This window comes from Streptomyces sp. NPDC096176 (assembly GCF_044763255.1).
In the GTDB taxonomy this organism is placed as follows: Bacteria; Actinomycetota; Actinomycetes; order Streptomycetales; family Streptomycetaceae; genus Streptomyces.
The window spans coordinates 1-114,530 of sequence record NZ_JBIWFV010000015.1; the positions used below are offsets into that span (position 1 = coordinate 1).

98 protein-coding genes and 4 pseudogenes (1 of these 102 running past the window's edge) are annotated in these 114,530 nt (G+C 70.2%); 56 read left to right on the forward strand and 46 right to left on the reverse strand.

The window, feature by feature from the left end:
- Positions 1-116: 116 nt before the first annotated feature.
- The 3 genes from ACIQ7Q_RS30440 to ACIQ7Q_RS30450 form a co-directional block, all read right to left on the reverse strand.
- The gene (locus tag ACIQ7Q_RS30440) at positions 117-713 is read right to left on the reverse strand and encodes an NAD(P)H-dependent oxidoreductase (RefSeq protein WP_403869121.1); all 597 of its coding nucleotides are present in this window, start codon (positions 711-713) and stop codon (positions 117-119) included.
- A 70-nt stretch (positions 714-783) separates the two neighbouring features.
- Positions 784-999, reverse strand: a complete 216-nt coding sequence (locus ACIQ7Q_RS30445; protein WP_403869124.1) for a DUF397 domain-containing protein — start codon at positions 997-999, stop codon at positions 784-786.
- Positions 1,000-1,061: 62 nt separating this feature from the next.
- On the reverse strand, positions 1,062-2,558 hold the full coding sequence (locus tag ACIQ7Q_RS30450) for a carboxylesterase/lipase family protein (protein WP_403869127.1): 1,497 nt from the start codon (positions 2,556-2,558) through the stop codon (positions 1,062-1,064).
- A gap of 200 nt (positions 2,559-2,758) precedes the next feature.
- On the opposite strand from ACIQ7Q_RS30450, the gene ACIQ7Q_RS30455 reads away from it, so the two are divergent.
- Positions 2,759-3,625 (forward strand): PhzF family phenazine biosynthesis protein, encoded by an 867-nt coding sequence (locus tag ACIQ7Q_RS30455; protein ID WP_403869130.1) that lies wholly within the window; start codon positions 2,759-2,761, stop codon positions 3,623-3,625.
- A gap of 51 nt (positions 3,626-3,676) precedes the next feature.
- The gene (locus ACIQ7Q_RS30460) at positions 3,677-4,327 is read left to right on the forward strand and encodes an HAD family hydrolase (RefSeq protein WP_403869133.1); all 651 of its coding nucleotides are present in this window, start codon (positions 3,677-3,679) and stop codon (positions 4,325-4,327) included.
- A gap of 73 nt (positions 4,328-4,400) precedes the next feature.
- On the opposite strand, the gene ACIQ7Q_RS30465 is transcribed toward ACIQ7Q_RS30460, so the two are convergent.
- The gene (locus ACIQ7Q_RS30465) at positions 4,401-4,586 is read right to left on the reverse strand and encodes a hypothetical protein (RefSeq protein ID WP_403869136.1); all 186 of its coding nucleotides are present in this window, start codon (positions 4,584-4,586) and stop codon (positions 4,401-4,403) included.
- A gap of 130 nt (positions 4,587-4,716) precedes the next feature.
- Here ACIQ7Q_RS30465 and ACIQ7Q_RS30470 point away from each other — a divergent pair, with 130 nt between their 5' ends.
- From ACIQ7Q_RS30470 to ACIQ7Q_RS30490, 5 genes are all read left to right on the forward strand, one after another.
- Positions 4,717-4,977: a hypothetical protein gene (locus tag ACIQ7Q_RS30470; protein ID WP_403869139.1), complete on the forward strand. Its 261-nt coding sequence runs from the start codon at positions 4,717-4,719 to the stop codon at positions 4,975-4,977.
- A 53-nt stretch (positions 4,978-5,030) separates the two neighbouring features.
- Positions 5,031-5,726 carry a response regulator transcription factor gene (locus ACIQ7Q_RS30475; protein WP_403869141.1) on the forward strand — a complete coding sequence of 232 codons (696 nt, stop codon included), beginning with the start codon at positions 5,031-5,033 and terminating at the stop codon, positions 5,724-5,726.
- The gene (locus tag ACIQ7Q_RS30480) at positions 5,723-7,021 is read left to right on the forward strand and encodes an ATP-binding protein (protein WP_403869143.1); all 1,299 of its coding nucleotides are present in this window, start codon (positions 5,723-5,725) and stop codon (positions 7,019-7,021) included. The genes ACIQ7Q_RS30475 and ACIQ7Q_RS30480 overlap by 4 nt, the downstream gene beginning before the upstream one ends.
- A 426-nt stretch (positions 7,022-7,447) precedes the next feature.
- Complete coding sequence (locus ACIQ7Q_RS30485) at positions 7,448-8,041, forward strand: carbonic anhydrase (RefSeq protein ID WP_403869146.1); 594 nt, start codon at positions 7,448-7,450, stop codon at positions 8,039-8,041.
- A 131-nt stretch (positions 8,042-8,172) separates the two neighbouring features.
- Positions 8,173-9,627: a SulP family inorganic anion transporter gene (locus ACIQ7Q_RS30490; RefSeq protein ID WP_403869459.1), complete on the forward strand. Its 1,455-nt coding sequence runs from the start codon at positions 8,173-8,175 to the stop codon at positions 9,625-9,627.
- Positions 9,628-9,758: 131 nt separating this feature from the next.
- On the opposite strand, the gene ACIQ7Q_RS30495 is transcribed toward ACIQ7Q_RS30490, so the two are convergent.
- Positions 9,759-10,631, reverse strand: coding sequence for a CAP domain-containing protein (locus ACIQ7Q_RS30495; RefSeq protein ID WP_403869149.1), 873 nt, complete (start codon positions 10,629-10,631; stop codon positions 9,759-9,761).
- A gap of 281 nt (positions 10,632-10,912) precedes the next feature.
- Here ACIQ7Q_RS30495 and ACIQ7Q_RS30500 point away from each other — a divergent pair, with 281 nt between their 5' ends.
- Positions 10,913-11,869, forward strand: coding sequence for a fibronectin type III domain-containing protein (locus ACIQ7Q_RS30500; protein ID WP_403869152.1), 957 nt, complete (start codon positions 10,913-10,915; stop codon positions 11,867-11,869).
- Between the two features lie 58 nt (positions 11,870-11,927).
- Here ACIQ7Q_RS30500 and ACIQ7Q_RS30505 read toward each other — a convergent pair whose 3' ends face one another.
- The 5 genes from ACIQ7Q_RS30505 to ACIQ7Q_RS30525 all read right to left on the reverse strand — a co-directional run bounded on the left by ACIQ7Q_RS30505 (position 11,928) and on the right by ACIQ7Q_RS30525 (position 17,857).
- Complete coding sequence (locus ACIQ7Q_RS30505; RefSeq protein ID WP_403869155.1) at positions 11,928-12,455, reverse strand: DinB family protein; 528 nt, start codon at positions 12,453-12,455, stop codon at positions 11,928-11,930.
- An 82-nt stretch (positions 12,456-12,537) separates the two neighbouring features.
- Positions 12,538-13,545 carry an ornithine cyclodeaminase family protein gene (locus ACIQ7Q_RS30510; protein ID WP_403869158.1) on the reverse strand — a complete coding sequence of 336 codons (1,008 nt, stop codon included), beginning with the start codon at positions 13,543-13,545 and terminating at the stop codon, positions 12,538-12,540.
- Positions 13,546-13,920: 375 nt separating this feature from the next.
- Complete coding sequence (locus ACIQ7Q_RS30515) at positions 13,921-15,357, reverse strand: MGH1-like glycoside hydrolase domain-containing protein (RefSeq protein ID WP_403869161.1); 1,437 nt, start codon at positions 15,355-15,357, stop codon at positions 13,921-13,923.
- 364 nt (positions 15,358-15,721) lie between these two features.
- Positions 15,722-17,014, reverse strand: a complete 1,293-nt coding sequence (locus tag ACIQ7Q_RS30520; protein WP_403869163.1) for an MFS transporter — start codon at positions 17,012-17,014, stop codon at positions 15,722-15,724.
- Positions 17,015-17,080: 66 nt separating this feature from the next.
- Positions 17,081-17,857: a class I SAM-dependent DNA methyltransferase gene (locus ACIQ7Q_RS30525; RefSeq protein ID WP_403869462.1), complete on the reverse strand. Its 777-nt coding sequence runs from the start codon at positions 17,855-17,857 to the stop codon at positions 17,081-17,083.
- A 149-nt stretch (positions 17,858-18,006) separates the two neighbouring features.
- Here ACIQ7Q_RS30525 and ACIQ7Q_RS30530 point away from each other — a divergent pair, with 149 nt between their 5' ends.
- Both ACIQ7Q_RS30530 and ACIQ7Q_RS30535 read left to right on the forward strand, forming a co-directional pair.
- Positions 18,007-18,492, forward strand: a complete 486-nt coding sequence (locus ACIQ7Q_RS30530; protein WP_403869166.1) for an SRPBCC domain-containing protein — start codon at positions 18,007-18,009, stop codon at positions 18,490-18,492.
- Positions 18,493-18,535: 43 nt separating this feature from the next.
- The gene (locus tag ACIQ7Q_RS30535) at positions 18,536-19,078 is read left to right on the forward strand and encodes an MOSC domain-containing protein (RefSeq protein WP_403869169.1); all 543 of its coding nucleotides are present in this window, start codon (positions 18,536-18,538) and stop codon (positions 19,076-19,078) included.
- Between the two features lie 60 nt (positions 19,079-19,138).
- Here the strand turns inward: ACIQ7Q_RS30535 and ACIQ7Q_RS30540 are convergent, their stop codons facing one another.
- From ACIQ7Q_RS30540 to ACIQ7Q_RS30550, 3 genes are read right to left on the reverse strand one after another with little or no spacing between them, the layout of a single operon-like run.
- Positions 19,139-21,388 carry a UvrD-helicase domain-containing protein gene (locus ACIQ7Q_RS30540; RefSeq protein ID WP_403869171.1) on the reverse strand — a complete coding sequence of 750 codons (2,250 nt, stop codon included), beginning with the start codon at positions 21,386-21,388 and terminating at the stop codon, positions 19,139-19,141.
- Positions 21,388-25,992: a Zn-binding domain-containing protein gene (locus ACIQ7Q_RS30545; protein WP_403869174.1), complete on the reverse strand. Its 4,605-nt coding sequence runs from the start codon at positions 25,990-25,992 to the stop codon at positions 21,388-21,390. The genes ACIQ7Q_RS30540 and ACIQ7Q_RS30545 overlap by 1 nt, the downstream gene beginning before the upstream one ends.
- Positions 25,967-28,288 carry a DEAD/DEAH box helicase gene (locus ACIQ7Q_RS30550; protein ID WP_403869177.1) on the reverse strand — a complete coding sequence of 774 codons (2,322 nt, stop codon included), beginning with the start codon at positions 28,286-28,288 and terminating at the stop codon, positions 25,967-25,969. The genes ACIQ7Q_RS30545 and ACIQ7Q_RS30550 overlap by 26 nt, the downstream gene beginning before the upstream one ends.
- Positions 28,289-28,479: 191 nt before the next feature.
- Between ACIQ7Q_RS30550 and ACIQ7Q_RS30555 the strand changes: the two genes are divergently transcribed.
- Complete coding sequence (locus tag ACIQ7Q_RS30555) at positions 28,480-29,583, forward strand: hypothetical protein (RefSeq protein WP_403869180.1); 1,104 nt, start codon at positions 28,480-28,482, stop codon at positions 29,581-29,583.
- Between the two features lie 12 nt (positions 29,584-29,595).
- Here ACIQ7Q_RS30555 and ACIQ7Q_RS30560 read toward each other — a convergent pair whose 3' ends face one another.
- The 4 genes from ACIQ7Q_RS30560 to ACIQ7Q_RS30575 form a co-directional block, all read right to left on the reverse strand.
- Positions 29,596-30,042 (reverse strand): ATP-binding protein, encoded by a 447-nt coding sequence (locus ACIQ7Q_RS30560; RefSeq protein WP_403869183.1) that lies wholly within the window; start codon positions 30,040-30,042, stop codon positions 29,596-29,598.
- Between the two features lie 347 nt (positions 30,043-30,389).
- Positions 30,390-31,166, reverse strand: coding sequence for a hypothetical protein (locus ACIQ7Q_RS30565; protein WP_403869185.1), 777 nt, complete (start codon positions 31,164-31,166; stop codon positions 30,390-30,392).
- Between the two features lie 312 nt (positions 31,167-31,478).
- Positions 31,479-31,949, reverse strand: coding sequence for a hypothetical protein (locus tag ACIQ7Q_RS30570; protein ID WP_403869188.1), 471 nt, complete (start codon positions 31,947-31,949; stop codon positions 31,479-31,481).
- An 82-nt stretch (positions 31,950-32,031) separates the two neighbouring features.
- Positions 32,032-32,268 (reverse strand): DUF397 domain-containing protein, encoded by a 237-nt coding sequence (locus tag ACIQ7Q_RS30575; RefSeq protein WP_403869191.1) that lies wholly within the window; start codon positions 32,266-32,268, stop codon positions 32,032-32,034.
- A gap of 876 nt (positions 32,269-33,144) precedes the next feature.
- Between ACIQ7Q_RS30575 and ACIQ7Q_RS30580 the strand changes: the two genes are divergently transcribed.
- Positions 33,145-33,609, forward strand: a complete 465-nt coding sequence (locus tag ACIQ7Q_RS30580) for a hypothetical protein (protein ID WP_403869194.1) — start codon at positions 33,145-33,147, stop codon at positions 33,607-33,609.
- Positions 33,610-33,659: 50 nt separating this feature from the next.
- Here ACIQ7Q_RS30580 and ACIQ7Q_RS30585 read toward each other — a convergent pair whose 3' ends face one another.
- The gene (locus ACIQ7Q_RS30585) at positions 33,660-35,087 is read right to left on the reverse strand and encodes a hypothetical protein (RefSeq protein WP_403869197.1); all 1,428 of its coding nucleotides are present in this window, start codon (positions 35,085-35,087) and stop codon (positions 33,660-33,662) included.
- Between the two features lie 485 nt (positions 35,088-35,572).
- On the opposite strand from ACIQ7Q_RS30585, the gene ACIQ7Q_RS30590 reads away from it, so the two are divergent.
- Entirely contained in the window at positions 35,573-35,884 is a 312-nt protein-coding gene (locus ACIQ7Q_RS30590; protein WP_403869200.1) for an NIPSNAP family protein, read from the forward strand.
- Between the two features lie 2 nt (positions 35,885-35,886).
- Here the strand turns inward: ACIQ7Q_RS30590 and ACIQ7Q_RS30595 are convergent, their stop codons facing one another.
- From ACIQ7Q_RS30595 to ACIQ7Q_RS30615, 5 genes are all read right to left on the reverse strand, one after another.
- Positions 35,887-36,183, reverse strand: a complete 297-nt coding sequence (locus ACIQ7Q_RS30595; RefSeq protein WP_403869203.1) for a WD40 repeat domain-containing protein — start codon at positions 36,181-36,183, stop codon at positions 35,887-35,889.
- 598 nt (positions 36,184-36,781) lie between these two features.
- Positions 36,782-37,285 carry a hypothetical protein gene (locus ACIQ7Q_RS30600; protein ID WP_403869205.1) on the reverse strand — a complete coding sequence of 168 codons (504 nt, stop codon included), beginning with the start codon at positions 37,283-37,285 and terminating at the stop codon, positions 36,782-36,784.
- A 123-nt stretch (positions 37,286-37,408) separates the two neighbouring features.
- A complete protein-coding gene (locus ACIQ7Q_RS30605; RefSeq protein WP_403869207.1) occupies positions 37,409-37,939 on the reverse strand; it encodes a hypothetical protein in 531 nt (176 codons plus the stop codon).
- 12 nt (positions 37,940-37,951) lie between these two features.
- Positions 37,952-39,202, reverse strand: coding sequence for a DNA/RNA non-specific endonuclease (locus ACIQ7Q_RS30610; RefSeq protein ID WP_403869210.1), 1,251 nt, complete (start codon positions 39,200-39,202; stop codon positions 37,952-37,954).
- A complete protein-coding gene (locus ACIQ7Q_RS30615; RefSeq protein WP_403869213.1) occupies positions 39,199-39,558 on the reverse strand; it encodes a WXG100 family type VII secretion target in 360 nt (119 codons plus the stop codon). Before ACIQ7Q_RS30615 ends, ACIQ7Q_RS30610 begins: the two co-directional genes overlap by 4 nt.
- Before the next feature lie 486 nt (positions 39,559-40,044).
- Here ACIQ7Q_RS30615 and ACIQ7Q_RS30620 point away from each other — a divergent pair, with 486 nt between their 5' ends.
- From ACIQ7Q_RS30620 to ACIQ7Q_RS30630, 3 genes are all read left to right on the forward strand, one after another.
- On the forward strand, positions 40,045-40,692 hold the full coding sequence (locus ACIQ7Q_RS30620; RefSeq protein WP_403869216.1) for a hypothetical protein: 648 nt from the start codon (positions 40,045-40,047) through the stop codon (positions 40,690-40,692).
- Between the two features lie 496 nt (positions 40,693-41,188).
- Positions 41,189-42,100 carry a helix-turn-helix domain-containing protein gene (locus ACIQ7Q_RS30625; protein WP_403869219.1) on the forward strand — a complete coding sequence of 304 codons (912 nt, stop codon included), beginning with the start codon at positions 41,189-41,191 and terminating at the stop codon, positions 42,098-42,100.
- Positions 42,090-42,365 carry a DUF397 domain-containing protein gene (locus ACIQ7Q_RS30630; RefSeq protein ID WP_403869222.1) on the forward strand — a complete coding sequence of 92 codons (276 nt, stop codon included), beginning with the start codon at positions 42,090-42,092 and terminating at the stop codon, positions 42,363-42,365. Before ACIQ7Q_RS30625 ends, ACIQ7Q_RS30630 begins: the two co-directional genes overlap by 11 nt.
- Before the next feature lie 64 nt (positions 42,366-42,429).
- Here the strand turns inward: ACIQ7Q_RS30630 and ACIQ7Q_RS30635 are convergent, their stop codons facing one another.
- From ACIQ7Q_RS30635 to ACIQ7Q_RS30645, 3 genes are read right to left on the reverse strand one after another with little or no spacing between them, the layout of a single operon-like run.
- A complete protein-coding gene (locus tag ACIQ7Q_RS30635; protein ID WP_403869225.1) occupies positions 42,430-47,520 on the reverse strand; it encodes a class I SAM-dependent DNA methyltransferase in 5,091 nt (1,696 codons plus the stop codon).
- Between the two features lie 20 nt (positions 47,521-47,540).
- Positions 47,541-50,423, reverse strand: a complete 2,883-nt coding sequence (locus ACIQ7Q_RS30640; protein WP_403869228.1) for a DEAD/DEAH box helicase — start codon at positions 50,421-50,423, stop codon at positions 47,541-47,543.
- Positions 50,424-50,481: 58 nt separating this feature from the next.
- Entirely contained in the window at positions 50,482-51,651 is a 1,170-nt protein-coding gene (locus ACIQ7Q_RS30645; protein ID WP_403869231.1) for a protein kinase, read from the reverse strand.
- Positions 51,652-51,926: 275 nt separating this feature from the next.
- Between ACIQ7Q_RS30645 and ACIQ7Q_RS30650 the strand changes: the two genes are divergently transcribed.
- The 5 genes from ACIQ7Q_RS30650 (at position 51,927) to ACIQ7Q_RS30670 (ending at position 61,477) form a co-directional block, all read left to right on the forward strand.
- Positions 51,927-56,867, forward strand: coding sequence for a DUF3320 domain-containing protein (locus tag ACIQ7Q_RS30650; RefSeq protein ID WP_403869234.1), 4,941 nt, complete (start codon positions 51,927-51,929; stop codon positions 56,865-56,867).
- 219 nt (positions 56,868-57,086) lie between these two features.
- Positions 57,087-57,758, forward strand: a complete 672-nt coding sequence (locus ACIQ7Q_RS30655; RefSeq protein ID WP_403869235.1) for a hypothetical protein — start codon at positions 57,087-57,089, stop codon at positions 57,756-57,758.
- Between the two features lie 531 nt (positions 57,759-58,289).
- Positions 58,290-59,000, forward strand: coding sequence for a hypothetical protein (locus ACIQ7Q_RS30660; RefSeq protein WP_403869238.1), 711 nt, complete (start codon positions 58,290-58,292; stop codon positions 58,998-59,000).
- Between the two features lie 288 nt (positions 59,001-59,288).
- Positions 59,289-60,704: an amidase gene (locus ACIQ7Q_RS30665; protein ID WP_403869240.1), complete on the forward strand. Its 1,416-nt coding sequence runs from the start codon at positions 59,289-59,291 to the stop codon at positions 60,702-60,704.
- Between the two features lie 62 nt (positions 60,705-60,766).
- Complete coding sequence (locus tag ACIQ7Q_RS30670; protein WP_403869243.1) at positions 60,767-61,477, forward strand: MOSC domain-containing protein; 711 nt, start codon at positions 60,767-60,769, stop codon at positions 61,475-61,477.
- Positions 61,478-61,480: 3 nt separating this feature from the next.
- Here ACIQ7Q_RS30670 and ACIQ7Q_RS30675 read toward each other — a convergent pair whose 3' ends face one another.
- Entirely contained in the window at positions 61,481-62,059 is a 579-nt protein-coding gene (locus ACIQ7Q_RS30675) for a DUF1062 domain-containing protein (protein ID WP_403869246.1), read from the reverse strand.
- Between the two features lie 637 nt (positions 62,060-62,696).
- Entirely contained in the window at positions 62,697-63,725 is a 1,029-nt protein-coding gene (locus ACIQ7Q_RS30680; RefSeq protein WP_403869249.1) for a saccharopine dehydrogenase family protein, read from the reverse strand.
- A 100-nt stretch (positions 63,726-63,825) separates the two neighbouring features.
- Here ACIQ7Q_RS30680 and ACIQ7Q_RS30685 point away from each other — a divergent pair, with 100 nt between their 5' ends.
- Complete coding sequence (locus ACIQ7Q_RS30685) at positions 63,826-64,770, forward strand: helix-turn-helix domain-containing protein (RefSeq protein WP_403869251.1); 945 nt, start codon at positions 63,826-63,828, stop codon at positions 64,768-64,770.
- A gap of 138 nt (positions 64,771-64,908) precedes the next feature.
- On the opposite strand, the gene ACIQ7Q_RS30690 is transcribed toward ACIQ7Q_RS30685, so the two are convergent.
- Complete coding sequence (locus ACIQ7Q_RS30690; protein WP_403869253.1) at positions 64,909-65,289, reverse strand: winged helix-turn-helix transcriptional regulator; 381 nt, start codon at positions 65,287-65,289, stop codon at positions 64,909-64,911.
- 85 nt (positions 65,290-65,374) lie between these two features.
- Between ACIQ7Q_RS30690 and ACIQ7Q_RS30695 the strand changes: the two genes are divergently transcribed.
- Entirely contained in the window at positions 65,375-66,283 is a 909-nt protein-coding gene (locus tag ACIQ7Q_RS30695; RefSeq protein ID WP_403869256.1) for an NAD(P)-dependent oxidoreductase, read from the forward strand.
- Positions 66,284-66,651: 368 nt separating this feature from the next.
- Positions 66,652-69,273, forward strand: a complete 2,622-nt coding sequence (locus ACIQ7Q_RS30700) for an MXAN_6230/SCO0854 family RING domain-containing protein (RefSeq protein WP_403869259.1) — start codon at positions 66,652-66,654, stop codon at positions 69,271-69,273.
- Positions 69,274-69,365: 92 nt separating this feature from the next.
- Here the strand turns inward: ACIQ7Q_RS30700 and aceB are convergent, their stop codons facing one another.
- Together aceB and ACIQ7Q_RS30710 are read right to left on the reverse strand one after the other, a co-directional pair.
- A complete protein-coding gene (gene aceB / locus ACIQ7Q_RS30705; protein ID WP_403869262.1) occupies positions 69,366-70,988 on the reverse strand; it encodes a malate synthase A in 1,623 nt (540 codons plus the stop codon).
- 237 nt (positions 70,989-71,225) lie between these two features.
- Entirely contained in the window at positions 71,226-71,840 is a 615-nt protein-coding gene (locus tag ACIQ7Q_RS30710) for an NTP transferase domain-containing protein (protein ID WP_403869264.1), read from the reverse strand.
- Between the two features lie 190 nt (positions 71,841-72,030).
- On the opposite strand from ACIQ7Q_RS30710, the gene ACIQ7Q_RS30715 reads away from it, so the two are divergent.
- Both ACIQ7Q_RS30715 and ACIQ7Q_RS30720 read left to right on the forward strand, forming a co-directional pair.
- Positions 72,031-73,899, forward strand: a complete 1,869-nt coding sequence (locus ACIQ7Q_RS30715) for a serine/threonine-protein kinase (RefSeq protein WP_403869267.1) — start codon at positions 72,031-72,033, stop codon at positions 73,897-73,899.
- A 119-nt stretch (positions 73,900-74,018) separates the two neighbouring features.
- Positions 74,019-74,342, forward strand: coding sequence for a DUF5955 family protein (locus ACIQ7Q_RS30720; RefSeq protein ID WP_403869270.1), 324 nt, complete (start codon positions 74,019-74,021; stop codon positions 74,340-74,342).
- A 667-nt stretch (positions 74,343-75,009) separates the two neighbouring features.
- Here ACIQ7Q_RS30720 and ACIQ7Q_RS30725 read toward each other — a convergent pair.
- Positions 75,010-75,810 carry an IclR family transcriptional regulator gene (locus tag ACIQ7Q_RS30725; protein ID WP_403869273.1) on the reverse strand — a complete coding sequence of 267 codons (801 nt, stop codon included), beginning with the start codon at positions 75,808-75,810 and terminating at the stop codon, positions 75,010-75,012.
- A gap of 330 nt (positions 75,811-76,140) precedes the next feature.
- On the opposite strand from ACIQ7Q_RS30725, the gene allB reads away from it, so the two are divergent.
- Positions 76,141-77,484: an allantoinase AllB gene (gene allB / locus ACIQ7Q_RS30730; RefSeq protein WP_403869465.1), complete on the forward strand. Its 1,344-nt coding sequence runs from the start codon at positions 76,141-76,143 to the stop codon at positions 77,482-77,484.
- Positions 77,485-77,487: 3 nt separating this feature from the next.
- On the forward strand, positions 77,488-78,609 hold the full coding sequence (gene alc / locus ACIQ7Q_RS30735) for an allantoicase (protein WP_403869276.1): 1,122 nt from the start codon (positions 77,488-77,490) through the stop codon (positions 78,607-78,609).
- 213 nt (positions 78,610-78,822) lie between these two features.
- On the opposite strand, the pseudogene ACIQ7Q_RS30740 reads toward alc, so the two are convergent.
- Positions 78,823-79,553: pseudogene (locus tag ACIQ7Q_RS30740) on the reverse strand (SDR family oxidoreductase).
- Positions 79,554-79,746: 193 nt separating this feature from the next.
- Between ACIQ7Q_RS30740 and ACIQ7Q_RS30745 the strand changes: the two are divergent.
- From ACIQ7Q_RS30745 to ACIQ7Q_RS30755, 3 genes are all read left to right on the forward strand, one after another.
- The gene (locus tag ACIQ7Q_RS30745; protein ID WP_403869279.1) at positions 79,747-80,358 is read left to right on the forward strand and encodes a dihydrofolate reductase family protein; all 612 of its coding nucleotides are present in this window, start codon (positions 79,747-79,749) and stop codon (positions 80,356-80,358) included.
- Positions 80,359-80,459: 101 nt separating this feature from the next.
- Complete coding sequence (locus ACIQ7Q_RS30750) at positions 80,460-81,458, forward strand: DMT family transporter (protein ID WP_403869281.1); 999 nt, start codon at positions 80,460-80,462, stop codon at positions 81,456-81,458.
- Positions 81,459-81,542: 84 nt separating this feature from the next.
- The gene (locus tag ACIQ7Q_RS30755; RefSeq protein WP_403869284.1) at positions 81,543-81,722 is read left to right on the forward strand and encodes a hypothetical protein; all 180 of its coding nucleotides are present in this window, start codon (positions 81,543-81,545) and stop codon (positions 81,720-81,722) included.
- Between the two features lie 66 nt (positions 81,723-81,788).
- On the opposite strand, the gene ACIQ7Q_RS30760 is transcribed toward ACIQ7Q_RS30755, so the two are convergent.
- On the reverse strand, positions 81,789-82,361 hold the full coding sequence (locus ACIQ7Q_RS30760; protein ID WP_403869287.1) for a dihydrofolate reductase family protein: 573 nt from the start codon (positions 82,359-82,361) through the stop codon (positions 81,789-81,791).
- A gap of 192 nt (positions 82,362-82,553) precedes the next feature.
- Positions 82,554-82,766 carry a hypothetical protein gene (locus ACIQ7Q_RS30765; RefSeq protein ID WP_403869290.1) on the reverse strand — a complete coding sequence of 71 codons (213 nt, stop codon included), beginning with the start codon at positions 82,764-82,766 and terminating at the stop codon, positions 82,554-82,556.
- Between the two features lie 145 nt (positions 82,767-82,911).
- Between ACIQ7Q_RS30765 and ACIQ7Q_RS30770 the strand changes: the two genes are divergently transcribed.
- The 4 genes from ACIQ7Q_RS30770 (at position 82,912) to ACIQ7Q_RS30785 (ending at position 86,554) form a co-directional block, all read left to right on the forward strand.
- The gene (locus tag ACIQ7Q_RS30770; protein ID WP_403869293.1) at positions 82,912-84,141 is read left to right on the forward strand and encodes a sensor histidine kinase; all 1,230 of its coding nucleotides are present in this window, start codon (positions 82,912-82,914) and stop codon (positions 84,139-84,141) included.
- Positions 84,138-84,809 (forward strand): response regulator, encoded by a 672-nt coding sequence (locus ACIQ7Q_RS30775; protein WP_403869296.1) that lies wholly within the window; start codon positions 84,138-84,140, stop codon positions 84,807-84,809. Before ACIQ7Q_RS30770 ends, ACIQ7Q_RS30775 begins: the two co-directional genes overlap by 4 nt.
- A 97-nt stretch (positions 84,810-84,906) precedes the next feature.
- Positions 84,907-85,323 (forward strand): PaaI family thioesterase, encoded by a 417-nt coding sequence (locus tag ACIQ7Q_RS30780; RefSeq protein WP_403869299.1) that lies wholly within the window; start codon positions 84,907-84,909, stop codon positions 85,321-85,323.
- Positions 85,324-85,357: 34 nt separating this feature from the next.
- Positions 85,358-86,554 carry a cytochrome P450 gene (locus ACIQ7Q_RS30785; protein ID WP_403869302.1) on the forward strand — a complete coding sequence of 399 codons (1,197 nt, stop codon included), beginning with the start codon at positions 85,358-85,360 and terminating at the stop codon, positions 86,552-86,554.
- Between the two features lie 39 nt (positions 86,555-86,593).
- On the opposite strand, the gene ACIQ7Q_RS30790 is transcribed toward ACIQ7Q_RS30785, so the two are convergent.
- Complete coding sequence (locus ACIQ7Q_RS30790; RefSeq protein ID WP_403869305.1) at positions 86,594-87,598, reverse strand: Gfo/Idh/MocA family oxidoreductase; 1,005 nt, start codon at positions 87,596-87,598, stop codon at positions 86,594-86,596.
- A 156-nt stretch (positions 87,599-87,754) separates the two neighbouring features.
- On the opposite strand from ACIQ7Q_RS30790, the gene ACIQ7Q_RS30795 reads away from it, so the two are divergent.
- The 7 genes from ACIQ7Q_RS30795 (at position 87,755) to ACIQ7Q_RS30825 (ending at position 94,548) form a co-directional block, all read left to right on the forward strand.
- Positions 87,755-88,474, forward strand: a complete 720-nt coding sequence (locus tag ACIQ7Q_RS30795; protein ID WP_403869468.1) for a GntR family transcriptional regulator — start codon at positions 87,755-87,757, stop codon at positions 88,472-88,474.
- A gap of 168 nt (positions 88,475-88,642) precedes the next feature.
- A complete protein-coding gene (locus ACIQ7Q_RS30800; RefSeq protein WP_403869308.1) occupies positions 88,643-89,641 on the forward strand; it encodes a sugar ABC transporter substrate-binding protein in 999 nt (332 codons plus the stop codon).
- Positions 89,642-89,805: 164 nt separating this feature from the next.
- The gene (locus ACIQ7Q_RS30805) at positions 89,806-90,819 is read left to right on the forward strand and encodes a sugar ABC transporter substrate-binding protein (protein ID WP_403869311.1); all 1,014 of its coding nucleotides are present in this window, start codon (positions 89,806-89,808) and stop codon (positions 90,817-90,819) included.
- Positions 90,816-91,877: an ABC transporter permease gene (locus tag ACIQ7Q_RS30810; protein WP_403869314.1), complete on the forward strand. Its 1,062-nt coding sequence runs from the start codon at positions 90,816-90,818 to the stop codon at positions 91,875-91,877. Before ACIQ7Q_RS30805 ends, ACIQ7Q_RS30810 begins: the two co-directional genes overlap by 4 nt.
- A complete protein-coding gene (locus tag ACIQ7Q_RS30815) occupies positions 91,878-92,705 on the forward strand; it encodes an ATP-binding cassette domain-containing protein (protein WP_403869317.1) in 828 nt (275 codons plus the stop codon).
- A gap of 101 nt (positions 92,706-92,806) precedes the next feature.
- Positions 92,807-93,973, forward strand: a complete 1,167-nt coding sequence (locus ACIQ7Q_RS30820; RefSeq protein WP_403869320.1) for an ROK family glucokinase — start codon at positions 92,807-92,809, stop codon at positions 93,971-93,973.
- A complete protein-coding gene (locus ACIQ7Q_RS30825) occupies positions 93,970-94,548 on the forward strand; it encodes a hypothetical protein (RefSeq protein WP_403869323.1) in 579 nt (192 codons plus the stop codon). The genes ACIQ7Q_RS30820 and ACIQ7Q_RS30825 overlap by 4 nt, the downstream gene beginning before the upstream one ends.
- Positions 94,549-94,654: 106 nt before the next feature.
- Here ACIQ7Q_RS30825 and ACIQ7Q_RS30830 read toward each other — a convergent pair whose 3' ends face one another.
- The 5 genes and pseudogenes from ACIQ7Q_RS30830 to ACIQ7Q_RS30850 all read right to left on the reverse strand — a co-directional run bounded on the left by ACIQ7Q_RS30830 (position 94,655) and on the right by ACIQ7Q_RS30850 (position 99,378).
- A complete protein-coding gene (locus tag ACIQ7Q_RS30830) occupies positions 94,655-95,785 on the reverse strand; it encodes a hypothetical protein (protein WP_403869326.1) in 1,131 nt (376 codons plus the stop codon).
- Between the two features lie 700 nt (positions 95,786-96,485).
- Positions 96,486-97,946, reverse strand: a complete 1,461-nt coding sequence (locus tag ACIQ7Q_RS30835; protein WP_403869329.1) for a hypothetical protein — start codon at positions 97,944-97,946, stop codon at positions 96,486-96,488.
- Between the two features lie 420 nt (positions 97,947-98,366).
- Positions 98,367-98,822: a carbohydrate-binding protein gene (locus ACIQ7Q_RS30840; protein WP_403869471.1), complete on the reverse strand. Its 456-nt coding sequence runs from the start codon at positions 98,820-98,822 to the stop codon at positions 98,367-98,369.
- A gap of 11 nt (positions 98,823-98,833) precedes the next feature.
- Positions 98,834-98,980, reverse strand: a pseudogene (locus ACIQ7Q_RS30845) (fibronectin type III-like domain-contianing protein); the annotation flags it as partial.
- Positions 98,932-99,378, reverse strand: coding sequence for a glycoside hydrolase family 3 protein (locus tag ACIQ7Q_RS30850; RefSeq protein WP_403869474.1), 447 nt, complete (start codon positions 99,376-99,378; stop codon positions 98,932-98,934). The pseudogene ACIQ7Q_RS30845 and the gene ACIQ7Q_RS30850, both read right to left, overlap by 49 nt.
- Here ACIQ7Q_RS30850 and ACIQ7Q_RS30855 point away from each other — a divergent pair.
- From ACIQ7Q_RS30855 to ACIQ7Q_RS30875, 5 genes are all read left to right on the forward strand, one after another.
- Complete coding sequence (locus tag ACIQ7Q_RS30855) at positions 99,336-99,491, forward strand: hypothetical protein (protein WP_403869332.1); 156 nt, start codon at positions 99,336-99,338, stop codon at positions 99,489-99,491. The genes ACIQ7Q_RS30850 and ACIQ7Q_RS30855 overlap by 43 nt on opposite strands.
- Before the next feature lie 95 nt (positions 99,492-99,586).
- A complete protein-coding gene (locus ACIQ7Q_RS30860; RefSeq protein ID WP_403869477.1) occupies positions 99,587-100,291 on the forward strand; it encodes a response regulator transcription factor in 705 nt (234 codons plus the stop codon).
- 28 nt (positions 100,292-100,319) lie between these two features.
- Positions 100,320-102,299 carry a sensor histidine kinase gene (locus tag ACIQ7Q_RS30865; protein WP_403869335.1) on the forward strand — a complete coding sequence of 660 codons (1,980 nt, stop codon included), beginning with the start codon at positions 100,320-100,322 and terminating at the stop codon, positions 102,297-102,299.
- 103 nt (positions 102,300-102,402) lie between these two features.
- Complete coding sequence (locus ACIQ7Q_RS30870; protein ID WP_403869338.1) at positions 102,403-102,744, forward strand: sortase-dependent protein; 342 nt, start codon at positions 102,403-102,405, stop codon at positions 102,742-102,744.
- Between the two features lie 81 nt (positions 102,745-102,825).
- Positions 102,826-103,455 carry a class F sortase gene (locus ACIQ7Q_RS30875; RefSeq protein WP_403869341.1) on the forward strand — a complete coding sequence of 210 codons (630 nt, stop codon included), beginning with the start codon at positions 102,826-102,828 and terminating at the stop codon, positions 103,453-103,455.
- A gap of 49 nt (positions 103,456-103,504) precedes the next feature.
- On the opposite strand, the gene ACIQ7Q_RS30880 is transcribed toward ACIQ7Q_RS30875, so the two are convergent.
- Together ACIQ7Q_RS30880 and ACIQ7Q_RS30885 are read right to left on the reverse strand one after the other, a co-directional pair.
- Complete coding sequence (locus tag ACIQ7Q_RS30880; protein WP_403869343.1) at positions 103,505-104,371, reverse strand: PaaX family transcriptional regulator C-terminal domain-containing protein; 867 nt, start codon at positions 104,369-104,371, stop codon at positions 103,505-103,507.
- Positions 104,368-105,012, reverse strand: coding sequence for a GNAT family N-acetyltransferase (locus ACIQ7Q_RS30885; protein WP_403869346.1), 645 nt, complete (start codon positions 105,010-105,012; stop codon positions 104,368-104,370). The genes ACIQ7Q_RS30880 and ACIQ7Q_RS30885 overlap by 4 nt, the downstream gene beginning before the upstream one ends.
- A gap of 106 nt (positions 105,013-105,118) precedes the next feature.
- On the opposite strand from ACIQ7Q_RS30885, the gene ACIQ7Q_RS30890 reads away from it, so the two are divergent.
- Entirely contained in the window at positions 105,119-106,183 is a 1,065-nt protein-coding gene (locus ACIQ7Q_RS30890) for an alpha/beta hydrolase family protein (protein ID WP_403869349.1), read from the forward strand.
- Positions 106,184-106,318: 135 nt separating this feature from the next.
- On the opposite strand, the gene ACIQ7Q_RS30895 is transcribed toward ACIQ7Q_RS30890, so the two are convergent.
- Positions 106,319-107,059: an NAD(P)-dependent oxidoreductase gene (locus ACIQ7Q_RS30895; protein ID WP_403869352.1), complete on the reverse strand. Its 741-nt coding sequence runs from the start codon at positions 107,057-107,059 to the stop codon at positions 106,319-106,321.
- A 99-nt stretch (positions 107,060-107,158) separates the two neighbouring features.
- Here ACIQ7Q_RS30895 and ACIQ7Q_RS30900 point away from each other — a divergent pair, with 99 nt between their 5' ends.
- Positions 107,159-107,839: a TetR/AcrR family transcriptional regulator C-terminal domain-containing protein gene (locus tag ACIQ7Q_RS30900; protein WP_403869354.1), complete on the forward strand. Its 681-nt coding sequence runs from the start codon at positions 107,159-107,161 to the stop codon at positions 107,837-107,839.
- 115 nt (positions 107,840-107,954) lie between these two features.
- Complete coding sequence (locus ACIQ7Q_RS30905; RefSeq protein WP_403869357.1) at positions 107,955-108,524, forward strand: DinB family protein; 570 nt, start codon at positions 107,955-107,957, stop codon at positions 108,522-108,524.
- A 175-nt stretch (positions 108,525-108,699) separates the two neighbouring features.
- On the opposite strand, the gene ACIQ7Q_RS30910 is transcribed toward ACIQ7Q_RS30905, so the two are convergent.
- Positions 108,700-109,254 (reverse strand): pyridoxamine 5'-phosphate oxidase family protein, encoded by a 555-nt coding sequence (locus ACIQ7Q_RS30910; RefSeq protein WP_403869360.1) that lies wholly within the window; start codon positions 109,252-109,254, stop codon positions 108,700-108,702.
- Between the two features lie 95 nt (positions 109,255-109,349).
- On the opposite strand from ACIQ7Q_RS30910, the gene ACIQ7Q_RS30915 reads away from it, so the two are divergent.
- The 6 genes and pseudogenes from ACIQ7Q_RS30915 to ACIQ7Q_RS30940 form a co-directional block, all read left to right on the forward strand.
- The gene (locus ACIQ7Q_RS30915) at positions 109,350-109,481 is read left to right on the forward strand and encodes a hypothetical protein (RefSeq protein WP_403869363.1); all 132 of its coding nucleotides are present in this window, start codon (positions 109,350-109,352) and stop codon (positions 109,479-109,481) included.
- A gap of 5 nt (positions 109,482-109,486) precedes the next feature.
- A pseudogene (locus ACIQ7Q_RS30920) lies at positions 109,487-110,222 on the forward strand (MFS transporter); the annotation flags it as partial.
- A gap of 54 nt (positions 110,223-110,276) precedes the next feature.
- Complete coding sequence (locus tag ACIQ7Q_RS30925; RefSeq protein ID WP_403869480.1) at positions 110,277-110,600, forward strand: cytochrome P450; 324 nt, start codon at positions 110,277-110,279, stop codon at positions 110,598-110,600.
- Positions 110,601-110,670: 70 nt separating this feature from the next.
- On the forward strand, positions 110,671-111,387 hold the full coding sequence (locus ACIQ7Q_RS30930; RefSeq protein WP_403869365.1) for an SDR family oxidoreductase: 717 nt from the start codon (positions 110,671-110,673) through the stop codon (positions 111,385-111,387).
- Positions 111,388-111,787: 400 nt separating this feature from the next.
- Positions 111,788-112,678, forward strand: coding sequence for a hypothetical protein (locus ACIQ7Q_RS30935; protein ID WP_403869368.1), 891 nt, complete (start codon positions 111,788-111,790; stop codon positions 112,676-112,678).
- Positions 112,679-113,017: 339 nt separating this feature from the next.
- Positions 113,018-113,158: pseudogene (locus ACIQ7Q_RS30940) on the forward strand (LexA family protein); the annotation flags it as partial.
- 201 nt (positions 113,159-113,359) lie between these two features.
- Here ACIQ7Q_RS30940 and ACIQ7Q_RS30945 read toward each other — a convergent pair.
- Positions 113,360-114,530 carry the 3' portion of a hypothetical protein gene (locus tag ACIQ7Q_RS30945; RefSeq protein ID WP_403869371.1) on the reverse strand. Its footprint extends 251 nt past the window's final position, so 1,171 of the gene's 1,422 nt are visible here — the last part of the coding sequence; its start codon lies beyond the right edge, outside the window; its stop codon occupies positions 113,360-113,362.

A 114,530-nucleotide genomic window follows, 5' to 3' on the forward strand; every position in this document is an offset into this window, starting at 1 on the left:
GGGGGCGATCAACGTTCTACGGGCCGGGCTGGTCCGTCGCGAAGCCCAACCGGCATAGCGAGAAGCCACCCCCTTCAGGGGGCGGAGGAGTCACGGGAGAGGACCGCCTCCGGAAGTCAGTTGCCCAGCAACGCCGCGGCCCGCTTCCGGGCCTCGCGGAGCCACTCGGCGCGCTGCTCGTCCGTCGAGTCGCTCACCGTGCGGAACACGACCCGGCGGACGTCGTCGACCCCGGTGTACGGCAGCACGCACGCGGCCCAGATGCGCTGCAACGGATCCCCGAACTCGCCGCGCTCGCGATCCTCCAGAGTGTCCGAGGTGTTCAGCACGAGCGCCCGGCCTGCTTGGAGCAGCCCGACCGGCTCACCGTCGGCGGTCCCCAGTTTGTACGCGACACCGGGCACGAACACCCGCTGCACCCAGCCGGTCAGCACGGCAGGCGGCATACCCCACCAGTTGGGGTGGACGAACACCATGGCGTCGAGGGTGGCCACCTCGGCGCGGTGAAGGGCCAGTTGGTTGTCCTGGGCCTCCAGCGCCACTTCGACGGTCTCCGTCTCGACGGCGGTCAGTACCGGAGAGAAGCCCTCGGCGCACAGGTCGTGCGCGACGACGTCGCACCCGCGCCCTCTCAACTCGTCGACGACCGCGTCGAAGAGGGCGTGGTTGAAGCTGCCCGGACGTGGGTGTGCGAGATAGACCCCGATGCGCATGTGCTGCTGATCCCCCAGAGCGATGTGGGCCGGTGCCCAGCACTCGGCCGTCTTCCGTGCCTTGGCATACTCAGCCCCGCGCGGCGAACTCCACGAAGGCCGTCCAGCCCTCGGAGGCTACTCGAAGGGTCGGACCGGCGGCGATCTCCGAGGCACGGGTGTGGATCTTGCCGGGGCAGGCTGCGACCTCGACGCAGTCGCCGTCATCTGCACCGAGCGTCCCGCAGCCCCTCCGACTTCCGAAAGTAGGCCGTCGCCACGGGTGCGTGGAGCAGGCGGCGTTCACCGTGGATCACCGCCCGGGGAGGCTTGGCCGACGGCCGACGCGTAACGCGGTGCGCCTGCCCCTCAAGGCCCCCCCGGCCGGTAGTACGCGGCGTCCCGCCACAGTGCCCGGGTGTCCGGCAGCTCCGGTCGGTCGTGGGCGTCGTCTGGGGCCCAGACGCGGACCGGCCCGGCGCCCGTGGTGTCCAGGGGCTGCCACCCAGGGTCGCCGCTGTCGGCGAAGTCGGCCCACGCCGCGACCATGTCGCGTGACAGGCGGTGGTCCGCGGGGGAGGGCGGGCCGCCGATGAGGAACTCGACGGCCTCCAGCTCGTGGTTGCCGAACGCGAAGGGAACGTCCGCGCAGTGCCACGCACGCACCTCGCCGTGCGGGCCCGCACGGCGCCGGTCGAAGCGCGACAGGAACGTCCGGCCGCCGGCACGTGCGTGCGACTCGGCGAGGCGGCTGCTGTACTCGCCGAACGTCAGGTCGCCCAGGACGGCGAGGTAGACGTCCAGCACCGGGGCGTCCGGCAGGAGATCTCGGTATCCGGCAGTCAGGCCGTCGGGCAGGCCGAAATCCTTCGCGAAACGGTCGAGTTGCTCCGCGGTCGTCACTTTCGCGCTGCTGCCCACGGCGTCCAGCAGCCGGTACTCCTCGGTGGTGTGGCACACGAGCAGGTCCACGCCGGCACCGCCGCCCGCGGCCACGGCGGCGAGCGGCTCCTCGGGCAGGATGACGCCGTCGACGACCGGTCCGTAGACGACCGGGTCGTAATGGAGGTGTCCCGACGCCGGATCGCGGCGGTAGCCGTCCACCACCTCGTCCGAGGCGGCGACCAGAGCCTGGGGCGAAGCAGCCGCCAGCGCGTCGGCCGTGGCCGGGATGACCGCCGCGGCGGCCACCCGCGCGGTGACCTCCTGAGCCAGCGCGGTCGAGAAGCAGGGACCGACGGCGCTGTGGGCGATCGCCCGGCGGAACAGCCCCTCGGCCCGGTCCATCACCATGAGACAGGCGACGGAGGTCGCTCCGGCGGACTGCCCGGCCGTCGTGACATTGTCCGGGTCACCGCCGAACGCGCCGATGTTGTCCCTGACCCATCGCAGGGCGGCGACCTGGTCCAGCAGTCCGCGGTTGTCCGGGGCTCCGGGCACATGCCCGAACCCCTCGAACCCCACCCGGTAGTTGATTGTCACCACGACCAGCCCGCCGTCGCGGGCGAGGGCGGTGCCGTCGAAGTCGGGCTGCGCGGAGGAGCCGAAGGTGTACGCGCCGCCGTGGATCCACACCAGCACCGGCCGAGATGTCGCGTCGCCCGGCGGCACCCACACGTTGAGCGTCAGCACGTCCTCGTCACCGGGCGACCACGTCGGCGAACCCGGAAGCTCGGCCGACTGAGGGGCGATGACGCCGAAGTCGACGCAACTCCGCACGCCCACCCAGGGCGGGACGGGCAGCGGCTCCCGGAACCGCCCGGAGCCGAACGGCGGCGCGGCGTACGGCACTCCGAGCACCGCGACCACGCCGTCGGCCGTCCGCCGCCCGCGCACCACACCGTTCCTCGTCCGGAAGACGTCCACTCCAAGTACCCCCACAACCTGTGCTGCCGGTCAGCCCGGCTCCGGGCGTCCAGCATCCCAGTGCCGCGAGCGCCGGTTCCAACACCAAGATCGCACCGATAGACGCACTCCGAGTGTCAATCCGGCTTCGCTGCAGCAGGGCCGTCCCGGTTCTGTCCGCGCTCCGGGAAGAAAACGCCCCGGACCGTGGTTCGCCGGTCATGACGACGAAGCACGAAGTGCTGCGCTACACCGCCTTCTCCGGGGACCCCGAGGGCGGCAACCCCGCCGGAGTCGTTCTGGACGCGGCGGGCCTCGACGACGCCGGGATGCTCGCCATCGCCGCGGAACTGGGCTACAGCGAGTCCGCGTTTCTGTCCGCCCCGCCAGAAGGGCTCGGCGGCGAGCCCGGACGGGCGTTCACGATCCGGTACTTCAGCCCCAAGGCGGAGGTGCCGTTCTGCGGGCACGCGACCGTCGCCACGGCCATCGCCCTCGGCGAGCGCATCGGAACCGGCGACCTGGTGTTCGCGACGCGCGCCGGGGCGGTGCCGGTGACGGTGAGCGAGGAACGTGGGGCGCTGCGCGCCACCCTCACCACGGTCGAACCGCACAGTGAGGACATCGCGGACGCGGACCTCGCGGAGGCGCTCGCCGCGCTCGACTGGTCGGCCGCCGACCTCGACCCCGCCCTGCCACCCCGTGTCGCCTTCGCGGGCGCCCGGCATCTGGTGCTGGGCGCCGCGACCCGTGAGCGGCTGGCGGACCTCGCGTACGACTTCGACCGGCTCGAGGCCCTGATGCGGCGTCTCGATCTGACCACGGTGCAGTTGGTGTGGCGGGAGTCGGAAACGGTGTTCCATGTGCGCGACCCGTTCCCGGTGGGCGGCGTGGTGGAGGACCCCGCGACGGGCGCGGCTGCGGGGGCCTTCGGCGCGTACGCCCGCGAGCTGGGCCTGGTCCCCGAGTCCGCGGTGCTCACCCTCCACCAGGGCCAGGACATGGGCCGCCCGGGGACGCTGACCGTGGAACTGTGCGCGGGCGACAAGCGGGTGCGGGTGTCGGGGAGGGGCACGCGGATCACGTGACATCCCGGGGCGGTGCGAAGGCGCGCGGGCTCTGCTCCTAAGCTGCCGACCATGACCGCCGACCCCATCGAGCTCGTGATCTTCGACTGCGACGGCGTCCTCGTGGACAGCGAGCGGATCTGCGTCGAAGTCGACGCGATGATCATGGCCGATCTCGGAGTCGCGTTCACCGAGGCCGAGATCATAGAGCGGTTCGTGGGATCGTCCACGGAGGTCTACACGGCCGCCGTGGAGGAGCGCCTCGGCCGACGTCTGGAGAAGGACTGGCAGAAGCGGTACGAGCACCTCTACGACGCCGCCCTCGCCACCAGGTTGACCGCCGTCGACGGAGTCGCCGAGGCCCTGTCCGTTCTCACCGCACCCGTCTGCGTGGCCTCCAACGGACAACACGACGGCATCCGCAGAAGCCTGCGGATCACCGGCCTCGAGGAGCATTTCGAGGGCCGGGTCTTCAGCGCAGCCGACGTGCCCAGGGGCAAGCCCGCCCCGGACCTGTTCCTGCACGCCGCCCGCTCCATGGGCGTCGAGCCCGACCGGTGCGCGGTGATAGAGGACAGCGCGTACGGAGTGCAGGCCGCCCGAGCCGCCGGAATGCGGGCCTTCGGCTACTGCGGCGGTCTGATTCCGGCCGCCCGCCTGCAGGGGCTTGGCACCGTCGTCTTCGACGAGATGCGCGACCTGCCCCGGTTGCTGGAGGCGTAGCGCTGAGCCGGCGAATCCGTAGAGCTCGTGCCTGGAACCTCGCGCCCGGAACCTCCCGCCTGGAACCTCCCGCCTAGAACGACGTCTCGCGCACGCTCGCCCGGTCCGACGGGATCGTCGTCGCCGTGATCTCGGAGCGGTGGTGGGCGCCCGAGAAGGTCGCCGTCAGGGTCTGCGGCTCGCTCTGCGTCGTGCTCACCGTGAAGCCCTGGTTCGGCACCGCCGAGATGAGGCACACCCCGCCGCTGCCGAAGCGCACGGTCGCCTTGCCGCCCCGGGAGGAAATCGTGTGGACCCCCGAGCCGCCCTGCTCGCAGCCCGTGCCCGCTCCCTGCCCTCCACCCTGGGCCGGTGGTTCCGACGGGGGCGCGTCCTGTGGGGGAGCGGTGGTGCGGGCAGCGGAGGTCGGCGTCGCGGTGCGCGGCTTCTCGGAGGTTCTGGACGGCGAGGGCTTACGCGCGCTCGGCTTCGGACTCGGGCTGCGGGAAGGGCTCGGGCGTGGTGACGCGGAAGCCTGCGGCGCGGCGAAGTCCTTCGGGGCCGACTGTGCGACTGGTGCCGTGGGCCTGGTCGAGCCCACCACGAAATGGACCGTGATCATCACGGCCGTGACGCTGGCTGCGGTGCACGACAGCCAGATGAGCAGGTAGCGCAGGAGGCGGGACACGACACCATAGTGACGGACCGGCTAACGTGCGCTCTCATGGCCTCCGTACTTGTCGTCGAAGACGACCCTGTCATCCGGGCCGCGCTGATCGAGGTCCTCACCGGACACGGGTACGCGGTGAAGACCGCCCATCAGGGCTTCGAGGCGCTGCGCGAAGTCACCCAGGGCGCACCCGACATCGTGGTGCTCGACCTCGGGCTGCCCGACCTCGACGGGCTCGACGTGCTGCGCATGATCCGCGGCATCTCGCGGGTGCCCGTCCTGGTCGCAACGGCGCGCGACGACGACGCGGAGATCATCAGGCTGCTCAACGCCGGGGCTGACGACTACATGGTCAAACCCTTCTCCGGCGGCCAGCTCGCGGCCAGGCTCGCCGCGGTGCTGCGCCGCTCGGCGCCGGCCGCGGCGGACGGACAGGACCGCCGGCCGGTCGTGCAGGTCGCCGACCTCAGGATCGATCCGCAGGCCCGTACGGTTCACCTGGCGGGCAGCGAACTGGCCCTCACCCGGAGAGAATTCGATCTGCTCGCCTATCTCGCGGCCAACGCCGACCAGGTCATGTCCCGCCGGCGAATACTCGCTGAGGTGTGGCAGCAGCCGTATCTGGAGGACCAGACGGTGGACGTCCATCTCTCAGCACTGCGCAGGAAACTGGGCGAAAAGGCGTCAGCCCCCCGCTACCTGCACACTGTGCGCGGGATCGGGATCAAGCTCGTCACTTCTCCCTCATGAGACGCGCCCTCGCCGGGATCGCGCTGGCCGTGACGTCGATGGTCGCGCTGTCCTTCCTCATCCCTCTCGCCCTCCTGGTGCGCGAACAGGCCCGTGACCGGGTGACCACCGCCGCCCAGCAGCGGGCCTCCGCCCTCTCGCCGGTCCTCGCCCTGACCACCGAGAGGGGTGACGTCCAGCAGGCCGTGGCCGAGATCGGCTCACGGGACCGGCTGGTCGTACGCCTCCCCGACGGCGGCCTCGTCGGCAGCCCGCACGCGCCGAAGGAAGCGCTGGACCGTGCCGTGCGGAAGCGGGAGACCCTCGCCATGGACACCGCCGAGGGCTGGGTCTACCTCCAGCCCGTCGTGCTGCCCGAGCACCGGGTCGCCGTCGTCGAGGCGTATGTGCCCGCCGCGGATCTCACCCGCGGGGTATGGGCCTCCTGGGGCGTCATGTCCCTGCTCGCGCTGGGCCTGGTGGGCGGCTCCGTGCTGGTGGCGGACCGGCTGGGGGCCCGGGTGGTCCGCTCCTCCCAGAGCCTGAAGCGGGCCTCGCTGGCCCTGGGCTCCGGCGACCTGGACGTACGCGTGGCACCCGACGGGCCGCCGGAGCTGCAGGACGCCGGGGCCGCGTTCAACACGATGGCCGACCGTGTCGTCGAACTGCTCGCGATCGAACGGGAGATGGTTGCGGACCTCTCGCACCGGCTGCGGACGCCGCTCACCGCGCTGTACCTGGAGGCGGACCTGATGGGCGCGTCGCCCGGCGCCCGGCGCATCACCAAGGCCGTGGCCCAGCTGGAGTCCGAGCTCGACTCCATCATCACCGCGGCCCGCACCCCGCTCGCCGCGGGACCGGCCGCCGGGCACGCGGCGGGGCGCCCCTGCGAGATGACGGAGGTCGTCGCGATGCGGCTGGACTTCTGGTCGGTGCTCGCCGCTCAGCAGGACCGGGTGTGCGAGCGCTCCTTCACCCCGCGCCGCACGCCCGTACGGTTCCCGGAGGACGACCTCGCCGCCGTGGTGGACGCCCTGATCGGGAACGTCTTCCGGCACACCCCGCAGGGCACCGCCTTCGCCGTGCGCGTCGAACGCACCGATGGGCACGTGCTGCTGACGGTGGACGACGCGGGCCCCGGCGTCGCCGACCCCGACGCGGCGCTGACCCGGGGCGTCAGCGGGGGCGGTGGGGGAGGGACAGGTCTGGGCCTGGACATCGTGGCGCGCGCGGCCCGCGCGGCCGACGGAGAACTGCTGATCACCAGGGCCCCGATGGGCGGGGCGCGGGTGCGGGTGTCGTTCGGGCTGGCGTGATCCGGTCGGCTGGAAGTGGTCGGAAATGATCTCGGACGTGTCGCCTCTCACGTGACGCGCGCGATCGGCGCGTGAGCTGGGGTGACCTCGGGTAGCCCCGTCGAGCCTCACCTGTCAAGAGGCGTGACGCTCACGAATGTGCAACGAATCACAGACTTTTGCGCCTCCGTGGTGTCAGAGTGACTCAAGAGGCAGGAGTTACCGGCCAGTTGGGCCGGTGAAGCCGGTCCCGTAGTTCCGTACGGCCGAAGTCGGGAAGAACCCACCCCGTTCTCCCGACCCCGGTACCACCGATCCCCCCGGTGCCACTGATCCCGTCCCTCCGAGCGGTCCGTCGACTTCCGCACGGACCCTGAGCGAGACCTGCGATCGGACACGACCATCCCCCCACCGCGCGCCAATGGGCGCGCCGGAGGACACACCCCTATGCACATGCTCATGAAGAACGCCCGCGCCTTCCGGCGCCGGGCTGCCGCCCGTGCCGAGGAGTTCGGCCGGCTCGCGGACGGCCAGTCACCCCAGGCGCTGTTCATCACCTGCTCCGACTCGCGCGTGATCCCCACGCTGATCACCGGAGCCTCCCCCGGCGAGCTGTTCGAACTCCGCACGGCGGGCGGCATCATCCCCGAACACGACCCCGGCCGGCACTCGAGCGAGGCGGCCACCATCGAGTACGCCGTCGAGGTGCTCGGGATCGCCGACATCGTCGTCTGCGGCCACTCCCACTGCGGCGCCGTCGGCGCGATGGCGCGCCGCGAAGATCTCTCCGCCGTCCCGGCGGTCCGTGGCTGGCTGGAGAGCGCGACACCCCCGCCCCTGTTCACCGACTCCTCCGGCCCCGCTGTCGCCGAGGCCGTCAAGCACCATGTGCTCCGCCAGTTACGGCGGTTGAGCGAGTATCCCTGCGTCGACCGACGGGCCGAGGAAGGGCGACTGAACCTGCACGGCTGGTTCTACGAGATAAACACCGGTTCCGTGCTCGTCCACCGGCCGCACGACGACGCGTTCCTCCCGCTGTGAGCGTCCACGCCGCCGGCGAGGCCGGAGACCGCGGACCCGGAGACGTCGCTCGCGGTGACCTCGGTCGCGGAAACCGCGGACGCCACCGTAAGGCGGCGTCGCAGCGCACAGAACGACCGTCCGCCTCGACCCTGCGAGCCGACCTCACCGCGTCCCTCGTCGTCTTCCTGGTCGCCCTCCCGCTGTGCGTGGGCGTGGCCGTGGCATCCGGCGTCCCCGCCGAACTCGGCCTGGTCACCGGCATCGTCGGCGGGATCGTCACCGGACTGCTCCCGGGGAGCAGCCTCCAGGTCAGCGGACCCGCCGCCGGGCTGACCGTCCTTGTCCTCGAAGCCGTCACCGAATTCGGGCTCGGGGCGCTGGGCATCTTCGTCCTGGCGGCGGGCGTGCTGCAACTGGGCATGGGAGCGCTGCGGCTGGGCCGCTGGTTCCGCGCCATATCCATCGCCGTCGTGGAGGGGATGCTGGCCGGGATCGGCCTCGTACTGATCGCCGGCCAGCTCTACGCCATGGCCGACGCGAAGGCACCCGGCTCGGGCCCGGCCAATATCTGGGGCCTGCCCGAACTGCTCGTGCGTACGGTCCGCTCGCCCGGAGCGCTGACAGCCTTCGCCCTCGGCGCGGCGACCGTCGCGCTGATGGCGCTGTGGAAGCATCTGCCGCCCAAGATCCGCTCGGTGCCCGCGCCGCTGGCCGCCGTCGCTCTGACCACCTCAGCCGTCGCGCTGTTGCAACTGCCCGTGAAGCGGGTCGACGTGCAAGGGTTGCTGGGCGCGATCCGGCCACCGTCCCTGGGCGAACTCGGCCGGATCACGGACGCCGGACTGGTCGGTGCGATCGGCACGGTCGTCGCCATCACACTCATCGCGTCGGCCGAGAGTCTGTTCAGTGCCGCTGCCGTCGACCGTCTGCACAGCGGACCAGGCACCGACTACGACAAGGAACTGATGGCGCAGGGGGCGGGCAACGCCCTGTGCGGCGCTCTCGGGGCACTGCCGATGACGGCTGTCATCGTGCGCAGTGCGGCGAACGTGCAAGCGGGTGCGCGGACCAAGGCGTCACGGGTGCTGCACGGCGTATGGCTGCTGCTCTTCGCGGCGCTCCTGCCGGCTGCGCTTGGCCTCATACCCGTTGCCTCCCTCGCCGGCATCCTCGTCTTCTCCGGGTGGAAGCTCATTCCCTTGAAGGAAATGCGTCCGCTGTGGCGCGAGCACCGGGGAGAGGCCCTGATCCTGATGGCGACGGCGCTCGCCATCGTCGCGACCAACATGTTCGAGGGCGTGCTGGTCGGGCTGCTGCTCGCCATCGCGAAGACGGCGTGGGAGACGTCCCACGTCCAGGTGCACGTGGACGAAGACTCGGACCCTGAGGGCCCTCTGCGTGTGGTCCTCTCCGGCAACGCGACCTTCCTCAGGCTGCCCCGGATCCTGGACGCCCTCGAACGGCTGCCCAGGGACCGGCAGATCGAGCTCGATCTGCTCGGTCTGCGGCATCTCGATCACGCATGCAGTACCGCGCTCGCCAACTGGGCCGACCGGCACAACAAAGAGGAGGGGGCCGACCGCGTGCTGATGTCCGCGGCCTGATGTTGACCGGGTCGCGCAGCCTCGGCCCGTACGGCCGCCCTGACCGGTCGCCGTACGGCCCGAGGCCCGCCGTACGGCCCGGGCCCGCCGTACGGCCCGGGCCCGGGGGCCTCTGCCGGAAGTCGGCGTGGCTAGCGCCCGGTGCCGAAGTTCTGGGTCCACCACGGGCCGCCGTCACCGAAGTGGACGCCGACGCCGAGCTCCTTGAAGGAGCAGTTGAGTATGTTGGCGCGGTGACCGGGGCTGTTCATCCACGAGTTCATGACCGCGGCAGCGTCCGCCTGCCCCCGGGCTATGTTCTCGCCCAGCGTCGACCACTCGTAACCCGCGGCCTCGACCCGGCTCGTCATCGTCGAACCGTCGGGTCCGGTGTGGGACATCACGCCGCTGCGGGCCATGACGTCGCTGTAGTTGTCGGCCGCCCGGGTGAGCTCCGCGTTGGCGGTGACCGGCGAGCAGCCGGCGGACGAACGCTCCTTGTTGACGAGTGAGAGGACCTGCGCCTCCGCACCGTTCGAGTCGGAGCCGCTTCCGGATCCCGATCCCGACCCCGACCCGGATCCTGATCCGCCGGACGACGAGGCAGGGCGGTCGCCACCGCCGGAGCCGCCCGTTCCGCCGTTGCGCGTCGGCTTCGCCGTTGCCGTCCGCTTCGCGGTCTTGGAGGCCGTCGACGGGCTCGCCGATCGCTTCGGCTCGGCGGACGCGGTGACGCTCGGACTCGGCGACGCGCTCGCGCTCGGGGTTCCCGAGGGCGAGGTGAGCGGCGACGCGCTGCCCGTCGTGGCGTCCTCGTCACCGCCGCCGGGTATCTCCCCTGCGGCGTTGGTGTCCACGCGTCCAGCCGCTCCGCCCTCGTCCCCGCCGCTCGTGGCGAGGGTGGCCCCGACCCCGGCAGCGACCGTGATCACGCCCAGCGCCAGCACGGCGCCACGGGCGCGCAGCCCGGTCTTGGGTCGGGCGTGCGAGTGGGCGTTGGAACGAGCGGCTCTTCGAGAACCCATGCGTAGGACACCTCGGGAGGTTGACGGCTGTGCGGTCGTGATCCCGGCGGCCGCAGCCGCGCCCGCCGGGATCACGGTGGGGGGTTGCCGAGATCGTAGGCCGGTTCGAACCACGGAAGCCCTTTCGTGGCCCTTCTTCAAGAAGCCATAAGAAAGCCATCAGGCTGTGTGAAGGTACGGCGTCCCTTCTGCGTGTGCTCGCGGTTGTCTTGTGGCGAACCACCCAGCTGTGGCATACAGGTCTGGACCAATGCCCGTCGCCCGTACGCGGAGGCCCGACCGTGCAACGTCCCCCCACTCTCGTCGCGTTGGCCTGCTCGGCCGCCATGGTCCTCACCGCCTGCGGAGCCGAGGACGACAAGGACAGCGAACGCCCCTCCACACCGTCCGGGGTGACCGCGCAGGCCGGCAGTGCCACTTCCGTGCACGTCATGTGGGACAAGTCCTCCGACAACAAGGCGGTCACCGGCTATGAGGTCTACCGGAAGGGGACCAAGGTCATGGTCCTGCCGGCCGGCAAGCACATGGTCGACATCGACGGGCTGGCGCCGGAGACGGCGTACAGCTTCACCGTGCGGGCGCGGGACGCCGCCGGGAATCTGTCCGCCCCCAGCGCCGCGATATCCGTCACCACCCCGGCCCAGGCGCCGGACGACCGCAAGGCTCCGACGAAGCCGGCCCGGGTCAAGGGGCGTGTGGAAGGGGCCACCTCGGTGTCCCTCACCTGGGAACGCGCCACGGACGACACGGGCGTCACCTCGTACGACATCTACCAGGAGGATTCCCGTATCCACAGTGTGAGCGGCAATGCGGCGACCGCCCGTGTCACCGGCCTGCGGGCCGGCACCGTCTACACCTTCACCGTCCGGGCCCGTGACGCAGCAGAGAACTCGTCGCCGGACAGCAACTCCGTTGACCTCACCACCCCTTCGGCACCGGGCGACGACAACCCGAGCACCGCGCCGACCGGCCTCGAGGCGACCGTCCGCAAGGGGAGCATCGAGCTGAGGTGGACTCCGCCGCGGACCGGTGCCCCGGTCGAGGAGCATCAGCTCTATCTGAACGGCAAGCCGGCGACCACGATCGTGTGGGGCGCCGAGCCTCCCACCGGGACGGCCGCCTACACCATGACCGTGACCGACAAACCCGGCACCCGCTACAGCATCAAGCTCCGAGCCAAGCTGCCGGACGGCAAGTGGGGTGACTTCTCGGCGCAGCGCACGGTCGTGGTCCGCTGACGCAGCCGAGCCGTACCCGCGCCTTGCACCCGCACGCCTGCTCCCGACCCCCACGCCACTACGTGCCTGTGACGCCGTCGATGCTCTCCCTGAGCAGATCCGCGTGCCCGTTGTGACGCGCGTACTCCTCGATCATGTGCACCAGGATCCAGCGCAGCGACACGCCGTCGTCGCCGAGCACGGCGGCGTTCTGCTCGGACAGCTTGCCGGAATCGTCGAGCGAGGCGTCGGCCGTCAGCTCGCGACTCCGGTCGACCTCGGCCCGCCACGCTGCCAGCGCCTCGTCCATCCCGCGCTCCGGCACGAGGGCGAAGCCGAACTCCCCCTTGTCCCCGAACCGCAACGGCACGTCCTGACCGGCGAACACCCGCTGGAACCAGTTCCGTTCGACCTCGGTCATGTGCTGGACCAGACCCAGCATCGTCATGGACGAAGGCTGCACCGGCGCCAGCCGTATCCGACGGTCGTCGAGGCCGGCGCACTTCAGGGCCAGGGTGGCCCGGTGAAAGTCCAACCAGCTCTCCAGCATGGCGCGTTCACCTGCATGAGGGGGCGGGATCGGCCGTCCGTCCGGTGTCGTACGCATGCACAGCAGCCTCGCACGAGCCACTGACAATCGACAGGGCGCACAGCGCTGGGCGCTGCGGCCGCCGCCCCGCGCATCCGCATCACCGCAGAGAGACTTCCTCGCCCTTGCCGCGTTCGCGCGCCGCGCCGAGGACCAGCGCCGCCGCCGCGGCGTCCTGCACGGAGACACCCACCGACTTGTAGAGGGTGATCTGCCCCGGGGCAGTGCGCCCGGGGCGGCTCCCGGTGATGAGTTCGCCCAGCTCGGCGTGTACGTGCTCGGCCGTGATCAGCCCGTGGCGGATCGGGCTCAGCAGGTCGTTGCTGCCGGCGGGGAAGGGGGCCAGCGCGGCCTCCCGCGACTCGACGCACACGAGCGACTGGACGACCGTGGCGTCGTCGACCTCGCGCCCGGCAGGGTTGTACCCCACGGAGGTGACGTGCGCCCCGGGTGCCAGCCAATCCAGCCGTACCACCGGCTCCGTCGCATGGGTGGCCGCGGCGACGATGTCCGCGGCGTCGAGCGCCTCCGCGTAGGTGGCCACCGCCCGCACCTCCACCCGCGGCGCCTCCGGGGTGCCGGACGCCGAGCAAAGCTCGGCCGCGAGGGCAGCCGCCTTCTCGGGGTCGCGCCCCGCGACCCGGATCTCCCGGATCGGGCGGACACGGCACATGGCGTGGGCGTGGGCGCGGGCCTGAACACCCGTTCCCAGGACCGCCAGGACCGTGGAGTCCTCCCGGGCCAGCAGCCGAGCCGACAGAGCCGAACAGGCACCAGTACGCGCTGCCGTGATGGCCGTTCCGTCCAGCAGGGCGACAGGCTCACCCGTCTCCGGATCGAAAACGGCGATCAGTGCCTGATGGGTCGGCAGACGGGTTCCGGCGTTCTCCGGGAAGAGGGATACCAGCTTGCTCACGAGGGCACCTGCCGACGGCACGAACCCGGGCATGGCCGCGAGGAATCCACTGCGATCCGGCACCAGCGCGGCGGTACGCGGGGGCGCCGAGGCGTGGCCCCTGCTGAGGTCCGCCATCGCGGGGGCCAATGCGTCGATCAACGCGCCCATGTCGAGCAGCTCCTCGACCTGCGAACGTCCCAGAACCAGCATGCGCACCCATCTCCCGAACGCGGCCGTCGAAACCGCGACCTGTCCCGTCAAGACTCACACCTGCCGCCGCGGCGGCGACGCGCCGATGTGCCGAGGGAGCTCCACCTCAGGGGTGCGCAATTGTCGGACCCCCTCGCCAGGTTGAGGGGCATGACGCATGCCGAGTGTAGGACGGAGAAGATCAATCCGCGTCAGTTCCACGAAGCCGCGGGCGTCGAGGACTGGGGGGTACTGGGCGAAGGAGCGTGTACGCAGTTCCGTAGGGCAACGAGGCCTGTGTCGGCGCCTGCGGACCGCCCGAGCCCGGCACCATGTGAAGCGCGGAGCCGGAGCTCGGCCCGGGAGGCGAACGCTCCCGCAGGCGGCGGCGATCGCCTATGGGGGCGCGGTCAGCTCGGCGTTCTCCTCGCCCCGGGGCGGCGTGGATGTGGGGGCTCCGGGGGCCTCCCTCTGCGGGCCGACCTTTCCGTGGTGCGGCGACGAGGCCAAGAGGTCGAGGACCAGTGCGGCCGTCCAGCCGAAGTCGCGGGTGCCCCGCGCCTCACCGGTGAACGGGTCCACGTACTCGGCGAAGTCGCAGATACGGGCCGCGGCCAGCATGGAGGTGCGCAGCCGGTCAGCCGCCTCGACACGTCCGTACTGGCGAAGTCCCTGCTCCAGCAGCCAGTTCACGTTGAACCAGGCCGGCCCGCGCCAGTAGCGGTGCGGGTCGTAGGCAGGGCCGTCGAAGGCGTACGACGGCGCCATCAGGGCCTCACCGAGCCGGAAACCGGGCCCCGTCGCCGTGGCGAACAGCGCGTCCGTGATGTTCCGGGGCAGACCAGGGACGATGAGGGGGACGAGTCCGGCGACGCTCCGTTCGGGGACGAGCGCGTCGCCGACGAGGTCCCGGCACAGGAACATGCCGTCGGCCGGCGACCACAGCCGCTCCACCAGAGCTTCGGTCAGGCGCGCCGCCCGCTCCTCATGGGGCAGGGGATCCATGGCCGTCTCGGCGGCGATATGGGCGAGGGCCAGCTCCGAGACGATCAGCAGCGCGTTGACCGTAGGGTCCTCGACCGCGAACGCGTGATGGCCGGCCGTGTCCGCGTAACCGCTGTCCCGGTAGTCGGCGGCGAGCCGCACATACCGGCCGTAGTCGAGGTCGGTCGGGCGTTCGGCGGCCTGCCCGTGGTCGAGGTCGGCGCGCCGGTACGAGCCCGGGGCGACCGGATCGACCCGCCGCAGCGGACCGTCCCAGCACGGGCTGTTGTCCATGCCCGGTTCCCACGGGTGGACCACGGCGGACAGCCCGCCGCCACCCAGGTCGCGGGGACCGGTCAGGTAGTCGTGCCAGGCGGCGAGACGCCCGTAGAGCCGGGGCAGGAAGCCGCGCCGGCGGGACACCTCGGGGTCGGCCTGATGCACCAGCCAGGCGGCGAGCGCATGCACCGGAGGCTGCACGATGCCCGAGGTCTCGAGATCGGCCGGGGCACCCGCCGCGGCGCCCGCCCGTGAGGAGCGCCAGAAGTCCGGGCTGGGGAAGTACGCGTCGAGGGGCACCGCCCGGTTGAAGACGATGTGCGGAACGCGTCCGTCCGCCCACTGGGCGCCGAGGAGCGTCTCCAGCTCGCGCTGCGCCCGCCGCACCGACAGGTGGCGCAGCCCGATGGCGATGAATGCCGAGTCCCAGCTCCACTGGTGCGGATACAGCCCGCGGGAGGGGACGCTCGAATCACCCCTCCAGTTCGAGAGCAGAACCCGTGCCGCGCCGCGCCGAAGGGTCAGGTCCTCGGAAGCGGCGGGCAGGGGAGTCCGGACAAGCGACGTCATCCCGCCGACCCCTGCGGGCGCGCGAGGGCGGAGCGGGCGGCTGTGAACGGGACGACGCGCTCCACTGGGGCTCCGGAAAGGCTGGCTGGGGGTGCTGCTCGGGGGCCGATGGCGAAGATTTTCTCCCCGCCATGGGCTTACGGCAAGCAAAAGTAGCGTCGAAATGTATACCGAAGGGGTGTAAGTGGCGAAAAACACAGCGTGGCGCGGGCAGGTCGCCCGGCCCGTCACCCCGCCCGGCCCCGTCCGGCACCCCGCCCCGTCCTCACCCCGTCCCGTCCGTCACCCCGTCCCGTCCGTCACCCCGTCCCGTCCGTCACCCCGCCCGGCGACGCGGGCCGCCGGGGCAGCCGCCGCCGCACCGTCACCGTTCCAGCTCCTTGTGCGCGCTCTCCGGCAGCCGCAGGTACACCGCCGACGAGACGAGGCACAGCACCGCCACGTACCAGGGGAACAGCCCGGGACGGCCCAGTTCCTTGAAGAGCGTCCCCACGTACGGGGCGGTCCCGCCGAACACGGCGACCGTGAGCGAGTACGGGAAGCCGATGCCGGCGGCCCGCACCCTGGCCGGGAACACCTCCGCGTTCACGGCCGCCGAGATCGAGGTGAAGCCGGTCAGCAGGATCATTCCCGCGCACTGCACCAGCAGCAGCGAGAGGAACGAACCGTTCCCCGCCCGCAGCAGGGGCACACTCAGCACGGCGAAGCCGACCCCGAAGAACAACAGTGACGGCTTGCGCCCGAAGCGGTCCGACAGCAGCCCGCCGACCGGCTGCAGGAGTGCGAAGAACGCCAGCGACAGTGTGCCCGCAAGCAGCGCGTCGGCCTTGTCGATGTGGGTGTTGAGCTCCGCGTACGTCGGCAGGTACGAGGTCCACGTGTAGTAGGCGAGCGTGCCGCCCGCCGTGATGCCGCAGATCAGCAGCGACTCCCGCGGATGGTGACGCAGGGCGTCGAAGAGACCCGGCCGTTCGCGATGCTGCTGCTCGAGGCTGCGCGTCTCGTGCGCGCTGCGCCTGATCCAGAAGCCGACGAGGCTGAGCAGCGCACCGAGCACGAACGGAACACGCCACCCCCAGCCGTTCATCTGCCCCTCCGCGAGGACGCTCACCAGCAGAGCCGCGATGCCCGAGGCCGCGAGCTGCCCGACGGAGGTGGAGACGTACTGGAAGGACGAGAACAGCCCTCGCCGCCCGGGGCCGGCCGACTCCACCAGGAACGTGGTCGACGCGGCGAACTCCCCACCCACGGAAAGACCTTGCAGCAGCCGGGCCAGCACCAGAACCACGGGAGCGAGGATGCCGGCGGTGGCGTACGTCGGCGTCAGCCCGACCAGCAGGCTGCTGCCACCCATCAGGAGGATCGTGACGGTGAGCGCGGCACGTCTGCCGTGCCGGTCCGCGACCGTGCCCATGAGCAGTCCGCCCACCGGCCGCATGAAGAAGCCGACGGCGAAGACCGCGAAGGTCGACAGGAGCGGCACGAGGGAGTTCCCGGAGCTCCTCGGGAAGACCTGGTCGGCGATGTAGACGGCGAGGAAGGTGTACGCGTACCAGTCGTACCACTCCACCGCGTTGCCGACGGATGCCGCGAGCAGCTGCCGCACCGGGCGCCCGGCGGGGGCTGTGACCGTCCGGACCGTAGGTGTTTCTGTCATGATCGCGACCATCCCCACCTCGAGGCCGGCGTATACGTCGGACGGCCCCTGGGTGCGGGGCCTCAGTCACCCGGCGGGTTTCTCCCAGACCGACACGTGCCGGCGGCTCTCGTGCGTGAACGGCTCCCGCTCCCACCCTGCCCACCGGTCGCGCAGCCGCAGACCGGCGAGTTGGGCCATCAGGTCGAGTTCGGCCGGCCAGACGTAGCGGAAGGGGATCGAGCGGTACTCGCCGCGCCCGTCGACGACCTCCACATAGTTCGAACTCATCGCCTGAGTGGCGGTGTCGTAGAGGTCGAAGGCCCAGCGTGTCGGGCTCACGTGGAACGGGACGCTGGTCTGCCCCGGCGGAAGGCTGCGCAGATCGGGGACGCCGACCTCGACGACGAAGCAGCCGCCCGGCCCGAGGTGGGCCGCGACGTTACGGAAGCACGCCACCTGGGCGGCCTGCGTCGTCAGGTTCATGATCGTGTTGAAGACCAGGTACGCGACGGAGAACGTCCCGTCCACCCTCGTCGTCGCGAAGTCGCCGACGGCGACGCCGACCTGCTCGCCACCCGGCTTCGCCCGCATCCGGGCGACCATCGCCCGTGACATGTCGATGCCGTGGACCGGGACCCCGCGCCGGGCCAGCGGCAGCGCGATGCGCCCCGTCCCGACGCCGAGCTCAAGGGCCCTGCCGTCGCCGGCGAGCTCAGCGAGAACATCAACAACGGGGTCGATGCTGCCCGGAGCGAACATCTCCGCGGACGACTCGTCGTACGTCGCCGCGACACGCTCACCGAAGTAGCCGTCCGCGTTTACGTCGTCCCCGTTTACGTCGTCCGCGTCTGCGCGGTCCATCGCTGCGTTGTCCATCGGTACGTCGTCCATGGGTCCGTCGTCCATGGCCGGACCGTACGGCTGGAGACCTCCGCGACGCACGCGCTTTTTCTGGGTGGGGCACGGGGTATCAGGCGGGCTGGACCCGGGCGCAGCGCTATGTTCCCCGTATGTACTCGACGCGAGTCTCCCGGCACATCAAGGCGTCGCGGCCGGCCGTCTACCGGGCGCTCCTGGACGCGGCGGCGGTCGCGCAATGGCGGGTGCCGGACGGCATGAGCAGCGAGGTGCACGCGTTCGACCCCCGCGAAGGCGGGAGGTTCCGCGTCTCGCTCACCTACGACTTGCCGGTCGGCACCGGCAAGTCGGCCCCGCAGACCGACACGTACCACGGCCACTTCGCGACGCTCGTCCCCGACGAGAAGGTGGTCGAAGTGCTGCAGTTCGAGACCGCGGATCCCGCCCTCGGCGGCACGATGACGATGACGACCACGCTCACGGAGGCTCCCGGCGGCGGCACTGACGTGCTCATCGTGCACGAAGGGATCCCCGACGTCGTACCCGCCGCCGACAACGAGACCGGGACCCGCATGGCACTCGCCCACCTCGCCCGACTCGTCGAGGCGGACGAGGAGCCCGGGACGGCGACGGGTTAGCCTCGGGAGCTGATCACCGCTTTCTCGACAGGGGGATTCAGGTATGAGTGGAACAGTGGCCGCAGTCAGCAGCAACGGTGAGTACTCGTTCACCAAGCCGAACCGCGACAGCATCAGACTGCTCGCCGGACTCGGTGTGGAGGGGGACGTACACGCCGGTGTGACGGTCAAGCACCGTTCGCGCGTCGCGCAGGACCCGACCCAGCCGAACCTGCGCCAGGTCCACCTCATACATGAGGAGCTTTTCGCCGAGGTCGGCGAGGAAGGTTTCGAGGTGGTACCCGGCGCGCTCGGCGAGAACATCACCACGCGCGGAATCGACCTGCTCGCTCTCCCGGTCGGCACGCTGCTGCGGATCGGCGAGGCGGCGGTGGTCGAGGTCACCGGCCTGCGCAACCCGTGCCTGCAGATCGACACCTACCAGGCCGGCCTGTTGAAGCAGGTCGTCGGCCGCGACGAGGCCGGAAGCATCGTGCGCAAGGCAGGAATCATGAGCGTCGTCAGGGAGAGCGGCACAGTCCGCCCGGGCGACACCATCACGGTGAACCTCCCGGCGGAGCCGCACCGGGCGCTGGAACGGGTCTGACCGACGGGGAGGCGTGCGGTCTCGGGCTGTGGCCCGGCGTCGGCCGGGCCGCTCCCTTTCTCAGGAGGGCAGCAACGGCTGCAGGAACTGGCTGGGCCTGCCGTGCCAGAAGATGTCGAGGCTGTCTCGGGCTCGTGTCGCCGCGACGAAGAGCAGTGATCGTGCCCGCTGCATGTCGCGACGGTGACGCAGGGCGTCCACGGCCTTCAGCCGCAGAACGTCCTCGCGGGGAACGAGCCCCTGCCGTACACCGGCGATGATCATCCGTTGGTATTCAAGTCCCTTGAAGCGGAACATCGTCCCGATGTGCACGCCCTCGTCACCCCGCGGGCCGTCCGGGCCGATCTCGACCGCCCGGATGCCATCCTGGGCAAGGGCGTAGGCCACCTCCTGCGCCATGGCGTTCGTCGGTACACAGATGCCGATCTGTTCCAGTGGGATGTCGTCCCAACCGTTGATCAGAGCCGCGATGCCTGCGCGTTCCGCCGCCCAGTCGGAACTCGGGTGCAGCCCGGGCTGTCCGCCGCTGAGCACCGAGCGGTAGCCCGCCAGGTTCTCCTCGTTGCCGTCGAGGTCGTCGAACGCCTCCCCTCTCAGCACCTCCAGGGCCGAGCCGAGGATCTGGCGCGTCGTGCGGTAGCTCAGGGACAGCTTGGCCGACCGGCCACGGATGTTTACGCCGAGACTTCCGAGCGTGACCTGGGTGCTGTAGATCCGCTGGTGGGTGTCGCCCACCAGGAAAAGGTCGTTGCGGTCCGGGGCGACCATGGCGCGAAGCATCTTCCAGTGTCCCGGCTGGAGGTCCTGCGCCTCGTCGACCACGATGTGCCGGTAGCGGTAACGCAGCCGGCCGGCTGACGTGTCCTGGACGTGGATGTTGTCGAGGCCGCCGGCCTCCTCGCGGCGGCGCTCCACCCCTTGAATCCGCTGCTCGCGTTCGATCTCCAGCCGCGCGGCCCGCTCGGCCACCTGCCCCCAGGTCTGTCGGCCGAGCTGGTCCAGGCGCTGTGTGAAGCGCTCCGTCAGCTGCCAGATCTCGGCCCGCTCGGGCCGCGTCACGTTCCGCCCGCGACCCGCTCGCCTGGCACGGAAGTACTCCGTCCGGGAGGCGACTGCCTGTCCCAGGATCACCTGCGTCCACTCCTCGTGGAGGAAGCCGGCGTCCCAGCCCGTCTCGTCCAGCTCGTCGAGCATCGCACGCCACTCGCGTAGCGCCTGGTTGTCGTCGATGGTCTGCCTGCTGTTGCCGGGCTCAGCCTCACGCACCACCCTGAGCGCCACTTGGTCGACATGGCTGATCTCCACGCGGGCCAGCAGCTCTTCGCCGCCGAGTTCGAGCAGACGCATCCGCAAATCGGCTGCGAGGTTCTTGTTGTACGTGGTCAGCAGCACCGGTTTGGTACGTCCGGGCGGCAGTTGTGACACGAGGCGTCGGACCCGGTGCAGGGCGACGATGGTCTTGCCCGTGCCGGGCCCGCCGCCCACCCGTGCCGGGCCGGAGTAGTCGCGCTCGACCAACTTGGCCTGGGTCGGGTGCAGGAAGACCTTCCAGCGGCCGAAGTTGCCGCCCTCAAGCGCTTCGCGCAGCGCCTCGTCCGTGGTGGTGACCATGGTCGCGGGGCGATCGGCGGCGGCCTGGAAATCGTCGGTGTCGACCGGCTCGGGTGCGGCGACAGGGGCCGTGACCTGTTCGAGGACGTCGTCGTACGACTTGCCGTCGTGGAGTGAGAGCAGCACCTCGCCGGTCAGCTGCGGCGCGTACTCGACGAGTCCGAGCAGCTGGTCCTCGGTGGTGAGTGTCCGCACGACGGGCAACAGCGGTTCGGCGACACCCAGTTCGGTGAGCTGCTCGTCGGTGACATGGGCGAACAGCGGCGGCTCCACCGCCGAAGACGCCGCGGCGGGTGCAGGGACGGGCTGCGCCTGTTCGGCCGTCTCGGGTGTCTTCGGCAGCAGCTGCCTGGCGAGGCTTTCCTCGACGACTTGGAGATCGACGTACTCGATGCCGCCCGTGACCGGGTTGACGCCGTAGGCGACCCGGTCGTACACGTCCTTGCGGTGCCGTACGGAGACGATCAGCCAGTCGCCGTCGCCGAGGTGCAGCAGCAGGGCCCGGTAGTCGTCGCTGACCCGCGCGGACCACAGCCGGGTGTCACCTGCCAGCTGCTTCAGCCGCAGGCCCGACGATTGGGGGTTCGCCTTGAACTTGTGCTGGAAGTCGTAGATCGCTCCCTTGACGGTGCGGGGGAGCTTGAGGATCTCCTTGTCGGCCTTGTCCAGCAGTCGCAGAGTCACGTTCACCGCGCTCATCAGTGGGTGTCCCCCCGGGTCGTTCCGTCGTGCAGTCCCTGTCCCTGGAGCCGTGCCGCCAGCTCCCGTGCCGTCCAGCCGCCGGCCGGCCGTACTTCCCAGCCCGCGGCGGCGAACGCCCGGTCGCGGTCCTCGGCCTCAGGGTCTCCCTCGGTGGCCCTCGGCCGATGCGTCAGCACGACCCCCACCTTGGCATCCGGCCAGGCGAGCTCCGCCATCCAGCCCCGGTCGTCGAGTTCGTATCCGTCCTGCGGTGCGGGCACGCCGAGCGACGCGAGCGCCACGGCCAGCAGTTCGAGGCCCGGCTCATCCGGGTCGAGCAGCTCCAGCACCGGGTCCCAGCCGCCGTCCCGCGCCGCGGTCGGCACCCCCTCCGTTACCGGCACCGCAGGAGCGGCGACCAGAGGCTGCGGCGCGTCGGCCGCGGCGGGCGGCTGATCACCGGCGAGCACCGTACGGGTCGACTCGAGCCAGCCCGCCCCGCCCGCCACGGAGAACTCCTGCGCCGAGAAGGCGTCGAGCAGACCCGTCGTCAGCTGGGCGCTGTCACCCCCGCCGTGCTCCAGGAACTGCAGCAGGTTGCTCCAGTACAGCCAGCCGCGCCAGCGCCGCTTGTGGCGGTCCTCGTCGGCGACGGCCGCGGGGGAGTCGTTGAGCCACGTGATCGCCGACCACACCGGAAGCGTCTGCCGCCCGTCGGCGGCGGCCAGCAGACGGCAGCCGGACGCGTCGGTCACTGTCAGCAGTCGCACCTTCCCGGGCTGCGGCTTTGGCGCCCGGCCGCGCAGAGCGGCCTCGATCTGCTCGCCGACCGACTCGGCAGAGACAGCCGCAGCCTCCGGGTCCGCGCCGAGCAGGCCCGCGACCACCGCTTCGGCGCGCTCCAGCCACCGGCCCGCGTCGGGTGACCGCAGATAGGCGATCAGAGTGTCGGCCGGGTTCACCCACACCGTCTCGGCGAGTTCGCCCGGCAGCCCGTCGTGCACTTTGGCGTAGTAGGCCCGCGCCTGGGCACAGGCCCGTTCGCCGTACGGCCGCCACGCGGGGGCTGCCGGACCTGAGGCCGCGTACCCCGTCTCCCGGACCCTGGTGCGCCACTCCTTCACGTCGTAGTAGGTCAGCTGGAACACGCGAACCCCCTCGGCGCGCAACCGCGCCCGCTTGGCGGCGTCGTCAGCGAGCCGGTTGTACTTGGTGCTCGCATGGAACTCGAAGCCGTCCAGATACAGGGCGATACGCGGGCCCGGGGCATCGAGCCGCTCGAAGAGCACGTCGGGCCTGGTGCCGTCCAGCACCCGCTGCTGCGAAACCCGCCACCGCAGAGTCTTGCCGTCGCCGGCGGTGAGCCGCAGGTCCAGCGAGTACGTCCCTGCAGCCGTTGTGTATGCGTCGGCAGCGGCTTCGGCGTCGGGCTGGGTTGCCCACTCCTTCAGCGTCTCGACGAACATGACCTCGAGGTCGGACTCGGCCTGCCGCTCCAGCGGGATCTGCTGGGTCGTGGGCACGCGGGTGGTCCGCCAGGCCTCGCCTTCCTTGCCCAGCAGCTCGTCGAGCATGTGACGGACCTCGTTGCGGCTGACCTTGTCGTAGTCGCCGGCCGGAACCCGGCGCAGCAGGCAGCGGTGGCAGCCGTCCTGCCCCTTCTCCTGGCATGGGCAGCCGTCGATGACCTCGCGGGCCTTCAGCAGCACCTCGCGGAAGCCGTCGGCGGAGGCGAGCCGGTGCAGGTAGCCGGTGCCGCCGGGGAGCCGGTCGTAGACGACCAGGAAGCGCCGGGTCCAGTCGGAGTCGCCGCCGTCCGGCATCGACGCGGCTGCGATGTCGATGTGGTCCGGGTCGCCGCCGTACCGGGTGGCTATGCCTGCGAACAGTGCTGCCGTGAACGAGGCGAGCCGTTCGTGGGCGCGGGCGACCGACGCCGGCAGCAGGATGCGCACCGCTTCCGTGGTCAGTTCGTGCGCCAGCAGCAGCGGCACGTCCCGGCCCTTGCCCTGTTCCTCGCCGCCCGAGCCCTTGGTCCGGCGGCGGGGGCACCACAGCAGGTGATGGGCGCTGGCCCGGGTGCTGGCGGCGAGCGAGTCGGTCAGCGCCTCCTGCGGCTGGTCCGCGACCGGCCGCCCGTCGGCGGTCGCCCCGCCGCAACTGGCACACACGTAGAACGGGTTGATGCGCACGTCGTCACCGGCGAGCGGGACCGTGCTGGAGCCGTCCTGGCGGTCGGCGCCCAGGTTCAGCGTGCGGATCACCGCCCGACGTGTGAAGTCGACGCCGAACGTGGCCGTCTCGTGCCGCCACGAGCCCGGCGCCAGATGGGCCGGGTCGATGTCGACGGTGGTGAGCATGGCGTACCGGCGGCGGTCGCGTTCGTCCCTGTCGTCGCGTACGCGGGCGTCGTCACGCTTGTCGCGGGCGATGACGCGCCTGGGCTCCAGCACATACTGCACACAGCCCGCGTCGGCGATCTCGCGGCCGCCGCAGCGGGGACACGGGGAGGCGTCGGCCTGGGCGTTCTCGGTGCGGACGTAGCCGCAGGCCGGGCACAACCGCCACACCTGCCAGGCGCGGCGCTCGGGGCTGCCGATGTCCAGGGCACGCACCTGGTGGCGGTAGCCGTTGACGTAGAAGCTGCTGCCGGGCGCGAGTTCGGAGAGAGCGAGGCGGCGGGAGCGCTCGTAGTCGCGGACCTCGCTGCGGTACGTCTTGCGCCGGACCTCGGTCTGCCTGCCGCTTTCCTGCTGCTCGCCCTCCTCGGCCCGGCCCTGGTCCTCCTCCGCCCAGTAGAGGGTGGCCTCCAACTGGGTGGTGGTGTCGGTGAGGCTGTAGTTGGGCAGCAGGCCGAGCTCCACCAGGGCGCCGTGCGCGCTCGAACGGCTCAGCTCACGCAGCAGGTCGCCGGTCGTGCGCCGCTCTGCCAGCAACTCGCGGTGCTCGCGGTCCTGTTCGGGATCGCTGCGGACCAGGCCTTCCATTGCCGTGTCGATGGCGGCGATACGACGCCGCAGCTCCTCGCGCCGGCCCGTCCAGTCCTCCTCGGCCTCCTGCAGGGTGCGCACGATGCCGCCGGTCGCGTACGCCCTCAGCTCGTCGGCCGCGTACGCCGTGACGCCTTCGTCGTCCCCCTTCTCTCCGTCGGACGGGAACAGATCGAGGAACTCCTCCACCAGGCGCTCGCCCTGCGTGACCGCCGCGTCCGCCAGGTCCTGGCACCAGCCGGTGGTGCCGAACAGGGCGGACACGAGCCTCGGCACCGGCATCAGCCGCTCTCCGTCGGCGGTGGTGAGTCCGCCGCGCGCGGCGAGGTCCAGCAGATGTGCGGTGTACTGGCGGCGCAGGATCTCCACCGCGGAGAGGTAGCAGCCGGGCGGCACGATGTCGCCGGCGATCATTTCGCGCGGGTCCTCGAGGTAGTACAGGTCGCGGGCCCGGCGTCCGCCGAACGCGACGATCAGCGCGTTGCCCGTGCGGCGTCCGGCGCGGCCCGCGCGCTGTACGTAGTTGGCGGGGCCCTTCGGCAGCGATCCGAGCAGCACCGCCGACAGGTCGCCGATGTCGATGCCTAGCTCCAGCGTGGGCGTGCAGGACAGCACGTTCGGGTCGGTGTAGTGCGTGCCCGCGCGGAACGTGCGCTCGACACGCTCCCGTTCGGGCCGGGCCAGCATGCCGGTGTGCTCGGCGGTGACGACGCGGAAGGTGCCGCCCGTCAGATACAGCCGCCGGTAGTAGTCGTCCTTGTAGTCGCGGGCACGCGACGACCCGAAACCGCTGGAGCCCATGCTGCTGCGGATGTCGACACCGGACGAGGACGAGTCGCTCAGCGGCGCACGCAGCATGCCCTGGCACCGGTACCGCGGGCAGGGGTGCCCGTACCAGCGGGTCCGCCGCTCGGGCGGCACCACCTGCTGCCAACCGCAGTCCATGCAGCTGACGAACGCCTTGTTGGCCGCCTCGTCGTCCAGCAGCCGCACCTCGATGTGCCCCGGCTGCAGGCCGTACACGCGGGTCGTACGGTCGGCCGCCGTACGCACCGACAGTGCCCGCTCGTCCACCAGCACGGGCAGCAACCTGCGCAGGTATTCGGTGGCCCCCGCCGCGTCCAGCCCGAGGCAGCGCCGCGTCCAGTCCTGGTACCAGCCCAGCCGGCCGGTCACCGAGTCGAACGCGGACCGGTCCTTCTGCCCGTCGAGCAGGAACCGCGGCGCGGCGATCCCCTCGGGGAACGCCGGCATCCCGTACGGCCGGCCGCCCCAGATCTTGAACCGGGCCACACCGGCGTCCTTGATCCACGGCTCCAGCCACCGGTGCCGCAGCCCGCCCCTGAGCCGGACACGCTCCAACAGACCGCGCACATAGGCCAGATAACGCTCCGGAGTCGGCATCCCGCTGCCCACCAGCAGTTGCCCGGGCAGTGACAGATGCAGATCGCGGGCGAGTGCCGTGATCCGCTCCGGCTCGTCGATCACGACCTCGGCGGCCGCCGTACGCGTCAGCTCCAGCGTGCGGCCCTGGCGCGAACGGAGACCGAACTCCATCACGGTGGCGAACGCCAGCCGTTCCCCGATCAGCTTCCAGGTCCGGGCGTCACCCGTGCCCCGCCCGGGCGTCACCCGTGCCCCGCCCGGACAACAGCCGGTCCACGCCCGGCTCGTCGTGCAGGTCCGGCGGTACGACGGCGGCGAGCGCGTGCGGATCGTCCACGGAGTCGAGGACGTTGCCGATCAGGTCGTTGAGCGCGGTCGGCGCACCTGACTCGTCCAGGTTGTGCGCCAGGAGGGAGCGCAGTGAAAACTTGTACGACGCGTTCGCCACATACCCGGCCCGGTGTGCCGCGTCCTGCGTCGAGTCGTTGAACAGCAGCGTCTTGCGCTCCTCCGGTACGAGCGCGATGTCGCCGCCGGTGAACAGCTGCGTGACCGTCGCGGAGGCGAGCGCGGCGAGCGCGGTACCGAGGAAGCGGATGCCGTTGTCCGTGTTGCAGGCCGGACAGCGGTCGTCGAGCGCCGCCTTGTCCGCCGACTTCTTCTCCGTGATCGCCAGCGCGAACCAGGCGTCCTGAAGCTCTTGTGCGTCCTGAACCACGGGCAGCCGGTAGGTGCCCTGGGCGCCGTCCAGCACCACCACGGACAGCGGGTCGGCGGCGCCGGACTTCGGCGTCGCACCGGTCAGCGCGTTGAGCGCGTCCTCTGCCTCCGCCCGGGTGGCCGCGATGAAGTAGCGGATGCGCCGCTTGTCACGGCCGAGTCCGGCCCGCCACACCTTGTCCTGTGCCATCACCAGCTGCTGCGGATCGGCCTCCGGCGACAGCGCGGCCCAGCCCGAGCGCCCGCAGTTGCGGCAGTACACCGCGGGCAGCGAGGCCACGGCCGGACGCAGCGCCGTGTCCGTGCCCGGCATCGGCTGCGGGCGGCGTGCGTCTGCGGCGAGGCTCCCCGAGTCCTCGGCGTCGGCCCCCGCCGCGGGCCCGGCGGCCAGCGCCGCGCGCCGGGCAGCGGTGCGGTCGTCCTCGTACCACCGGAACTCCGGCACCGGCCCCACGCCGCGCAGCACCCGGCTCACCGGACGCACCCACAGATGCGCCTCGATGTGCAGCAGCGGTCTCGGCCGCTTCTCGTCCGACTCGGGGTCCCGCGCCGCCGACAGCAGGGCCACGAACCGCGACAGGGCCTGCAACGCCAGCCGTGGATTCTCCCTGGCCGTGCGGCCCCAGGCGTACCCGAAGCCGCCCAGCCGCTCACGCAGCTCCCACTCGCCGAGCGGGTCGCCGCCCAGCAGCTGGAGCACCTTGTGCGTGAAGTCGTGCCGCTTGAGCATCCTGCCGATCTGGAACGCGCTCAGCCCGCGCCGCTCCAGCAGCCGCTCCGCCAGCCCGTCCAGGTCCAGCAGATCCGGGTGCGCCTCCACGCCGGGACCGCCGGACGCCTCGATGACCTCCTTGGGGTCGGGCGGCTCCGGCAGCTCGTAGTCCACCTCACCGGCGAACTGCTCGGCGGTCATCCGCTCCTCGCCGACCACCGCGTCCGGCGTGAACTCCACCCCGAACACCTGTGCCGCGACGCTGAGAATCCCCTCCCCGGCTCCACCCGGCCTGCCCTCGCCGAGGGTCGCCGAGGTCGCCACCGGGCAGATACCGCCCAGCGGACGCCCCTCGGTGCTGCCCTGGCCGGTGGCCGCCGCGAGCCTGCGCAGCAGCATCGCCACATCGGTGCCCTGCGCGCCGTCATAGGTGTGGAACTCGTCCAGCACCACGTACGCGATCTCGGCGTCCTGCCACAGCGGCAGGTCCTCGCCGCGCTGGAGCAACAGGTCGAGCATCTTGTAGTTGGTGATCAACACGTCGGGCGGGCTGACCCGCATCTCCTCGCGCCGTGTCATCACCCGCCGGAAGTCGGTGTCCGGCCGGTCCCCGATGTAGAGCCCGGCCGTCACCTGCGCCAGCTCCGGCTGGGACAGGTACTCTCCGATCCGCCCCGCCTGGTCGGTGGCCAGCGCGTTCATCGGATACAGCAGCACGGCCTTCACGCCGCGCCGCCCGAGCGCCTTCTGCCGACGGCAGTGGTCCAGCACCGGCACCAGGAACGACTCGGTCTTGCCCGACCCCGTCCCGGTCGTGATCAGTGTCGGCCGGGCGGGCCCGTGCAGGGTGCTCAGCCGTTCCCACGCCTTCGCCTGGTGCCGGTACGGGGCGAAGCCCGGCACCCAGTCCAGATGCCGCTGCCACCCGTCGGCGGCGATGTGGAACGGCGTCCGGATCCGCAGGTACGGCCCCCGGAAGATCCCGCCCTCCGGGTCGCCCAGGAACCGCTCCAGCGCCAGCCGGGTGTCCTCCTCGGCGAGGGCGTACGTCGTCGTGAGGTACTGGGTGAGACTGCCCCGCAACTGCGCGGCGGCCAGCGTCGGCCTCACGTGGTGTCCCCTCGGTCCTGCGGCATGCGGGTGAACTGGATCAACCGTATACGCGACCTCGGACATCGTGACCCGTATCCCCGATGACGGGATATCGCCACTGGCCTGAAACGCGCCCTTTCGCCCCGAAGTGTCTGCCCCTCACCCTGCGAACAGGTGCGATACCGAGCCATGGCCGTGGGGGAGCCGCGATGGTCGAGCCGCTGTACGTACCCGTCCTGCCGATGCGGCGCTCCTCCGTGACCGCCTATGGGCAACTGCACCCGCAGGTGCGCCGCCACCTCGCGCCCCTGTGGACCGTCCCGCCGCACACCGGCCCCGATCGCGCACGCGGCACTCCGGCACCCCTGCACCCGGACCCCGACGACATCGGACGAGCACTGCACCGATGGCTCACGCCCAGGGCCGACCACCTCATCGAGGTGACCGCCGGGCTGCCCGGCTGGGTCGACGCCGCCCACGTCGAGGGCGAGGTTCACGGTGCGGCGGTCGCGCTGTGGAACCTCGCCATCCGCAGCGGGCTCACCCTCGTCACGGGACCGGAACGCCACCCGACGATCCAGCGCCGCACGGCGGACCTGGCCTTCGCCGGCGGCCGGGGCCTCGGCATACGGGTCCTTGTGGACGAACCGCCCGACGAGCCGTGCACCTCGCAGATGCTGGACCTCGTCTCCCGGCTGTGCGCGCCGCCGGCGCAGCTCGACCTGCTCCTGGACGTCGGAGCGGTGAACGACCTCGCCGAGGCGGGCAAGCGGTCCCTCTTGGCCCTGGACCTGCTGGGCGCCCTGATGCCGTGGCGCAGCGTGACCCTGCTGGCGGGCGCGTTCCCGGAGCACGAACCGGCCCGCGAACCGGCGCTCTTCACCGCGCCCCGGCTCGACCACGCTCTGCACGCGCAGGTCCGCGCCGCACGGCCCCGGCAGCGACTGCGCTACGGCGACTACTCTGTCGAGCACGTGCGCAGCGGGTACCGGCCCGCCGACTCCGGCCGGTACGGACCCCCGTGGGGCTTGCTGCGCCACACCCTCCCCGACCGGTTCCTCGTCTCGCGCGTCCCCACCCGCGGCCCGGAACGGGCCGACCGTGTCCGCGCGATGGCCCGCCGCATCGTTGAGCACGAGTCGTACCGCCGCGAGCCGTCGGCCCACCGCGGAGCCGCCGAAGATTGGCTCGAGTCCTGCGCATACGGCACCGGGCCGGCCGGAACGGGCACCCCCGAGACCTGGGCACGGATCGGCCACACGCAGCACCTCACGTACATCACCCGATGTCTGGTGGGCGGTGACAGGGCCTGAGCGGCGTCCGCCTCACGGCAGGCCGACGACCGCCCACACCGTCTTGCCGGGCGCGGCGCTGCGCGGCGAGACACCCCAGTCGGCAGCAAGCGCCTCAACGAGTACGAGCCCCCGCCCCGACTCCGCGCCTCCCGAATCAGGCCGCGTCCCTCTGACGGGACGCTTCTCCGTGCGAGTGTCGGTGACGTCGATCCGCAGCCGCGCCGGCGAGGCGGCGAGCCGCAGATGGAAGTCCCGCCCCGGCACGTGCCCGTGCCGCACGGCGTTCGCCACCAGTTCGGCGGCGATCAGGGTCATGGTCTCGTTGGCGGCCGAGTCGTACGGATGCCCCCAGTCGTGCAGTCGATGCGATACGAGGCGCCGCGCAAGCCGCGCTCCGCGGGGCGTCGAGGTGAACTGCATCGTGAACTCGTGTGCGGTATCCGGGTCGTGCACAAGCCCTGCGGGCGGAACGGTCATTGGCCTCATGTCGATCAACCCTGCTGCCGCGAAAGCCCCGTTGACCAGCCCGGACGCGCCGACGTCCGGGCGGTGTACGCGGACTCGCCGACTGTGTACCCGAGCGGCCTTACCCGTGGTGAGACCATCGCGTACATGTTCGTGACCGACGGGGGAGCCGACGCGTTGATGCAGCAAGGGGAAGAACCACCGGCATGGAGGCAGCGACGCAGGAGCCGACGGCCTTCGGGCTACGTGTGCCGATGCGCCGCTGTGTGTTCGCGACGGCCTGGTCTCTCGTGGCCACGAGGGTGACGGCGTTCCCAGGGGCTCTGAACGTGCCGACATGGTCAGCCTGTGTGCACCGGCTAAATGGTGTGGATCCATGACTCGAAGGCTGTCAGTTGCTCGCCCACCGATCCCAAAGAGGACGGGCTCCGCTCGTACTGTTCCGAGAGCGCCGCCTCGTAGACCTTGTATGCCTTCGGAGCTTCCTTGCCTGCGAGGTCGATGGCCGCGAGCGCACTCAGAGCATCATCGGTGCGCCCGCTTTCCGTGCCGGCGACAAGAGAAGGGCACAGTTCCTCGGAGATGTAGTCGCAGAGCTCCATGAGCTGTCGTCCCGCGCGCGTCGCGCGGTCTCGCACGGCGTCGATGTGAGCATTGTGAAGGTGCTCCTCGAGTTCAGATGCGTCGTCATCGTCGCACCAGATCCTTCGCAATGACTCCTCTGTCGACTTCAGTTCCTGGTCCGAATCGCGCAGCAGCTCATCCAGGCTGAGAACGGGGTGACTTGCCTCTGTAGGCGCGACCTCGGGCAGCGAATCGAGCGCATCGGGCTGCGGAAGGGGTGAGCCGTCACGAAGTGCCAGCAGCAGCATGGCCTGACGCAGGACGGGGAGGAGACGGTCGGCGTCTGTCACGCCACGAATCTCGTACGCGGAGCGTTCGACGGCCGGATAGTCGTTGTCTGCGACGTACCCGTCGATGTCGAACCTGAGCTCAGAGAGCAGTGAAGAGATCGCGCGGATCTCGTCGAGCAGAACCTCGGCGGCGCTCCACAGGCGATCAGCTACCTCATGGGCTTCGTCCGCTTCACGTACTTCGCGCTCAAGTTCAGCAGCCAGCCTGATCAGTTCGCTCATGTTGCGGCCCTCCCCGTAGTGTGCGCCGACCCGGTCCTGATGGGGGTCACTTCGAGATTACGGGGCTCTTCCAGGTGTGCTGACCTGGTTGCCTCGTAGGGAATCGATCGGCGCCGCCCCGCAAGCATCGGGAAACGTCGGGGCAATGATCCAGCACCTCGAGTGGACCACTGACCTGCTCAGCACGAGGCAGACCCACCTCATGGAGCTGCTGAGCAATGAATGGCGTCTTTGAAACGCCTGCCGGCTGCGGTCGATCTCCCTGTGATCGGCGCTGCTCTGCACAGGGGCACGCAAGGCCCGGCTGCTCGGTCACCCATGGCGGCCATCGGTGGACAGAGGAGGAAGCGGGCACGGGAGGTCGCGGAGGAAGCGATGGGGGCAGCACACGACGGAGAAGGAGACGAGGTTCGTGGTCTTCGCGTAGTGCACCCACACGACGTCGACGCCGCGCCCGAGCGCGTCCGCCGCGTAGGTGCTCTTCACGTCCAGGTCGATGTATGCCCGCCCCCCGTCCGCGCGTTCGAAGGGCGGGCTCGCCTCGTAGGTCTTCCGCAGCCAGTCCATGGCGTCGCTCAGATCCGTCCACGTCCGGTGCGCGGCGGCCTGGTCCCGGCGCATCAGCCAGTGGCCCACCTGCATGGGCGGCAGCGTGCCGGCGAGGAACGCGCGTGTCTGCTCGTCGTGGGTCAGATGTCCGGGGCGCCGCGCCCCTTCCTGCCCGTACGCCGTCCGCGTACCCGTCCAGGGGCCGAATCCGTGCCAGTGCCCTGACCAGTTCATATGTGTCCTCCAGAGGGTGCGAGCCGCCCGTGCGCGCTGCCGGGCGGCCCGCTGTCGTGCCAGTACGGTCAGGGGCGGACGGTCAGATGCTCAGGGCTCGCCTCCTGGCCCAGCCGAGGGCGAAGTCGTCCAGCTCCGCCGCTGTGAAGCGCAGCTCCCTACCGTTGCCGCGGGGCTTGCTGTCCCGCAGGGCGAACGCCGTCCCGGAGCCGGTGAGCGCGCCGACCTCGACGCAGGTCTCGTGCTCGCCGCCCTGGTTGCCACCGCAGTAGTTCTCGAACGGGCCGCCCTCGGAGGGAAGGCTGTAGAGGTCCTGCATGGGATAGTCCTCCTGATGCATCCGCTGTGCGGAGATGCGGTCTCCGCGCCGTCGTGCACACGCACCCCACCCGTGTCGTCTGCTGTCCAAGGGAGGCGACCGGGTGGGGAGTTCATCGACGAGTCACCGGAGCCGACCGTCGTCGCGTCGGTGAGTATGGGCCGGTATCAGGACGCCACGCCGGAGCAACACGACGACCCTGGGAGCAACGACCCGAACGAGCGGGTGCCGCGTGTCGGTCCGGATTCGCCACGCCGAGAGCGCACGGCCGGAAGCGGCGCCGGGTGGCCTGGTGCAGGGCGGTCGTGGCCGCGGTGATCGTTCCTCACGGCCAACACATTCGCGGCTCAGGCCCACTCTGACCAGCGGCAACCCGCCGACATCGGCGTGGTGTACGAGCGTCCGCCCCGCTGAGCCGCGCGGGTACGGGAGCGAGGCGGCTCGGTCGGCCGCCGGTCGGTCTGTCCGCTTCCCTGCGGGTGCATTGTTCGAGGTGATCGTCCTTGATGCGTCGAGGCGTCGGGGGCGCCGCGTGACGGGACGGCGATTGCCGCGGGGCAGCCACTCGGCACTGAGAGCCGGCTGATTCCGGCTGCACGATCACGGCGGGCGCCGTGCCGGCTCGGCGCGCTCACCGTCCAACCCGGACTGCTTTCTGGTTCGCGTGCCACGCGTTGTGAGTTCCCGAGGGTGCACTCGCGATGGCCGATCGTGGTGGTGCGCTTACCGAAGTGGACCGGGGCTCCCGAGATGAGTGCGTGGTCCCAGGGCACCCTGGGCGGCACGGGGTGGTCGGGTGCGGACTTCGAGCGTCAACCGTGCGGGAGTGGCTACGGTTTCGCAGAGGACGTTGTCAGCTCATGGTGAGGAGTCGGCGTGACGGAACTGGTCCAGCAGGTGACGTTTGATGCCGATATCGGATATCACAGCTTCTGCCTGCAGGAGTCGGACGATGCGGATCTCCCCGTCCCGTATCCCGACGACACGGTGTTCGGACAGTTCCTCACCGCCTTTCCCGGGAGGATCGACATCTTCAGCGCCGGGCACACGCACACGGCCGCGGTGACCGCGGAGGTGTGGGACGGCTGCCCGCCGGAGGAGGACCGGGAACGGTGGGACGAGTACGGGGAGTGCGAGTACGTGTCGACCAGCGGTGTCGTGGCCGTCTGGTCGATGAGCCTCGGGCGTACCGAGCACAGCGTGACGCTGTCGGACAGCGGCGGCACATGGCAGGTACAGGTGTACAGCGTCGGCCGGGCCGAGGCCGAGCGACTGTCCGCGGAAACCGGCACCGCTGAGGGGGTGGAGCGCTACCTGGTGCGGTTCTGGCGCGCCGCGTAGCGCGGACGACGCGTCGAGGGCGGGGACCTCGGCAGTCCCCGCCCCGTCGATCACGAAGTGATCTTCACCAGGAACCCGTCCTGCAGTCCGTCGACGAGCCGGTTCTTCGCGTAGAACCCGAGCAGGAGACTGCCTCCGGCACCGTTCTCCGTCTTGTCGATCGGCAGGACGGAGAAGTTGAACTTCTTGGCCTCGGAATCGTGGTCGGCCTGCGCCGCGCCCTCGTATGTAGTGGCAAACGGGTACTCGTCGCATTCCCGTATGCCGCCCAAGGAGTATCCGTCCCCCCAGTACCGCTTGCACTGCTTGACGGCGGCCTTACGGTTGTCCTCCTTCCTGGTCTTCTCCACCAGGCGGTGCAGCGGTGCTTTCGCCTCCTGGCCCGGCACGTTCTTGGCCGACATGTACGGCTTGGTCTCGAGCGGTTTGGTGAACGCGGTCCGGATGTGCTCGGCGACGGCCCTCTCCTCCGCCCCCGCCTTCGCGCTGTACGTCAGGGTGGGCAGGTAGCTGAAGGTAGCCGCGCCCTTCCGTGAGGGATTCCCGCCGCCGGTCGAGTTCGCCAGGTAGGTGGCGGCGTCCCAGCGCGGGGCGAGCATGAACAGCTTGCCGGTGAGCGCGCCGCCCAGTTTCCAACCGGGCGGCGGGGTGATGGTGATGACCGGTTCGTACACGGCGAACACCAGGTCCGTGCTGCCGCTGCTGCCTTGGCCCGGCTTGGCGTTCACCTTGTGCGTGTACGTCCGCTGCCGCTTGAGTTCGTCGAACGTCTTGGTGCCCGGCATGGTGCCACTGTGGGTGTAACGAACGTTGGAGGGCCAGCTCTTCGGAATCGCGCCCTTCGTCTCGATCCGCATGGCTGCCGTCGCGGTCGAGCCGGTCGACTGCATCTCGGTGTAGTAGTACGTGAACGTGATCTCGCGGCTGTTCTTTGCAATCGTGCCCACGACCCGGACGTTGAACATGCTCTCGCCGACGGGGCGGTTGTTCCGCAACCATGTCTGCAGGAACGTCGCACCTGAGCAGACGGCGAACCGGGACTTGATGAAGAACTTCTGCGTGCTGCCGAGGCCGTTCCGGCACTCGTCGTACGTCATGGTGCGGGCCGGCTCCGGATAGGTGGCGAGCGGCGCGAGGCGGGCGGTCGAGCGATTCTGCGGCTCAGGTGCAGGCGCGGTGGCGGACGGCTGCTTCGCCAGCGGTGCGTACGAAGCGGCCGGGCCCACCGTCTCGGCGGGCAGTCGGGCATCGGACTGCATCTCGCGCGTCAGGCGACGCAGGACCTCCCTTGCGCGCCCGCTGCGCCCCTCCTCCAACGAGGGTTTCGAAGCCCCCGAAGGCAGTACGTACGTCTCGACGCGCAGGTCGTCGCCACCGGCGGAAGCCGCTGAGGACGGCGCTGCTGTGGGCAGCAGGGCCGCGATGGTCAGAAGTGCGAGTGTCCGTCCACGGGCATGACGGGACCACGGTATTCGCATGGTGAACCCCCGAGTTGCTTGGTGCCGGCTGGGTGCCGGAGCACCTGGTCACTCCCAGATATATCGAACTGGTGAACGCTTCCTGGGTAGGCCGAACCAGCTTGGCGCGATCCCAAGGTTCTCTGACCAATTGCGTGGCAGGCGGCGATGGACTCGCGCTCAGCGCCTCACGCGACCGTGGCGGGTGTAAGGCGATCCGACGGTCGGATCCACCTGCTTGCCGAGGAGCCGGGCGACCTCCTGGACTGTGAACTCGCATACTCTGCACCACTTTTGGCGGTCACGTTCAAGTTCCGCTTTCACGCTCCGCACTGCGGCCGCTCGTTCGATCACAGGTGCGGCCCCGCTCGCCACCCTGGACGGAGGCATCTGGATCGGTCTGCCGAGGGCAGCCCACCGGGTGGTCCCTCCTGCACGGGATCATGGGCAGCCGCCCGCGTAGTCTTGGCGCTACACACCGATGCGTGCTCCAGGAGGATCCCCGCATGGCCCGGACCACCCAGCTGCGCACCTACACCGTCCGCGACGGACTCCTCGACGAGTGGGCCGAAAGGTGGCGCGAGGAAATCGTCCCGCTCCGCCTGGAGCTGGGATTCGACATCGGCGGCGCGTGGGTCGACCGTGAGCAGAATCAGTTCCTCTGGCTGATCTCTTACGAGGGCCCCGAGACCTGCGAGGAGCGCAACGCGCTCTACTGGGCGTCACCGGCACGCAAGGCGATGGGTCTCGACCCCGACGACTACCTGCTGCACACCGAGCAGCGCACCGTCGAGGAGAGCTACGCGCCGACCCGCTGACGCTACGGCGTCGCCGACGGCAGCATGTGCTGATGCCGTTCCTCCTCGTCGAGTGTCCGGAACACCCGCCCCCGGGCGTGTGCTTCGAGCCGGTCGAAGTCCGGCTCGGCCGCCCACACGCGGGCCGTCCCGTCGAACGAAGCCGTGAGCAGCCGCGCACTGTCCCGGGACCATGCGACCGAAGTGACCTTGTCCTGGTGGACACCGACGACGCCGACCTCCTCGAAGGTCGCCGCGGACCAGACACGCACCGTGCGGTCGTCGGAGCCGGTGGCGATGTGACGCCCGTCCGGGACCACGCCACCGCCCGTACACGCCCTTCGTGACCTTTCAGCGTGTCGATACGGCGGCCGGTGGCCACATCCCACACCGCCGCTGTCCAGTCGCCGGACGCCGTGGCCACGCGCAGCTCGTCCGGCGCGGTGAGGTGGCCGTAAGGCGTACCGGAGGGCATGTTGCCGAACGCTGACAGTGGAGCGGACCGGGACGTGTCGACGGCGATGCTGTCGGGCAGCGCAACGCTCGGCGCCGCGCCGTCGCAAACCACAGCGTCCCAGGCGGCGAGCGGACCGCGCCCGGCCCGGTCGAGCACGAAGCCCAGGCAGTGATCGCGGAGTTGATCGAGAGACCGCACGAGCGCCGCCACCACCTGCTCGCGTTCCGACTCCTGAAGGCCGACGAGGGAGTGGACGACAGCTGCCGTCGTGCCCTTCAGCCTGCGGACACCGACCGTCGTGAAGGTGTCCGATGCGAACCACAGGTGGAGGGTGACCTCCCCGGCCGCTGGATCTGCCAGGACCTCGGCGGTGGGCCTTCCGTCGCGCACGGGGCGCGAGCCGCTGCCTCCCTCACCCTTGACGGAGAGAGAGATGTCCCCCGTGAGGGAATGGCGTGTCTTCAGCCGGCGGTTTCGAGGCTGTCGAGCATCCGCGCACAACTTTGGGGCGTCAGATCCGACAGGTACCAGGTGAAGAAGCCGTCGGCCCCCGGCCCCTCGGTAGCCTGGGCCGCGAACGACGACCGTCCGAAGACCTCCACGATGATCTCCTCGGTGCGCTGACGTGTCACCGGCGCTGCGGTGTACCGGGCGGCGCGGACGTCTGCCATGAAGTCCTCCGGCAGCTCGGCGTGGTACCGCTCCACGTAGTGGCGCAGCTCGACCGGCCACATCCATGTGCCGTCCGTGACCAGGGAACCGGCTCCGGGGATCCACTCGTCACCGGTGATCGCGTCGCGTTCCGCCCCCATCGCGCTGAAGATCTCGGTCCCTGAGGCGAGGTACGTCAGAAGGCCGGATTCGTCGTTCAGCCCGAACGGTCGAACCGCGTCATGGATGGACGGGGCGGAAGGGTCCGCGTCCGGGGGCGCGAATTCGCAAAAGAACCCTACTCGCTTGATCATGGTCGTTCCGTTGCGCCTTCCGCAGGACCCGGTCAAGGGACAGCGATGTGGACTGCCTGGGCTGCCGGAGTTCTGAGGGCATCAGCGTTCACGGTCCGGGGCTTCCCCAGACCGCTGCGACGATCAAATGTCAGGATGACGCTCGTATCCAGGGAAGTCGTCAGGGAAATCCTCGGGAAAAACATCACTCACGAAGTCGCGACGCATCACCTGGAGGAGGTAGCTCTCCGGGCCGCCCTCGAACAGGTCGTACTCCTGCCCGCGTCCGATCACCGTCAGGACTGCCCACTTCTTCGGGTCTGCATGCGGGAGCAGGAAGCACATGTCCGCGTTGTCTGTTCCACCCCAGGAAATAAGATCCACCACTTGGAGTCCTCGGCTGCTCAACAGCTCCTGGATATGAGGGCGGGTGACTTCCATGGTATGCCGTGCTTTGAGAGTCTTGGCGACAAGATCGACGTTCTCGTTGTCGGCGCCGACTCGATAGACGCGCAGGAAGTCATCGAACTTCGCCCCGCCGAATACGTCGAGGAATCGCATGAATGATGATGGGAAGGTGACCCGGAGACTCTTCTCCGCCGCTTCCCAGTCATTGTGTACCATTCCCGGGTCGCCGCTTGCCGGAAGCGAGGCCAGCATCTCAAGATCCGTCATAGTGCACCGAGTCTACTTGTTGATAATGGTTTGATCGATGTCCAAGCCGCCGCCTTTTGCGGTGACATGGATGCCCGAGGGGATTATATCGCTTGGGTCGGCGTAAACTGGCGTAGCAGTGTATCTGACATCGTGCCCGGCCTTGACGGTGTCGTAGATCTGCGACTCGAGTTTCTGCATCACCTCATTGTTTGCTCTTTCGTAGATGATTGCGATGTTCTCATGTGCGGCCCCGTCGCCGCCGAGGGATCTCGCAAGGAGATGACCTCTTGTGTGCTGAGCGCTGTCGCCGAGCCAGCCCGGCGGCTTCACACGTCGGCTGGCCTTCGTGCCCGTGTCGAGCATCGAGCGGGTGATGGTTGTATCGACGCCCGTCGCTCTTCCCATGGAGTCGAGCGGTTTGGCGTAAGGCGGTGGCGTTCTCATTGGGCCACGGCCGCCACCACCCCCCGGCCCGTTGCGCATCAGCGGCGCATACGGACCAAGCGGCACTTGGCCGTTGGGCACAGCCAGCGCCGGGCCTCTCACGTTCAGCGGAACACCGCCGAACATCCTGAACGCGCCATCGCCTTCGCCGAGCACTCGCACGCCTGCTCCGGCGGCTCCGAACGCTCCGCCGAAGACCGCACCGTACTTCAGTGCGTCGTCGACGCCGGCCAAGCTCAAGCCGTCCTGCATCCCGGTCGCGACTTTCAACGGCTGGGCCACAGCGAGTTCTACAGTCACGGACTCGATGCCGCCGAACACGACGCCGGTGAGTGTCACAGCGGCGATGTTGGCGACGGTGGTGGAGACCGTGATGCCGAGTCCGGCCGCCAATTCGATGATGGTCGTCGCTGCGGCGGCCGATGCGGCGGTGGAGAGTCCGAACGTGAAGACGGCCAGCCCCACGCCTGCCGCGATCGTTGCGGCGGCAATCCCGATCTGGGTCCACAACTGCTGTATCGCATCGTCGACGGCATCGGCGAACTCCTCAAGTGCCTTTGCCATCTGACGAGAGCCCTTGGCGAGGTCGTCCAGCCAGCCCTTGTCGCTCTCGGAGTGATACCGCCCCCAGAACACCTCGAAGGCGTCTATCGCCTCGCCCTTGTTGTTGTGGATCAGGGTGGTGGCGGTCCGGTTGGCCGCATGGCAGACGTCGTCGACGGCGTCTGCGAAGTCTCTCCAGTGACCGGCAGCGGCTCTCAGACTGCCGGAGTTGGCGTCGGGCCACCACATGCCCATCTCCATGAGGACGTCTTTGGCGACATCCTCAACGCTCACTGGTCACGCCGTTCGGCCTGGCTGTCCGGAGTGACCACCTTGCGGAACATCGCCGCGATGAGCGCCTCGTTCTCAATGTGGCCGTCGGCCATGTCGGTCATTGCTGTGTGAATGCTCGCGAGGCCTTGGACGAGGATCGCCGTCGACTTCTCGATCTTCTCGACGTGCGGCGTGTAGGCATCCCCGAACTGTGTGCCCTGTTCGTCGTCGCCCCAGGGAGTTCCGAGCTCTGCGAGTTTTGTCGCAAGCGTGTGTGCTGCCTTGCCCAAGGCCACGCTCTGCTTATGGAAATCAGGCGCCGACCTTTTGAGATCGGCCGTCTTGATGTCAAGTATCTCGCTCGGCGTCTTGTCCACGAGCCCTCCCCCGTACGTGCAATGTGGATGGACGAGGATACCTCACGTGCATTCACGCTTTGCAAAACGAGACAGTTGAACGGCTGAAACCGCGCCTTCTTCTGTGTCGAGATCGATGCGTTACCAGGCTACGGGATCCCAGTTGGGCGTTGGTGTGGTGGGGGTCTTGACCGGTGAAGATCGGCCGATGCTTCGTGTCGGCCCAGCCGGCTGGACCGATGAGTTCGATGGCCGGATTCCGCTGGGTGCGGCGGGGGCGCGGGCCACCTCGGGTGCTGGTGCGCATGCGGGAAGGTGCGAAGAGGACGGTACGCGGACCCCGCTGCCCGCCGTCCGACACGGCCCCTCGGGGTCATGAAGCGGGCAATGGCGTGGATGGGCACCGGACCTCCCCTGCGTCGGAGGTGCGAGCGGTGGCTGAGGCCAGGTTGAATGAGTGGTGCTCGTCTGCGACGCTGCCTTGATCGACAACTGCGGTGGGGCCGGATGGAGTTCGTTGTGGTCAAGAGCGTGCGGCTGACCGTACTTGCGTTGCTCGGAGCAGTGGCGCTGGGATGCGGCGCCGCCGACGACTCAGGGGTGCCGGCGGGGGAAGCGGCGCCACAGGCGGACGGGCCGATGAGATACCGGGAGACTCCGCCGGACGACTTGGCTCGGGGCCAGTACAAGCGAAGTCACGATGCGGCCGATCCCGATGTGACGCTGGCCGAGTTGATGGCCGGACAGGTGGAGGATCCGACGGCCGTCTTCGGCGCATACGATCCCGTCCGGGAGAATGCGAACGACATTTCCCTTTCGGTGACTGGAGTCACCGGCACCGTCCTGAGCCCGGTGACGGCCCGCGACGAACTCCTCCGAATCTTGGACCGCCGTGACAACGACCCGCAGGCGCTGGTGGGGCCGCGGAGTATCACCCCTAACGGCTCGCGAGAACCACTGACTTGCCGGGTGACGACCAGGACGTCGCCGGACGTGGACTTCAGCACGTTGGAGGCATCGTGTACGTGGGCGGACGAGTCCGCGGTGCTGAAGGTGAACAAGGTGATGCGCTCGGGAGTCGACGCCGGCGACGTGGACCTCGACGCCTTGGCAGCCGAGTCGAGCACGATTCGGGATGACCTGCGTGTGAACTGAAGGCCGGCCGGTCAAGGCAGTCGCCTTCTTGATCTTGCAAGAAGGGCGGCTCTGCCGCATCCATGTCAGCAGCGGTGGACGCGACACGGCGTCACGGAGCAGCAGGCGATAGCCCTGTCCCGGCAGGTGCTTGATCAGAGCGCCCGCCGGGAAGGCGTTCCGAGCAGAGCCCGAATGATCAGTCCGGAGCTCGGAGCGACGTCGACCCATGTCCTTGGAGAGGAAGCCGACGGCTCAAGCCTACCCAGCTGGGCGGCTCGCGGGTCAGTCCTGTGCGGGCTCAACTCGGCGGGCTAGGGGATCGCCCGGTCGGGGGAACGGGGGGCGTTCTCCAGGCGAACGGGGGTGTGGGGTGCGTACCGTTGATCGGGCGGGGCTTGGTGGGGTGTGAGGCGGTACGGGGCGGGTGTGTACGCGGGGGCCGGGTGGCTGTACGCGGGGTGAGGCGTGTCGGGGAGACGGCTGACGGCGTTGCACTCGGGAGGTGGTGGTGCGGATGACCATTGAGGACGAGCAGCGGCTCGGTGTCGGTCACGGTGATGGTGACGGGTACGGACAGGGGAGTGGGGATGCGGGCGGGGGTGCGCGCGGGGACGGGGACGGCTCGGGGGCGGGCATCCTGGGTGTGTTCGGGCGGCAGTTGAAGCGGTTCCGGGAGTGGGCGGAGCACGACCGGGCGGCGTTCGGGGCGATGACGGGCTACTCGGCGTCGACGATCGCGAGCTACGAGCAGGGGCGGCGCGTGCCGCAGCCGGCGTTCATCGACCAGGCGGATGAGCTGCTGGGGGCACGGGGTGTGTTGAAGGAGATGAAGGAGGAGGTCGCGCGGGCGCAGTTCCCGGCGTTCTTCCGCGACGCGGCCAAGTTGGAGGCGGAGGCCGTCGAACTGCACGTGTACGCAAACCAGGCAGTGCCGGGGCTGTTGCAGACTGAGGAGTATGCGCGGGCGGTGTTCGGCGAGATGCGGCCCCCGTTGGCTCCCGAGGTGATTGAGGAGCGTGTGACGGCTCGACTTGCTCGACAGGAGCTGTTCTCGAGAAGGCCCTCGCCTCTCATGAGCTTCGTGATCGACGAGTCGGTGCTGAAGCGACCGATTGGCGGTGGGGGAGTGCTGCGGGGGCAGCTGGAAGCGATGCTACTCGTTGGCCAGACACCGACAGTTGAGCTACAGGTCATGCCGCTCAACCGGGAGCAGAACGCCGGGCTGGCCGGTCCCTTCACCTTGCTTGAGACGCATGAAGGCCGCAGGATCGCCTACGTGGAGGTGCAGAGCTTGAGCCGTGTCTACACGGAGCGGGACAGAGTGCGGGCCCTGGAGGTCAAGTACGGGATTCTGCGCGCTCAGGCGCTCACGCCGCAGGAATCACTGGCGTACATCGAGAAGGTGCTGAGAAAAGATGAGCGTTGACGGAGCCTCGCTGGAATCGCTGCCCCTTGCTTGGTTCAAGAGCAGCTACAGCAGCGAGGAGGGCGGCGAGTGCGTCGAGGTAGCCGTCACCTGGATCAAGAGCAGCTACAGCGCGGGCAACGGTGGAGAGTGTGTCGAGATGGCGGCGTGCCCCGGCGCTGTCCACGTACGTGATTCCAAGGACGTCACGGTGTCGATGATTTCGGTTCCCGTCCAGGCGTGGAGCAGCTTCGTTGGATTCGTGGCGGGGAGCGGTGCCGTGTAGGTACGAGGTCGGTTTGGCGTGGGGCGGTTCCCGAGGTATTTGGGAACCGCCCTGCTGCCTTGAGTCAGGCATCCACCCGGGCCAGTTCTGGCGGGGACCAGCGGCCGGCGGCGATCTCCGCGTCGAGCCGCGTCTGGAAGTGGGCGTGCGCGGCCCGCATCTCGGCCTCCCGATCGGCCTTGTAGAAGGGCGCGGTATACCCGTCGGGGGGTGGCGTGGTGGGGTTCTCCAGGTGAGCCAGGAGGTCGAGGTAGTCCTGCTTGGTCTGGCCATGGCCGTAGGTGTTGAAGTCAGCTGCGATCTTTCGGCCGTTGACGTCGAAGTAGGTTGCCATCTCGTAGTCGTAGAGCTGCGGGAAACGCGATCTGAAGATCGCGACCAGCTGGTCGGCAGTAATGCCGAGCCAGACCGACACAAGGGCATCAAGCTCAACAAGGGCTGCTCGACGCTCGTGCTCGGTCCGGAGTGGTGTGGAGTACTCCCACATCGGTTTGATGTCGGAAGCGAGAGGCTTCAGATGCGGCCAATGGGGGTTCGCCCAATCTTCGTAGCCGTCCCATCGGAGATCGAACAACTCCGCCCAGAGTGGCGCGTAGTGGGTTGTGAGTGCATTCAGGCGCAGGGTGCGCAGGAGCAGGGCGGGGGCAAGGGGGTGTCTCGGGTCAGGCGCTGGCATCTTGCGGGCTTCAGCAACGCGGAGGTCGGAACGGCCCGTTATGCGGAGCAGGTAATCAAGGGGGAGGGCGGCCCAGAAGCCTGCGCTGAGGGCGGTTACTCGATTGTCCTTCAGGGCCACGGAATTGACGGCATCGATATGGGAAGGGCCGGGCGGAATGAGCGCGGCCTGCAGGCTACGGCTGGTGTTGAAGGGGATCATCCTTCGCCAGGCCAACCGGAAGTAAGACGTGGAGGGTTTCTCCAGCCAGGTGTCCTGTGCCGCCAGGTAAGCTGCCTCGTCGGCGGCTCGTACATAATTGCTGACGGGGACATGACTGTTAGCCAGTTCTGTAGGGGCGAGCGTTTCCCAATGTCGTTGGTTTCGGCAAGGAATCATCGGCTCTTTGTAAAAGGGGTTCGCGCAAGCGAAATGTGGTCCTTGGAGAATGGCGTCCTTGAGTTCGGGGACAGTCTGGTTGCCCCAGCGAATCAACCCGCTTTTCTTGGCGTCGGCTTCTTCGAATCCCCGAGTGATCACGGGGCGATAATCGGCGAGGCTGTGAGGAAAGGCGGCCAACGCCTCGATTGCTCCTTGCTCACCCACGAGGACCGGGTACAAGAGAGAGGTCTGCTCTGCCTTGCTTCCTGATCCCGTCAGGGCTTGCCAACTGGATAGCAGAGTCAAGTCGACGTGCACAACGCGCTCTCGGTGTGGTCGGATATCCCATGAGCCGTTGTGCTTGATGCCGGGCATCTCCCCTTGCCCGTCGTGCGCCAATGAAGCGGGCAGTGCGTCAGCGTCGCGGAGTTGGCTGACATGCAGGAAGTCGGGGTCCCGTGATGTGCCGTAGACGTGCATCCCAAACTCTTGAGAACGGGAAAGGTCTTCGAATGCCCAGTTGGCCGAGTTCACAAAATGGGCATGAACTCGGAGATGGCGATATGTGGCGGCTCGGACGGCACCCTCACGTACGCCGCTGAAGTGAGTGTCGGGGTGGATCATGCCCGCACTGCCATGCGGTGCAGTGTGCTGCCACACCCGTGCCATGAAAGCGCGGTAGAGGTCGCCCTGTGTTCCGAAAAGGAGCGGGTATGTGGCCTGACTGCCCAGCACGGCGACGGCCCCGGCATGGTTAGCCAACTCTTTGAGGAGGAAGCCTGGACTGCCCGTTGGTGTCTTCAACGCGTCCTCCTTGCGGAGGCGCCACTCTGCCGCATTTGGACGGTCGGCTAGAGCGAACCAGGGCTCGCGCTCCGCAAGAACCAAGGTCTCCTCCCACCGTGGCCTCACCCACGGCGGATTCCCCACCTGCAAGTCGTACCCGCCCCGCCCGAAGACTTGAGCGAACTCCAACTCCCAGTGGAAGAAGCCCTGCTGGAGCGCCACATCCCGCGCAGCGCTCGCCCACGGATACCGCGATTCCAAGTGATGCGCCCGGTCCATGCCCATGTAGTCCGGCAGATCGTCCTCGTACGGGGACAGCTCGCTCAGGGACTCGAACTCCGAGATGAGCGAGTCCGCCGGGACCTCCTGCGTCCCCAACAACGACTCCGCGAACTCCAGCCAGTCGTCCAGACCCGCGAGCGGCACGACCTCCCGGCGCTGCGCGCCTCCCGCCGACTTCCGCGCGCCCCGCGTACGACGCCGGTCCACGTCCTCCCGCGTCAGCGACAGCTGCTTGGCGTCGTCACCGAAGCCCGGAAGTGCGTCGACCTCCCACGCCATCAGGACACCCTCGTCCTCGGCAGCGACCTCCGGGGCCAGAGCAGGAGCGGAGCCCCGCTCGTACGCGCCGTCCGACCCGTCCAGCAGCCCCGCCTTCTGCACCGGCCAGAACCAGAGCGCGCACCACGCGTCCATCAGCGTCTTCAGCCGCCAGTACGGCGTGTCCACGGCCTCCAGGTCCGCGAGCACGTCCTCCCGCTGCACCGCCTCCACCGGCTGGCGCAGCCACTCGCTCTCCGCGCCCCAGACGTCGATCCGGCGCGAGATGTCCCGCTCCGAGATCTCGAGTCGCCTGCACACCAGCCCCCACAGGTACTCAGCCCTGCGCGCCAGCCCCTGGAGCCTCGCCGTCTGCTTCGCACTCGGCGACTTGGTGATGGCCTTCCTCCACGCCGCCAGACGCTTCGCGTCCTCCGGCGCGAGCGCCTTCGCCTCCTTCTCGGCCGCGACCGCGCCCCACTCCTTCGCCGGCAGCAGGAAGTGGTGCACGGACCCCTCCGGGAGACCGTCCGAAGCAGCCGTCAGCGGGAAGCGCTCCGGCGTCGTCCCCAGCCAGCCGCCCTTCTTCAGCTTCTCCGGGCCGTAGATCTCACGCCGCCCGCCGATCAGGGAGTTGCCCCGCCGCAGGTGCAGGCCGAACCACGGGGCCTCCATGCCCGGGTGCATGGTGTTCAGCCAGAGGGACACCTCCGCCAGCTCCACGGCGGTCTCGTTCAGGTCGACCCCGTACGAGTTGTGCAGCGCGATGTACGCCTTGACCTTCTGGAGTTCGACCGGGTACTTCTCCGTGTCGATCGCCTCGCCGGTCTCCTCCTGCCGTCGCCGCAGGTACTCCGCCGCGACCTGGTTGATCGCCTCGTTGAGGAACGCGCCCGACCCGAGGGCCGGTTCGCAGATCTTCCACTCCAGCAGCTCGCGCGCCTCGGTCTTCGTGCCGTCCTGGTCCAGCCGATGCTGGAGTGCCAGCTGCACGGTCACCTTCGTCAGCGACTCCGGCGTGTAGTACGACGCCGAGGTCTGCCGGTCACGCCCGGACAGCCGGTACACGAACGCGCCCGGCCGGTACCGGACCCGGCGCTCCTCGCCGGTCTCGTCGTCACGCCGCCGTACGAAGACCGCGTCCGCGTACTCGTCGGCCTTCGAGGCCGGGACGAGCCAGGAGCCGTCCTTCGGGTCGCCGCCCTTCGCGACCTCGTACAGCTCCTCGCCCGCGACGAAGCCCGAGTACGACATCAGGCCCTCGTACACCGCGCCGAGCTGGTTGATGCCGAGCTGGGCGTACGAGATGAAGCCGCCGCGTTCGCCCTTCCTGCCCTTGGTGAGCATCAGCTTGCGCAGCACCTGGTACAGCGTGGCGTTGCGCAGACGCGTGTCCAGGTACCGGGGCTCGCCCGTCTCGTCCTCGTCGTGACGGGGGTCCTGCACCGACCGGGCGCCGATGAGGCGGATCGACTCGCCCTCGAAGAGCTTGGAGTGCAGCGGCTCGAAGCGCAGGCCGATGTCTTCGGAGACCGCCGCGGTCTCCGAGGCCGCAGCCCCGTGCGTGCGCCGGGGCCGGTAGCCGTCCTGGACCTTCCTGAACAGCAGGTCCAGCGACTCGTACAGGTAGAAGCCCTCGCGCGCCTTCTCGCCGACCAGGTCGCGCTCCGCGACCAGTTCACCCAGCCGCCCGAGCCCGTAGCCCTGGTGGTACTCGGGATAGTCCGACGGCAGGATGCCCAGTTCGGGGCGGGCCTCCGCGTACAGCAGGAACAGGATCCGGTAGAGGTAGCGCAGCGACTCGCGGGTCAGCTGCCGCCCCAGCTCGGGCAGGTCCCGGACCTCCTCCGGCCGGACGCCCTGCGAGCGGATGCGTTCCAGCACCTCGTTGGCGATCAGCTCGACCGACTCGCGCAGCCCGTCCCGCAGTTCCGACGAGACGCCGACCGCGTGCTTGGTCGACTTGTCGACGAGGCCCGCAAGGGGGTTCTCGCCGCCCTCCTCCGGGGTGCGCAGCGAGTCCGCGCCGAACAGGGCGGCCAGGGTGTCGAGTTCCTGGCCGTCCTTGGTGTTGTTGCGGTTGAGCGCGGTGTCCAGTGAGGCGGCCAGGTAGCGGCCCTCGCCCCATGCCGCCCGGTCGGCGAGAACGATCACGCCGCCCACGAGGAGCAGCACGTAGCGGGGCGCGTCCTCGCTCGCGAAGAGGAAGGAGGCCAGCTTGGAGCCGGTCGTGATGGTGTTCTGCCCGTCGAGCCGCAGCGGGTGGAGCAGCCGGCCGGAGCCGTCCGGGTCGAGGGCGGCGTCCGGTTCGGCGGCCCAGCCGCAGTCGAGGGCGACGAGGCCCGGTTCGGCGTGCGCGACCTCCACCTCGTACGGGGTGTCGGCGCGTCGCACGGTGAGGGTCTGCGGCTTGGCGTCGTAGCCGAAGGCGCGCAGCACGGAGGCGTTCAGCTCGGCCGCGCGGGTGCGCCACTCGGGCCGGTCGTAGGTCAGGGCGTCGCCGTCCGCCGTGTCGTCGCCGGCCGCGTCGGCGAAGTACGCGCGGGACGTGAAGTACGGGCGGCGCAGCCCCCGCAGGCCCAGGCGCGGGGTGACGGGCAGCGCGTCGGCGGCGGGCTCGGCAGCGGACTCGGCGTCCTCGGCGGTCGTCTCCGAAGCGGCTGTCGCCTTCGCCTCCTCCTCGCGTTCCTTCCACTTCGCGAGCAGGCCCGACTTGAGGTCCTTCGGGAAGACCTCGGCCAGGTAGTGCGCGGAGAAGTAGTCGCCGCGGTTGACCAGGGAGTCGTACGTCATGGTGGTCAAAACCTCCCGGTTCAGTGCGAGGCCGCGTCGAGGACGGCGAGGATCCGGAGCATGGGGCGTCCGGTCGTCAGCAGCGAGTCGGCGAGCCGGGTCAGGTCGGTCTTCGTCGTGCCGCCGAGACCGATCTGCTCCCAGTCGCCGAGGCGCTGCCGGTACTGCTCGATCGGCTGCTCCAGGGCCCGGTCCCAGTCGTCGCTGTGCTGGTCGAGGAACATCTCCGCCGCCCGCAGCGCGTCCGGGATGCCGGCGGCGAGGGCGTCGAGGTCGTGGGAGTGCAGCGGGTTGGCCATCGTCGGGCCGACACCGGCCCGGCGCAAGGCGTCGACCATGTCGTCGGAGGCGACGCCGTCCCGTACGGTCATCCACTTCACGACGGTCGGGCGGCCCAGCGCGTTGGAGTAGATGCCCTGTACAAGGTAGGTGGGCGCGGGGACGTCGGCCGTGATGACCGGGGCCTCCTGGCGGCCCAGGTTGACCAGAACCTTGTCCGTCAGCCACTCCACCACCGGGTGGAGGTCGGTCAACAGCGAGATGTCGGGCCAGCTGGACGTGGACGACTCGCGGGCACGGACCAGCGACAGGCTGGCCAGCTTGCGGTTGAGCGTCACCAGCATCCGCTCGTGGAGGCGCTGCTCGCGGCGGTAGTCCGGGGGCAGGGCCTTCATCCGGTGGACCAGGTCCGCGGGCGGGCGGAACGACATCAGGCCCGTCTCGTCGTCGCGGTCCATCTCCAACTGCCGCTGCGCGTCCGGGAACACCTCGCGCAGCGCCTCGTCGACGAACTCCCGCGTCCCGGCGAACAGGCGCGGTACGACGGCGGGCGCGGGCGCCGGGCCCGTACCGTCGTCGTCGGCCGGTGCCGCGGGACCTTCGGACGCGGCAGGGGCCGCCTCGGTGCCGTCGAAGGCGTCGACCTCCGCGAAGAAGTCCGCCAGGAAGTCGTCCGTGGCCGCCGCGGCGTCCTCGGCCGACCGCTGAAGCGACTCGTCGACCGTGCGGCCCCGCAGCAGGTCCTGGACGAGGGACTTCTCCTCGGCCTCGGCCCGGTACAGCCCGCTAACCGCCTCCGCCGTGCCCAGCGAGCGGTGGGCCTCGTCCTCGCGCTCCAGGAGGCGTTCTGCCACCGTCCGGTCGTCCTTCGCACCGTCGACCTCGCTGGTGAGGATCAGTGCGCGGAACTGCGGCCGGTGCGCCTGCCCGTAGCGGTCGATACGGCCGTTGCGCTGCTCGATGCGGATCAGCGACCAGGGCACGTCGTAGTGGATCAACTGGTGGCACTGGCGGTGAAGGTTGACGCCCTCGGAGGCGACGTCACCCGTGAAGAGGATGCGTACGGGGGTGTCGCCGAGGCCGAAGTCCTCGACGCACTGCATCTGCTGCTCGTCGGAGAGCCCGCCGTGCATCACCCGCGCGGCCTCGTCGAGCGCCTTGCCCTTGAAACCGAGCGCCGCAGGCACCGCCTCCCGCAGCCACTCCAGGGTCTGGACGCGCTCGGAGAAGACAACGACACGGGTGTCGGACTTCGGGCCGACGCCGATGGTCTTCAACTGCTGTACCAGGGCCGCGAACTTCGCCGAGTCGGCCTCGGTCATCCCGGCCGTGAGCTCGCGCAGTCGTTCCAGTGCGACGCGTTCCGGTGCGTCCGGGTCGGCGAAGTCCTTCTTCTCCAGCGTCTTCACCCGCGCGTTCACCGTCGCCCGGAACGCCTTGTGCGACGACAGGAACGACTTCAGCAGCGTGTACGGGAACAGCGGCACCTCGCTCACCGACGTGCCGTCCGCCGGGAGCCACACCCGGGCCAGCTCCTCGAACACCTTCTCCTCGGCCGGGGTCGCCGCGCAGTGCACCGACTCCGACGGGCCGCGGTCCGCCCACTGGCCCTTCATCGTCTCGCGGACCTCGGGGCTGACCTTCGTCCGGCGGATGAACAGGTGCTTGATGTCGTCGGCGTCGTAGTGCTCCGGGTCGTGGATCGCCGCCGGGTCGAGCAGAGCGATCAGTTCGGCGAAGGAGCGGGCGTTCCCGTTGTGCGGGGTGGCCGAGGCCAGGATCAGCGCGTCCGTGCGCGGGGCGAGGAGCTGGGCAAGCTGGTTGCGCAGCGAACCGCGGTTGATCAGGTTGTGCGACTCGTCGATGACGACCGCGTCCCAGCGGATCTGCTCCAGGTGATGCTTGTACTGGTCGGTGTTCTTCAGGGTGTCGATGGAGACGATGACCCGCTTGAAGTAGGTGAACGGGTTCCGGCCCGCCGGGATCTCCCGCTGAACCTTCTCGATGCCCGTCGAGTCGAGGCGGATCAGTGGGATCGCGAACCGGGTCCACAGCTCGTGCTGGAACTGCTCCAGGACGTGCTGCGGGGTGACGACGAGGATGCGCTCGCCGCGTCCCCGCCGGATCAGCTCCGCCAGCGTCAGCCCGATCTCCAGGGTCTTGCCGAGGCCGACGACGTCGGCGATCAGCAGGCGCGGGCGCAGGTTCGCGCCCGAGAGCGCGAGCTGCGCCGGGCGGTGCTGGTACGGGAGGGAGTCGAGAAGGAAGCTGTCGGCGAGGGCGAGACCGCGCTCGGACTGGGGGAGCGGGGTCTTGCGGAGCACGGCCTCCAGGAAGAGGCGGCCGCGGCGGAAGCTCGCCGAGCCGTCCGCGATCAGCTTGGTGCGGCGCGGGTCCATCAGCTCCACGTCGTCCAGTGCTGTGAAGAACACGGCCTCCTGGTCGCGGACGAACTCCGAGACGCCGACCGCCTCGATCCGGTCGCCGTCGTGCGCGGTGCGGGTGACGTTCCGTACGAGCCACTCCTCGTCGCGGACGACGATCTGCGCGCCGGGCGGGTACTGCGCCGCCTCGGCGGGACTCGTTGTGGGACGGACGTCCGTGCGCTCCTGTTCGACGGTCACGGGCGCTGTCTCCTGGGGCTGATCTGTGAATGCGGGGTGAAGCGGACGGTGAGGAGCGTCAGAACGCGGCGGTCTGCGCGTACGTCTCGCGCAGCTGCTGCGCCACCTTGCGTGCGAGCACCGAGTGGCGCAGAGGCGCGGGGGCTGCGGGCCGCTTCGGCTTCAGCGGCCTCGGGGCCGGCTCGTGCGAGGTCGGCTCCGGGACCACGGCCGGAGATGGTGCGGTAGGCTCCGCGACCTCGACCGTGGGCGTCCAGGCGACGGTCGGTGGCACGTCCAGCGGGAGCGTGGGAAGCGGCGCCTGCTGCACGGGCAGCGTCGGCGCCTCGGACGGCGACGGCTGTCCCGGCCCCGGTGCCGTGAACGTCGTCAGGCGCCGGCGGGCCTGGGCCACCTTCATGCCCTGCGCCTCGATCACGGTCCGGCACTGCTGTACCACCTCGGCCAGCGTCGGCCGTTCGGCGGGCGTGTAAGCCAGCATCGCCGTGAGCAGGGGAAGCAGCTCCGCGTGCACCCCCGATAGGTCCGGTTCCTTCGACGGGTCGGTGATCTGGTGGAACAGGACGTGGATGTTGTCGGCCTGATACGGGTAGTGGCCGGTCGCCGCGTAGAGCAGGACGGCACCGAGGGCGTACACGTCCACCGGGGGCTCGTGCGGCTTGATGCCGTTCGCCTGCTCCGGGGACATGCAGGCCGGGGTGCCCATGACGGTGTTCGGGGCGGTGAGGGTGGCCGTGGTCTCGGTGAACACCGCGAGCCCGAAGTCGATGATCTTGGGGCCGTTGGGGCCGAGAAGGATGTTCGCGGGCTTGAGGTCCCTGTGCACCAGGCCCTGTTTGTGCACGGCCGCCAGGGCTTCCGCGAGGATCGCGCCGAGGGAGGCGGTGAGGACGTGGGGGAGGGGGCCGTGCGTCGTGATGTGCTTGCGGAGGTCCGGGCCGTCGACGTACTCGGTTGCGAGCCACGGGCGTTCCGCTTCGGGATCGGCGTCGAGGAAGGCGGCGATGCGCGGGCCCCAGACCGTCTTGAGCACCTCGATCTCCTGCGCAAAGCGCAGCCGGGCCTCTGAGTCGACCACGGACGTCTTGATCACCTTCACGGCAGCCGGCTCGCCGCCCTGGGACTCGCCCAGATAGACCTGCCCCATGCCGCCGTGCCCGATCCGGCCGAGGAGCTCGAATCCGCCCAGGTCGGAGGGGTCCTCTGGGCTCAGCGGGGTGGTCTGCACGCGGGTCCTCGTCCAGCTCGTTCGGGTGGTGTAGGTGTCCGACACACGGTAGTCGACCGTGTCCGTCCGCGGAGCAGGTATCGGGTGACCCGGGAGGCCGGCCCGTTGCGAGAAAACGTTCACTTCTGACCGAATGTTCGAGCCTTCACAACAGATTCATATCGGGTGTGGGAGTTCGGTGCGTCGCTCCACTCTGCCTGATAGTCACATTCTCATCAGGGGGGAACTGTGAAGACGGCTGCCCCTGCCCGTTCGGTCCAGGAGGTCCCCGCCGTATGCCCCATCAGTCCGCCACCGCACGCGCAGCCTCGGACGACCCCGGTCTCGACCGGTTGAAAGCGGTCCTCGACGGGTGGCGCAACTCCCTGCTGGACATGGGTGGACGGAACCGGCTGCTGAACTTCAAGCACACACGGACCTCCACCCTGGAGATCACGTCACCAGCCGCTTCCGTCCTGCTGGGGGGCCTTGCCAAGGGACTCGACTTCGCACCGGTCGACGATGCGAGCGACAGCGGAGGGATGAGCATCCGCAAGGCGGCGGACCCCCGGCCCGGCATTGTCACCCAGAAAGCCACGCAGGCTTCGCTGAGCAGCGCCCTCTACCAGCTCAGGCAGAGGTCCGGGCAGATGTTCAACGACTACGGTCTCTGGGTCCTCTGGCTCGGGGTCGGCATGCTCGACTGGCGTGAGGAGGGTGCCCACGAGAGCAGCCTCGCGCCCCTGGTCCTCGTCCCCGTCGAACTCCGGCGGGACAGCAGCCGCTCCTACCGGCTGCACCCGGCCGAAGGGCAGGACCGCGTCCACAACCCTGCCCTCGCCGTGAAGGCGGAGCGCCTCGGAGTCGACTGGACCCCCGTCACCGACTGCGACCCCGCCGACCTGCCCGCCGTCCTCACGGCCGCGCGCAAAGTGGTCTCCGGGCTCAAGCAGTGGTCCGTGGACGAACGCTTGGTGCTGGGCCTCTTCGCCTCGCACCGCGAGGCGATGTACCAGGACCTCCAGCAGAACGAGGCCCGCATCCTCGCGCACCCGCTGGTCCGGGCGGTAGCCCTCGGCCCGGACGCCGGTCTCCCCGACGACCTGATCGGGTTCGAACCGCCCGATCCGGACCGCATCGACGAGGTGCAACTGCCGGAACGCACACCCCTCGTCCTGGACGCCGACGCCTCGCAGCGCCAGTGCATCGCCGCAGCCCTCGACCAGCGTTCGTTCGTGATGAGCGGCCCGCCCGGCACCGGCAAGAGCCAGACGATCACCAACATGATCGCGGCCCTCATGCACGCGGGGCGCAGCGTGCTGTTCGTCAGTGAGAAGGCGGCCGCCCTCGACGTGGTCCGCAACCGCCTGCGTTGCGTCGGCCTCGGAGACTTCGTCCTGGCCCTGCACAGCGCCGACACCAGCAAGAAGGCCGTGGCGACCGAACTCGCCCGCGTGCTCACCACGGAGGCGCGCGTGACCGGCGCCGCGGAGCACGAGCTCGAACACGCACGGCGGCTCCGCGAGGAGCTGTCCGCCTACGCCGCGGCCATGAACCAGGTACGCGAGCCACTCGGCCGGACCCTGCACGATGTACTGGGACGTCTCGTCCGCCTCGAACAGGAGGAGACGCCGCAACTCGCCCTCTCCGCAGGCAAGGCCGGGAAGACGCAGAAGCTGAGTGCCGGCGCGCTCCAGGAAGCGGTCCACGCCGCCCATGCCGTCAGCCGCGCTTGGCGGCCCGCAGCCGAGGGAGAGGCCTTCGCCTGGCGAGGGCTGACCGGCTCCGCCCCGCAGCAGGCCGTCACCGAGGCCGCCGAGGCACTCCAAGCGGTCACAGCTGCCGCAGCCCGCCGCCCCTTCGCCGCCGGCCGGGACGAGCCCCGCTCGGTGCGCGAACTCCAGCAGACGGTGCGGGCCGTGCGGGCGGGGTTGCCCGACCCGCCCGATGCGTCCGCCGACACCGCACTGCCCGAGGACGTCTCCGACCAGACGGCCCAGCTTGCGGACCTGTTCGGCATGCCGAAACAGGACACCGCGGAAGCCGCCTTCGCCCTGTGCGAGCTCGCCGACCTTACGGAGACCGAACACCGCCCCCTCGCCGCCTGGTTCTCCTCCGACGGACTGCGGGCCGCGCACACGGCGGCGGACGACATGCGCCGGGCCCTGGCCGCCGAGCGCGCGGCCCGTGCCGCGGCCGACGACGTCTTCGGGGAACAGGTCGTCGGCGCGCCTGGACTGCCGGAGCTGGCCGCGCGCTTCGCCGACCAGCACAAGGGGCTACTGGCCCGCTTCTCCGCCCAGCTCAAGTCGGACCGAGCCGCTGTCGCCGCACTCTCCATGGCGGGGACCTGTCACAAGTCCCAAGCCGCCCGGCTCGGTGACGCCCTCGCCTGGCACACGGCGGCCGGCGAGACCGCCCGCCTCGCCGACACGCATCAGGCCGTCCTCGGGCACTACACGCCCCGGACGGAGTCCGATCTGGACCGGCTCGACGCGGCCCTCGCCGCCGGCGACCGGATCGCCGCCCTGACCCGTGACGCGGAGCAAGTCGACCGGGCGGCGGAGCAGCTGGCTGACGAAGCGGACAGGGACCGCCTGGCCGCGCTGCTCGCTGCCAACGTCCGCAGAGCACTGGCCGACTGGTGCGACATCACCACGCGGCGTACAGCACGCTGGTCCACCTCGGCGGAGGCGGTCGTCGAACTCTTCGACGCGGCCCGCCGCACCCAGCTGTCTCCCCTTCTGCTCGGCACCTTCGACCAGGCGCAGCAGGTCGTCGGAACTCTCGACAACGACTGCAGAGGCCCCGAGGAATGGCAGGCCCACCGGGAAGGACTGACGGTCCTGGCCCGGCACGGAGCAGACGACATCGTCTCCACCGCCGCCGAGCGTGCGCTCTCCCCGGAACTGCTGCCCGACGTGGTCGAGCAGGCACTGCTCCGCGCCTGGGCCGACGGCATCCTCGCAAGCGACGAACGACTGCGCACCACCCGATCCGACGACCTCGACGCACGGGTCGCCAACTTCCGGGAAGCGGACACCCGACTGGTCGCCGCGGCCGGCCGAGCGGTGATCGAGGCGTGCAACAAGAGGCGTCCGCGCCGGTTCGGCAGCGGCGGTGGCGCCGTCATCACCCGAGAGGCGGAGAAGAAGACCAGACACATGCCCGTGCGCGATCTGCTGGCCCGCACTCGCGAGGTCGTGCAGCCGGTCAAGCCCTGCTTCATGATGAGCCCGCTCACCGTCAGCCAACTCCTTCCCGCCGACTATGCCTTCGACGTCGTCGTCTTCGACGAGGCGTCACAGGTGCGCCCAGGAGACGCGATCAACTGCATTTACCGCGGGCGCACCCTGATCGTCGCCGGCGACGAGAAGCAGCTGCCGCCGACGTCGTTCTTCGACTCCGCGGCCGAGGACGACGGTGACGAGTACGACGAGGACGTGCCCGACTCCTTCGAGTCCCTGCTCCACGCGTGCAAGGCGGGCTCCTTGCGCGAGCTGCCGCTGCGCTGGCACTACCGCAGCCGCCACGAGAACCTGATCACCTTCAGCAACCGCGAGTTCTACAAGAACTCAATGATCACCTTCCCCGGTGCGCTGGACGAGGGCAACGACGTCGGTGTCGCCTTCCTCCAGGCGGAGGGCGTGTACGACCGGGGCGGACGCAGGGACAACCGGGCCGAGGCCGACTTCGTGGCGCAGCGCGTCATCCACCACTTCGACACTCGCCCCGGCCGCACCCTGGGCGTGGTGGCGCTCTCCCAGGCGCAGGCCTCGGCCATCGATCTGGCCGTGCAGCAGGCCCGGTTGACGCGTCCGGACCTGGACCCCTGCTTCACAGACGACCGTCTCGACGGCTTCTTCGTCAAGAACCTCGAATCCGTCCAGGGCGACGAGCGCGACGTGATGATCATGTCCATCGGATACGGGCCCGACGAGCACGGCAAGCTCGGGCTGAACTTCGGTCCGATCAACAAGGGTGGCGGTTGGCGGCGCCTGAACGTCGCCGTCACCCGCGCCCGCTACCGCATGGAGGTCATCGCCTCCTTCCGAGGGACCGGCCTGCCGGACAGCAGCAACGAGAGCGTCCAGTACCTCAAGCGCTACCTGGAGTATGCGGAGAGCGGCCCCTCTGTACTGGCACGTGACGTCGTCCAAGGCGACGCCGAACCCGACAGCCCCTTCGAGGAATCCGTCCTCGAAGTGCTGCGCGGCTGGGGGTACACAGTCCAGCCGCAGGTCGGCGTCGCCGGATACCGCATCGACATCGGGCTCCGGCACCCGGAGATGCCGGGGGCGTACGCGCTCGGCATCGAGTGCGACGGCGCGATGTACCACTCGTCGAAGGCGGCACGCGACCGGGACCGGCTGCGGGAACAGGTGTTGAACGGGTTGGGGTGGCGGTTGTACCGGATCTGGGGGACTGACTGGTACCGAGGCCGAGCAGGGGCGGAGCTGCGCCTGCGTGAAGCGGTCGAGCATGCCATCGCCCAGGGGCCGCTCATCGCGGGCACGGGGGAGCCACGCTCGGCAGAGCCTCGTGACGCGTCGGCCCCAGCAACGACCTCCGCCGTGAGCGCCGCCGCTGCGGCAGCCGGTGCCGTCGTCACCGTTCCCTTGCCACGGCAGGCGGCAGTGGAACCGGCCGAGCCGGAGCGCGTCCGGGTGGACACCGACATGGAGCGGGAGTGGAGTGCCGAGTACCGCATCGCCTCTGTGACGGTCTCCTCCCCCTACGAGCTGCATACGCCCGAAGCCCGGCCGCAACTGCGTCGGCTGCTGGCTCAGATCATCGAGGTGGAGGGCCCGATCCACGAGGATCTGCTCGTGCTGCGCGCCAGAGAGGCATGGGGAGTGGGCCGCGCCGGAAACCGTATCCGCGACAACGTCCGCGCAGTGGCGGCAACCCTCGTGCGATCGAGGCTGATCACGGCGGACGGGCCGTGCTTCGACACTGCGAACAGATCCGAACTGAAGGCGCGCACGCCCCTCGCCGGCGACACTCCACGGAAGATCGCTCACATCGCGCCGTCCGAACGGTACGTCGCGCTCTGCGAGCTCGCCTTCGAGTGCCCGGGCATGTCACAGGACGAACTGATCAAACAGGCCGGTGACTACTTCGGTTGGCGGCGCACGGGCAAGGACATCCGCGACTGCCTGGCCGCCGACCTTCTGGAACTGGAGCGCCTCGGAAGGCTGGAGGGCGGGCCGGACCGCATCAGCGCGGTGCGTTGACCACGGGTTGAGCGGCCGCCTCCGAGTGGCCGCTCCCGAGAGTGCACGCTGTTCCCGCTGAGGTACGCCAGCGGCAACGGCCCGAGTCCGGTGTTACGAGGACCCGGCGCTCACCAGGTCGGTTCTCCAGGGGACCCAGCCCCCAGGGCACCCTGCGCATCCCGTGCCGGCCCCGGCCCCTCCGGGCGCCCCCGTATCACCAACGTCTATGCTGCGCCCATGAATGGAGCAGCCCCCGGCGCCTTGGCCGGTCGCCCCGGACCGCCGACCCCGCAGCCCCGGCGAGGGAGTGCGGGGCGGTCGTTGCTGGCGACCGTCGCCGTGCTGCTGATGGCTTGGGGCGTCGCCGCCGGCAACACCGCCATCGCGTACGCCAGTTTGGGCCACGATGTCGTGCCCATCGTCACCGGCTGTGTTTTCGTCCTCGCCTTCATGATCGTGTTGCGCGTGCTGCACCACGCGTGGTGGCTGGCGCTGCTGTCCGTCCTGCCCGCCCTGTTCGTCCTCGTCGGCTCCGTGCAGTACGCGCCCGAGGCCGCGCTCGACCGGCGTGGCGTGCGCGAGAGCGTTGTCGTCACCGCGGACAGCGCGGCGGGGACGTCGAGCAACCATCACCGGTTCACACTCGCCGGTCCCGAGGGCGAGCTGGACGAGACGCTCGGGTACCGCGGCAGCAATCCCGGCCTGAGCGTGGGTGATCGGATCGATGTCGTCCGCGATCCCGAGGGACTGGTCCCGATGGAGCGTGCCGAGGACGTCGACCCTGAGGGGCGCCTGGACGGTCTGGTCGGCGGCGTCGCAGGCTGGACGCTGATCACCCTGGCGGCGGGATGGCGCGGCCACTACCTCCGGCGCAGTGGTCGTGAGCCGCTGCTCGACGGCATGTACTGACCGGCGGGCAGTACAGCAGAGGCTTCCGGTCGGCTGGCGGGGCAGAGAGGCGCCCGCGACGTACCGGTCGCCGTTCCACGCAAAGTGCCGGAGCCGCCGTCCTGGGTGCCCGGGTCGTGGGCAGCGTCCCCTTGATGTCGGTGGCGGCTCCTAGGCTCACCATCATGAGCAGATGGGTGGCAGACCCCGGCATACTCCCGGCCCAGGCCGAGCGCCAACGCGCACTCGCCGAGCGCGGCGATCTGTCCGGGTTGGCCCGAGCCGTGATGGAGGCGGCGGCGCGCAACGGATCCATGACCGGGCCAGGCCCGGAAGCCATGGCCCGGCTGCGGCAACTGCCGGACGGCGACCGCCTGGAGCTGGCGCGCACTTGGGCGCAATGGCACCTCAACCCCGAGGCCGAGTGGACCGGTGACATCGCCCAGCGGGATCTGTCCTACTTCCGGGCGGAGCTGCTCGTCGTGGCCACGGGCGTCGTTCGCGATCTCGACCCGGACCTCCTGGCCGACGAGCGGCGCCCAACTGACAGTTGTGGCTGGGGAGTATGTTGCCTCCGGCCATCGGGAGTGGGAGCTCGCCGACGCGGAGATCGCCGCCGGACGGACACCCGGCCCGACGGTCCTTGCGGCCTTCCGACGCACCGTCCTCGACTACCACGACGAGCCAGCATTGCGCGACGTGCTCACCCGCTTCGCCGGCCCCGTGCTCAACCCGGGGGACGCGTGGGCGGACCAGGCACTCGAGGACGCGGTGCGCGGCGGTGGGGCCTGGCAGCAACTGCTCGCCCACCGGGCCCCCGTCTCCGCGAGCAGACCCTCGGCAGCCTGGGTCCGCACTGGCCGGGGCCTCCTGGATGCGGCGGGTCCGGAGCAGGTCCGCCGCCATGTTCTGCGGTGGTTCGGCCTGGTGGGGCGACAGCGGAGCGTTCCGCTACGGGGCTGGCACGGCCCCAACGCGTACGACCCGTACAACATCCACTCCCTGCGGGCCCTCGCCTGGCTCCTGTCGCTCCTGCCGTCCAGTGAGGACACCTGCGACGGCCTGGCCCAGCTCGTCCGGACCACCCTCGACGGCGCGGCGGCTCTGGGCCGCAACCCCGTCAGGGTCGCGGAGGCCGCCGTGACCGCACTGGCGCGCATCGGCGGCGAGGACGCCCGGCTCGAACTGAAGAGGCTGCGTGCGCACATCACGGACAAGCACGTACTCCGCCGCATCGACCGCGCCCTGACCGCCGTAGGCTGACCGCTCTCGGTCCACGGGTAGCGGTCGCCGTCGAGCTTGTCGGACACCTCGCCGTTCGCTTCCCACACTGCTGCGGCTCCCGTTGGGACCAGAACTCCTTGCGCATGCGGCGTGTTCGGGCCGCCCGCAGTGGACCTGCAGGGAAGGATTTCCGCCCGAGCGGTGGTGATCAACGGCAGACGATCACGCCTCAGTTGGCGCCTCCGCCGACGCGAAACCCTCGCGTGCTACTCACCGGTAAGGAATGATGGCGGCCAACTGTCCAGGTGCTCGGTTGCGGAGGTAGCGGTGACGACGTCCGAGGAACGGACCACGGTGCACGCCTTCCGGGACGACGCCCTCGGCGAGCACGACGCCGTCGGGCTCGCCGAGGCGATCCGGCGGCGGGAGGTCGGTGCCGAAGAGGTCGCTCGGGACGCTGCGGCGCGCGTCAGCGAGGTGGAGGCCCGGCTCAACGCCGTCCAGGTGCACATCGACGTTCCGGCGATCGGCTCCGGGGCGGGCGCCGCTTTCGCCGGGGTGCCGACCTTCGTCAAGGACAACACCGACTACCTGGGGCTGCCCACCGGACACGGCAGCGCCGCGTTCGAGCCGCGGGCCGCGCGGCGGCACGCGCCGTTCGCCCGGCAGTTCCTGAGCAGCGGCGTCACGGTCCTCGGCAAGACCCGGCTGCCCGAGTTCGGCTTCAGCCCCACCACGGAGTACGAGGACGCCGAGCCGGTCCGCAACCCGTGGCACACCGGCCACTCGTCGGGCGGGTCGTCGGGCGGCAGCGCGGCGCTCGTCGCGGCGGGGGCGGTGCCGATCGCGCACGCCAACGACGGTGGTGGCTCGATCCGCATCCCCGCCGCCTGCTGCGGACTCGTCGGGCTGAAGCCGACCCGCGGCCGGGTCGTGCCGAACGCGCAGGGCCGTCAGCTTCCGATCGACATCGTCACCGACGGCATCGTGAGCCGTTCCGTGCGGGACAGCGCGGCGTTCCTCGCCGCCGCCGAGACCCACTGGCGCAACCCGAAGCTGCCGCCCGTGGGCCTGGTCGAAGGCCCCTCGGAGCGGCGGTTGCGTGTCGGGTTCCTGCTGGACTCGCCGAACGGTGTCCAATCCGACGCAGCCACCCGGGCGGCCGTCACGGAGACGGTGGCGACGCTCGTGCGGCTCGGCCACACCGTGCAGCCGGTGGAGTTGGCGATCGATCCCCGCTTCACCGAGGACTTCCTCACCTACTGGGGGCTGGTGTCGTTCCTGATCGGCGTCACCGGCCGCACCCTCGGCACGGACTTCGACCGGCGCCGCATGGACGGCCTCAGCCGGGGACTGCGCGAGACGTACCTGAAGAGCTGGCAGCGCACGCCGGGCGTGCTGCGGCGGCTGAAGCGTACGCGGGAGGCGTACGCGGCGGCGTTCCGCGGGCTCGACCTCGTCCTCTCCCCGGTGCTCGCCCACACCACGCCGCCGATCGGCCACCTCAACCCGGGCGTCCCTTACCCGACGCTGATCGAACGGCTCCTTGAGTACGTCGCGTTCACACCGATCAACAACGTCGTCGGGACCCCGGCGATCTCGGTGCCGGCCACGAGCGCGACGACGGACGGACTGCCCATCGGCGTCATGTTCTCCGGCCGCCCGGGCGCCGAACGCACGCTGCTGGAGGTCGCGTTCGAGCTGGAAGCTGACGGGCCCTTCCGCCGTATCCAGGACCTCTGAGGCGGCCCCACTGGGGCGTGTATCGAAAGTAAGTACGTCCTCGCTCTTGTAGCCTCACCCGGATGATGACCGAGGCAGGCGTGATCGAACGGATCTGGCGGTATCCGATCAAGTCGACAGGGGGCGAGTCGCTCCACCGCGCGGAGGTAGAGGCGAGGGGGTTTGTCGGCGACCGTCTCTTCGCGGTGCGCGACGCTCAGGGCAAGTTCGGCTCGGGGAAGAACACTCGTCGGTTCCGCAGGATGCCGGGCCTGCTGCATCTGCGTTCCCGCTACGCGGACGACGTCGGTGAACCTGAACTGCTGGACCCGCGAGGCGCAGTGGTACCGGATCCGAGTGCCTACCTTCGTCGCTACCTCGGTCGCGAGGACGTCGAGGTAGTCCGCGAGGGGGCAATCTCGCACTTCGACCAGCTGCCTGTCAGCGTGTTGACCACGGCCACCCTTGACTGGGTGCGTTCGGCGGTACCCGATGTTCCCGTGGATGAGCGACGCTTCCGGCCGAACCTCCTGGTACGCACACCACCAGGCACCCCGCCGTTCGTGGAGGACGAGTGGTTCGGGAGCAAGGCGCGGATCGGCGACGCGGTGTGCATTGAGTTCGTGCGATCGAGTGAGCGATGTGTGATGACCAACGAGGCTCAGCAGGACCTCCCCCACTCGCCGCTGGTATTGCGGGCCATCACGAAAGCGCACGACATGCGGTTGGACGGGCTTGCCACGGTCGTGTCACCAGGCCAGGTGCGGGCCGGAGACTCCCTCGTTCTGCTCTAGGGTTCATCGAAAGTGGATCTCGTTCCGGGCCGCTTCATTCCGGGCTTCGGGCGTGACGTGAGTGAAGCGGACCTCGTGCAGGCGGCCGTCGAAGAAGCCAAGGCGTCCTCGGTGTGGTGCAAGGTCGTCGTCGACTGACGGAGGCCCGCCGTCTGGTGGCCGGCCTGCCGGGCCGGCCGGACATGGATCCGCGCTGCGGGCCGAGACGTCGATCACCTCGCGGCCCAGGTGATCCGATCCGCCGGTGTCGAGGCGCCAGGCGTTGTCCCAGTCGAGGGTGATGCGATTACGGCGCCGTACGACCGGATCCTGGAGCAGCTCAGACGTCAGGCCAGGGTCGTTGTCATGCAGCCGGTCCAGCAGCTCAGGTCGTACGGAGCGCACATTCAACCGCTCCATAACCGTGCGCTTTGCCGTTTCCCCGCAAGCGGTGCAGAGCGCGAGGAGCCAGGCGTCGATGAGCTTGTGATGTGCGTTGACGCGAAATTTACCGCTTGCCCGGAAGCGCTCGGACGCGCACGCGCGGCAACGGCGGAGAACGAGCGGCAGGCAGGTGGGCACAACTACCCAGGTTGCGAGCACAGAAGTACACCGGTTTCAGTGAGAAGTCCGCAGCAAAAAGGAGCGCGGCGCACATGCGCGACGCGCGACGATTCAGCGCTCGGGAGGTCTCACAGGGTGTACAACGGCACGTCCTTGACCAGACGAATTGGTTCGGCAGCACGGTAATGGCGCACAACAGCGCTGTTCCACTGGTTTTCGAGCGGCCGCTCGAGCCGGCGTTCGCGGGCGCAACCCGGCCGGCACAAAGCGGCCTTCGCCGGACTCCGCCCGAAGGAGCAGCATGTGCTCGATCGGCACCGACGAGACGGACACGTCCCTCACGGTGCTCACTGCACCCTGGCCAGTGGTGCGGTGCCACGGCGGCCCTCGTCCGTGGGACGCTCTCGCCAACTACGTGACCAGCCTCGGATACGGCACGGCGGACGCGGCGTTCGACCGGTGGTGGACGGGGAGCGACCGGCGCTTCCATGCGGTGGGCAAGGCGTCATCCGCTTCCACGCCGTGTACTGGCCGGCGATGCTGATGTCGGCGGGACTCCCGCTGCCCACCGACATCCTCCCGCCGCCCGTCTCGCGGTTCCTCCCCATCCGGCGACCGGGAGGCGGCGGGTGCCGCGCCGTCCACGCGCCCCGGAGGCGGGAAGTGACGCAATCTTTCAGTGCGTTGATACGGCGATGTGTGAGGACAGCGCGCGGAGGAAGTCGGGCGCGTCGAAGATCTCGCCGGCGGAGGCGACGCCGACCGTCCTGGTCCGTCCCGTGAGGATGCGGTCGACCGCTTCCACCACGAGCGGCGCGGTGACGGCGTAGATGTCCCGGCCGCTCGCCACGGCGCGCCGTTCGGTGCCGCCGGAGCGCACGACGACATCGACGAGGAAGGTCTGCGCGGACCGCCCTTGCTCGTCCACCGCCGTGGGAGTCGGCGTGTCCGGGGCCGACACCTCCCTGGCCGCCTCGACCGTCATGTAGGTGCGCACTTCGGGGATGGGCAGATGGCTGGGGATGGTGACGACGTCGGCCATCGTGAACTCCCCGACGACCTCCTTGGGGCCCAACGGGTCGGGGAAGGGCCACTCGAGGGTCGCCGCGTCGTCCTGGCGGTAGTCCAGCCGCCCGTTCCTGTACACGACACGTGCGCCGCCCCGCCGCTGCCGTGAGACCGCGCCCGCGGACCGCGTCCCGCCGGTGGGCTGCCAACTGCTCAGCCCGTACGCGACGTGCGCCTCGTCGGCCGACGTCCAGTCGCCCATCGCCGCGGTGGTCAGCAGGTCGCCGAGGGCGCCGAAGAAGGCCATTGCGGGGACGACCACCGCTCCTGCGGCGCGGGCGCGTTCCGTGAAGTCCGCGAACGTGTCGGCGTTGGCCTCGATTTCGGCCGCCACGTCCACATACGGGATCCCGGCCCGCAGGGCCGCCTCGATCACGGGCGCGGCAGTCGCCGCGAAGGGACCGGCACAGTTGATCACCGTTGCCGCCCCGGCCAGCGCGCGGTCGAGCGAGGCCGGATCGTCGACCGACGCGGGCCGGGCCTCGAGTCCGGGACAGGATGCCGCCAATTCCTGCAGCTTGCCGGCGTCGCGGCCGGAGAGAACCGGTACGAACCCGCGCTCCCGCAGCTCCGCCACCACGAAACGCCCGGTGTGCCCGTACGCGCCGAACACCGCAATCGTCTGCCCTGATCCCATGACCTCTCCCCGTGCTCGAATGATCGACTGCGCACATCCTGTCGGGGGCGAGCCCCCGACCGTGAGTGTCTGGAACGACATGACCCGTACAATTCCCGACATGGGTACTGTCGCGCTGGCCGTCACCGACGGGATGCTGCACTTCGAACTGTCCCTGGCGTACGAGGTGTTCGCCGCCGCCCCGGCCGGTGTAACGGTCCCCTGGTACGACGTCACCGTCTGCGGGCCGGTCGCCCTGCCGGTCGGCCGATTCCTGCTCGAGCCCGACTCCGGGCTCGACCGGCTCCGGCACGCCGATACCGTGATCGTCCCCGGATGGGCCGACGTCGACGAGGATCCCCCCGCCGACTTGATCGACGCGGTGCGCGCGGCCCACGAGGCGGGGGCGCGTGTGGTCTCCCTCTGTACGGGCGTGTTCGTGCTGGCCGCCGCCGGCCTGCTCGACGGGAAGCGCGCAACCACGCACTGGGCGCACACCGATGCCCTGGCGGCCCGCCACCCCCGGGTGCAGGTCGACCCGGACGTGCTCTACGTGGACAACGGCAGCGTGCTCACCTCCGCCGGCAAGGCCGCCGCGCTGGACCTCTGCCTGCACCTCGTCCGCCTCGACCACGGCTCGTCGATCGCCAACGCCGTCGCCCGACGCCTCGTCGTACCACCGCACCGGGCGGGCGGCCAGGCCCAGTTCGTCACCACCCCGGTGCCCGCCCAGGACGACCACCCGCTCGCCGCACTGTTCCCCTGGATCCTCGAACGGCTCGACCAGGCGCTGACAGTCGAGGACCTGGCCCGCCGGGCACGGATGAGCTCGCGCCACCTGACCCGCCACTTCAGAGCGGCGACCGGCACCACCCCGCTGCAATGGCTGCTGACCCAGCGGATCCGCCGCGCCCAGGAACTGCTGGAGAAAGCCGACGACAGCGTCGACACCATCGCAGCCGCCACCGGCATGGGTACCGCCACGACGCTGCGCCGCCACTTCAACCGTACGGTCGGTGTTCCCCCGGACACCTACCGCCGTACCTTCCGCGCGCGGACCCGCTGACCGGGCCGGCCTCGACGCCGCCGCGCCCTCCCGCGCCTGGTCGGCCGCGGCGCGTGCAGTGCGTCCGGCGTGCGGTCCGGCCGCCGAGTGCTCCGGTCTCAAGGACCGGCGGTGAGTTCCCACGCACCCCGTCCGCAGCTAGCGGTGTGAGGGCTCGGCCACCTCGGCCACCTCGACCACCTCAGAGCCATCGCGACGGATCCGCTCGGTCCCCCAGGCGCCGAGCGGTTCGAGCGCTTTGTTGAGCGTGTGCCCGTGCTCGGTCAGGGAGTACTCGACCCGTGGCGGCACCTCGGCATAGACCTTCCGGTGCACGAGGCCGTCTGCCTCCATCTCGCGCAGATGCTGAGTCAGCATCTTCTCGCTGACGCCCGGCAGACCGCGGCGGAGCTCGGCGAAGCGGCGTACGCGATGGGTGTCGAGTTCCCAGAGGATCAGCCCCTTCCACTTGCCGCTCACCACGTCGAGCGCGGCGTCGATGCCGCAGATGTAAGGCCCGCACCTCGGCGCGTTTGCCATCACTGATCGCCCCTTACGAAAAGGTAAGTACCGCAGTAATTAGTGGGTACTTCCGAGAATAGTGGCACTCTCCGAGCATGGGGGTGTGAACGAACGACAGAAGCACGACACCTCGCAGGGCAGCGCTGTCACCGTGATCGGGCTGGGCCCGATGGGACAGGCCATGACCCGGACCCTCCTCGCCCGTGGCCACCAGGTCACCGTCTGGAACCGCACGGCCTCCCGGGCCGACGGCGTCGTCGCCGACGGAGCGACGCTCGCGGCGACACCGCGCGAGGCGGTCGAAGCGGGCGAGTTGGTCATCCTCAGCCTCACCGACTACCAGGCGATGTACGACATCCTCGGCAGCGCCACCGGATCGCTCGCCGGCCGGACGCTTGTCAACCTCAGCTCGGACACTCCCGACCGCACCCGCGAGGCAGCAACGTGGGCAGCAGGCCACGACGCCGCCTTCCTCACCGGCGGCGTCATGGCGCCGGCGCCCATGGTCGGCACGGAGGCGGCCTACATCTACTACAGCGGCCCCGAGGAGGCCGTGAATCGCCACCGGGCGGCGTTGGAGCTGCTCGGCGCACCGAAGTATCTCGGCGAGGACCCGGGCCTCGCGCAGATGATGTACCAAGCCAACCTCGCGGTGTTCCTCACCACCCTGTCCGGGCTGATGCATGCCACCGCAATGCTGGGCACCGCGGGCATGAAGGCCCAGGAAGTACTACCGGAGTTGCTCGCCCTCACGGACTCGATCGGCGACATGCTGAGGGCCGGCGAAACGACCCTGGGCGCCGGACTGGATGCCGGAGAGCACCCCGGCGACCTCAGCACCGTCACCATGATGGGCGCGACGGCCGACCACATCGTCGAGACAAGCACGTCTCTCGGCCTCGACCTCGCGCTCCCCCTGGCCATCCAGGACCACTACCGGCGCGCGATCGAGGACGGACACGGCGGCGACAACTGGACCCGCATCATCGACGGTATCCGAGAACCACGCTGACCGACGGATGCGGAGCTCGGGGTGGGCCCCAAACAGCCCGCACACTTGCGGCATTGTCCCGTCGGTGCTCACCGGATGGTTCATGCGCAGTCGAAGGATCGGGGCGTCCCGGTGGCGGCTCGGGCGTAACTGCCCTCCCGCAGGCCGCCGGACGCCGCGACCGCCGCCGGACGCCGCGGACCGGTGGGAGCCGACAGAGAGACGCATGCCCCTGAAAACCACATGATCAGCCGCCCTCCCCCTGTTAGGTTCGTCGTGCGCGGGGCGGCTCTCGAGTGTGCTTCCTTCTCACCTTCTTCTGATGAAACAGCGTGCTCACTTCCCGCCCCGCGCATCACCCGGTCGTCCGGGGAGGGGGAGAGCCACACATGTCCAGCAGCATCGTCACCGTCCGCGAAGCAACTGCCGCCCGTCCGCGCAGCCTCGCCGCCGTGCTCCTCGAACGCCGGGACGCGGTCTACCTGCCGGCCGCCGTGGCCGATCCGGCCGGTGAGCGGGGTGCGGCGCTGATCGAAGCCGACCTCGCCGACCGCGGCTACCTGGTGGCCCCGGCGCTGCGCGCCGCGTTCGCCGCGCTCGACGCGCGTGCCCTCGGGAGTGTCGGTCGGGCGCTGCTCCATGACATCGACCGTGCCCTGGGCGCGGACCGGCCGCATGAGCCGCTGCTGCGCGACTTCCCCGACAGCACGCCGCACGACACCTACGGGCATTACGTCGAGCGGGTGCTCAGCGTGCTCTTCCAGCGCCCGGAGCAGCCGTGCGTCCTGTGCGGCACGGTGGACTCCGTCGTTCCCGTCGCGCCCTGCGCCCATCTCGTGTGCGGCGCCTGCTTCGACGGCGCGGACTTCTCGGCCTGCCCCGTGTGCGAACGGCGCATCGACCCCGCGGATCCCTTCCTGCGCCCCCGGCGTCCGCGCCGCACGCTGTCCGGGCGTGGTGGGCCGCCCCAGCGGCTGCGTCTGCTGACGTACGGCGGAGACTTCGCCGACAGCCAGGCCGACGCCGCACGTGAACTGGACGTGTTGCTCGCCCGCACCGGTGCGCTGTCCCCGCAGGACGCGGACGACCTGGATGCGCTGCTCGACGCACGCTCCCGCGACGACCTCGGCCGGCTGCCCACCACCGTGCCGGGCCGTGAGTCGAAGGCGCGCCTCGTCACCTGGCTGCTCGCCGAACCGGCGGCTCTGCCGGACACGCTTCCCGTCGTGGCCGGGCTCGTCAACACCGCCACCGACGTGCTGCGTGTGCTGGTGCTGCGCTCCGGCGGTGACGCCGGGCTCGTGGAGATTCCGCGGTTCGCTCCCGTCGCCCGGCCCCTGCGCCGCGCCCTGCTGTCCGTCCTCGACGCGCTCGACCCCGGGCAGGCCGCCCAGGACATGCGGCGGCACCGGCGTGCCTGGATCCATGCGGCGGAGCTCCTGCACCCCTTCGAGCACACGGACCGCTTCCCGCGCGCCGCCCTCGCCTTCGCGGTACTGCGCGGCACACGGCTCGGCGACGACCGCCTGTCCGCCGCCCTGCGCGCCGCCGCCGCGACGGTCGACGGCATCGACGCCGATGGGCCGGCGGTCACGGCCCGCGGCTGGGGCGGCCAGGTCGAAGCCGCCCTCGCCGACGGCGAACTCGCCACCGCGCTCACCCTGCTCGAACGGCGCCCCGGCGAACTCGTCCGCCGCCTCGACCATCTGATGCGCCTCGCCGCTGCCGGGGATGACAAGGACGGCCCTGCGGCGGTGGTGGCCGCAGTGGAGCGAACCGTCGCACGGGTCGCACCGGCGGTCGTGCTGTCCGCGCTCGGCGCGATCCGTACCCGCACGCGGGACCACACGGTGCGGGTCTTCTTCCCGAAGGGCGCGTCCGCGAAGGCCCATGTGACCGACGATCACCGGGACGCGCTGCCGCACGCCCTGGTGCGGCCGGTGGTCGACGTCCTGACGGGGGAGATCCTGCGCCGGGCCGGTCGCGCCGCACCCGTGGCGACCGCGGTGGTCGACGCGACGCTGGACGGGGTGATCGCGCCGTTCGCCGAACGGACCGCGTCCCGCGCCCTGGTGACGCTGCCCCGCGGCAGCGAACTGGCAGTGCCGGACGGCAGGACGCTGCGCCTGTTCCTGCACTGGATGGAGAGCGCCGACTCGGGGCGCACCGACCTGGACCTCTCCGCCGCGATGTTCGACGCGGACTGGCGGCACATCGGGGTCTGCGACTACACCCGGCTGAGGTTCGCCACCGCTGCCGCCGTGCACTCGGGAGACCTTCAGGACGCGCCGCCCCCGCTCGGCGCGAGCGAGTTCGTCGATCTCGACCTGGACCGGCTCGACGCCGCAGGGGTGCGCTATGTGGTCGCCGTTGTGTACTCGTACAACAACGTGCCCTTCGGTGACCTGGCGGAGGCCTTCGCCGGGCTCATGCTGCGGGACGGTCCCGGCAACGCCGGCCCGGTGTTCGAGCCCCGCTCCGTCGAGCAGCGCTTCGACCTGACCGGCAGCAACCGTGCCTGTGTACCGCTCGTCCTCGACATGCAGGCCAGGACCATGCGGTGGCTGGACGTCGTCAAGGGCGTCACCGGCACTCAGCACGCCGTGTGGCGGCACGCCGACGCGCTGGCCACGCTCGCGCACCGGCTGACGGAACTGTTCGCATCCGGCGCCCGGGTCGGCCTCGGCGAGCTGGCGGTGTGGCAGTCGGCGGCGCGGGCGTCCACGGTCGTCGTGCGGCACACGGACGGCTCGCGGAGCGCCTACCGGCGGCGGGACGACGAGGACGTGGCCGCCTTCGCCGCACGTATCGGCTCACCGGACACCGACGGGACGAACACCGACACGGGCACGTACGAGCCGGGTGCCCGGCCCGAGCTGGCGTACCTGCTCCGCGGGGACATCGAAGCGGCGGACGGCGGCGAGGTGTTGGCCCTGCACCCGCTGCGCCTGGACGCCTCCCGCGTACGACTGCTGGCCGCCGCCGACATGGTCACGGCGCTGGCCCCCTGACCGGCGGGGCGGGCCGCGACGACCCGGCCCGCGCAGCGCGCCGCCCCCGGTGCTGTGCGGTACCGGGGGCGGTGCTAAGCCGGAAGGCCGGGTCAGCCGACCAGTTGCTCGTACGCGGGCAGCGTGAGGAAGTCCTCGTACTTCTCGTCGAGTGCCACCTTCAGCAGCAGGTCGTGCGCCTGTTGCCAGTTGCCGGACGCGAACGCCTCCTCGCCGAGCTCCTCGCGGATCGCGGCCAGTTCCTCTGCCGCGACCTTCTTCACGAGGTCCGGGGTGGCGCGTTCGCCGTTCTCGAAGACGACGCCCGCGTTGATCCACTGCCAGATCTGGGAGCGGGAGATCTCCGCCGTCGCGGCGTCCTCCATGAGGTTGAAGATGGCGACCGCGCCAAGGCCGCGCAGCCAGGCCTCGATGTAGCGGGTGCCGACCTGGACGGCGTTGCGCAGGCCCTCGTAGGTGGGCCTGGCGTCGAGGGAGTCGATGGCGATCAGGTCGCCCGCCGCGACCGAGACGTCTTCGCGCAGGCGGTCCTTCTGGTTGGGCTTGTCGCCGAGGACCGCGTCGAAGGAGTTCATCGCGATGGGGACCAGGTCCGGGTGGGCGACCCAGGAGCCGTCGAAGCCGTCGCCGGCCTCACGGTCCTTGTCGGCCTTGACCTTCTCGAACGCCACGCGGTTGACCTCGGCGTCGCGGCGGGACGGGATGAAGGCTGCCATGCCGCCGATCGCGTGGGCGCCGCGCTTGTGGCAGGTGCGGACGAGGAGTTCGGTGTACGCGCGCATGAACGGGGCCGTCATCGTCACCGCGTTGCGGTCCGGGAGCACGAACTTCTCGCCGCCGTCACGGAAGTTCTTGACGATGGAGAAGAGGTAGTCCCAGCGGCCGGCGTTCAGGCCGGAGGCGTGGTCGCGGAGCTCGTAGAGGATCTCCTCCATCTCGTAGGCGGCCGTGATCGTCTCGATCAGGACGGTGGCGCGGACCGTGCCCTGGGGGATGCCGACGTAGTCCTGGGCGAAGACGAAGGTGTCGTTCCACAGACGGGCCTCGAGGTGCGACTCCGTCTTCGGCAGGTAGAAGTACGGCCCCTTGCCGAGGTCGAGCAGGCGCTTGGCGTTGTGGAAGAAGTACAGGCCGAAGTCCACCAGGGCACCGGGGACGGGGGTGCCGTCCACGGTGAGGTGGCGCTCCGCGAGGTGCCAGCCGCGGGGGCGCATCACGACGGTCGCGAGTTCCCCAGCAGGCTTGAGAGCGTACGACCTGCCCGACTTCGGGTCGGTGAAGTCGATCCGGCGCTCGTACGCGTCGATGAGGTTGAGCTGGCCGAGGACGACGTTCTCCCAGGTGGGAGCGGACGCGTCCTCGAAGTCGGCGAGCCAGACCCTGGCGCCCGAGTTCAGGGCGTTGATGGTCATCTTGCGGTCGGTGGGTCCGGTGATCTCCACGCGGCGGTCGTCGAGGGCCGCCGGGGCGGGGGCGACCTTCCAGGAGTCGTCCGCGCGGATCGCCGCGGTCTCCGGGAGGAAGTCCAGCGTGGAGGTGCGGGCGATCTCGGCGCGGCGCTCGGCCCGGCGGGCGAGCAGCTCGTCACGGCGTGGGGTGAAACGCCTGTGCAGCTCCGCGAGGAACGCGAGGGCCGCCTCGGTGAGGACCTCTTCCTGCCGGGGCAGGGGCTCGGCTTCGACGATGGCCGACGAGGACGGCGCTGGTGCGGACATGAGCTGTCACTTCCTTCAGCGAGCTTCACGGGTGATGCCTCGCGGCGCCGTGCGGCCGCCGGGACGCCAGTGAACGGCACTCAGTGCCTTGGCTCCGAGGTACGGCCGTGGGGCGCCGTTCGCATGGTTAGGCGCTTCTGAACAGTGGATAGTAGTTACCGCATGGTGGAAGTTCAATAGTTTGTTGATGTCGAGATTCTCCGAGTCGACAGAACATGGCGCACCGTGCCACACCGTTCACCGAAGGTGTCGCAGATCGTCGGGCGTGTCGATGTCGTACTCCTCGGCGACGTCGCCGCACTCCACCAGCGTGATCGCGTCGGCATGCGCCTTCAGATAAGCGCGGGCGCCCCGGTCGCCCGTCGCGGTCGCCGAGACGTCCGCCCAGCGGTCCGCGCCGAAGAGCACCGGATGTCCGCGCCGCCCCCCGAAGGCCGCCGCCGCCAACGACGAGCGCGACCGGTACGCCGCACGGACCCGCGCCACCGCCTCGGCGCCGATGCCCGGCTGGTCCACGAGGAGGACCAGGGCGGCGTCCGCGGAGCCGAGCGACGCGAGACCCACCCGCAGGGAGGAGCCCATCCCCTCCTCCCACTCCGGGTTGTCCCGCACCATGCACCCCGACAGCTCCGCCTCCTCGCGTACCCGGTCCGCCGCCGCGCCCAGCACCACATGCACCGGGTCGCAGCCGCCCTCCCGCAACGTCCGCACGGCGTGCTCGACGAGCGGCCTGCCGTGGTGCTCCAGCAGCGCCTTGGGCCGGCCGCCGAGCCGCCGCCCGCCGCCCGCCGCGAGCAACAATCCGGCGACGACCGGCTTCTGACGGGTCGCAAGGTTCCGGGGTGATGGCATGGGGACTCCCTATCCCATAAGCGGGCGAATGCACGGCCGAACGTGGTTGTCTCGCTGCGCCCGGACGAGGGTTGTCCACGCCAATCTGCAACCACCCGCACAGCGCACGTCGTCCGACGTGGAGAGCTGGGTGCGACCTTGGATAAGGTGCACCATCAATAATGAGGTTCGCCATGGGGGACAAGAGTCGATGAGTGGCCGCGCACAGCAGGGAACGGTCTTTCAGCCACTGGGCGAGGACGATCCGAAGAACGTCGCCGGATACAAGCTCGCCGCTCGCCTCGGAGCCGGCGGTATGGGCAAGGTCTATCTGTCCTACACGCCCGGTGGCCGGGCCGTCGCGATCAAGGTGATCCGACCCGACTTCGCCCAGGACGCAGAGTTCCGCCGCCGGTTCGCACAGGAAGTGCAGGCCGCCCAGCGGGTGCAGGGCCTGTTCACCGCACCGGTCATCGACGCCGACGCCGAGGCCGAACAGCCCTGGCTCGCCACCGCCTACGTCCCCGGCCCCTCCCTCGCGGACGCCGTGGCCACGCACGGCAAGCTGCCCGTGGAGACCGTGCTGCTGCTGGTCGCCGGTGTCGCGGAGGCGCTGCATGTCATCCACGGGGCGGGCATCGTCCACCGCGACCTCAAGCCGGCCAACGTCCTGCTCGCCGCCGACGGGCCGCGCGTCATCGACTTCGGCATCGCCCGCGCCGCCGACGCCACGTCGCTCACCAGCAGCGGCGTCACCATCGGAACGCCCTCCTTCATGGCGCCCGAGCAGGCGGCCGGCAGCCATGTCACCGCCGCCACCGACATCTTCGCGCTCGGCCAGATCGCCGCGTACGCGGCCACCGGCCGGGCGGCGTTCGGCGAGGGTACGTCGCACGGTGTGCTCTACCGGATCGTGCACGAGGAGCCCGACCTCAGCGAACTCCCCGAGCAGCTGCGCGAGTTGGTGACACGCTGCATGGTCAAGGAGCCGGACGGACGGCCCTCGGTCGCCGACATCCTGAACATCTGTCAGACCGCCAACGGCGAAACGGTGCTGCGCCGCCCGGAGGAGTGGCTGCCGAGCGTGGTGGCCGCCGAGATCACCACCCGCAAGGCCGCGCCCGCCCCACCCGCGACGCCGCCCGCGGGGCAGCCGCCGGCCGCGACGAACCCGGCCGCGGCACCCACACATATGCCCACCGCGCACGCGGCGCCGTCGACCCCGCCGCCCGGTTTCGGTCCCGGGCCGTACCAAGCCACGCAGCCCGCGTACCCGCAAGGACAGACCCCGGCGCACGTGCAGCCGACGTACGGCTACCCCCAGGCGGCCGCACCGCAGACGCCGACGGGATACGGCTATCCGCAGACGGCCGGCCATCCGCAGCACAGTGGTCCCGTGCCGTACGGCACCGGACCTGTCGCGCCTGCCGCCGCTCCCAAGAAGAAGACGGCGCGCAACCTCGCGATCGCCGTCGCGGCTACGTTGGTGCTGGGCGGCGCCGTGGGCGGCGGAGCCTATCTCGCGCTGTCCGACGGCGACAAGGGCAAGGACAAGCAGAGCCAGGGGCAGGGCGAGACCGGCAACGACAAGCAGGGCTCCACGCCGGACACCACGCCGTCGGGCGACGACGCAAGCGGCGACAGCGTGGACGCGCCGCCGAACGAGCCGGTGCCGGATCCGACGCCCGAGACGTTCACCGGCCTCGACGTGACGGACGACTACGGCATCAACCTCGGCCACGATCCGATCAAGCCGGTCTCGTCCGAGGACGGCGGCAGCCTGGACTTCGAGTACGAGCACCTCATCAGCACGATCGAGGCGAGGAACGCCAAGCTCGTGCTGCTCCGCACCGGCCAGACCGCCGACCTGGCGACATGCCGCAGCGAGACCCGCTTCGCCACACAGTTCGAGGTCGACAACCTCTCGAAGGGCGCGAAGTTCTGTGTTCTGAGCGAGTCCGGAAACGTGGGCCTGGTGACGTTCCAGGGGAAGTCGCCCGCGAACGACCCCAGCCACTACATCTCGCTCGATGTGACGCTCTGGCGCGGAGCGATCGACTCCGTTCAGCCCACCGACTGAATTCTTGTCCCCACGCTGGCGCCTCGCGGGCCGCATGGCGTTTACTGGCCCGCACCCCGCGGTGGGTTCCCCGCCGCGGTGCGTCGGGCGGGGACAGGGACGTGTGAGGGGGCTGGGCTTTGTTGCGGAGCGTGGGGCAGACGCGGGTGGCAGGGAGCGGCGAGGATCCGAGAGCGGCGGAGTTACGAGCTGCCGTCGCCCGCCTCCGCCGAGAACTGGCGGGACACCCGGTCGAGTTCAGCGACCGGGGAATCGCAGAGGACGAACTGGCCGTGCTGGCGGCGATGGTGGCCGCGGGCAATCCGGAGATTCCACGGATGCGCCGCTCCCTGCTGCTGATCGCCGGCGCGATCGGATCGGTGAGCGCACTCTCGCCCGCCCTCATGCAGGTCCGCGCCGCGGTGGACCTCTTCGGCGAGATCCCGCCCCAGCGCGGCGCGTGAGGCTCCCGGCGGGCTGGAGGGGGCGGCATCCATGCATGGGCGTCGCCGCGGGCGGTGTGTCGGGCCGCGCTGACCGTCCGCCGTACTGACCGTCAGCCGCACCGACGAGCCGACGCCGCCGTGCGGGTTCCGGGGTGTCCGGGCCGCCCGGCGCCGCGACCGGGCGCCGTGTGTCCGGGCGGGCTCGCCGCCCGCCCGTCGGGGGCGTCGTGCCGGTCAAGCCCGTCGAGGTGCCTCCGCGTCCGCCGTGCCATGGCCGCGCCCACCTGCCGGCGCCGGCATGTGGGGCATGGAGCTCCGCAGGGCTCGCCCCCCGCGCCGCCCGGCGCAGGGGGCGAGCCCCCGAAACGCCGCGCGAGCGCGGCTCGGGTCCGGGGCGGGGCACCCCCCCCGCACTGAGGTCTTCGTTTGGATCAGGCCGGATCAGTGAGTGGGTTCCCCCATGCCCGAAGGGCGTAGGGGAGGCTTTGGTGCATGAGGCCCCCGGGCCCGGCAGGGCCCAGGGGACGGATCCAAGGCGGAGTTTGGGCGTACCGCATGGCGGAGCCATGCCGACCGACGACGACGCTGGGGTACCTCCCGTGCCCGAAGGGCTACCGGGGAGAGGCGCGGTGCCAGGGCCCGTCAGCCCGGCGGGATCCATACGAGAGGCGCCAGGCGACCCGCGTCAGCCCTGCGTGCCCGTGTTCGCCAGCGCCGCCGACAGGTCGCGGGCGACCTCCTGGAGGATCGGGACGATCTTCTCCGTCGCCGACTCCGTGACGCGGCCCGCCGGGCCGGAGATCGAGACGGCCGCGGCCGTGGGGGAGTCGGGCACCGGGACCGCCAGGCAGCGGACCCCTATCTCCTGCTCGTTGTCGTCGACCGCGTAGCCGGTACGGCGGACCTGCTCGAGGGCGTCGAGGAAGCCTTCGGGCGTGGTGATCGTCTTCTCGGTCGCGGCCGGCATGCCGGTCCTGGCCAGCAGCGCGCGTACCTCCTCCGCCGGAGTGTGCGCGAGCAGTGCCTTGCCGACGCCGGTGGAGTGCGGCAGCACCCGGCGGCCGACCTCGGTGAACATGCGCATCGAGTGCTTCGAGGGAACCTGGGCCACGTAGACGATCTCGTCGCCGTCGAGCAGCGCCATGTTGGCGGTCTCGCCGGTCTCCTCGACGAGGCGGGCGAGGTAGGGGCGTGCCCAGGTGCCGAGAAGGCGGGAGGACGACTCGCCGAGGCGGATCAGGCGGGGCCCGAGCGCATAGCGGCGGTTGGGCTGCTGGCGTACGTAGCCGCAGGCGACCAGCGTGCGCATCAGCCGGTGGATGGTGGGAAGGGGGAGACCGCTGCTGGCGGAGAGCTCGCTGAGGCCGACCTCGCCACCGGCGTCGGCCATTCGTTCGAGCAGGTCGAAGGCCCGCTCAAGGGACTGCACACCGCCGCTGGCGGCGGGCTTGGCTGCGTCGGTGGCGCTGGCGCTGGACGTCGGCACGTCGGCGGTCCTTTCGGGCAGGCAGGGCAAGGCAGCAGCCTACCGGGCGAGTATGCCGAGCACCTCGTCCGTCAGGTGACGTCCTGGCCGGTCAGGGCGTGTTTGTCCCTGTGTCTGCGGTAGTGCGCGGGTCGTCTCCTGGGTGAAGCGACCCCCGCGGCAATGGAATTCTACTTCCACTTTGTGGAAACGTACAAGACGGACTCATCGGCTCGGGCGGGTCTTGACGGGCAACGGCGGGAGGTGAAGACTTCTTCAACAGTTCGTTGAATTTCCGTTGAGCAGTGGAAGTGAGGGGAGCGGGTGTCCGACGTGGACGACCTGGACGGCATGGACGACGTGCAAGTGGACCTGGTGCTGCGCTCGACGCGCGTGGTCACCCCCGAGGGGACGCGTGCCGCGACGGTCGCCGTCGCCGGCGGGCGGATCGCCGCGGTGGGTCCGTACGACGCGGACGTGCCGGCCCGCGCCCGGCTCGAGGACTTCGGGGACGACGTGCTCCTCCCCGGACTCGTCGACACACACGTCCATGTGAACGACCCCGGCCGCACCGAGTGGGAGGGCTTCTGGACCGCCACCCGCGCGGCCGCGGCCGGCGGCATCACCACTCTGCTCGACATGCCGCTCAACTCCCTCCCGCCGACCACCACGGTCGACCACCTCGCCACCAAGCAGGATGTCGCCCGCAGCAAGGCGCACATCGACGTCGGCTTCTGGGGCGGCGCGATCCCCTCCAACGTCAAGGATCTGCGGCCGCTGTACGACGCCGGGGTCTTCGGCTTCAAGTGCTTCCTGTCGCCGTCGGGCGTCGAGGAGTTCCCCGAGCTCGACCAGGAACAGCTCGCCCGCTCCATGGCCGAGATCTCCGGGTTCGGCGGACTGCTGATCGTGCACGCGGAGGACCCGCGCCACCTGGCGTCCGCACCCCAGCAGAGCGGGCCCAAGTACGCCGACTTCCTCGCCTCGCGGCCCCGCGACGCCGAGAACACCGCGATCGAGAGCCTGATCTCGCACGCCAAGCGGCTCGGCGCGCGCGTCCATGTCCTGCACCTCTCCTCCAGTGACGCGCTGCCGCTGATCGCCGCCGCCAAGCGCGAGGGCGTCTCGATCAGCGTCGAGTCCTGCCCGCACTTCCTCACCCTCACCGCGGAGGAAGTCCCGGACGGCGCCACCGAGTTCAAGTGCTGCCCGCCCATCCGCGAGGCCGCCAACCAGGACGCGCTCTGGCAGGGCCTCGCAGACGGCACGATCGACTGCATCGTCTCCGACCACTCTCCCTGCACCACCGACCTCAAGACCCCGGACTTCGCATCCGCCTGGGGCGGCATCTCCTCGCTCCAACTGGGCCTGCCCGCGATCTGGACCGAGGCCCGCACGCGCGGCCACACCCTCGACGACGTCGTCCGCTGGATGGCCACCGCCCCCGCCGAGCTCGCGGGCCTGAGCCGGAAAGGCGCCATCGAGGTCGGCCGCGACGCCGACTTCGCGGTCCTCGCCCCCCACGAGACCTTCACCGTCGACCCCGCGGAACTGCACCATCGCAACCAGGTGACCGCCTACGCGGGCAGGACGCTCCACGGAGTCGTCAGATCGACGTGGCTGCGCGGCGAGCGGATCGTGGAGAACGGCAACCTGGCCGCGCCGACGGGCCGGCTGCTCGAAAGGAACAACTGAACCGTGTCTGCATCCTCCATCCCCTCCTTCACCGGTGACGCCGGCCCGTACGGCGGCGGCGAGCCGTACGCCGACTACCGCACCGCCGACTTCCCCTTCACCCACCTCGCCGACCTCGCCGACCGCCGCCTCGGCGCCGGCGTCGTCGCCGCCAACGACGAGTTCTTCGCGGAGCGCGAGAACCTGTTGAAGCCCGAGCCCGCCGAGTTCGACCCCGAACACTTCGGCCACAAGGGCAAGATCATGGACGGCTGGGAGACCCGCCGCCGCCGCGGTGTCTCCGCGGAGCAGCCCCACCCCACCGACGAGGACCACGACTGGGCGCTTGTACGGCTCGGCGCGCCCGGCGTCGTACGCGGCGTCGTCGTCGACACCGCGCACTTCCGCGGCAACTACCCGCAGGCCGTCTCCATCGACGGCACGTCGGTCGCCGGATCGCCGTCGCCGCAGGAGCTGCTCGCCGGCGACGTGAAGTGGACGACGCTCGTCCCGCGCACAGCCGTCGGAGGCCACGCCGCCAACGGCTTCGCCGTCGACGTCGAGCAGCGCTTCACGCACCTGCGCGTCAACCAGCACCCCGACGGCGGCATCGCCCGTCTCCGCGTCTACGGCGAGGTCGCCCCCGACCCCGTCTGGCTCAGTGCCCTCGGCACCTTCGACTGCGTGGCACTCGAGAACGGCGGCCAGGTCGAGGACGCTTCCGACCGCTTCTACTCCCCGGCCACCAACACCATCCAGCCGGGCCGCTCCCGCAAGATGGACGACGGCTGGGAGACCCGCCGGCGCCGCGACAAGGGCAACGACTGGATCCGCTACCAGCTGGTCGAGCAGTCCGAGATCCGGGCCGTCGAAATCGACACCGCGTACCTCAAGGGCAACAGCGCCGGCTGGGCGGCGCTGTCCGTACGGGACGGGGCGGAGGGCGAGTGGCGCGAGGTCCTGCCACGCACGCGTCTCCAGCCCGACACCAACCACCGGTTCGTGCTGGACACCCCGGCCGTGGGCACCCATGTGCGGATCGACATCTACCCCGACGGCGGCATCTCCCGCCTGCGGCTCTTCGGTTCCCTGACCGAACAGGGTGCGGGGCGGCTCACCGCCCGCCACCAGGAGCTCGGCGGCTGACGAGCCGTCACTGAACGGGGAGGTACGACACCCTCCCTCCCGCGTGGGGCGCACCGGCCGACAGCAACGGTGCGCCCCACGCACATGCGCGCCTCAGGCGGTGTGGCGGGCACAGGCGCATACCCGGCCCGGCGGCTGGGCCGGGTCGGGCACGTGCCCGCTTCGTGCGGCGCGGCACCTCTCGCGGGTGCCCGACTTGCCCGCGGGCCTGACTCAGGCCGCGTGGCCGCCGTCGACGGAGAATTCCGCCCCCGTGATGTAGGCGGCCTCGCCACCGGCCAGATAGGCGACCATGGACGCGATCTCGTCGGGGTCGGCGAAACGGCCGGTGGCGAGGCCGCCTTCTGCGGGTCCGCGTACGGGCCGTCCGCCGGGTTCATGTCCGTGTCGACCGGACCCGGGTGGACGATGTTCGCCGTGATGCCCCGCTCGCCCAACTCCCTTGCCAGCGCCTTCGTCAGGCCGATCAGCGCCGACTTGCTCATCGCGTAGAGGGTGCCGCCGGGGCCGGGCACGTGCTGCGTCATGCATGTGCCGATCGTGATGATGCGTGAGCCGCGCCCCATGAGGGAGGCGGCCGCCCGGGACGCGAGGTAGGCACCCCGCACGTTCACGGCGAGCACCCGGTCCACATCGGCGACCGTGATGCCCTCCATGGGCCCGAGGATGCCCACACCCGCGTTGTTGACGAGTATGTCGAGCCCGCCCAGGGCCTCCGCGGCGAGCACCACCGCGTCGGCGGCCTCCGTCGTGTCCGCCGAGTCGGCACGCAGCGCGACGGCGCGCCGCCCCGCCGCCTCGATCTGCCGCACGACCTCCTGGGCGGCCTCCTTGCCCGCGACATAGGTGATCGCGACATCGGCGCCCTCCCTGGCCAGCCGCAGAGCGGTCGCCGCGCCGATCCCGCGGCTGCCGCCGGTCACCAGAGCCACTGTGCCGTTCATCGAAGCCTCCGAAACCGTGATGGGTTGCGTGATTGGTTGCGTCTTCAATGACAGCGGGCCGGAGGGTCGAATGCCGGCGGTGATCGGACTTCGCGTTCGCCATGCCGATGAGTTCCCGGAGGCGGAGCGGTCTCAGCTGTGACACTCGCAGGAAGCGTCATGCAATGTGACGAGCAGTGAGAAGGGGAGTCCCATGGCAAAGCTCAGCCTCACCCAGTTCCTCACCCTCGACGGCGTCTACCAGGCCCCCGGCGGCCCCGAGGAGGACACCCGCGGCGGGTTCGACCTCGGTGGCTGGTCCGTGCCCTACGGCGACGAGGACTTCGGCACGTTCGTCGACGAGGTCTTCGGCCGGGTCGGCGCCTTCCTGCTCGGCCGCCGGACCTACGAGATCTTCGCCGGATACTGGCCGAAGCAGACCGACCCCGCCGACCCCGTCGCCTCCAAGCTCAACTCCCTGCCCAAGTACGTCGCCTCGAAGACCCTGGAGTCGGCCGACTGGAACGGCACGACGATCATCGGCGGTGACCTCGTCCAGGAGGTCACGGCGCTGAAGGAGCGCACCGGCGGTGAGCTCCAGATGCACGGCAGCGGGGCGCTCGCCCAGAGTCTGATGGCGCACGACCTCATCGACACGCTGCACCTGATCGTCTTCCCCGTCGTGCTCGGCAAAGGTCTGCGCTTCTTCGCGGACGGCGCGACGCCCACAGCCTTCACGCATGTCGAGGCGCGGACCACGAGCACCGGCGCGGCGATCCACACCTACGAGCTCGCCGGACGGCCCACGTACGGCAGCTACGCCTGAGGGAAACGTGTAGCGGCCACGCGTCCGCCGCCGGTACGGTGATCGCTCCCGCGTGCGAGCCGCCGACGTCTCCACCGCCCGTCGTACCGGTTGGAGACCAGGTGACGTCGATCGCCGTACCCGCGCCCGCCCTCGCACCCCGTCGGGCCTGGCTCACCGATCTGCCGGTGCTGCTCGTCGCCGTCGTATGGGGCGCCAGTTACCTCGCGGCGAAGGGCATCACCACTGCCCACACCGTCGTCGCCGTTCTCGTTCTGCGCTTCGCGCTCGTTCTGCCCGTGCTCGTCGTCGTGGGCCGGCGCAGGCTACTGGCGCTGACAGCGGCCCAATGGCGGGGGGCGGGGCTGCTCGGACTCATCCTCAGCGGCGTCTTCCTGCTCGAGACGTACGGCGTCGTCCACACGTCCGCCACCAACGCCGGGCTCATCATCAGCCTCACCATGATCTTCACTCCGCTCGCGGAGGCGGCGATGACCGGGCGGCGGCCCTCGGCCTCGTTCGTCGCCGCGGCGGTCCTCTCCGTCGGCGGCGTCGTGCTGCTGACCCAGGGCGCCGGTTTCACCGCCCCCTCGTTCGGCGACTTCCTGATGCTCCTCGCCGCCGTGGTCCGAACCGTCCATGTACTGGTGATGGCCAGGACCAAGGCGGTGCGCGGCGCGGACTCCCTCTCCCTGACGACCGTCCAACTGGGCGCGGCTGTCGCGGTGTTCGCCGCATTGGCCGTCCTGCCCGGTGGCGGGGCGGCCCCGTGGGCCGTGGCGGTCGGCTTCGGGCCGCGTGAATGGGCCGGCCTGGTGTTCCTGTCGGTGTTCTGCACGCTGTTCGCGTTCTTCGTGCAGATGTGGGCGGTACGCCGTACCTCGCCCTCCCGTGTCAGCCTGCTCCTCGGCACCGAGCCCCTGTGGGCGGCGGCGGCCGGTATCGCCATCGGCGGCGAACACCTCGGCGCACTCGGCCTCGTGGGCGCGGCGCTGGTCCTCGCCGGCACGGCATGGGGGCGTCGTGCCGCCGAAATCCGCGGCTGCCAGGCCCCTCCCGGCAAAGCTTGCCGGGAGGGGCATGAGGTTCGAACGCCCTGCGCTACGACGTGTACGACATGAACTTCCGCATCCGCTCGGAGACGGATACAGGGGTGGAGCGTCGCCCTGCTCACGATCGCGGCGGTGCTGTAGGTGTGGTGCGGCGTGCTGCAGGCGTCGCCCTACGAGGCTGAAAAGGCGGTCGCTGCGCTGGGGGTGTCCGTGCCGGTCGCCGTCGTCGGCGCGATGCTGTTCACGATCGGCGCGGTGCGAGCCCGGAGGAGCGAGCACGTGGCGGACATCGCACGCCTCGGCGAGGCCGTGGACCGGAGCACCAAGAAGTAGCCCGCACCGCGCCGGGCGAGTGCGGGCGCCGTGCCCTGCCCGCGCCTCGCGCCTGAGGGCACCGTGTCAGCGGACGACGTCGAACACGTTCTTCTGCAGGCCGTTGGCGTACGCCTCGTGCTCGACCAGCTTCAGCTGCTGGGTGTCCTTGTCCGTGACGCTGAACAGACGCTTGCCCGCGCCGAGCAGGAGCGGGAAGACGAGCAGGTGGTAGCGGTCGATCAGGCCGGCGTCCGAAAGGCTCTGGTTCAGGGCGGCGCTGCCGTGGACGATGATCGGGCCGCCTTCGGTTTCCTTCAGCGCGGCGACGTCGTCGAGCGAGCGCAAAATCGTGGTCTCGCCCCAGTTCGACACCAGGTCGTCCTCGGTGAGTGCGGTGGAGACGACGTACTTCGGCATCACCTTGTAGTCGGCGAAGTCCTCCATGTCGGGCCACACGGGGCTGAACGCCTCGTAGCTGACGCGGCCCAGCAGCATCGCGGTGGCTTCCTTCTGCTCCTGGCCCTTGATCTCGAACGCCTCGGGCAGGAACTCGACGTCCTTGAAGGTCCATCCGGAGTTCCGGTAGCCGGGCTCGCCGCCCGGGGCCTCCACGACGCCGTCGAGCGAGATGAAGGCAGTGCTGATCAGAGTACGCATCGCGGGTTCCTCGGTATCTCGTATCCGGTTCTCGGCAGGTCCGGCCGGCGCACGCTGCGACCGTACTCGCGGCTGTCGCGCACCAACCATGATCTCTGACTGCGCATCGCGGAGAAACTCATCGGCGAGAAACTCCTCGGCCCTGTGTCGCCGAGGCCGGGACCCGGGGCGACCACGCTTCCGCGGCCGCCGTCACCGGCTCTGCCGCCCCAGCCGGTCGGCCGCCACCATGATGACCACGCCGAGCACACCCAGCACGATGCTCGCGTAGAGCTCGTAACCGTCGAGGAAGTCCAACCGCCGTACGACTCCCCGGAGTTTGAACCAGCCGGTGAGCTCATGGATGACACCGGCCACGCCCCAGAGGAACAGCAGGAACCCGGCGGTCTCGAGAAACTTCTTCATGCACGGAGCCTCGCGCGAAGGACCGCCCACGCGCGTCGGGCTTCGGGAGACCGGCGGACGCCGAAAGTATCGAGCTCCGCGACTTTGGTAGCTTCCCGCGACCGGACGCCCGCATCCCCGCCCCGGCCTGCGTAACTTTGTCGACATGACGCGTACGGAGTACCCATGGCTGCTGCCCTCGGCCATGTCCGATCCTCCCGATCCCGACCGACCCGGCGACCGGGGCAGCTCCAGGCCGCGACGGACCGTGCGCGACTGGATCGTCGACACCGTCCTGTTCGTCGCCGCGGCGCTCATCGGTCTCGTCGCCGCGGACGCGAGCGCCAAGGCGGGCAACTCCGAAATCGTCATCGTCGCCGACCAGCTCCTCGGCGCCGCGGCGTGCTGCGCGCTGTGGGCCAGGCGGCGGGTGCCGGTCGGGCTGGCCACGGGCCCGGTCGTCCTCGCCGCGATCGCGCCGGCCGCCGGCGGGGCGCTCATGGTCGGCCTGTTCAGCCTCGCCGTGCACCGCACCTTCCGGCCCGTCGCGATCGTCGGTCTCCTGGCGATCGCGGCCGGGATCGTACAGGCCGTCCTGCGGCCCGACCCCGGTATGTCGTTCCTCGCCTCCACCGTCGCGGGGACCGTCATGGTGCTGCTGACGGTCGGCTGGGGCATGCTCGTGCGCGCCCGCCGGCAGCTGGTCATCGCGCTGCGCGAGCGGGCCCGGCGCGCCGAGTCGGAGGCCGCCCTGCGCGCCGAGCAGGCGCAGCGGCTGGCCCGCGAGGCCATCGCCCGGGAGATGCACGACGTGCTCGCGCACCGGCTCACGCTGCTGTCCGTGCACGCCGGCGCGCTCGAGTTCCGGCCGGACGCGCCTCCGGCCGAGGTCGGCAGAGCCGCCGGAGTGATCCGCGACAGCGCCCACGAGGCGCTGCAGGATCTGCGCGAGATCATCGGCGTGCTGCGTACGCCGGGGGAGTCCGACGGGCCCGACCGGCCGCAGCCGACCCTCGCCACGCTCGAGGCACTGGTCGCCGAATCCCGGCAGGCCGGTATGAAGGTCACCGTCGACAACCGCATCGACGACCCCGGCACGGCGCCCGCCGCCACCGGCCGCACCGTGTACCGCATCGCCCAGGAGGGCCTGACCAACGCGCGGAAGCACGCGCCCGGCGCCGAGGTCACCGTCACCGTACGCGGCGGGCCGGGGGACGGCCTGACCGTTGAGGTCGGCAATCCGGCGCCCGTGGAGCCGGTGGAGGAGGTGCCTGGTTCCGGACAGGGGCTGATCGGACTGACCGAGCGCGCCACACTCGCGGGCGGCCGGCTGGAGCACGGGGCGCGGGGGGACGGCGGCTTCCTGGTCCGGGCCTGGCTACCGTGGCCCTCATGACTGTCAGGCTGATCGTCGTCGACGACGACCCGCTCGTACGGGCGGGCCTTGCCCTCATGCTCGGAGGCGCCGACGACATTGACATCGTCGGGGAGGGCGCCGACGGCTCCGAGGTACCGGAGCTCGTCGACCGGCACGCGCCCGACGTGGTGCTGATGGACATCCGTATGCCGGTCGTGGACGGTCTGACCGCCACCGAGACGCTGCGCCGCCGCCCCGACGCGCCCGAGGTCGTCGTCCTGACCACCTTCCACGCCGACGAGCAGGTGCTCCGGGCGATGCGGGCGGGCGCGGCCGGCTTCGTGTTGAAGGACACCCCGCCGGCGGAGATCGTCGCGGCGGTACGGAAGGTGGCCGCGGGCGACCCGGTGCTGTCGCCGGCCGTCACCCGCCAGCTGATCACGCACGTCGCGGGCAACGGAACCGACGCCCGCCGTCCCGCCGCCGTCCGCCGCCTCGGTCTGCTCGCCGACCGCGAGCGCGAGGTCGCGCTCGCCGTCGGCCGCGGCCTGTCCAACGCGGAGATCGCGGCGGCGCTGTTCATGAGCGTGGCCACCGTCAAGACGCACGTGTCCCGGGTGCTGGCCAAGCTGGACCTCAACAACCGGGTGCAGATCGCGTTGTTGGCCCACGACGCCGGGCTGCTCGACGAGGACGGGCCGACGTAGGCTGAGGCGGGCGCTGGTACGACGCGGCCACGAAGCCGAAGGGCGACTGCTCCTTCGAGGACCAGAGCCTGGATCGCCGACCTCAAGGAGGCCTCCTGTGAACGGACTTGATCTCGACTCCGCCCGCAAGGTCCTTGACAGCCAGCCCTTCAGCAGGCTGCTCGGGGCGCGGATCGCCGCGTTCGGGGGAGGGCAGGCGGTGCTCGAGGTGGTTGCCCGTGACGACCTGCGCCAGCAGAACGGGTTCCTCCACGGAGGCGTCATCGCCTACGCCGCCGACAACGCGATCACTTTCGCCGCCGGGTCCGCCCTCGGCCCGGCCGTTCTGACCGGGGGCTTCTCCGTGCAGTACGTGCGGCCCGCCACCGGGCGGGCCCTCGTCGCCCGTGCCGCCGTCGTGCACAGCGGGCGGCGCCAGGCGGTGGTCCGCTGCGACCTGTTCACCGTGGGCGCGGACGGGGACGAAACCCTCTGCGCCGTCGCGCAGGGCACCGTGCTGTCCGCACAATCGTGACGGCCAAGAGGCAGACGACCGAGAGGGAGACGACTTGACGACCGAAGGAGCCCTGGTGGATCTCGCCGCGCTCGGCGAGGGCTTCACCCGCGACCCTTATCCCGTCTACGCCGAGTTACGCGCCCACGGCCCGGTGCACCACGTTCGGTTGCCCGAAGGGCACAACGCATGGCTGGTCGTCGGCTACGAAGCGGGAAGAGCCGCACTGGCCGACAACTCGCTGTCGAAGGAGTGGCGCAACGTCTCGCCGGAGCTCGGCATCGCCCAGCTCTCCTCGGGCATCACCATGCTCAGCGCCGACCCGCCCCTGCACACCCGGCTGCGCAAGCTCGTGGCCCGCGAGTTCACCATGCGGCGGGTCGAGCAACTCGCCCCGCGCGTCCAGCAGATCACCGACGAACTGCTGGACCGGATGCTCCCCGCAGGCCGGACGGATCTGGTCGACGCGCTGGCGTTCCCGCTGCCGATGGCCGTCATCTGCGAACTGCTCGGCGTGCCGTTCCTGGCGCAGGACTCCTTCCGTACGTGGTCCAACACCGCCCTCGCGTCGACCGACCGCGCAGCACGGGAGGAGGCCGCCGGCCGGCTGACCCAGTACCTGATCGAGCTGTTGGCCGAGAAGCGGGAACAGCCCGGCGACGACCTGATGAGCGCGCTGATCCACGGGTCCGACGAGGGCAGCGACGACCGGCTCGCCGGCGACGAACTGCTCGGCATGGCCTGGCTGCTGCTGGTCGCCGGACACGAGACCACCGTCAACCTCATCGCCAACGGCGTGCTCGCCCTGCTCACCCACCCCGACCAACTCGCCGCCCTGCGCTCCGACTTGTCGCTGATGGACGGCGCGGTGGAGGAGATGCTCCGCTACGACGGCCCCGTCGAGACCCCGACGTACCGCTTCACCACGACGCCGTACCAGATCGGCGACACCACCGTCCCGGGCGGCGGCCGGCTGGTGCTCATCGCGATAGCCGACGCCGACCGCGATCCGGCGCGCTTCCCCGACCCGGACCGGTTCGACATCCGCAGGGACACCCGAGGGCATCTGGCCTTCGGGCACGGCATCCACTACTGCCTGGGCGCGCCGCTGGCCCGCCTGGAGGCGCGCATCGCCGTCCGTGCGCTCCTGGAGCGATGCCCGGACCTCGCGCTGGACGCGCACCCGGCCGCACTGGCGTGGCGGACCGGCATGCTCATCCGTGGGCCGGAGCGGCTGCCGGTGCGCTGGTAGTGCGGCGCGCGGAGGCGGCCGGCGGCCACGTCGCGGGCGTCACTGTGCCGGGATCTCGTCCAGGCCGACCGGCCTGTGCTCCCTGCGCGAGCGCTCGCACGCCTCCGCGACCCGCAGCGCGGTCAGCGCCTCGCGCCCGTCGCAGGGATTCTCCGCCTCGCCGAGGACCAGGCGTACGAATGCGTCCAGTTCCGCTTCGTACGCCGGTGCGAACCGTTCGAGGAAGCCCGGCCACGGCTTGTCGACGGGCGGCAGGCCGTGCGGCTCGGTGGAGCTGATGGGCGTACGGTCGTCGAGCCCGACCGCCACCTGGTCCAGCTCGCCGGCCAGCTCCATCCGCACGTCGTAGCCCGCGCCGTTGCAGCGGGTCGCGGTCGCCGTGGCCAGCGTCCCGTCGTCGAGTGTGAGCAGCGCGGCGGCCGTGTCGACGTCTCCCGCCTCGCGGAACATGGCGGGTCCCGCGTCGGAGCCGGTCGCGTACACCTCGGTGATCTCGCGGCCGGTGACCCACCGCAGGATGTCGAAGTCATGGACCAGGCAGTCCCGGTACAGCCCGCCGGACAACGGCAGATACGCGGCGGGCGGCGGCGCCGGGTCGGAGGTGATGGCCCGTACGGTGTGCAGCCGGCCGAGCCGGCCGGAGCGGACCAGTTCCCGGGCCGCCGTGTAACCGGCGTCGAAGCGCCGCATGAAACCCAGCTGGAGCTCGGTGCCCGCCTCCTCGACCGCGTGCAGCGCCTGGCGCGTGCCCGGCAGGTCCAGGGCGATCGGCTTCTCACAGAACGCCGGAAGCCCCGCGCGCGCAGCGCGGGCGATCAGTTCGGCGTGCGCGGCGGTCGCGGAGGCGATCACCACCGCGTCCACGCCCCAGGTGAAGATCTCGTTCGCACTCGGGGCGGCGGTGGCACCGCAACGGTCCGCCACGGCCGCGGCCCGGGCCGCGTCGGTGTCCGCCACGACCAGCGAACCCACCTCACGATGGCGGCTGAGCACGCCCGCGTGAAAGCTGCCGATACGTCCCGTCCCGATGAGTCCGATGCGCATGGCCCAAAGGTGGACGTGGGGCCGCCATGCTGTCAAGACTTTGTCCTGACAATCGAACCTCACGACTTCCCGTCAACATGGCGTGCGACTACGCTCGCCCACGTGCCCAAGCAGCCCAGACACGAGACGGAACCGTCCCTGTCGCTCCAGTTGAGCGTGGACCGGACCAGCCCGGTCCCGCTCTATTTCCAGGTCTCGCAGCAGCTGGAATCGGCCATCGAGCGGGGGACTCTCACCCCGGGCAGCCTGCTCGGCAACGAGATAGAGCTGGCGGGTCGCCTCGGCCTGTCCCGGCCGACCGTCCGCCAGGCCATCCAGCTGCTCGTCGACAAGGGGCTGCTGGTGCGCCGCCGCGGCGTCGGCACCCAGGTCGTGCACAGCCAGGTCAGGCGCCCGCTGGAACTCAGCAGCCTCTACGACGACCTGGAGGCGGCCGGACAGCGGCCCGCGACGGTCGTGCTCCGCAACGTCGTCGAACCCGCGAGCGCGGAGGTCGCCGCCGCGCTCCGTGTGCCGGAGGACAGCGAGGTCCGGCTGATCGAACGGCTGCGGTACGCCCACGGCGAGCCGATGGCCCGGCTGCGCAACCATCTGCCCGCGGGCCTGCTGGACTGCGACACCGAGCGGCTCGAGGCCACCGGCCTGTACCGGATGATGCGCGCCGCGGGCATCACCCTGCACAGTGCCCGCCAGTCCGTCGGCGCCCGCGCCGCGACGGCCGAGGAGGCCGAGCTGCTGGGTGAGCCGGACGGAGCGCCGCTGCTGACGATGGAGCGCGCCACCTTCGACGACACGGGCCGCGCCGTCGAGTTCGGTTCCCACGTCTACCGCGCCTCGCGCTACGCCTTCGAGTTCCAGCTGCTCGTCCGCCCTTGAGCTCGTCCGCCCTTGAGAGGGACGGACGAGGACGGAAACGGACGGACGCGGACGGGGCGCCGACCCACCGCGTAAGAATGTTCGGACAAAGTCTTGACGGGCTCGCGGGGTCGCCGTAGAAACGCACCCAGCCGCAACCGGGCGGCCGGGAGAGAAGGCGGACCCACCATGCGAACCACCCGCACGGCAGCAGCCCTGCTCGCCGCATGTGCCCTGGTCGTCGTCGCCGGATGCAGCAGTTCCGGCGGCAAGGACGCCAAGGAGAAGTCGTCCGGGGACGGCGCGGCCGGCGAGGCCGCGAAGACGCCCCGGATGAAGATCGCCATGGTGACGCACTCCGGCCAGGGCGACACCTTCTGGGACATCGTCCAGAGCGGCGCCAAGGTCGCCGCCCGCAAGGACAACGTCGACTTCCTCTACGCGGCGAGCCCCGAGGGCAAGGAGCAGGCGCAGCTGGTCCAGACGTACATCGACCAGAAGGTCGACGGGATCGTCGTCACCCTCGCCAAGCCGGAAGCGATGGGCGACGTCGTCAAGAAGGCCGTCGCGGCCGGCATCCCCGTCGTCACCGTCAACTCCGGAGCGGACTTCTCCAAGAACCTCGGCGCCCTCAGCCACATCGGCCAGGACGAGTCGGTCGCCGGCGAGGCCGTCGGCGAGGAGCTCAACGAGCAGGGGAAGAAGAAGGCGCTCTGCGTCATCCACGAGCAGGGCAACGTCTCCCTCGAAGCGCGCTGCGCCGGCGTCAAGAAGACCTTCGAGGGCACGGTGGAGAACCTCAACGTCGAGGGCACCAACATGCCCGCCACCACCTCGTCCGTCGAGGCGAAGCTGCAGGGCGCCAAGGACATCGACGCCGTGGTCACGCTGGGCGCTCCCTTCGCCGCCGCGTCGGTGAAGGCGAAGGAGGGCGCGGGCTCGGCCGCGCAGATCAGCACCTTCGACCTCAACGCCGAGGTGGTCGCGCGGCTCAAGGCCAAGGAGATCGCCTTCGCCGTCGACCAGCAGCCCTACCTCCAGGGCTATCTCGCCGTCGACGAGCTGTGGCTCAACAAGGTCAACGGCAACGTCATCGGCGGCGGCAAGCCGATCCTCACCGGCCCGGCGCTGGTCACGGAGAAGGACGTCCCCGCGCTGGAGAAGCTCACGGCCGACGGAACACGATGACCTGTCCTGCGACGGGCGCCGGGAGGGTCCCCTGCGCGGCCGGGCGGCCCCCGCTGCCGACCCCGCCACCAGCCATGTCCGATACTTGGGCGGCCGGGCCGGGTAGATCCCGGGGCCGGCCGCACCAGGCAGCACAGCGAGTACGGCAAGAAGGGCACCACGTCGTGGCAAGGGCAAGGACAGGGGTACGCGCGCTCGGCGCGGTGCTGGCGGCGGTACTCGGGGCCTCCCTCATGGGATGCAGCAGCACAGGCGGCAAGCGCGCGGAGGACGCCCGCAAGGCACAGGCCGCGGCGGGCAAGGCCGCGGTGAACACACCCCGCTGGACCTTCGCCATGGTCACCCACTCCGGCGACGGCGACACCTTCTGGGACATCGTGCAGAACGGCGCCAAGCAGGCCGCCGCCAAGGACAACATCAACCTGCTCTACGCCCACAGCGACGAGGGGCAGCAGCAGGCGCAGCTCGTCGACTCCTACATCTCCAAGAAGGTCGACGCGCTGATCGTCACCCTCGCCAAGCCCGACGCCATGAAGGCGGCCGTCGCCAAGGCCCGCAAGGCCGGCATCCCCGTGATCACGGTGAACTCCGGCTCCGAGCAGTCCAAGGCCTTCGGCGCACTCACCCACATCGGCCAGGACGAGACGATCGCAGGCGAGGCGGTCGGCGAGGAGCTCGACGCCCGCGGCAGGCAGAAGGCGCTGTGCGTCCTGCACGAGCAGGGCAACGTCGGCCACGAGCAGCGCTGCGCCGGTGCGAAGAAGACCTTCGGCGGCGAGATGAAGAACCTGTACGTCGACGGCACCAACATGCCCGACGTCCAGGCGTCCATCGAGGCGAAGCTCCAGGCCGACCGGTCCATCGACTCCGTCGTCACCCTCGGCGCGCCGTTCGCCGACGCAGCTGTCCAGGCGAAGAAGACCGCGGAGTCGAAGGCCGAGATCAACACCTTCGACCTCAACGCCAAGGTCGCCGGGGCACTGCAGGAAGGCGCGCTGGGCTTCGCCGTCGACCAGCAGCCCTACCTCCAGGGCTACCAGGCCGTGGACCTGCTGTGGCTGTACAAGTACAACGCCGACGTCCTCGGCGGCGGGCGGCCCGTACTGACCGGACCCCAGATCATCACCAAGAAGGACGCCGCCGAACTCGAGGAATACACGGAGCGTGGGACCCGATGACCCAGGCCGCACCACCTGCCACACCCGGCAAGGCGCCGGAGATGACCGACGAGCGGCTGCTGCGCGCCTCGCCGCTGCGCAAGCTGATGGGCCGGCCCGAGCTCGGCTCCGTCGTCGGCGCGCTGGCGGTCTTCGTCTTCTTCTCGGTCTTCGCGGACGCCTTCCTCCAGACGTCAAGCCTCGCGACCGTCCTGTACGCGGCCTCCACCCTCGGCATCATGGCGGTGCCGGTGGCGCTGCTGATGATCGGCGGGGAGTTCGACCTGTCCGCCGGTGTGATGGTGACCAGCTCGGCGCTGATCTCCTCGATGTTCAGCTACCAGATGACGGCCAACGTCTGGGTCGGAGCTCTCGTGTCTCTGCTGGTCACCCTCGGGCTCGGCGCGTTCAACGGCTTCATGCTGACCCGTACGAAACTGCCCAGCTTCATCATCACGCTCGGTACGTTCCTGATGCTCACGGGCCTCAATCTCGGCCTCACCAAGCTCATCAGCGGCACGGTGTCCACCAGGTCCATCGGGGACATGGAGGGCTTCACCTCCGCCAGGAAGGTCTTCGCCGAGTTCGCGGTCGGCGGCACGACGATCAAGGCGACCATCGTGTGGTGGTTCGTGCTGATCGCGCTCGCCACCTGGATCCTGCTGCGCACCCGCTTCGGCAACTGGATCTTCGCGGTGGGCGGCGGCGCGGACGCGGCCCGCGCGGTCGGCGTCCCCGTCAACAGGACCAAGATCTTCCTGTACATGGGCGTGGCCTTCGCCGCCTGGGTGTCCGGCCAACATCTGCTGTTCTCGTTCGACGTGGTGCAGTCCGGCGAAGGCGTCGGCAACGAGCTGACGTACATCATCGCCGCGGTCATCGGCGGCTGTCTGATCACCGGCGGCTACGGCTCCGCGATCGGCTCTGCCGTCGGCGCCCTGATCTTCGGCATGACCAGCAAGGGCATCGTCTACGCGGAGTGGAACCCGGACTGGTTCAAGTTCTTCCTCGGAGCCATGCTCCTCCTGGCCACCCTGCTCAACGCATGGGTACGCAAGCGTGCGGAGGCGACGACCTAAATGAGTGCCCTTGTCGAGCTCGACGACGTCAGTAAGTACTACGGCAACATCCGGGCCCTCGAAGGTGTCTCGCTCGAGGCGCACGCCGGGGAGATCACCTGTGTCCTCGGCGACAACGGCGCCGGCAAGTCGACCCTGATCAAGATCATCGCCGGGCTGCACCGGCACGACGCGGGCACGCTCCGTATCGAGGGCGAGGAAACCGTCCTCTCCGGACCCCGCGAGGCGCTGGACCGGGGCATCGCCACCGTCTACCAGGACCTCGCCGTCGTCCCGCTGATGCCGGTGTGGCGCAACTTCTTCCTCGGCTCCGAGCCCACCAAGGGCACAGGCCCCTTCAAGCGGCTCGACGTGGAGACCATGCGCGAGACGAGCCGCGCGGAGCTGCTGCGGATGGGCATCGACCTGCGCGACGTCGACCAGCCCATCGGAACCCTGTCCGGCGGGGAGCGCCAGTGCGTGGCGATTGCACGGGCCGTGTACTTCGGCGCCAAGGTACTGGTGCTCGACGAGCCGACCGCCGCGCTCGGAGTGAAGCAGTCCGGCGTGGTGCTGAAGTACGTGGCCGCCGCACGGGACGCTGGTCTCGGCGTGGTGCTCATCACCCACAACCCGCATCACGCCTATCTGGTCGGGGACCGTTTCGTGCTGCTGAAGCGTGGTGTCATGGCGGCGAGCCACACCAAGGAATCCGTCACACTCGATGAGCTCACCCGGCAGATGGCGGGTGGCAGCGAGCTGGAGGACCTGCGCCACGAGCTCGAGCGAGCCCCCGTACCGACCCACCTCGGCGGCCATCCCGTCGACAAGGAACGGCCCGCCGACTAGGTGTACGCGTCAGGAACGGTGAGCGCCGCCTACTAGCATCGAGGGGGCGGACCCCACCCGCCCCGGGATCCGGACCGGCCACCACGACCCGCAGGGACGACTTGAGTACGTACCGCGACTTCACGAACCGAGGCACCGCACGCGCGACCGTCCTCAAGACCGTCGGCACGCGGGAGCGGCGCTCGCACCTCAGCGCGCCGCGGGTGCCCACCGTCGGCATCGACATCGGCGGCACCAAGGTGATGGCGGGCGTCGTCGACGCCGACGGGGTCATCCTGGAGAAGATCCGTACCGAGACCCCGGACAAGTCCAAGAGCCCGAAGGTCGTCGAGGACACCATCTGCGAGCTGGTCCTCGACCTCTCCGACCGCCACGACGTGCACGCGGTGGGCATCGGCGCGGCCGGCTGGGTCGACGCCGAGCGCTCCAAGGTCCTGTTCGCCCCCCACCTCGCCTGGCGCAACGAGCCCCTGCGCGACGCGCTCTCCGCCCGTCTCGCGGTACCGGTCCTGGTCGACAACGACGCCAACACCGCCGCCTGGGCGGAATGGCGTTTCGGCGCCGGGCGCGGCGAGGACCACATCGTGATGATCACGCTGGGCACCGGTATCGGTGGCGCGATCCTCGAGGACGGCCAGGTCAAGCGGGGCAAGTTCGGCGTCGCCGGCGAGTTCGGCCATATGCAGGTCGTGCCGGGCGGCCACCGCTGCCCCTGCGGCAACCGCGGTTGCTGGGAGCAGTACAGCTCCGGCAACGCCCTGGTCCGCGAGGCCCGCGAGCTGGCCGCCGCCGACTCGCCGGTCGCCTACAACATCATCGACCGGGTCGGCGGCAACGTCCGCGACATCACCGGACCGCTGATCACCGAACTCGCCCGCGAGGGCGACGCGATGTGCATCGAGCTGTTCCAGGACATCGGCCAGTGGCTCGGCGTCGGCATCGCCAACCTCGCCGCCGCACTCGACCCGTCCTGCTTCGTGATCGGAGGCGGCGTCAGCGCCGCCGACGACCTGCTGATCGGCCCCGCCAGGGACGCCTTCCGGCGCCATCTGACCGGCCGCGGCTACCGTCCCGAGGCGCGCATCGCCAAGGCCCAGCTCGGCCCGGAAGCCGGTATGGTCGGCGCGGCCGACCTCGCCCGGCTCGTCGCCCGCCGCTTCCGCCGGGCCAACCGCCGCCGGGTGGAACGCCACGAACGCTACGAGCGCTACGCCCAGGCCCTGCGCAACCCGAGCTCCGCCCGTCCGACCCAGGAACCGCCGTCATGACCACGCTGACAACCCGCCAGACCACCCCGACCCCGCCCCCGGCCCCCGAGAGCCGGCGGCACATGATCGTGCGCCGTTGGATCACCGCGATCGTCATCGTTCTGCTCATCGGCATCCCGGCCGGCTACGGGGTGATCTCCGCCGAGCAGAGCCGCGCCAGCGGCCGGGACAAGGAGGCGGAGTCCGCCGCGGACGGGCTGCGCGACTTCTGGCCCTCCCTGATGAAGCGCCGCATCTTCGAGGTGCCCATCCCCGAGGGCGCCCGGCGGGTCGCCTACTACGAGACGAGCAACTGGAAGACCAGCCGCCTGTACGTGCAGTTCCGCACCTCCGAGAAGGGACTGGACACGTTCCTCGAGGGCGTGGGCACGAGCCGGGCCGCGCTCGAGGACGGCAAGGTCACCATCAGCGACCGCGACTCCGGGGTGGCGGGCTGGAACTTCGGTCTCGAGGGCCGGGCGTGGGCGGGCACCGTGCACACGCAGAAGGACCCGAGGCCGAGCCAGGACATCACGGTCGATCTGACCGAACCGGGCAAGCCCTGGGTCTACGTCGTCTCCACCGCGAACCCGTAGGGGTCCGCTCGCCCACCTGACGGCCGGTTCCGGTTGCCCCCGGCTCGTCAACAGGGCCGCAGTTCGGCGGGCAGAACGGTGCCGAAGGCGAGCCCGCGCGGCCGCCCTAGCCGTTCCCCTTCTTCTCCAGAGCCATCTCGACCCAGGTACCCGCCGCGATCCCTGCCCTGTCGAGATGCCAGGCGGCCTGCAGGCAATGGAGCCCCGGAGCACCGAGCGCCCCGAACAGTTCGTTCGCCGGTACGAGTTGCGCGAGACGAGTGGTGAGCTTCCCCACGTCGAACGGCGCACCGGCGTCATCGCCGTTCCGCAGTCGCGCGATGACATCGAGGAAGTCGTCCTCCCCTTCTTGTGCTTTCCAGAAGTCCCGCACCCCTTCGATTTGCCACTCCGAGGGAAGGAGGTCCTTCAGGCTCCGTCCGAGAGCACGGTCGGAGACGGCCGTGAATATGGCATTGGTGCAGACTTCGGCTGCCTCATCGAGCGGTGCGTCCGGCATGCCTTGGGCGGAAACGGCTTTCTCCTTCCGCTTCTTCATCTCGGCGGTCTGCTGACGAAAGACCTGCCGAGCCTTTGCCCGATCATCCCGCGATCCCGCGGGATCCCCCAGCTTCGGTAGCGACGAGGCGGCCTGAGCTGTGATCTTCGCGAGCTTGAGCCGTTGCTCCGGAGGCGTCTTCGGGTCGCTGATCGTTTCTACCGCTCCGGCCACATCCTGTGTCGGCCTCGCCGGCTGGTTCCTCGCACCGGGGCTGTTCGAGGGGTTCTTCGCACCGGGGCTGTCCGAGGCCAGGGTGGCGGTCAACGGCTTCATGATCAGGATCAGCTCCCTCCGGAGCTCGGGGGGCGTCTCAGGGGCACCGATCACGCCCAGAGCCGAACTCGCCCGCGCCATGGTCGAGATGGCGGTAGTCCGCAACTCGGGCGGCACATGCGGGTCGAGGCTGCGATGCACCGCGGAAGCCACCTGCAGCACGATCACAGTCAGCTCTTCTCGAAGCTCACGACGTGATTCAGGGTCACCGATCACCGCCAGTGCGGAAATCACCCGCTGGGCGATCTCGGTGACCTCTTCCCGCTCTTGCGGTGGCGTCTTCGGATCCTTCACCGCCTGGAGCGTGGCGGTCAGCTGCTCCACGGCCGGCGCGAGTTCCTCAGGGGCCTTTCGCCCCGCCTCGTTCATATTCACCGCTGCCGTTTCAAGCTCTTCGTTCTGCTGCGCCAGCTGTTCGGACACCGATCGGTCAGAGTGCGATTGCTCGGAGTCTGACGGCCCGTCAGGGCCCGGCGTCTCTCCCTGGGTGGTGGTGTCGTCCGGTGTGGTGGTGTCGTCCGATTTCGGAGGCGGCGGGGGCGGCGGCGGGGGTGGCGGGGAAGGAGACGGCGGAGGCGGCGGCGTCGGGGGAGGTGGCGGCGCTGGGGGTGGCGTCGGGGGAGGAGGCGTTGACTGGACCGGCGCTGCCGTCGGCTTCCCGTTGTCGATGCGAGGCGTTGCCGCGGCACTCGCCATTCCGGCCGGCAGCGCGAGCGAGGCGGCCAGGGCTGATGCTCCGACCATGCGGAAGAGGTTACGCCGGGCGACTGTGGCCATGATTCGCATCCTGATGCGCTTCATTGTGTCGGCTTGTCCGTGGCGGACCGGCACCTTGAGAGCGAGCACGGCTCCCACATGAGATCTTCGGCTCAGCAGTGCATAAGCGATCCTATTTCCACTCTTTACCCGTACGGCGCGTCCTGCAACGCGGCCACTGCACATCTGATCGACCAAGGTCTCCGGACGTCTTGCAAGGGCGGTGGAAAGCATGCGCGTGACCGGCGGGCGGGGCCGGACGGGGTGCGCAGCTGATTGAACGGGCAAGTGTCCGAGCGCTGAAACGTGTCGTCGTCAATCGGTCCGGCCGCGCCCGTCTCCGGCGCGCCTCGCCGCCGCGGACGAGCTAGGTGCCGCTTTCTTTCAAAAGCTGTGCAAAGGGGATTGCGGCCATGGTCTTGGCCAGAGCGGCGCCGTATCTTTTCCTTTCTCGCTCATCCTCATCCGCCGCCTCCTCCCCGAAGTAAAGGGCTTCTCGGGGATTGTGTGACAGGATGAATGAATCGAAGTCGGCGCTGGATCCGGTCCATCCGTAGTAGGAGACGACGAATCGGGGCTTACGAGTCACATTGATCATGTTGTTGTTGTGAAGGACTCTGCCGCGGTTGACGATGCGATCGTCACATTCGAGGGGAGGGCAGTGGAACTGCCTGTCGTCGGCGCGCCAGGAATAGTGCGGGACTGCGAATTCGTCATCGATTCTCCCGCGATCCTTGCGCAAGATGGTCATGGTCAAGTCGGCTTCGATCACGTCGTACGTGGCTGTCTTGGGCAGTTGGACAACTCTTTCCTTGACGTATTGCTCGCCGGGCTCGAGCCAGTTGCCGGGTCCGTAGAATCGTGCGGCACTGATCGTCTCCCGGGTGGGCGATTTTACGTAGCGCCCTACTGTCGAGTCGTCCGACGTGGCGTCGATGGTCCTTCTCCAATTCAGGAGTCCGCTACCGTCTTCCGCGTACTTCAGGGTGACCCCATAGATCCCGTAACCATCGCTCGTGATGTAAGCCGGAACCTTCCCGGAATTCTTGGCCCGGTAGGTCACGGGGAGATGGATGATCGGTTGCTTCACATCCGGTTGCGGCGTCCCGAATTTCACTTCAAGGTCGAGCAGGACCGTAGCGGATGTCGGTTGGTAGATCGCGGAGTAGGTCAGGTTGAAGGCGGCCAGAAGCGTCGTTGCTGTCACTCCGGCCGCGAACTGTTTGGGGTAGGGAATCCCTCTCCATGCTTTTTCTCTGAAAAGCAACTGGATTGCCCACACGGACCAGCAGAAGAGCGGGAGGTACGTCAGTAAGTACCACGTGAACTCTTTCTCCTCAAGCCACATGGCCAGCAACAGTCCATTGGTGAGCAGTGCGATGAACGCGCCGAGGAGGATCACTGCTCCAGAAAGTTTCAGCCGGCGCTTGCCCCAGTAATCGAGAACCGCCAGTGCGGCGACGCCCTGTGAGGCCCCCGCGATGGCGAACAGGAACCCGGTGACACGCCCCGCGAAGGTCAGGGCCCCGATGGCGTCCGGCATCCCGACGGCGAAGAGCAGCACCATGGAGCCCAGCAGTCCGGCCATCATGAACGTGATGATCAGGCGCGTCCGCCATGGGCGGGCGGGCCACGTCCCGCTGTCTCCGCCGAGCCAGACGATGAGTGACCGGTCTTCCACATCCACGTTCTCCGGGTGCACGAGGCGGCGGAGAATCTTTCGCAACCCTCGCAGTGACCAGGCGCTGCCCACCGTCCTGCCGCCCATGGTGACCTCGCGCAGGCCACGGTCGTCCGGTGGCCGCACCACCACCTTGGGTTTGTTCATGGGGTCACGATCAGATTCGCTCCGGGTTCGTGCAAACCAGGTTGGACCGTCCAGCGCAGCACGAGGCCCGCCGGGGCCACGACTCAGCAGGGGGCTCGGCGACCTGGGCCGTAGTGCCATTCACGGCCCTTCGACATCTCGAAGTGCAGCCCGCCGCCTTGTACTTCTCCAGCACGTCCCGCCAGTCTCGGGCGAGGGCAGGCGGAAGCAGTGGAAATTGGCGCCGCGGATGAAGGTGTGCTCGCCGTCGATCTTCAGGGGGTAGCGGTCGCCGAGACGCTGTGCGCGGGCTGCCGGTCGGCGCCGGGTGACGGCGTCGCGGTGGCCGGGGCCACCGCGAACACCGCCGCGAGCGCCACCAGGACCGCGAGGATCCGGTGTCGCATGAAGTGGTCTCCTGTCAGCGCAGTGAGAAGGTGCTCAGCCGCAAGCCCTCGCCGAGGACCAGGCCTGGCGCCGGGCGGCGCCCTGCAGCGGCGCCGTGACGTCCGCGTAGGCGTAGCGCGAGCCGGTGCTCTCGACCGTCGCGGTCCCGGCCAGGCGGCCGTCCGGCGCGCCGAGGCGGACCTCGAGCGTGCCGGCGCCCGACGACTCCTTCGCCACCCGCGCCGTGAGCCGGCGCGCCCCGCGCGCAGGTCCGCGTGGGCGAACAGCAGCCAGGCGCTCGAGGACTCGGCGCCCACCGCGGTGCCGCGCGCCTTGGACTCGTCGACCAGCCGCACGCCTTCGTAGTCGTCGAAGTTCTCCGCCCGCGTCGTCCGCGACAGGTCGCGCGGCGGCACGGTCTCGCCGCGTACGTCCAGCGTCGTCCGGCCGCGGATGTCGCCCGCCGATGAGCCGACCATGACCTCGTACGCGCTGCTCTCCACCCCCCACCGGGAGCGGGTGACGTCCCAGTGCGACAGGTCGGCGCGGGACAGCGGCAGTGTCACGGTCCGCGTCCGGCCGGGCCGCAGCACCACCTTCCGGAACGCCTGCAGCTTCTTCAGCGGCTGCTTGACCCGCGAGTCGCGCTGCCGGGTGTAGAGCTGCACGACCTCGGCGCCGGTGCGGCGCCCGGTATTGGTGACCGCGACCTCGACGCCGCCGCGGACGACGCGCGGACGGCCGTAGCGGAAGGAGGTGTACGAAGGCCGTGCCCGAAGGGGTAGAGCACCTCGCCGGTGAAGTACTGGTACGTGCGGTCGTGCTTGATGTTGTCGTACTCGAGGATGGAGGGCAGGTCCGCCACCGACCGGTACCAGGTCTGGGTGAGTCTGCCGGACGGGTTGACGTCGCCGAAGAGGACGTCGGCCAGCGCGTTGCCGGTCTCCTGGCCCGCGTGGGTCGTCCACAGCAGGGCCGGGACCTTCTCCTGCTCCCACGTAAGCGTCGTGGGGTAGCTGTTCGATGCAGGTCTTCGCCGAGGGCAAGGAACGCAGTCGGTTCGTATGGATCACCGATGTGACGCCGGACGACCTCGCGGCCCCCCTCACCGAGATGGTCGACCAGGAAGCACGCGTGATCAAGCAGACGCTGGAGATGCCGGCCACGTCGGACCACTGAACGAGCGGCTTGGAGGGCGGCGCGGCTCCGTTGGGCGGCCCTTGGCCGGGCAGGCCGCGCACCCGCATAGGATCGAGCGCGTGTGCGCACATGTCATGGTCGCGGAAGACGACGAGAAGCAGGCCGAGTTGGTCCGCCGTTACCTGGAACGGGAGGACCACACGGTCACGGTCGTTCGCGACGGTCGCGCCGCCATCGAATCGGTCCGTCACCGCGCACCCGACCTGCTCGTCCTCGATGTGATGATGCCGCGGGCCGACGGCCTGGATGTCCTGCGCGTGCTGCGCGCCGAGGCCCGCGAGCTGCCGGTGCTCATGCTGACGGCCCGCTCCACCGAGGACGATCTCCTGCTCGGCCTGGACCTGGGCGCCGACGACTACATGACCAAGCCGTACAGCCCGCGTGAGCTGATGGCCAGGGTCCGCACGCTGCTGCGCCGCCCGCGGCTCGCTGTCGTGGGCGATGCGGCAGCACCCTCCGCCCTGTCGGTGGGCACCCTCGTCGTGGACCCGGACCGGCACGAGGTGAGCGTCGACGGCACCCCGGTCGACTGCACGCCCGGCGAGTTCCGCATCCTCCTGGCGATGGCGACCGAACCCGACCGGGTGTTCACCCGCCAGCGGCTGCTGGCGCAACTGCACGGCTTCGACCGCTACATCAGCCTCCGCACCGTCGACATGCACATCATGAACCTGCGCAAGAAGATCGAGGCCGCGCCCCACCGGCCCGCCCGGCTGCTCACGGTCTTCGGCGTCGGCTACAAACTGACCGACCCGAGCGCCTCCCGTGTCCCGTCCTAGGCCTCGCGTGTTCCGCCGCGGCCCTGCCGTGTCCCGCCCGGGACGAGGCGAGCGGCTGCCGCTCCGCAAGAGCCTCCTCGGCCGGCTGCTCGCCGTCTCCGCCCTCGTCGCCGTCTGCTCGGTCGGCGCCACCGCGTGGCTCGCCGTGCAGACCACCTCCGGCGCCATCAAGCAGGAGCAGGGCCAGAACCTCACCGACGACGCCCGGATCTACCACACCCTCCTCGGCTACGCGGCAACTCATCGCCGGTGGGACGGAGTCGAGGCGACCGTACGTGACCTGGCGCGCCAGACCGGCAGGCGCGTCGCCCTGACCACCGAGGAACGGCAGCCGATCACCGACTCCGCAACCGGGGCTTCGCCACCGCGACTGCCGCCCCGGGCCTCCGCGATCGTGGACCCGCTCTCCTCGGACACCGCCCTGGCTCCCGTGTCCGGTGACAGTTCCGAGGCCGGCGCGGACCGCATCGACCCGCGCGCCGTCGGCCCCTTCCGGCTGCCGGAATCCGAACGCGCCGGACTGCGGAGGATCGCGGAACGGACGGCCGACTGCCTGCGCGGGTACGGCATCGGCTCGGACATCGTCGCCGGCCCCAGCGGGCGTCCGCGCATCGAGGTCCTGGGTGACGACTTCGAACGCGTCCAGTCCACCACCGCGTGTGTCGCCCAGGAACTGGACGAACCCACCGCGACCGAGGCCAAGGCGCTGGCCGCGCTCAACAAGCTCACCGACGCGTGCCTGAGCCGACAGGGCCGCGAACCCGTCAAGCTGACCCTGGGCCTTTCCTGGCGCAGCCCCAGGGCCGCGGCGCTGCCGGGCGAGGACCGGTTCGCCCGGATCACCGAGGACGCCGTGCCGGCGCCCGCCCCGACCGTGGCCCCCGCCCAGGCCGAGACCCCGGCGCCCGCCGGGCCCGGCAGCGACGCCGACGACCGCGCCGTGGCGTCCTGCGTCACCACCGCGCGCAGCGAACAGCTCAGCGCGTATGTCGCCTCACCCGCCCTGCTGTTCATCGGCGATCCCGACTCCACCACCGTCCCCGGTTTCGACCTGTCACCCGCGAACACCGCCAGGATCGCCGGCGCCGCCGCGCTCGTCCTCGCACTCACCGTCGGGGCGTCCGTGCTGGCCGCCGCCCGGGTCGTACGCCCGCTGCTCGCGCTCACCGGCGCGGCACAGCGCATGAAGGACGGCGGATACTCCGACGCCGCCCCCGTCCCGGTACCGGCCGGCGCCGTCAACGAGGTCGGGCGGCTGGCCGCCGCCTTCAACGACATGTCGGCCCACCGCGCGCGCATGGAAGGACAACGCAAGGCGCTGGTCAGCGATGTCGCCCACGAACTGCGCACCCCGCTGAGCAACATCCGCGGCTGGCTGGAGGGAGCACAGGACGGCGTCGCCGACGTCGACGGCGCCTTCGTCTCGTCCCTGCTGGAAGAAGCGGTCCAGTTGCAGCACATCATCGACGACCTCCAGGACCTGGCGGAAGCGGACGCCGGCGCGCTGCGTCTGCACCCCGAACCGGTCCGGATCCACGACCTCCTCGGCCAGGTCGCGGCAGCACACCAAGGCCTGGCCGAGACGGCGGGCGTCACGCTGACCGTGGTTCCGGCTCCGGCGGACCTGCCGGGGGAGTTGACCGCGGACCCGGTCAGGCTGCGCCAAGCGGTCGGCAACCTCCTCTCCAACGCCGTACGCCACACCCCGGCCGGCGGCAGCGTCACCCTGCGCGCCCGCGGGGGAGTGGGGACGGTGGTGATCGATGTGAGCGACACCGGCGAAGGACTGTCGCCCGAGGACCTTCCTCACGTCTTCGACCGGTTCTGGCGTGCGGAGAAGTCCCGCAGCCGGCGGACCGGCGGCAGCGGACTCGGGCTCGCGATCGTACGGAAACTCGCCGAGGCGCACGGCGGCACGGTGCACGCGGTGAGTACCGAGGGGAAGGGTTCCGTCTTCACCCTGCGGATCCCGGCCGACGGGCCGGGGGACAGCAGTCGTGAAGCCTGATGCGATGACGACAGCGTTCTGACAGGTTCCTCACAACTCCACGCCAGCATGGCGAGTGCCATCAAGGCCGCAAGGCCTACCCAGCTGGAACGGAGCCACCCACATGTCCCACCGTCTGTCCCTGCGAGCCCTCGCTCTCGCCACCGTCGCGGCCGGATCGCTTGCCCTGTCGTCGACCGCCGCCTTCGCCGACACCAGCCCCAGCCCCGCCCCGACGGTCGAGCCCCGCGAGGCTGCCCAGAAGACCCCCGCACCCTCCGAGCCGACCGAGGCGAAGGACAGGGAGGCGAAGGAGACACCGCGCGGCGGCGTCGACGCCGGCGAGCAGCCGGCCGGGACCGCCACCGGCGGCAGCAACGCCGTGACCCTGGCCGGAACGGCCGCCGGTCTCGCCCTGGTCGCGGGCACCGTCACCCTCGTGGTCCGCCGCCGCAACAACGGCTGACACCCCACGCCCGAACACAGCGGCGCCGCCTTCGGGCGGCGCCGCCCCCGTGCCGAACACGTCCGGAGACCTGGAGAGTTCATGCCGCACACGCACCAACAGACGTGGTGGGCCCGCCCCTTGGCCGCGGTCGCCGCCATCGGCTGCCTCGGCCTGGCCGGCTGCTCGGCCGACCCTGCCGACTCCGCCGGCACGACGGCGACCGTCCCGGACACCCGCGCCACCCCACCACCTACCGGCTCAGCACCCCCGCCCACGTCGGCGAACTCCGCCGGACCCGCGCGCGTGACCATCGCATCGATCGGCGTGGACAGCGCCCTGATGCGACTCGGCCTCAACGAAGACGGCACCGTCCAGGTCCCGCCCGCCGAAACGGGCATGACCGCAGGCTGGTACACCGGAGCAGCCGTCCCCGGCGAGCCCGGACCCGCCGTGATCATCGGCCACAACGACACCCGCTACGGCAAGGCCGTCTTCCACGACCTGGCCAAGGTCGCCAAGGGCGCGGACATCGCCGTCCGCGACGCCGCCGGCCGTACCGCCCATTTCACCGTCACCGCCAAGGAAACCGTCCGCAAGAACTCCTTCCCCACCGACAGGGTCTACGGCGCGACCGACGACCGCGCCCTGCGCCTGATCACCTGCTCGGGGCGGTTCGACAGCGAAGGCCACCCGGTGGACAACCTCATCGTCTACGCCGTACTGCGCTGACAGTGCTGCTCACCGCGACGCGGGTCCGGTCGGCCTGCGCCGCGCTCAGTCAGCGCGTGGCCGCTCCTCGGGTGATGTCGGCGTAGAGGCGGAAGAGGGCCGGGCGGGCTTCGCCGCCTTCTCGTTCGTGCAGGGCCGCCCAGCCTCGGGCGACGATCTCCCGGGCCTCGGCGCCGGGCCAGGGCCGGGGGAGGAGCTCGGGCGGCAGCAGCGGGTCGGGCTCCATGGCGCGGGTGAGTTCGGCGGCCAGCTCCACCGCGATGGTGAGGAGTTCGGACGGGGAGAGTCCGGCAGTGTCCGTGAGCCGGTCGAGGCGGGGCCGGGCCAAGCGGCCGAGGCGGTGGTAGCGGTCGGCGATCTCCTGCAACGGCCACAGCAGGCGGGCGAGTTCGGCGGGCTCCCGGGTGTCGCCCCTGCGCAGATCCGTCGAAGTGAGGAGGGTGAGCCCGCCATGGGCGCCGAGGCGGTGGGCCGCTTCCTCGACGTACGGTTCCCAGGCGTTGGCGCACACGTACAGCCCGCCCTGGAGCGGGGCGCCGCCGAGGCGGACGAGCGCCTCGCGCAGCAGGTCGCGGGACGTGCGCTCCGATTCGGGCACCGCGAAGGCGGCCAGGTGCCAGACACCGTCCCAGGGCGCGAGCCCCGCGTCCTGGTCGAACGCGTGCCGGAGGAAGTCCGCGTTGGGGGCGAGGGCACGTACGGTGTCCGGGGTCGCGTGCAGCTGCGCCTTGCGGCCCCGGCCCTCGTGGGTGAACCGGCCTTCGGCCACGAGGCGTTTGACGCACAGCCGCACCTGCTGGTCGCTCATGCCCAGGGTGTTGGCGACGGTGTACAGCTCGTCCGCGTCGACGGTGCCGTCCTCGCGGATCAGCGCGTGGACGAGCATGCGGGTGGGGATCTCGACGCGGTCGGTCATGGTGTGCGCAGTCCTCTCGGTCCGTTCGCCTCGACAGGGCGGCGCATGCTGGTCACCGCGCCGAACCCCAGCAGCCCGCGCAGGTAGGGGGTGTGCTCGGTCCGTACGGCCATAAAGCCACGCCGCTCGTAGAGGGCTCTGGCGCGCGGATTGGTGTCGATCACGTCCAGTCTGATCTCCCGGCAGTCCTGCTCCGCCGCGACGGCGGCCACTTCCTCGAGGAGCAGGCTCCCGACGCCGTGGCCGCGTAGGCCCGGGTCCACCGCGATGCCGTCCATGACGAGTTGCCCGGCGGCCGGGTGGCGTTCGAACAGGGCGAGGAGCAGGAGTCGGTGCAGTCCTCGCAGGTGTCCGTACGTACGCAGCACGGCGGAGGCCGATCCCCCGGTGAGGGCCCGGCCGCCGAGCTGGTAGCCGGCGAGCCCGATGAGCTGCCCGTCGAGGAGCGCGCACACCGCCCGATCGGCGTTCAGGTGGGCGGCGATAAAGGCCACCGCCTTGTCCGGCGGGTTCAGGGCGGGGCCGAGTTTGCGGCCGAAGGCGTCCCAGTACAGCTCGGCCGCCCGCCGCTCGGCTCCGGCCGGAACGCCCCGCCGGACCGTCACCGGCCCCGTAGCGGCGCCGGTCTCGTCCAGTCCCATGCAGTGCCCCCTTCGCGCTGTCGTCTCGATCAAATCTATCATCCATGCGACGATCGTTCTAGAAATGATAGTTTTATGGGAACCCGAGCAGAGGCGGTCAGATCTCATGAGTCCGAATATTCGGCCCCGACGGCGCCGGCTCCGCATCACCGCGTGGTCACTCGTCATGGTCCTGGTCGTGGCAACCGGTCTCGCCGGTGTGGTCGTGTGGCAGAACTCCTACGAGATGGACGAGCAGCGGGTCTCGATCCGCCACGGCGGCCACGTACTGAGCGGCGTACTGGCCACCCCCAAGGACGGCCGCGAACCCCACGGCCTGGTCGTGTACATCCACGGCGACGGCCCCATCGGCGCCACCCACGACGACGGTTACAAGCCCATGTGGGAGGCGAACGCCAAGGCCGGATACGCCTCCCTGTCCTGGGACAAGCCCGGCGTCGCGGGCGCCCCCGGCAACTGGCTCGAGCAGTCCATGGACGACCGGGCCGACGAGGCAGCCGCCGCCATCGCCTGGGCGCGCACCCGCCCGGACATCGACGGCGACCGGATCGGGCTCTGGGGCGCCAGCCAGGCGGGCTGGGTCCTGCCGAAGGTCGCCGCCAAGACGCCCGTCGGCTTCGTCATCGCCGTCTCACCCGCGATCAACTGGTTCCGGCAAGGCCGCTACAACCTCCTCGCCGAGCTGCGCGCCGACGGCGCGTCGGCCGCCCGCACCCGCGCCGAGATCGCCAGGAGCGACACCACCCGCCGGCTGCTGGAACGCCGCGCCACCTTCGAGGAGTACGTCAGGGCGAGGGGCGGCGACGCGGACGGCATGACCGCCGATCGCTGGGGCTTCATCTCCAAGAACCACACCGCGGACGCCACGCGAGACCTCCGCGCCCTGCGCCACGTCCCGGTGCTGCTGACCCTCGCGGGCCATGACCTCAACGTGGACACCGCCGACACGGAACGCGTCTACCGCAAGGTGCTGGACGCGGGCGGTGCCTTGACGGTCACGCGCTACCCGGACGCGACCCATTCGCTGCTCAAGCAGTCCGTCGAACAGTCGGATCTCAAGATCACGATCACCGCGCTCTTCGCTCCCCGCTCGCTCTTCGCGGACGGATTCCTGGACGGCCAACGACAGTTCCTCGACAGTCTCGGCCGCGGCGGCAACGCCACCCCATGACGCTCCCGGGGCCTCACGCCCGTGGCGCCCGCCTGCGTCGCACGCCGGTGGACCCAGCGGTGGGGCAACAGTCGCCCGTGGCGCGATTCGGGGTTCAACGGTGGGCACCGCGCCCGCAGCCTCACCGAGTGCGGATCACGCCGCACCCTTCGTGCGTGCGTGGGCGACGGCCGACGGGGTCAGCCGGCCGACGATGGCCGGGGCCTTCCGGACGAGGGTGTCGTCCTCCGCCGCGGCGACCATGAAGAGCGCGAAGTCCACGCGACGGGTCAGGTTGCTCGCGAGGACCGGGTCGCCGACATGCCGGCTCCATACCGGCAGGCCCTGGCTCTCGCCCTCCTCCAGGGCGCTGCCGCGGACGACCGTCCAGTCGGTGTTGCTGGCGAAGATCCTCCGGCACGCCTGCACCTGGTCGTCCAGGTCGGCCACACGAGCCAGTCTGGCCAGCCGCCCGAAAACGGCCACGAACGCCTTGAGCTTCCGCGTGTAGACGTCCTTCCCGTCGCGGGTGATGTGCCAGCCGCAGGAGAACACCAGCCGGGCCCCCGCAGGCGCCGCGTCGAGCACGGCCCGGGCCGTGCCGGAGGAGTAGTGCTTCATCCCCCACGGGGCCAGCACCGTGAGTACGGCCTGGCACCCGTCCACCGCCCGTGCGACGGCCGCACGGTCGTCGGTCGCGGCGGGGACCACCGTGATCCGCTCCTCGAACTCGGCGAGCTTGCCGACGCTCTGCTCCCGGCACACGCCCACCACTTCGTAGCCTCGGTCCAGTGCGTGCCGCACCATGTACCGCCCGAGCTTCCCGGACGCACCCACGATGCACATCTTCTTGCGCGGGCCCGTTCTTCGGGACTCCTCCGAGCTGATCTGTTCCATGACCTTCGCCCTCCCTCTTCCCGCCCCGTCCTTACGCTGTAAGGGTGTGCCTTACGAAGTAAGGTTGTCAACCTGCGAAGTCCACCCGAGGAGGAGCCCGTGGCCACCGAGCCCGCCCGCACGCCGGCCCCCCGCCGCCGAACCCTCAGCAAGGACATGGTCCTGCGCACGGCGCTCGCGCTCGCGGACGAGGCGGGCACCGGCGCGCTCACGATGCGCAAACTCGCCGACCGGCTCGGCGTCGAAGCCATGTCGCTCTACCACCACGTCCGTAACAAGGAAGCGATCCTCGACGGCATGGTCGACCTCCTTTTCAGTGAGATCGAACGTCCGCCCACGGACCTCGCCTGGCGGGCGGCGATGCGACGACGAGCCGTATCGACGCGCGACGCGCTGATCCGCCACCCGTGGGCGATCGGCCTCATGGACTCCCGCAGCAACCCCGGCCCCGCGACACTGCGCCACCACGACGCGGTCATCGGCTGCCTACGAGCGGGCGGCTTCACCATCGCCGGCGCCGCGCACGCGTTCTCCGTACTCGACAGCTACATCTACGGATTCACCCTGCAGGAGCTGAGTCTCCCGTTCGAACCGTCCGCCGGCATCGAGGACCTGGCCGACTCGATCCTGCAGCAGATGCCCGGCGACGAGTTCCCTCACCTCACCGAGATGATCACCCACCACGCCATGAAACCCGGCTACACGTACGCCGCGGAGTTCGACATCGGACTCGACCTGATCCTCGACGGACTGCAACAACAGCGCGAAACCTGGCTGTGACCCGTCCGCCGAGCCCCGCGACGCTTCAAGGCCCCGCATGTTCACCGAGGCGTTCGCACAAAGCGACCCGTCGGATGAACAATTCCGTAGCGGACGAGGGCTGTGGCAGATCACCATGCACCGTATGAGTGATCAACCCGCACGATGGACCCGGGCAACCGTCTACCCCGACATGTGGGCAGACCCGGACGACGACCCCCGCAACAAGGAAGCTGTCAGTCCGGACGGCGAGCTTGCCACGCTGCAGGACTTTCTGACGGGCTACCGCATGACCCTGCGGATGAAGTGCGAGGGCCTGGACGCGGAGCAGCTGGCCCGTCGGTCCGTTCCGCCGTCGACGATGTCGTTGCTCGGCCTGGTCCGGCACCTCGCCGAGGTGGAGCGGGACTGGCGCAACTGGATCACCGACGGCGACCCCCTGCCGAAGCTGTACGGCCGGCGTGACGCGGACTTCGACGAAGCTGTCGCCGAGCAGGCCATGGTCGACGCCGCGTACTCCGATCTGGAACGTGAGCAGGCGGCGACCGACGCCGCGCTGGCCGAACACCCCGATCCGGGTGAGCGGGTGGGGAAGGACAACACCTCGATCCGGGAGCTGATGGTGCACCGGATCGAGGAGTACGCCCGTCACTGCGGGCACGCCGACCTGCTGCGTGAGTGCGTCGACGGAAGGGTGGGCCAGTGACGAGGGGCACCCCTGCCTACCGGACCGACCTGGGCCGGTGGACCGCCACGTAGCCGTTCGGCAAAGCGTCCGTGCCTCAGGACGGCATGCGGATCAGGCCCCCGAGTTCTGCCGTGCAGGGCGCGGGGGCGATCGGGGCCGGCAGCTGCGCCGGGCCCCAGATGAGCCCCGCCGCTCAGAACACCCACCGCGTATGGGTGTAGACCCCGTTGTCCCGACCGAAGCCGTACGCCGTGGTCGGCGCCACCGCGAACACCACCGCGCCCCCTGTCCGGAACGTGTCCCCGATCCCGTGGAACGTGCCCTCGGGCGAGGTGATGTGCCGCCCGTACTTCGCCTCGTGGGCGGCGATCACGTCCTCCAGCACCGCCGGGTCAGTAACCGGCTCCGCCTTGCCCTCGACGACGATGTCGAACCCTTCGGTCAGCGCATTCCCCCCGGTGGTCAGGGCGCAGTGCGCATCATGAGTGAGGTTCTTCGCCTTCTGCTCCTCCGGGCCGGTGGAGAAGTACAACGCCCCGTCGTGCCACGCGGCGATCACGGGCGTGACATGCAGCCGACCGTCGGGCCGCACTGTGGACACCCAGAAGATCTCGGCGGCCTCCAAGTGCCGTAGAGCCTCCGCCCACTCGGTGGCGGTGACACCCGCAGCACCCGGGCGAGGATTGAGCGCGGAACTGTAGCGGGCGTCGAGCTCAGCCGTAGGTTGGTGTGCCGGTCCTGTGGGCATGGCGGATCTCCTTTTCGTCCCTCTCCTAACGACCGTCGGCCCACACCGACACCACCCGTTCGTGTCCGTCTGCACGCCCCCTGAAGTGCCTGTTTTTGGCCAAGGCGGCGCACGCGGTGGTCAAGGAGGCCGAGGACGCCGACGTGACAACTACGGGCCGCACCCCCGACGCCGCACTCGCGACGCCGCAACGTTCGGCCGCCCGCGCCCCGGCGCTCGTAAGGTGATCCACATGATCGTCCGCAAAGGTGAGGGCCGCCGTCCCGGCTACGCTGCGGCAGCCCTGGTGTTCACCATCGGCGTGGCCGGCACGACCCTGCCCACGCCGCTGTACGGCTCTACCAGGAGAAGATCGGCCTCTCCGAGCTGATGGTGACCGTGGTCTTCGCCGTGTACGCCGTCGCCGTGATCGCGGTGCTGCTCGTGGGCGGAAACTACTCCGACGAAGTCGGGCGCCGGCCCGTCCTGTTCTGCGCCATGGCCCTGTCCGCCGCCAGCGCCGGATGCTTTCTGCTGGAAACCGGCCTCCCACTGCTCTTCGCGGGGCGGCTGCTCTCCGGATTCGCGGCCGGACTGCTCAGCGGAGCGGCGACCGCCGCGGTCATGGAACTCGCCGGACCGGGACAGCGGGCCCGTGCCGGTTTCGCGGCCACCGCGGCGAACATGGGCGGTCTCGGCTGTGGACCGCTGCTGTCCGGGATCCTCGCCCAGTACGCGGTGCGCCCGCTCGAACTCGTCTTCTGGGTCCACATCGGTTGGTCGCCATCGCCGCCGTGATCATCCACTTCCTTCCCGAGACCGTCGAGCGGCCGAAGAGACTTCCCCCGCTGAAGCGGCCCGGACCCTCGACGTGCACAACCTCGCCGTCACGGGAGCGGTCGTGTTCTCCGTCTTTCTCGCCTCCACCGCAGGACAGTCACTGAGCGAACGCATCGGCCCCCGGCGCGCCCCCCATCGGCTGCGCCGTCGACCGCGGCACGCTGCGCACCGCCGCCCGCGACGTCATGCTCGGCGGACAGACCGTGCCCGAAGGCAGCTTCCTCCACCTCTCGGTCTCCGCCGCCAACCGCGACCCCGCCGTCTTCGACGACCCCGACCGCTTCGACATCACCCGCTCGCCCAACCGTCACATGACCTTCGGCCACGGCCGGCACTTCTGCGCCGGGGCGCCGCTGGCCCTCGAAGGACGTATCGCCTTCGAGACATTGCTGCGCCGCATACCGGACCTCGCGTGCACGGTGCCGCCCGAGACCCTGACCTGGGTCGCGGACAGTTCCATCAGCCGGGGTCCGGAGCGGCTCCCCATCCGCATCGCGGGCAAGCTGCCGCGCGCGAACACCGCCTGACACGAAGACCCCTGCCGTCCACCAGACTATGTGCCGTACCTCAGAACTCGCAGAGCAGGAGCACCACTTCATGACCGACGAAGCCACCGCCTCCGTAGCCCTCATCACGGGCGGATCCAGCGGCATCGGCGCGGCCACCGCCCGCAAGCTTCTCGCCGAGGGGCACCGCGTCGCCGTCACCGGCCGCAACGCCGAACGACTGCAGCGCTTCGCCGAGGAGACCGACGCCAAGCCCGGCACCCTCCTCACCCTCCCCGGCGACGCCGGCGACCACGCCTCCGTCGAGGCCACCGTGCAGGCGACCCTGGACGCATACGGCCGCATCGACACGGTCGTCGCCAACGCCGGGTACGCCACGCACGACTCGCTCGCCGACGGCGACCCGGCCGGGTGGCGCGACATGGTCCTCACCAACGTGCTCGGCCCTGCCCTCCTCATCCACTACGCGCTGCCCGCGCTCAAGGAGACGCGCGGCCGGGTCGTGCTGATCGGCAGCGTCGCAGGAGTCGTCTACACGCCCGGCAACATCTACGGCGCCACCAAGTGGGCGGTCACCGGTCTCGCCGAGAACACCCGCCGCATGGTCACCGCCGACGGCGTCGGCGTCACCCTGGTCGCCCCGGGGCGGGTGGAGACCGGCTTCTGGGACGCCGCGGGTGGCGCTCCCCAGGGCGGCATCAACCTCACCGCCGACCAGATCGCCGACTCGGTGGTGTGGGCCGTGTGCCAGCCCGCCGGCGTCGACATCAACTCCGTCGTCGTCCGCCCGGTCGGCCAGGCGGTCTGACCCACCCGCCGAACCGGCGTCACCCCGCGCGGCTGTTCCTGGCCAGGAACACCCGAGCGGAGGGAACCGGGGCGCACCCTCGCTCTCCTCGTGGGCGCACTCCCTGACCGCGGGCGTGGGAGGGCCGTACGGCGTGATCGCCCTGCCTGCCTCGCCGACCCTGGAACGACGACCTCGGCCGGCCCGCATACGGCGGCCGCGCCCACGCCGCCGTCCCACCCGCACCAGCCCCTGCCGCCACCCACCTCACGCCCCCTCCTCGCGGGTCTCGCCGCCGCCCTGAAAAAAGCGGGATGAGGGGCGGCGGTCGCCATCGCCGTGTACGAATCGTTCGGGCGCCGGACGAAGACCTTCCTGGCCTGTCGGCATGCGCGCCGGACAGCCGGGACAGCAATCAGGCATGTCTGAAAGAGACGACCAAGACGCCGACTCAGGGATCGGGGACGAGGCCGCCGCGTCCAGGGCCCGGCCGCTCGCTGCTGCCGGCGCCGAGTGTGACGGGCGGGACATCCGAGGAGCGCGGGCAGACAGTGGCTCAGCCACCGGGGAGCTGCCCGCGGGCACGGGACACGACGGCAACGGGGGCGCCGACGAGAGCGACGGCACGGGCGAGAGCAGTGGAGCCGGCGACGCCGCTGGCACCGGTGCCGGCTCAGCCGCCGATCACGGTGACGCTGACCGTGACACCGGCCGGGGTGGGGCCGAGCCGCCCGCCGATGACGCGCAGCAGCGGCCTTCCCCCGAGCTGGGCCGGCCCACGCCCTCTGCCGGATCCTCCGAGTCCGCTCTCGTCCAGACAGGACGGGCCGTGACGGCCGCTCTCACCGTCCTCGCGGCACTCGGCGGTCTGGTCCTCGGTATCCGGGCGGAGTTGAGGACCACCGAGGAGGCCGAGCAGGTGGACGCGAAGATGGTGTCCTTCTACCGGACGCCGACGATGATCACCGTGCTCAATGGCAGCAACCGCGTCATCGCCATGCGCCTGTCGCTGGAGCAGCCGAGCGTCTGGTGGGACCTGCAGGCCGTGCCGCCTTGTCAGAAGATCGACATTCCACCGGCTCTGCTCGAGATGTCCATGTCGGAGGCAGTGCCGCGTGTGACGGTCAACGACGTCGATCTCGATCGACTGCGACTGGAGTTCATGGACTCCGAGGGAAGGACGTGGATACGCGCCGGCGGAGGCCCGCTCCGCCGGTCCGCGGGCTGGGAGCAGTCCTTGACCTCTGTACGCATGGTCAGTCCGGAGCCATGGAACGCCAAACCTGAGGAGGCTCCCGGCTGCGGCGCTTAGCCTCGCTGTCTCGCTTGGGTACGGCGGCTGTTGAGGCGGAAACACGAAATCCGGGGCGGCCGCCGCCGGGGGACCGGCTAGCTCTCCGATTGGTTCTCGATGCGGACGACGTGATCGGGACCGGGATGGTCGACGCCGGGCACCATGGGTTCTCGTAGTCGAACTCCACCTTGCCGAAGGAATCACTGGTGATCGGTGGAGGGTCGTTGTCGGCGATGATCAGTTGAAGGCGTTCGCCGTAGGCGTCTGCCAGCGTCCTGAAACGGCTGTAGATCTCGGTCGCGCGTTGTCGGTCGGAGGCGTTGTTCCCGAAGGCCTTGCGGGCGAGTCGATCACACAGTCGTCGGCGACAGCATGATCGAGGCCGCCATCTGCGACGGCGACATCGTCACCGTCCGACGCCAGGACTTCGCCGACCACGGGGACGTCGTCGCCGCGCTCCTGGACGGCGAGGCCACCGTCAAGCGCCTGCGCCGCGAGTGATGCGTGTGCGCAGCACCTTCGTTGACCGGGGGTGGGGGTGCGGCGCGGTCTGACGGCGGCCGGGGCGGGCCGCTGCCCGTGTCTGAGGCGGCCCGTCGACCACCACACGGCGGATCCGGCAGCAGTCGCCGGATCCGTTCTCAAGCCTTGTGGTGCGCGCAACCAGGTCTTCCGTGTCGGATCAGGCCACTGACTGGTTCATGGGGCATGCCGGCTATCGGACTCGGACAGGGTGAGTTCTGGTTCTGTGGCCATCACGACCTGGCTGATGGTGAACCCGTCGAGTGTGCTGATTTCCACTCGGTACAGCCCGGGCGCGGGCACCACGACCTGAGTGCCGATGGCGCCGTCCATCCAGCCGAGGGCGGGGTTCTGTGCGTCGGTGGGGTCGTCGAGGTTGCGGATGTGGCAGACGAGGCCCACGAGAGAGTCCACCTCGGTCACCTGAAGGCTCCAGGGGACGCCGGCTTCCACCACGTCGGGAAGGAGGAGGCCGCAGCCGAACTCGCCCTGTGGCGGGCCCATGTGCGTATCGCGCCGGATGATCTCCTCCACGGCGTCGAGGGCGCTTTCCTCCTTCGCGAGACCTCCGTGTTGATACGGAAGGGGGGTTACCAGTTCGGTGACCTCGGCAGATTCCTGGTAGACGGTCTCGTCCCCGTGCACTGCGAAGTAACGCAGTCTGTTGTGCCTGTCCCGGATGAAGGACCCGTCGGTGTTCTGCCTGCCTCCGTCGAAGTGAGGCGTGACGGTGCCGCTGTCCATGCTGAGGTTCTGCCAGGTGGGATGGCTGATGCCGACGACCGATCGGTGGTCGGGCAGGTCGGTGTGGCTCTGGCTCTTATGGAAGTCGAGTGCGTTCTGCGCCAGTTCGGCACTCCCGCCGAGTGCGCTGACGTCGCTGGGGGTCAGGTGCCGGATGTCGTCGCCGTCCCGGACGCACCTGTACTGGGGCAGGAGGTCGTGCAGTCCCGGCATGGTGGCGCACAGGGAGCGGAGCTTGTGACGCGGAAGGGGTACAGGGGCTTCACGGCCGGTGTTGAGGATGACTGCGGCCTTCACGGCCCCGTGGAACGGGGTGCCGAGTGTGATGACACCGCGGGTGTCGTCCTTGAGATTGCTGTCGAAGGGGCCGTTCAGAGCACCTCGGGTGACAAGGCCCCCCATGGAATGAGCGACGAAAACGAGGCGGGCGGGGCGCTGGTCAACCCGGTGCGCACATGCCTTGATGTGCGCTGGATGTTCCCGCCAGGCGGAGAGGTGGCGGCGCGCGGCGTCGGCGAGGAGCCGGGCGTTGGTGGCTACGGGAAGTCGCCAGTCGTAAGCGAAGGCCAGGATGGCGGCCTTGTGGGCAACGCACTTCTCGATC

Coding starts and splice junctions, on each gene's coding strand:
- ACIQ7Q_RS30440 (WP_403869121.1), bottom strand. CDS start 713: ATGCGCATCGGGGTCTATCTCGCACACCCACGTCCGGGCAGCTTCAAC.
- ACIQ7Q_RS30455 (WP_403869130.1), top strand. CDS start 2,759: ATGACGACGAAGCACGAAGTGCTGCGCTACACCGCCTTCTCCGGGGAC.
- ACIQ7Q_RS30460 (WP_403869133.1), top strand. CDS start 3,677: ATGACCGCCGACCCCATCGAGCTCGTGATCTTCGACTGCGACGGCGTC.
- ACIQ7Q_RS30475 (WP_403869141.1), top strand. CDS start 5,031: ATGGCCTCCGTACTTGTCGTCGAAGACGACCCTGTCATCCGGGCCGCG.
- ACIQ7Q_RS30480 (WP_403869143.1), top strand. CDS start 5,723: ATGAGACGCGCCCTCGCCGGGATCGCGCTGGCCGTGACGTCGATGGTC.
- ACIQ7Q_RS30485 (WP_403869146.1), top strand. CDS start 7,448: ATGCACATGCTCATGAAGAACGCCCGCGCCTTCCGGCGCCGGGCTGCC.
- ACIQ7Q_RS30495 (WP_403869149.1), bottom strand. CDS start 10,631: ATGGGTTCTCGAAGAGCCGCTCGTTCCAACGCCCACTCGCACGCCCGA.
- ACIQ7Q_RS30505 (WP_403869155.1), bottom strand. CDS start 12,455: ATGCGTACGACACCGGACGGACGGCCGATCCCGCCCCCTCATGCAGGT.
- ACIQ7Q_RS30510 (WP_403869158.1), bottom strand. CDS start 13,545: ATGCTGGTTCTGGGACGTTCGCAGGTCGAGGAGCTGCTCGACATGGGC.
- ACIQ7Q_RS30515 (WP_403869161.1), bottom strand. CDS start 15,357: ATGACGTCGCTTGTCCGGACTCCCCTGCCCGCCGCTTCCGAGGACCTG.
- ACIQ7Q_RS30520 (WP_403869163.1), bottom strand. CDS start 17,014: ATGACAGAAACACCTACGGTCCGGACGGTCACAGCCCCCGCCGGGCGC.
- ACIQ7Q_RS30525 (WP_403869462.1), bottom strand. CDS start 17,857: ATGGACCGCGCAGACGCGGACGACGTAAACGGGGACGACGTAAACGCG.
- ACIQ7Q_RS30530 (WP_403869166.1), top strand. CDS start 18,007: ATGTACTCGACGCGAGTCTCCCGGCACATCAAGGCGTCGCGGCCGGCC.
- ACIQ7Q_RS30535 (WP_403869169.1), top strand. CDS start 18,536: ATGAGTGGAACAGTGGCCGCAGTCAGCAGCAACGGTGAGTACTCGTTC.
- ACIQ7Q_RS30540 (WP_403869171.1), bottom strand. CDS start 21,388: ATGAGCGCGGTGAACGTGACTCTGCGACTGCTGGACAAGGCCGACAAG.
- ACIQ7Q_RS30555 (WP_403869180.1), top strand. CDS start 28,480: ATGGTCGAGCCGCTGTACGTACCCGTCCTGCCGATGCGGCGCTCCTCC.
- ACIQ7Q_RS30560 (WP_403869183.1), bottom strand. CDS start 30,042: ATGACCGTTCCGCCCGCAGGGCTTGTGCACGACCCGGATACCGCACAC.
- ACIQ7Q_RS30565 (WP_403869185.1), bottom strand. CDS start 31,166: ATGAGCGAACTGATCAGGCTGGCTGCTGAACTTGAGCGCGAAGTACGT.
- ACIQ7Q_RS30570 (WP_403869188.1), bottom strand. CDS start 31,949: ATGAACTGGTCAGGGCACTGGCACGGATTCGGCCCCTGGACGGGTACG.
- ACIQ7Q_RS30575 (WP_403869191.1), bottom strand. CDS start 32,268: ATGCAGGACCTCTACAGCCTTCCCTCCGAGGGCGGCCCGTTCGAGAAC.
- ACIQ7Q_RS30585 (WP_403869197.1), bottom strand. CDS start 35,087: ATGCGAATACCGTGGTCCCGTCATGCCCGTGGACGGACACTCGCACTT.
- ACIQ7Q_RS30590 (WP_403869200.1), top strand. CDS start 35,573: ATGGCCCGGACCACCCAGCTGCGCACCTACACCGTCCGCGACGGACTC.
- ACIQ7Q_RS30600 (WP_403869205.1), bottom strand. CDS start 37,285: ATGATCAAGCGAGTAGGGTTCTTTTGCGAATTCGCGCCCCCGGACGCG.
- ACIQ7Q_RS30605 (WP_403869207.1), bottom strand. CDS start 37,939: ATGACGGATCTTGAGATGCTGGCCTCGCTTCCGGCAAGCGGCGACCCG.
- ACIQ7Q_RS30620 (WP_403869216.1), top strand. CDS start 40,045: ATGGAGTTCGTTGTGGTCAAGAGCGTGCGGCTGACCGTACTTGCGTTG.
- ACIQ7Q_RS30625 (WP_403869219.1), top strand. CDS start 41,189: ATGACCATTGAGGACGAGCAGCGGCTCGGTGTCGGTCACGGTGATGGT.
- ACIQ7Q_RS30630 (WP_403869222.1), top strand. CDS start 42,090: ATGAGCGTTGACGGAGCCTCGCTGGAATCGCTGCCCCTTGCTTGGTTC.
- ACIQ7Q_RS30635 (WP_403869225.1), bottom strand. CDS start 47,520: ATGACGTACGACTCCCTGGTCAACCGCGGCGACTACTTCTCCGCGCAC.
- ACIQ7Q_RS30650 (WP_403869234.1), top strand. CDS start 51,927: ATGCCCCATCAGTCCGCCACCGCACGCGCAGCCTCGGACGACCCCGGT.
- ACIQ7Q_RS30655 (WP_403869235.1), top strand. CDS start 57,087: ATGAATGGAGCAGCCCCCGGCGCCTTGGCCGGTCGCCCCGGACCGCCG.
- ACIQ7Q_RS30670 (WP_403869243.1), top strand. CDS start 60,767: ATGATGACCGAGGCAGGCGTGATCGAACGGATCTGGCGGTATCCGATC.
- ACIQ7Q_RS30680 (WP_403869249.1), bottom strand. CDS start 63,725: ATGGGATCAGGGCAGACGATTGCGGTGTTCGGCGCGTACGGGCACACC.
- ACIQ7Q_RS30685 (WP_403869251.1), top strand. CDS start 63,826: ATGGGTACTGTCGCGCTGGCCGTCACCGACGGGATGCTGCACTTCGAA.
- ACIQ7Q_RS30690 (WP_403869253.1), bottom strand. CDS start 65,289: ATGGCAAACGCGCCGAGGTGCGGGCCTTACATCTGCGGCATCGACGCC.
- ACIQ7Q_RS30700 (WP_403869259.1), top strand. CDS start 66,652: ATGTCCAGCAGCATCGTCACCGTCCGCGAAGCAACTGCCGCCCGTCCG.
- aceB (WP_403869262.1), bottom strand. CDS start 70,988: ATGTCCGCACCAGCGCCGTCCTCGTCGGCCATCGTCGAAGCCGAGCCC.
- ACIQ7Q_RS30710 (WP_403869264.1), bottom strand. CDS start 71,840: ATGCCATCACCCCGGAACCTTGCGACCCGTCAGAAGCCGGTCGTCGCC.
- ACIQ7Q_RS30715 (WP_403869267.1), top strand. CDS start 72,031: ATGAGTGGCCGCGCACAGCAGGGAACGGTCTTTCAGCCACTGGGCGAG.
- allB (WP_403869465.1), top strand. CDS start 76,141: ATGGACGACGTGCAAGTGGACCTGGTGCTGCGCTCGACGCGCGTGGTC.
- ACIQ7Q_RS30745 (WP_403869279.1), top strand. CDS start 79,747: ATGGCAAAGCTCAGCCTCACCCAGTTCCTCACCCTCGACGGCGTCTAC.
- ACIQ7Q_RS30760 (WP_403869287.1), bottom strand. CDS start 82,361: ATGCGTACTCTGATCAGCACTGCCTTCATCTCGCTCGACGGCGTCGTG.
- ACIQ7Q_RS30765 (WP_403869290.1), bottom strand. CDS start 82,766: ATGAAGAAGTTTCTCGAGACCGCCGGGTTCCTGCTGTTCCTCTGGGGC.
- ACIQ7Q_RS30770 (WP_403869293.1), top strand. CDS start 82,912: ATGACGCGTACGGAGTACCCATGGCTGCTGCCCTCGGCCATGTCCGAT.
- ACIQ7Q_RS30775 (WP_403869296.1), top strand. CDS start 84,138: ATGACTGTCAGGCTGATCGTCGTCGACGACGACCCGCTCGTACGGGCG.
- ACIQ7Q_RS30790 (WP_403869305.1), bottom strand. CDS start 87,598: ATGCGCATCGGACTCATCGGGACGGGACGTATCGGCAGCTTTCACGCG.
- ACIQ7Q_RS30800 (WP_403869308.1), top strand. CDS start 88,643: ATGCGAACCACCCGCACGGCAGCAGCCCTGCTCGCCGCATGTGCCCTG.
- ACIQ7Q_RS30810 (WP_403869314.1), top strand. CDS start 90,816: ATGACCCAGGCCGCACCACCTGCCACACCCGGCAAGGCGCCGGAGATG.
- ACIQ7Q_RS30815 (WP_403869317.1), top strand. CDS start 91,878: ATGAGTGCCCTTGTCGAGCTCGACGACGTCAGTAAGTACTACGGCAAC.
- ACIQ7Q_RS30825 (WP_403869323.1), top strand. CDS start 93,970: ATGACCACGCTGACAACCCGCCAGACCACCCCGACCCCGCCCCCGGCC.
- ACIQ7Q_RS30835 (WP_403869329.1), bottom strand. CDS start 97,946: ATGAACAAACCCAAGGTGGTGGTGCGGCCACCGGACGACCGTGGCCTG.
- ACIQ7Q_RS30855 (WP_403869332.1), top strand. CDS start 99,336: ATGCAGGTCTTCGCCGAGGGCAAGGAACGCAGTCGGTTCGTATGGATC.
- ACIQ7Q_RS30860 (WP_403869477.1), top strand. CDS start 99,587: ATGGTCGCGGAAGACGACGAGAAGCAGGCCGAGTTGGTCCGCCGTTAC.
- ACIQ7Q_RS30870 (WP_403869338.1), top strand. CDS start 102,403: ATGTCCCACCGTCTGTCCCTGCGAGCCCTCGCTCTCGCCACCGTCGCG.
- ACIQ7Q_RS30875 (WP_403869341.1), top strand. CDS start 102,826: ATGCCGCACACGCACCAACAGACGTGGTGGGCCCGCCCCTTGGCCGCG.
- ACIQ7Q_RS30880 (WP_403869343.1), bottom strand. CDS start 104,371: ATGACCGACCGCGTCGAGATCCCCACCCGCATGCTCGTCCACGCGCTG.
- ACIQ7Q_RS30885 (WP_403869346.1), bottom strand. CDS start 105,012: ATGGGACTGGACGAGACCGGCGCCGCTACGGGGCCGGTGACGGTCCGG.
- ACIQ7Q_RS30890 (WP_403869349.1), top strand. CDS start 105,119: ATGAGTCCGAATATTCGGCCCCGACGGCGCCGGCTCCGCATCACCGCG.
- ACIQ7Q_RS30895 (WP_403869352.1), bottom strand. CDS start 107,059: ATGGAACAGATCAGCTCGGAGGAGTCCCGAAGAACGGGCCCGCGCAAG.
- ACIQ7Q_RS30905 (WP_403869357.1), top strand. CDS start 107,955: ATGCACCGTATGAGTGATCAACCCGCACGATGGACCCGGGCAACCGTC.
- ACIQ7Q_RS30910 (WP_403869360.1), bottom strand. CDS start 109,254: ATGCCCACAGGACCGGCACACCAACCTACGGCTGAGCTCGACGCCCGC.
- ACIQ7Q_RS30930 (WP_403869365.1), top strand. CDS start 110,671: ATGACCGACGAAGCCACCGCCTCCGTAGCCCTCATCACGGGCGGATCC.
- ACIQ7Q_RS30935 (WP_403869368.1), top strand. CDS start 111,788: ATGTCTGAAAGAGACGACCAAGACGCCGACTCAGGGATCGGGGACGAG.